Here is a 115,343-nt window from a genome sequence, read left to right as displayed (position 1 = left end):
GTTGATAAAAAAGGAATTTTGACTAACATTTACAAAAATCACCATTTATCACCACAAGAAGTGAAATTTAGTCGAATTTTTAACATTTTCTCGATGGCTAAAAATCTTAACTACACAAGTGATGAACTTGTGCAAGCGATTAATGAAAGTGAAAATGATCCTGATGTAATTTCGACAAACAAATTAATCGGACAAATGTTTGACGAATATAATGAATTTTTGCAACAAAAAAATTGTTTTGACTTTGATGACTTAATTATTAAAGTGCACGAATTATTCAAAACTAATGCTGAAGTTAAAGATAAGTGAGCAAGCAAGTTTGAATTCATTTTAGTAGATGAATTTCAAGATACCTCGAAAATGCAGTATGAAATTATTAAAGACTTATGTTCAAAAGGTGCGCAACTAACAATTGTTGGCGATCCTGACCAAACTATTTACTCATGACGGGGCGCAGATGTTGATTTGATTCTCAACTTTGACCAAAACTTCCCCAATGTACATACTATTGTCTTGAACACCAACTATCGCTCAACACAAACCATTTTAAACGCAGCCAACAATCTCATTAAACATAACAAAAAACGTTTTTCCAAAGATCTTGTTACTGACAATGTCGGTGGCGAAGACATTGAGTTTTACCATGCCTTCAACCCAGAAGCCGAGGCTCGGTGAGTAGTGCAAAAAATTAACGAACTCAAAAAGAAAAAGATTCAACTGAAAAATATTGCTATTTTTTACCGTTCAAATTATTATTCACGTCCATTTGAAGAAGAATTAATGCGCGAGAATATTAACTACAAAGTTTTTAACGGTCAAAAATTCTTCCAACGCAAAGAAATTAAAGATGTTTTGAGTTATTTACGTGTCATTTATGACTTTAGTGACGTTTCTTTGTTACGAATTATTAACACGCCAGCACGAAAAATTGGTGATGCAACTCTGGCAAAACTAGAAACTTTTGCTGCTGATAAAGGAAAATCACTTTTAGATGCTCTGATTACTTACAACAAAGAATTGCCAGTTAGCACAACAGTACGAAATGAAATTATTAAGTTTTTAAACGCAATTCTTAGACATAACAAAGCACTCAAAAAATATTCAATTTATGAAACACTTAATTCGTTGCTAAAAGAAGTTGGTTATATTGAATATATTAAAAACGATCCAGGCCTAAAAAATAGTGGTGAAGACAACATCAAAGAGTTACTCAATTCAATTCGTGCTTGAGAAAAAAACAATGCTCCAACCAAAGGGATTAAAGAGTATTTAGAAGAAATTTCACTCTTTTCAGCTGGTGACGAAGTTGACACTGGCACCAATTACGTAACATTAATGACGGTTCATTCAGCTAAAGGTTTAGAATTTGACAATGTCTTTTTAGTGGGGATGAGTGACCAAGTATTTCCTCATCGTAGATCATTGCAAAATAAAAATCCAGAAGCACTTGAAGAAGAAAGACGTCTTGCTTATGTGGCTATTACGCGCGCTCGTAAGCGTTTGTTTGTAAGTGATAGTCGTGGATATACTGAAAATAATGAAGCTAAAAATCCATCATTTTTCATTACCGAAATGGGACTTGATGTTGAAGCTTTGATTACTAAAAATCAAGATGTTAACATTGATTTTTCAGAAATTTCCGAAGACAAAATTAAAGAAATTAACAAACACATTATTCCAGGTGACATAATCGCACATATTGTGTTTGGCGAAGGCACTGTTTTAGAAGTTGATCCTGACAAAATTAAAGTCGAATTTAAAGACAAAAAACACGGCATTAGGAGCCTTAGTAAAAATCATTCTGCGATGCGATTATTGAAATCACAATTTCTAGCTGATTTAAACACAACCAGCAGTGACACTAAGGATGAAATTAAATAAAGGAAATGAATGAACTTTATCTTATCAATTTCTTTCTTTATTATTGTTCTAGTGGTGTCTGTTGCAATTCTTATCACGTACGCGGTTAAACATTTTTATTTTGATGCTAAAAAGTTTAATCATGCATTTCAAACCACTGGTTTAATAATTTTTAAAATTGACGAAAAACGTCAAACCATAGCACGTGTAAGCGATAATACACTTAGTAAATTTAGTCCTTTTGACTATGGTTCAAAATTACTATTTAAACAATATTCATACAAGGACTTTAATGAATTTTTAGAAGCTTTTGAGTATGAAACTGCAAATAAAATTAGGACGTATCTAAGAACCAAAGATAAGCATAACGAAACTTTAACCATAGAAGCTAAATTCAAACCTGAATTTAGTTTTTCAAATTTACGACAAAAAGATCTCAAGTTACTTAACATTAAACAAATTACTGGCACATACAAAATAAACCTCGCAAGTATCGCCCAAGATAACGGATATTTTTATTGTTCTTTTAGCTGAAAAATTAATTTTCCTCTAAATCAAAAAATTAAATTGTATAAACTTAGCAACATAGAAAATAATATTGATTTAATTGATAAAAAGTTCTATTTTATAGGCGCATTCGCAGTAAAAAATCGCTTTAATTTTGGTGAAGATATTGAACAAATTTTGCAAAATATTGTAAAAATTTTAGGTCTTAGTCGCCAGTTAGGTTTTTTCTGATTTAAAAACGGAGTGTTGTATTTTCTTGTGCTTAAGAATACTGCTTTTGGGGTCAATTTATTGACAAAAAAAGTGAAAAAAAATCTCGACAATTTAGTTTTAGAAAACAATTTATATTCATACTGAAATAATTTTGGTTTTTTTGCTATCAATGGTAAAAAAGACATAAATCCAAAAGAAATAATGACCAAGGCTAACTTTTTGCTTTTTGACCAAACAAACAAGAATAAAGTGTGATTGTTAGAACAACAAAGTACTCAATTTGAAAATTTTAAAAGTACGCTTAGTGATTACGAACAAAAAAACGAATATGAAAACTTTCAAAAAGAAACAATTGATGTCATTGACATAACGCAAAACAATCAGAAAATTTATGAATTAGCTCAAATAAGAGTGCCAGGTTTCGAAAAAAAACAATCTGACTTTTTAAACGCTTGAACCATCAATAATGTTCGTTATGGTTTAAAACAAAATCGTTTTTTAATAGAGAATCACACAAATAATTTTCATCAACTTGTTTTGTTATCTGAATACGATTTTTGCCAAAATTACAACAATTATTACAAAAATCGCAACTTAACTCTCATTTTAAAACAATTAAACACGACTTTTAATGCCCATTTAATTTTGAATGAACTCGAACAAACTAAAAACACTACCAAAGTTGGAATTTATATCGACCATTTCAGCGATGAAACTATGCGTTTAATTAATTCTAATAAAATTCAAACGCTTATTATCTGCAAAGACTTTTTAAATAAACTCAGTTCTGATTCGAAATTAAATTTGTGTTTAATGAATTTAGTTGAAGCTGCCAAAAATAATCAAATAGAAATAATTTATGAAAACCCGCCACAAAATTTAAGTAAAACCATAGTTCAAAAACTTGAAATTGCTTATGTTTATCAAACATAGGAACATACTTTTAGTAAATATTTAGCGAATGTGTCTATAATATAATACTATACGTAAAAGTTTATTTCTGCTTTAGGGAGTAATATGAAAAAAATCGGATTTATCGTTGACTCATTTGCATGTATTGATCAAAAAGAAGCCGACGCTTTAGGCGTTGGGTTTTTACCTTTTCAACTTGATATAGATGGTACAGTTATTGATGATGATGGAATAACTTTATCAAGAGAAGAAGTGCTAACTAAAATTGGTGAAGTAAAAAACGTTAAAACATCGTTGCCTAAATTAAATAAAACGCACGAACTTTTTACGCAAATTTGTTCGCAATATGAAGAAGTAATTTATATGCCGATAAATTCCCATTTATCAGGAGCATCTAATGCAGCAAATAATTTCTTAGCTGAATTTCCAAATTTAAAAATTTATCACAACCATCTAGTAGGACCACAGTACTTCGAAGTAATCAATTTTATTCAAGAAGAATTGACTAAAGGTAAAGAAGTTGACGAAATTTTAGAAGTTGTTGACAAAATTCAAGCAGAAACTGTTACATTTATTTTGCCACAAAAACTTGAATACGCAATTAAAGGTGGTAGAGTAGGTGGTCTCAAACGTTTAGTGCTTAAAACAATAATGAAGATGAAGTTATTTCCTTATATTAAATTCAGTGAAACAGGTAACTCTACTCCTGGTATTGCGCGCAGTATCAAAAGTGCTATTAAACAAATTGTTGAGAAAATCCTAAAATTTAGTTCGGTAAAAACATTAGAAGAATTACATGAACGTTATAATATTTTTTGTATTTATGGCAATGATTATGCTTTTAATAAAGAGATTGAACAATATGCTCAAGAATTTGGTTTAATTCCAAACATTCACAAACTAAGCTCAGCTGTGATCGCAATTCATACTGGTCCAGAAGCAATTTCGTTTTCTATCTCACCTAAAACAAAATATTTTGCGAGTTAATTATGAAAAAAGCATTATTTTCACTTAGTTCTTTTACTCTAATATTACCTCTTACTACTTTGGCTTGCAATACTTCAACTTCGCAAGTAAGTGTTTCAGAACAACAAGAAATCGACAAAATTCTTGATGAAGCAACTTTTTCAGTAAAGGATAAAAACTTAACTAACCGTCAATTTACACTAGCTAACCTACAAGTCAATAATCTTGACACAACCAAATATGAAATTAAACTTGGCCAAATTCAATTCGTAAATTACGGTCAAATCAAAACAAAAATTTGAATTGTATCTAAGGTTAAACCAGTTTTAATTTCGAAACACATTAATTTAATTTTGCAAGAGATGAAACTTGCTAAAGAAGAATTGGATGACATTCAAAGTAAATTAAAAATTTATCTTAAGAATAATTCTTATACAGCAGAAGATTTTCAAAATGCTGGTGGTGATGCTTTTGAAGACGCTAGTTCAGTAGCAACGCTCAAGCAATATGTTAAACTTTCTTTTTCAAACAACAGAGTTATGAACGGTAAATATCAAACAACTTTAACGTTAACAGACTTAAAATTTAATCAAAACAAGCAGGATTATGTGCTTGATAATGTATTACCACGTGAAAATAAATAATAGTATTAATCACTACAAACAACCTCCACGCAGGTTGTTTATTTTTGCAAATTAAACTTAAATGTTCTTTCTTAGTATATTGAGAATAAAACTGCTGCTAGCAAAACTATGATTAAGAATTTCCAGGAACAAAGTAGATTTCACTAGTTGAATCTAACTATGAAATAGGTCTAGATCAAGAATTCAATCTAGATTAAACTTAGGTGCTAAATGCATAATTTTTAGCATTTTTACAACAAGAAATTTCTTTACAAAATAATTCAAACAATACACAAGGAGAGAAAAGTGAAACTCAAAAAATTCTCATTCTTATTGTCTGCTACTGCTGCAACAGTTGCAGTACCATTAGTTGCTGTTTCATGTGGTAAAACCGCAACAACACAAGTTACAGCACAAAGTCAATTAGACTTAATTAAGAAAGTAGCTTTCACTGGTGACAATCAAGCAACAACAGACCCCGCAACTGTTACCGTTGAACAACTTAAACTTCAAAAAGAAGATGGTAGCAAGTATGAAGCTCCAGCAGGCTCAAACATCGAAGCTCATATTAAACTTAAAGAAAACAATACTGGTGTAAATGCTGAAACTGGTAAACTTACAGTTATTGTTTCTGTAAGAAAAGGTACTTCAGAAACTCCAGTTACCAAAGAACTTGAAGTTACTGGAGAATTTAAGAAAACATCAAACCCATCTCCAGAAGCTGAAGTTACAGCACAAAGTCAATTAGGCTTAATTAAGAAAGTAGCTTTCACTGGTGAGAATCAAGCAACAACAGATCCTACAACTGTTACCGTTGCACAACTTCAACTTCAAAAAGAAGATGGTAGCAAGTATGAAGCTCCAGCAGGCTCAAACATCGAAGCTCATATTAAACTTAAAGAAAACAATACTGGTGTAAATGCTGAAACTGGTAAACTTACAGTTATTGTTTCTGTAAGAAAAGGCACTTCAGAAACTCCAGTTACCAAAGAACTTGAAGTTACTGGAGAATTTAAGAAAACATCAAACCCATCTCCAGAAGCTGAAGTTACAGCACAAAGTCAATTAGACTTAATTAAGAAAGTAGCTTTCACTGGTGAGAATCAAGCAACAACAGATCCTACAACTGTTACCGTTGCACAACTTCAACTTCAAAAAGAAGATGGTAGCAAGTATGAAGCTCCAGCAGGCTCAAACATCGAAGCTCATATTAAACTTAAAGAAAACAATACTGGTGTAAATGCTCAAGCTGGTACACTCACAGTTATTGTTTCTGTAAGAAAAGGTACTTCAGAAGCTCCAGTTACCAAAGAAATTCAAGTTACTGGTAACTTCTTAACTGCAGCAGCTAAAAAAGAAGCAGAAGTACAAGCTGAAGCAAACAAAATTACAGCTGTTGAATACTTAGACACTGCCGAAAGTGCAAAAGACAAAGTACTTCCATCAGCAGTTAATGTTACAAAAACAAATTTCAAAGCAAAAGAAAATGACAAAGACTATGTTGTTCCAGAAGCTGTTGGGGAAAAAGTTTGATCATGAGACGTTGCTAAAGTTTCTGATAATGATGCAGAAGGAAAGCTTACTGTTAAAGTAACAATTACATTTGATGGCGTGACAAAAGAATCGCAAGACATTGTGGTAGAAGGTTTCTTAACTAGCGACCAAAAAGCTGTAAATGATGCTAAAGCAGCAATTAAAAGTGCTGATTACGCCGACAAAGCTTCAGTTTTACCATCAGAAGTAACAGATTTAAAGAAATTTAGTGTTACTCAAACTCCAGATCCAGATGCAGGAATCACTGTTACTTATGGAATTGTTGCTAACTCGAAAAATAATGATGCTGGTACTTTAAAAGTTAAAGCTACCTTAACCAAGGGTGGCAAAACTGCAGTTACTGGTGAATTGGAAGTTAGTGGTTTCTTAACTACAGATCAAGACAACAAAAACAAAGCAGATGCAAAAGCAAACGAATTAGTTAATCAAACTCCAAAAGGTCCAGAAAGTCGAACCTGAGAATCAGTTGATGCGTTTGTAACAGCCTTTAACAATAGTGACGCTTCAGGTCAAGAATTAAGAAATGGCTTTAAATTTGATGGTCTTGCTGATGGATACAGAGCAGTATTTAAAGATGGTGCAGTTAAAAAAGAAAGTGACCAAACAAAAGCAACTCTTAAATTTACAGTTAACTTCAGTGGTCAAACTTCTGAAGAAAAAACAGTTGACTTTACAGTTCCTATTACTCCTACATCATCATCATAAGATTAATTACAACACTATTTTTTAAACGAGCAATTTTGCTCGTTTTTTTCTGCTTTTTGAGAAGTAGCAACAGTAAGAATTTCCAGGAACAAAGTAGATTTCACTAGTCGAATCTAACTATGAAATAGGTCTAGATCAAGAATTCAATCTAGATTAAACTTAGGTGCTAAATGCATAATTTTTAGCATTTTTACAACAAGAAATTTTTTTACAAAATAATTCAATCAATACACAAGGAGAGAAAAGTGAAACTCAAAAAATTCTCATTCTTATTGTCTGCTACTGCCGCAACAGTTGCAGTACCATTAGTTGCTGTTTCATGTGGTAAAACCGCAACAACAGAAGTTACAGCACAAAGCGAGCTCGACAAAATTACAGCAGTAGTTTTCACTGGAACAGATCAAGCTAACACTTCAGTAAACAATGTAACGAAAGAACAACTTAAACTTAAAACTGGCGAAGCAGATTACAAAGCTCCAACTGGTAGCGATGTAAAAGTTGCTTTTGAAATTACAACAAGATTAGCGGTTGATGGCTCTTTAAAAGTTAAGGTTTCAGTACAAAAAGGCGCAGAAAAACCTCTAACAAAAGAATTACCTTTAACAGGTTTTAAAGCTGAACCTGCAGTTCAAAACGTTACACAAGCAGAAGTTGACGCTGAAGCAGCTAAAATTACAGCTGTTGAATACAACGGTGCTGAAGCAAGTGCTAAAGAAAAAGTGCTTCCATCACAAGTTGCTGATGCTAAGTTAGTTGTTAAAGCAGGAGAACAAAACTATGTACTTCTTGTTGGCGGCAACTGAGCAACAGAATTTGTGAAAACACCAGATGATGCAGCAGGTACTTTAAAAGTTAAAGTAAAAGTTACTAGCGGTACACTTTTTGCTGAATCAAAAGAAGTTACTTTAAATGACTTCTTAACTAGCGCAAATAAAAAAGCAGCAGAAGTACAAGCTGAAGCAAACAAAATTACAGCTGTTGAATACTTAGGCACTGGCGAAAGTGCAAAAGACAAAGTACTTCCATCAGCAGTTACTGTTACAAAAACAAATTTCAAAGCAAAAGAAAATGACAAAGACTATGTTGTTCCAGCAGCTGTTGGGGAAAAAGTTTGATCATGAGACGTTGTTAAAGTTTCTGCTAATGATGCAGAAGGAAAACTTACTGTTAAAGTAAAAGTTACTTTCGATGGCGTGTCAAAAGATTCAAAAAACTTTGTATTAGAAGGTTTCTTAACTGCAGCAGCTAAAAAAGAAGCAGAAGTACAAGCTGAAGCAAACAAAATTACAGCTGTTGAATACTTAGGCACTGATGCAAACGCAAAAGACAAAGTGCTTCCATCAGCAGTTACTTTTATAAATACAAATTTTAAAGCGAAAGTAAATAACAATAACTACGATCTCCCAACAGCTGTTGAAGGAAAAGCTTGATCATTAGATTTTGTTAAAGTTCTTGCTAATGACGCAGAAGGAAAACTTACTGTTAAAGTAAAAGTTACTTTTGATGGCGTGTCAAAAGAACCAACAAATACTTTTGAATTGGAAGGTTTCTTAACTACAGATCAAGACAACAAAAACAAAGCAGATGCTGAAGCAACTAGATTAGCAGCAACACAAGTTTCAATTACAGGTGAAGAAACATGAGCAGATGTTAATGCATTTGTTGCTGCATACAATAATGGAGAAGCAGCAGGACAAACATTAAGAGGTAAATTCTCATTTGCAAACAAAACACCAGACTATTCTGTTGTATTTAGAACAGGAGCAACCCCTAGTTCAACAGAAGCTGCGACTAAAGCAACTCTTAAATTTACTGTTAGTTACAAAGGTCAAGCTTCTGAAGAAACAGCAGTTGACTTTACAGTTCCTATCACTCCAGCACCATCACAAGGTTAATTACAACACTATTTTTAAACGAGCAATTTTGCTCGTTTTTTTCTATTTTTTGAGGAGTAGCAACAGTAAGAATTTCCAGGAACAAAGTAGATTTCACTAATCGAATCTAACTATGAAATAGGTCTAGATCAAGAATTCAATCTAGACTAAACTTAGGTGCTAAATGCATAATTTTTAGCATTTTTACAATAAGAAATTTCTTTACAAAATAATTCAATCAATACACAAGGAGAGAAAAGTGAAACTCAAAAAATTCTCATTCTTATTGTCTGCTACTGCTGCAACAGTTGCAGTACCATTAGTTGCTGTTTCATGTGGTAAAATCGCAACAACAGAAGTTACAGCAAAAGGCGAGATCGACAAAATTACAGCAGTAGTTTTCACTGGAACAGATCAAGCTAACACTTCAGTAAACAATGTAACGAAAGAACAACTTAAACTTAAAGCTGGCGAAGCAGATTACAAAGCTCCAACTGGTAGCGATGTAAAAGTTGTTTTTGAAATTACAACAAGATTAGCAGTTGATGGTTCTTTAAAAGTTAAAGTTTCAGTACAAAAAGGTGCAGAAACACCTCTAACAAAAGAATTACCTTTAACAGGTTTTAAAGCTGAACCTGCTATTCAAAACGTTACACAAGCAGAAGTTGACGCTGAAGCAGCTAAAATTACAGCTGTTGAATACAACGGTACCGAAGCAAGTGTTAAAGATAAAGTGCTTCCATCACAAGTTGATGATGCCAAGTTAGTTGTTAAAGCGGGTGAACAAGGCTATGTACTTCCTGTTGGTGGTAGCTGAGCAACAGAATTTGTGAAAACACCAGATGATGTAGCAGGTACTTTAAAAGTTAAAGTAAAAGTTACTAGCGGTACACTTTTTGCTGAATCAAAAGAAGTTACTTTAGATGGCTTCTTAACTAGCGCAAATAAAAAAGCAGCAGAAGTACAAGCTGAAGCAAACAAAATTACAAATGTTGAATACTTAGGCACTCGTGAAAAAGCGAAAGACAAAGTACTTCCATCAGCAGTTACTGTTACAAAAACAAATTTCAAAGCAAAAGAAAATGACAAAGACTATGTTGTTCCAGCAGCTATTGGGGAAAAAGTTTGATCATGAGACGTTGTTAAAGTTTCTGCTAATGATGCAGAAGGAAAACTCACTGTTAAAGTAACAATTACTTTTGATGGTGAGTCAAAAGATTCGAAAGACTTTGTGTTAGAAGGTTTCTTAACTGCAGCAGCTAAAAAAGACGCAGAAATACAAGCTGAAGCAAACAAAATTACAGCTGTTGAATACTTAGGAACTGATGCAAACGCAAAAGACAAAGTGCTTCCATCAGCAGTTACTTTTATAAATACAAATTTTAAAGCGAAAGTAAATAACAATAACTACGATCTCCCAACAGCTGTTGAAGGAAAAGCTTGATCATTAGATTTTGTTAAAGTTCTTGCTAATGACGCAGAAGGAAAACTTACTGTTAAAGTAAAAGTTACTTTTGATGGCGTGTCAAAAGAATCAACAAATACTTTTGAATTGGAAGGTTTCTTAACTACAGATCAAGACAACAAAAACAAAGCAGATGCTGAAGCAACTAGATTAGCAGCAACACAAGTTTCAATTACAGGTGAAGAAACATGAGCAGATGTTAATGCATTTGTTGCTGCATACAATAATGGAGAAGCAGCAGGACAAACATTAAGAGGTAAATTCTCATTTGCAAACAAAACACCAGACTATTCTGTTGTATTTAGAACAGGAGCAACCCCTAGTTCAACAGAAGCTGCGACTAAAGCAACTCTTAAATTTACTGTTAGTTACAAAGGTCAAGCTTCTGAAGAAACAGCAGTTGACTTTACAGTTCCTATCACTCCAGCACCATCACAAGGTTAATTACAACACTATTTTTAAACGAGCAATTTTGCTCGTTTTTTTCTATTTTTTGAGGAGTAGCAACAGTAAGAATTTCCAGGAACAAAGTAGATTTCACTAGTCGAATCTAACTATGAAATAGGTCTAGATCAAGAATTCAATCTAGATTAAACTTAGGTGCTAAATGCATAATTTTTAGCATTTTTACAACAAGAAATTTCTTAACAAAATAATTCAATCAATACACAAGGAGAGAAAAGTGAAACTCAAAAAATTCTCATTCTTATTGTCTGCTACTGCTGCAACAGTTGCAGTACCATTAGTTGCTGTTTCATGTGGTAAAACCGCAACAACAGAAGTTACAGCACAAGGCGAGCTCGACAAAATTACAGCAGTAGCTTTCACTGGAACAGACCAAGCTAACACTTCAGTTAACGACGTAACAAACGAGCAACTTAAACTTAAAGCTGGCGAAGCAGATTACAAGGCTCCAACTGGTAGCGATGTAAAAGTTGCTTTTGAAATTACAACAAGACTAGCAGTTGATGGTTCTTTAAAAGTTAAAGTTTCAGTACAAAAAGGCGCAGAAACACCTCTAACAAAAGAATTATCTTTAACAGGTTTTAAAGCTGAACCTGCTGCTCAAAACGTTACTCAAGAACAAGTTAACACTGAAGCAGCTAAGATTACAGCTGTTGAATACAACGGTACCGAAACAAGTGCTAAAGATAAAGTGCTTCCATCACAAGTTGATGATGCCAAGTTAGTTGCTAAAGCAGGAGAACAAAACTATGTACTTCCTGTTGGTGGTAGCTGAGCAACAGAATTTGTGAAAACACCAGATGATGTAGCAGGTACTTTAAAAGTTAAAGTAAAAGTTACTAGCGGTACACTTTTTGCTGAATCAAAAGAAGTTACTTTAGATGGCTTCTTAACTAGCGCAAATAAAAAAGCAGCAGAAGTACAAGCTGAAGCAAACAAAATTACAGCTGTTGAATACTTAGGTGCTGGTGAAAAAGCAAAAGACAAAGTGCTTCCATCAGCAGTTACTGTTACAAAAACAAATTTCAAAGCAAAAGAAAATGACAAAGACTATGTTGTTCCAGCAGCTGTTGGGGAAAAAGTTTGATCATGAGACGTTGTTAAAGTTTCTGCTGAAGATGCAAAAGGAAAACTTACTGTTAAAGTAAAAGTTACTTTCGATGATGTGTCAAGAGAATCAAAAGATATTGTGTTAGAAGGCTTTTTAACTAGCGACCAAAAAGCTGTAAACGATGCTAAAACAGCAATTACAAGTGCTGATTACGCCGACAAAGCTTCAGTTTTACCCTCAACTGCAGATGTAACTAAATTTAGTGTTACTCAAGCTCCAGCAGCTGGAATTGCTGTTTCTTATGAAATTGTTGCTAACTCACAAAATGACGCTTCTGGTACTTTAAAAGTTAAAGCTACCTTAACCAAAGGTGATAAAACTGCAGTTACTGGTGAATTAGAAGTTAGTGGTTTCTTAACTACAGCTCAAGATGCAGCTGCTAAGAAAGCTAAGGCAGATGCTGAAGCAACTAGATTAGCTGCAACTAATGTTACATATTCAGGAAGTCTAACTTGAGCATCAGTTGATGAGTTTGTAGCAGCCTTTAACAATAGTGAAGCTTCAGGTCAAACATTAAGAGAAGCCTTCACATTTGCTGATGTTGCTGAAGGATACAGAGCAGTATTTAAAGATGGCGCTGTCAAAAAACAGACGATGAGTCTAAAGCAACTCTTAAATTTACAGTTAGCTTCAGTGGTCAAACTTCTGAAGAAAAAACTGTTGACTTTATGGTTCCTATCACTCAACCATCACAAGATTAATTACAACACTATTTTTTAAACGAGCAATTTTGCTCGTTTTTTTCTGCTTTTTGAGGAGTAGCAACAGTAAGAATTTCCAGGAACAAAGTAGATTTCACTAGTTGAATCTAACTATGAAATAGGTCTAGATCAAGAATTCAATCTAGATTAAACTTAGGTGCTAAATGCATAATTTTTAGCATTTTTACAACAAGAAATTTCTTTACAAAATAATTCAAACAATACACAAGGAGAGAAAAGTGAAACTCAAAAAATTCTCATTCTTATTGTCTGCTACTGCTGCAACAGTTGCAGTACCATTAGTTGCTGTTTCATGTGGTAAAACCGCAACAACAGAAGTTACAGCAAAAAGTCAATTAGACTTAATTAAGAAAGTAGCTTTCACTGGTGAGAATCAAGCAACAACAGATCCTACAACTGTTACCGTTGCACAACTTCAACTTCAAAAAGAAGATGGTAGCAAGTATGAAGCTCCAGCAGGCTCAAACATCGAAGCTCATATTAAACTTAAAGAAAACAATACTGGTGTAAATGCTGAAACTGGTAAACTTACAGTTATTGTTTCTGTAAGAAAAGGCACTTCAGAAACTCCAGTTACCAAAGAACTTGAAGTTACTGGAGAATTTAAGAAAACATCAAACCCATCTCCAGAAGCTGAAGTTACAGCACAAAGTCAATTAGACTTAATTAAGAAAGTAGCTTTCACTGGTGAGAATCAAGCAACAACAGATCCTACAACTGTTACCGTTGCACAACTTCAACTTCAAAAAGAAGATGGTAGCAAGTATGAAGCTCCAGCAGGCTCAAACATCGAAGCTCATATTAAACTTAAAGCAAACAATACTGGTGTAAATGCTGAAACTGGTAAACTTACAGTTATTGTTTCTGTAAGAAAAGGTACTTCAGAAACTCCAGTTACCAAAGAACTTGAAGTTACTGGAGAATTTAAGAAAAGCGAAAGCAGATAAAAAAGCAAACTAATTAGCTAGTCAAACTCCAAAAGATCCGCAAGTTCGAACCTGAGAAACAGTTAATGCGTTTGTAACAGATTTTAACAGTAGTAGTGACGCTGCATTAGCAGAAGGCTTTACATTTGCTGATGTTACTGAGGGATACAGAGTAGTATTTAAAGATGGTGCTGTTAAAAAAACTGACGATGATTCTAACGCAACTCTTAAATTTACAATTAGCTTCAGTGGTCAAGCTTCTGATGAAAAACAGTTGATTTTATGGTTCCTATCACTCAACCATCACAAGATTAATTACACACTATTTTTAAAACGAGCAATTTTGCTCGTTTTTATTTTAAATTTCTAAACAAAATTTTGTTAGAACCATTTGTTATTGCAAAATTTTCGAAATAAACAATATGATTAACACAACTTAAAACTTTCTATATAAATAAATTCAAAAATACAAATTTATTGTTATTAAAAAACATTAAAATTTACTCGTCATTATTAATCTATATGTCAGCAAATAAAAAAACGAGGTAAAACACTCGTTTTTTATTTTGTTTAATCTTACTAGCTTTAGTTTGATAAAAATTGATAACTATACTTCTTACAATTTTACTTTGTAAAAGTTACTGAGTCTATAAATAAATTAGTAACAAAGTTTTCTTATTTAACTTAACACTAGTTAGAAACACACCAGTAAATAATTCGCGTTGTTAAACTATATTTTAACTTAGAGAACACATATAGTTTAACATTGCATTAATCTCAGTCATCACCAAATTCTTCTTCTGTACAATACACCTCATTTGGGCGTGAATTAACTATGGTCTAAGCTGGAGTGACTTCTATGCTTTCTTCAGATGGTTCGCTAGTTTTAAAACCATTCACCGTGAAAGGTTGAGAAGTAACGGAATTATTATTCTTAGATAGAACAACCTTCACTTGTAGTGAACCGTTTTCATCATCTTTTGAACCATCAACAATTTCATACGTTGGAGTCACATCTGTTGTTAGTGTAGGTTGAATTGTGAAATTATTCACATCCGCGTTTGATGGCAACACATTTTCTTTGTCGCGATAATCAACACTAGTGATTTTAGCAAGTTCATCGTTAAGAAGTTTTTTGTCACTAGTTAAGAAACCGCTAACATCGAATTCACCAGTAACTGCACTTTCATTATTTTTGGTTAATGTAACTTGAACTTTTAGAGTACCTTCCGCATCATTTTGCGAGCTAGGAACGATTCGGTAAGAAACATCGATTTCATGATCTGTTGGAGCTTGAGTAACAGTAAAAGTTAAATTTGAATCTGTTACTTCTGATGGTAAAACTGACTCTTTGCCTGTGTAATCAACACTTGTAATTGCTGTTTTAGCATCGTTTACAGCTTTTTTGTCAGTAGTAAGAAAACCAGTAATTAGTAAAACATCAGAAACAGCGGTTTTGCCATTTTTAGTTAAGGTCACTTTAACTTGTAAAGTGCCTTCACCATCTTTTCGTGAACTATCAACAATTTCATAACTTGGTGTCACACCATCAGCAAGCTGCACTGCTGAAAGTGTAAAGTTATTTTCATCAGCATCATTTGGCAAGGTATTAGACTTTTCAGGATAATCAATGCTTGCGCTTGAAATTTTAGCAAGTTCTTCGTTAACAAGTTTTTGATCACTAGTTAAGAAACCGCTAACTTCAAATTCCTCAGTAACTGCTTGTTTCTCGTTCTTTGTTAAAATCACTTTTACTTTTAAAGTACCAAGTGCATCTTGTTGTGAATTAGAAACAATTTCATAACTTGGTGTCACACCATCAGCAAGTTGCACTGAAAGTCTAAAGTTATTTTCAACAGCATCAGTTGGCAAAGCATTAGACTTTTCAGGATAATCAATGTTTGCGCTTGAAATTTTAGCAAGTTCTTCATTAACAAGTTTTTGATCGTTAGTTAAGAAACCGCTAACTTCAAATTCCTTAGTAACTGCTTGTTTCTCGTTCTTTGTTAAAATCACTTTTACTTTTAAAGTACCAGCATCATTATTTTGTGAATTCTCAACAATTTCATAAGAAACAGTGATTCCTGCAGCTGGATTTTGAGTTGGATCTTGAGTAACGTTAAATTTAGTAGAATCTGCAGCTAATGGTAAAACTGAAGCTTTGTCTGTGTAATCAACAATTGTAATTGCTGCTTTAGCATCATTTACCGCTTTTTGGTCAGTAGTAAGAAACTCAGTAATCGTAAGTGGCTCGCTGGTTGCGCTTTTTCCGTCTTTAGTCAGAGTGACTTTAACTTTTAGTTGGCCTGCTTGATTTTCAGCTGTACCGTTTATGATTTCAAAACTTGGTGTAATGTCATTAGCAACTGTGTTATCTGCGAGGCTAAAACCACTATTTTGTGCATCCTCAGGTAAAACGTTAGTTTTGTTTTGATAAATAATTTGTGCCGAAGTGAGGTGTTGAATTGCTTTGTTTACTGCGTCTTGCGCTGCAGTTAAAAAGCCAGTGATAAGAATTGGAGCTGAAGTGGCTTGCACACCATCTTTACTCAAAGTAATAGCAACTTTTAGTTGACCTGTTTGATCATTTACTGAGTCAGGAACAACTGCATAAGTAGCTTGCGCGCCCAGTGGAACTTGATAACTAAGCTGTACTCTAGTTTTGAGAGTTTCGGCGTCCAATTTTTGAAAATCACTTGGCAAAATATTTTCTTTGTCACTAACTTGTGCGCTGGTAATATTTGCCACTTGGTCGTTAAGGAAGTTTTGTGTGGTCTGGAAACCTTCAACATCAAAAGTTTTTTCAGCAATTTTTTAGTTTTTGTGTTTTCGAGAATTACTTTCACTTTGATCGTGCCGGCAACATCATTATCACTTCCAGGAATAATTACATAACTAACGGTTACATCTGAACTTGTTGGTGTGTAAGCATTTGTTCCTGCTTGTGCCTGAAATTTGTTGCGGTCAACTGCAGAAGGTAAAACGTTAGTCTTGTTAGGATAATGCACACTCGTAATTTTAGTGTCTACTTCTTCATTAAGGAGTGTATTAAAGCCTTCAACTTCAATTGTTTTTTCTCTCGAAATTTTACCTAATGTTAGAGTTACTTTTACTTTAAGTGTTCCTAAGTCATTATTTGGTTCTAAAGCAGTAAAGGCAATTTTTCAAGTACTAGTTGGTGTTTTGTAGGCACTCTTGTCTGCAGTAAGTGCAACAAAGTTTTTGTTATTTGCATTTGAGGGTAGAAGTGCTTTAGTTCTGGTGCCATTTACTTCATAATCGATATATTGAATTAAATCGAGTTGTGCTTGCACATCGGTTTCTTTTGCCAGTGGCACAGTAAAGAGTACTGAATTTTCACTTGAAACTTGTTCTTGATATTTAACCACAAATTTAAGTGACACAGTACCATTGTCTTTGCCAGGAGTAGCTTGACCAATAAATTCCACTTGGTAATTTTTTGGTAACTTTTCAAAAGTAAAGGCTTGCTTAAGTTTTTCATCACTGTTGTATTGAGTGATAAAATCAGCAACATTTAGTCATGTTGATTCAGATTGAAGTATAGGCGTAAGTGCAATTAATTCATTTGCTTCTGTGTTAGCTTTAATTTTGTTGCGGTCACTTAATTTTTGCAAATTGCCAACAACCATTTCTTCTGTGGCAAAATTGTTTTCCGATTTTAAAGTTACTTTAAGTTTTAATTCACCTTCTGGATCATTAGCAGGACCACTTACTTCATACTGTGGTTCGCCTAAACTAGGGAACACTTCAGTTAAAGCCTTTTGGGTAGCACTTTTAGTTAATTCTAATTTGAGTTTAGCTAAAGCTTGATTTCGCTGTGCAACATCGTTGCTTGCAATTAAAGCACGTAATTCAGTTGGTAATGTATCAGGAGTTGCAGTGGCATAAGTTAATTTGACACTTGCTCCTTCTTCATTAGGAAAATTGGTTCTTGTTAGAAGTTTGCCACTAAGTAATTCTTTAAGTTGCGAGTTAGTAAGAGGAGCAACTTTTTTAAACCCAGTAATAAGTAAAGGTTGGCGAGTAGTAGCTTTCTGGTCACCTTTTTGCACAGTTACGCTAACGCGTAAGGTACCATTAATATTTGAACCCTCTAAGAGTAAATTTAAACTAAGACCACTTTCTGGTTTAAGTTTAAATTCGGTATCCCCGGCCATTAATTTTATTTGCCCAGCCACAACGTTGGTAGCCAAAATTCTGGCTTTATCTGCTTCGTTACCGTCAAATACAGCACCTGTAATTTTATTTAGTTCTACTTGTACTGCTTCGCTATCGCTAACTTGCGCACAAGCAGCTGAGAGCAAAGGAACAGCAGCAACTATTGAAGCAGCTGATAATAAGAATGAAAATTTTTTTAATTTCATATTACCTCTCTTTTAGTGTTTGAAATCCAACAAATTCTGTTTGATGTCACAGATAACAAATTTGTGTTTATGCGTAATTTTTCCAATATTAGTTTGTGTCTAGTGAATTGATACGTTGTGGTTGTTGCTGACAATATTGAAGTCACAAATTTAATATTTTTCGCAAAAAATTTCCTATCTAATTAAATTTTAGTCTTCGTAGTAAAAAAACAAATTCAAAACTAAAATAGTTTGTGAAAATAGTTTTTTTGAATTAAAAAACGAGCAAAACTGCTCGTTTTAAAAATAGTATTGTAATTAATTTTATGATGCAGTGATAGGAACTGTAAAGTCAACAGTTTTTTCTTCAGAAGCTTGACCTTTGTAACTAACAGTAAATTTAAGAGTTGCTTTAGTCGTAGGTTCTGTTGAACTAGGGGTTGCTCCTGTTCTAAATACAACAGAATAGTCTGGTGTTTTGTTTGCAAATGAGAATTTACCTCTTAATGTTTGTCCTGCTGCTTCTCCATTATTGTATGCAGCAACAAATGCATTAACATCTGCTCATGTTTCTTCACCTGTAATTGAAACTTGTGTTGCTGCTAATCTAGTTGCTTCAGCATCTGCTTTGTTTTTGTTATCTTGATCTGTAGTTAAGAAACCACTAACTTCTAATTCATCAGTAACTGCAGTTTTACCACCTTTGGTTAAGGTAGCTTTAACTTTTAAAGTACCAGCATCATTATTTTGTGAGCTAGCGACAATTTCATAAGAAACATCAATTCCATCTGCTGGAGCTTGAGTAACACTAAATTTAGTTACATCTGCAGCTGATGGTAAAACTAAAGCTTTGCCTGTGTAATCAGCACTTGTAATTGCTGTTTTAGCATCGTTTACAGCTTTTTGGTCGCTGGTTAAGAAACCACTAACTTCTAATTCATCAGTAACTGCAGTTTTACCACCTTTGGTTAAGGTAGCTTTAACTTTTAAAGTACCAGCATCATTATTTTGTGAGCTAGCGACAATTTCATAAGAAACATCAATTCCATCTGCTGGAGCTTGAGTAACACTAAATTTAGTTACATCTGCAGCTGATGGTAAAACTAAAGCTTTGCCTGTGTAATCAGCACTTGTAATTGCTGTTTTAGCATCGTTTACAGCTTTTTGGTCGCTGGTTAAGAAACCACTAACTTCTAATTCATCAGTAACTGCAGTTTTACCACCTTTGGTTAAGGTAGCTTTAACTTTTAAAGTACCAGCATCATTATTTTGTGAGCTAGCGACAATTTCATAAGAAACATCAATTCCATCTGCTGGAGCTTGAGTAACACTAAATTTAGTTACATCTGCAGCTGATGGTAAAACTGAAGCTTTGCCTGTGTAATCAGCACTTGTAATTGCTGTTTTAGCATCGTTTACAGCTTTTTGTTCGCTGGTTAAAAAGCCATTTAAAGGAACTTCTTGTGATTCAGCAGAAAATGTACCGCTAGTAACTTTTACTTTAACTTTTAAAGTACCTGTTACATCATCTGGTGTTTTCACAAATTTTATTGCTCAGTTACCACCAATAGGATGTGCATAAATTTCTTTTCCTGCTTTAACAACTAACTTAGCATCATCAACTTGTGATGGAAACACATTTTCTTTAGCGCTTGCTTCGGTACCGTTGTATTCAACAGCTGTAATCTTAGCTGCTTCAGTGTCAACTTGTTCTTGAGTAACGTTTTGAACAGCAGGTTCAGCTTTAAAACCTGTTAAATCTAATTCTTTTGTTAGAGGTGTTTCTGCGCCTTTTTGTACTGAAACTTTAACTTTTAAAGAACCATCAACTGCTAATCTTGTTGTAATTTCAAAGGCAACTTTCACATCGCTACCAGTTGGAGCCTTGTAATCTGCTTCGCCAGCTTTAAGTTTAAGTTGCTCGTTTGTTACGTCGTTAACTGAAGTGTTAGCTTGGTCTGTTCCAGTGAAAGCCACTGCTGTAATTTTGTCGAGCTCACTTTTTGCTGTAACTTCTGTTGTTGCGGTTTTACCACATGAAACAGCAACTAATGGTACTGCAACTGTTGCGGCAGTAGCAGACAATAAGAATGAGAATTTTTTGAGTTTCACTTTTCTCTCCTTGTGTATTGATTGAATCATTTTGTAAAGAAATTTCTTATTGTAAAAATGCTAAAAATTATGCATTTAGCACCTAAGTTTAATCTAGATTGAATTCTTGATCTAGACCTATTTCATAGTTAGATTTGACTAGTGAAATCTACTTTGTTCCTGGAAATTCTTACTGTTGCTACTTCTCAAAAAGCAGAAAAAAACGAGCAAAATTGCTCGTTTAAAAAATAGTGTTGTAATTAATCTTATGATGGAGTGATAGGAACTGTAAAGTCAACTGCTGTTTCTTCAGAAGCTTGACCTTTGTAACTAACAGTAAATTTAAGAGTTGCTTTAGTCGCAGCTTCTGTTGAACTAGGGGTTGCTCCTGTTCTAAATACAACAGAATAGTCTGGTGTTTTGTTTGCAAATGAGAATTTACCTCTTAATGTTTGTCCTGCTGCTTCTCCATTATTGTATGCAGCAACAAATGCATTAACATCTGCTCATGTTTCTTCACCTGTAATTGAAACTTGTGTTGCTGCTAATCTAGTTGCTTCAGCATCTGTTTTGTTTTTGTTGTCTTGATCTGTAGTTAAGAAACCTTCCAATTCAAAAGTATTTGTTGATTCTTTTGACACGCCATCAAAAGTAACTTTTACTTTAACAGTAAGTTTTCCTTCTGCGTCATTAGCAAGAACTTTAACAAAATCTAATGATCAAGCTTTTCCTTCAACAGCTGTTGGGAGATCGTAGTTATTGTTATTTACTTTCGCTTTAAAATTTGTATTTATAAAAGTAACTGCTGATGGAAGCACTTTGTCTTTTGCGTTTGCATCAGTTCCTAAGTATTCAACAGCTGTAATTTTGTTTGCTTCAGCTTGTATTTCTGCGTCTTTTTTAGCTGCTGCAGTTAAGAAACCTTCTAACACAAAGTCTTTCGAATCTTTTGACTCACCATCAAAAGTAATTGTTACTTTAACAGTGAGTTTTCCTTCTGCATCATTAGCAGAAACTTTAACAACGTCTCATGATCAAACTTTTTCCCCAATAGCTGCTGGAACAACATAGTCTTTGTCATTTTCTTTTGCTTTGAAATTTGTTTTTGTAACAGTAACTGCTGATGGAAGTACTTTGTCTTTCGCTTTTTCACGAGTGCCTAAGTATTCAACATTTGTAATTTTGTTTGCTTCAGCTTGTACTTCTGCTGCTTTTTTATTTGCGCTAGTTAAGAAGCCATCTAAAGTAACTTCTTTTGATTCAGCAAAAAGTGTACCGCTAGTAACTTTTACTTTAACTTTTAAAGTACCTGCTACATCATCTGGTGTTTTCACAAATTCTGTTGCTCAGCTACCACCAACAGGAAGTACATAGCCTTGTTCACCCGCTTTAACAACTAACTTGGCATCATCAACTTGTGATGGAAGCACTTTATCTTTAACACTTGCTTCGGTACCGTTGTATTCAACAGCTGTAATTTTAGCTGCTTCAGCGTCAACTTCTGCTTGTGTAACGTTTTGAACAGCAGGCTCAGCTTTAAAACCTGTTAAAGGTAATTCTTTTGTTAGAGGTGTTTCTGCACCTTTTTGTACTGAAACTTTAACTTTTAAAGAACCATCAACTGCTAATCTTGTTGTAATTTCAAAAACAACTTTTACATCGCTACCAGTTGGAGCTTTGTAATCTGCTTCGCCAGCTTTAAGTTTAAGTTGTTCTTTCGTTACATTGTTTACTGAAGTGTTAGCTTGATCTGTTCCAGTGAAAACTACTGCTGTAATTTTGTCGAGCTCGCCTTGTGCTGTAACTTCTGTTGTTGCGGTTTTACCACATGAAACAGCAACTAATGGTACTGCAACTGTTGCAGCAGTAGCAGACAATAAGAATGAGAATTTTTTGAGTTTCACTTTTCTCTCCTTGTGTATTGATTGAATTATTTTGTAAAGAAATTTCTTATTGTAAAAATGCTAAAAATTATGCATTTAGCACCTAAGTTTAGTCTAGATTGAATTCTTGATCTAGACCTATTTCATAGTTAGATTCGACTAATGAAATCTACTTTGTTCCTGGAAATTCTTACTGTTGCTACTCCTCAAAAAGCAGAAAAAAACGAGCAAAATTGCTCGTTTAAAAAATAGTGTTGTAATTAATCTTGTGATGGTTGAGTGATAGGAACCATAAAGTCAACAGTTTTTTCTTCAGAAGTTTGACCACTGAAGCTAACTGTAAATTTAAGAGTTGCTTTAGACTCATCGTCTGTTTTTTTGACAGCGCCATCTTTAAATACTGCTCTGTATCCTTCAGCAACATCAGCAAATGTGAAGGCTTCTCTTAATGTTTGACCTGAAGCTTCACTATTGTTAAAGGCTGCTACAAACTCATCAACTGATGCTCAAGTTAGACTTCCTGAATATGTACTGAATATGTAACATTAGTTGCAGCTAATCTAGTTGCTTCAGCATCTGCCTTAGCTTTCTTAGCAGCTGCATCTTGAGCTGTAGTTAAGAAACCACTAACTTCTAATTCACCAGTAACTGCAGTTTTATCACCTTTGGTTAAGGTAGCTTTAACTTTTAAAGTACCAGAAGCGTCATTTTGTGAGTTAGCAACAATTTCATAAGAAACAGCAATTCCAGCTGCTGGAGCTTGAGTAACACTAAATTTAGTTACATCTGCAGCTGATGGTAAAACTGAAGCTTTGCCTGTGTAATCAGCAGCTGTAATTGCTGTTTTAGCATCGTTTACAGCTTTTTGGTCGCTAGTTAAGAAACCTTCTACCACAATGTCTTGTGATTCTTTTGACACACCATCGAAAGTAACTTTTACTTTAACAGTAAGTTTTCCTTTTGCATCATCAGCAGAAACTTTAACAAAACTTAATGATCAAGCTTTTCCTTCAACTGCTGTTGGAAGAGTATAGTCATTGTCATTTGCTTTAGCTTTGAAGTTTGTATTTTCAAAAGCAACTGCTGATGGAAGCACTTTGTCTTTTGCTTTTTCACCAGTACCTAAGTATTCAACAGCTGTAATTTTGTTTGCTTCAGCTTGTACTTCTGCTTCTTTTTTATTTGCGCTAGTTAAGAAGCCATCTAAAGTAACTTCTTTTGATTCAGCAAAAAGTGTACCGCTAGTAACTTTTACTTTAACTTTTAAAGTACCTGCTACATCATCTGGTGTTTTCACAAATTCTGTTGCTCAGCTATCACCAACAGGAAGTACATAGTTTTGTTCTCCTGCTTTAGCAACTAACTTGGCATCATCAACTTGTGATGGAAGCACATTTTCTTTAGCGCTTGCTTTGGTACCGTTGTATTCAACAGCTGTAATCTTAGCTGCTTCAGTGTTAACTTGTTCTTGAGTAACGTTTTGAACAGCAGGTTCAGCTTTAAAACCTGTTAAATCTAATTCTTTTGTTAGAGGTGTTTCTGCGCCTTTTTGTACTGAAACTTTAACTTTTAAAGAACCATCAACTGCTAATCTTGTTGTAATTTCAAAGTCAACTTTCACATCGCTACCAGTTGGAGCCTTGTAATCTGCTTCGCCAGCTTTAAGTTTAAGTTGCATCTTTGTTACGTCGTTAACTGAAGTGTTAGCTTGGTCTGTTCCAGTGAAAGCTACTGCTGTAATTTTGTCGCGCTCGCCTTGTGCTGTAACTTCTGTTGTTGCGGTTTTACCGCATGAAAAAGCAACTAATGGTACTGCAACTGTTGCGGCAGTAGCAGACAATAAGAATGAGAATTTTTTGAGTTTCACTTTTCTCTCCTTGTGTATTGTTTGAATTATTTTGTAAAGAAATTTCTTGTTGTAAAAATGCTAAAAATTATCCATTTAGCATCTAAGTTTAATCTAGATTGAATTCTTGATCTAGACCTATTTCATAGTTAGATTTGACTAGTGAAATCTACTTTGTTCCTGGAAATTCTTACTGTTGCTACTCCTCAAAAAATAGAAAAAAACGAGTAAAATTGCTCGTTTAAAAAATAGTGTTGTAATTAATCTTATGATGATGATGATGTAGGAGTAATAGGAACTGTAAAGTCAACTGTTTTTTCTTCAGAAGTTTGACCACTGAAGTTAACTGTAAATTTAAGAGTTGCTTTTGTTTGTTCGCTATCTTTTTTAACAGCATCAGCTTTAAATACTGCTCTGTATCCTTCAGCAACATCAGCAAATGTGAAGGCTTCTCTTAATGTTTGACCTGAAGCTTCACTATTTTTAAAGGCTGCTACAAACTCATCAACTGATGCTCAAGTTAGACTTCCTGAATATGTAACATTAGTTGCAGCTAATCTAGTTGCTTCAGCATCTGCCTTAGCTTTCTTAGCAGCTGCATCTTGAACTGTAGTTAAGAAACCACTAACTTCTAATTCACCAGTAACTGCAGTTTTATCACCTTTGGTTAAGGTAGCTTTAACTTTTAAAGTACCAGAAGCGTCATTTTGTGAGTTAGCAACAATTTCATAAGAAACAGCAATTCCAGCTGCTGGAGCTTGAGTAACACTAAATTTAGTTACATCTGCAGTTGAGGGTAAAACTGAAGCTTTGTCGGCGTAATCAGCACTTGTAATTGCTGTTTTAGCATCGTTTACAGCTTTTTGGTCGCTAGTTAAAAAGCCTTCTAACACAATATCTTTTGATTCTCTTGACACATCATCGAAAGTAACTTTTACTTTAACAGTAAGTTTTCCTTTTGCATCATCAGCAGTAACTTTAACAAATTCTAATGATCAAGCTTTTCCTTCAACTGCTGTTGGGAGTTCATAGTCATTGTTATTTACTTTTGCTTTGAAGTTTGTGTTTGCAAAAGTAACTGCTGATGGAAGTACTTTTTCTTTTGCGCTTTCGCCAGTGCCTAAGTATTCAACAGCTGTAATTTTGTTTGCTTCAGCTTGTACTTCTGCTGCTTTTTTATTTGCGCTAGTTAAGAAGCCATCTAAAGTAACTTCTTTTGATTCAGCAAAAAGTGTACCGCTAGTAACTTTTACTTTAACTTTTAAAGTACCTGCTGCATCGTCAGCTGTTTTCACAAATTCTTTTGCTCAGTTACCACCAACAGGAAGTACATAGCTTTGTTCTCCTGCTTTAGCAACTAAATTAGCAGCATCAACTTGTGATGGAAGCACATTTTCTTTAGCGCTTGCTTCGGTACCGTTGTATTCAACAGCTGTAATCTTAGCTGCTTCAGCGTCAACTTCTGCTTGTGTAACGTTTTGAACAGCAGGCTCAGCTTTAAAACCTGTTAAATCTAATTCTTTTGTTTGAGGTGTTTCTGCGCCTTTTTGTACTGAAACTTTAACTTTTAAAGAACCATCAACTGCTAATCTTGTTGTAATATCAAAGGCAACTTTCACATCGCTACCAGTTGGAGCCTTGTAATCTGCTTCGCCAGCTTTAAGTTTAAGTTGCTCGTTTGTTACGTCGTTAACTGAAGTGTTAGCTTGGTTTGTTCCAGTGAAAGCTACTGCTGTAATTTTGTCGAGTTCGCCTTGTGCTGTAACTTCTGTTGTTGCGGTTTTACCGCAGGAAACAGCAACTAATGGTACTGCAACTGTTGCGGCAGTAGTAGACAATAAGAATGAGAATTTTTTGAGTTTCACTTTTCTCTCCTTGTGTATTGATTGAATTATTTTTAAAGAAATTTCTTGTTGAAAAAATGCTAAAAATTATGCATTTAGCACCTAAGTTTAATCTAGATTGAATTCTTGATCTAGGCCTATTTCATAGTTAGATTTGACTAGTGAAATCTACTTTGTTCCTGGAAATTCTTACTGTTGCTACTTCTCAAAAAGCAGAAAAAAACGAGCAAAATTGCTCGTTTAAAAAATAGTGTTGTAATTAATCTTATGATGGAGTGATAGGAACTGTAAAGTCAACTGCTTTTTCTTCAGAAGTTTGACCACTGAGGTTAATTGTAAATTTAAGGGTGGCTTTAGTATCGTCGCTTGTTTTTTTGACAGCGCCATCTTTAAATACTGCTCTGTATCCATCAGCAAGACCATCAAATTTAAAGCCATTTCTTAATTCTTGACCTGAAGCGTCACTATTGTTAAAGGCTGTTACAAACGCATCAACTGATTCTCAGGTTCGACTTTCTGAACCTTTTGGAGTTTGACTAGTTAATTCAGTTGCTTTTGCATCTGCTTTGTTTTTGTTGTCTTGATCTGTGGTTAAGAAACCATTAACTGGTAATTCACCAGTAACTGCAGTTTTACCGCCTTTGGTTAAGGTAGCTTTAACTTTTAAAGTACCTGTCGCATTATCTTGTGAGCTAGCAACAATTTCATAAGTAACAGTGATTCCTGCATCTGGAGCTGGAGCTTGAGTAACACTAAATTTATTTAAATCTGTTGCTTCTGATGGTAAAACTGAAGCTTTGTCTGTGTAGTCAGCACTTGTAATTGCTGCTTTAGCATCATTTACAGCTTTTTGGTCGCTGGTTAAGAAACCACTAACTTCTAATTCATCAGTAACTGCAGTTTTACCACCTTTGGTTAAGGTAGCTTTAACTTTTAAAGTACCAGCATCATTATTTTGTGAGTTAGCAACAATTCCATAAGTAACAGTGATTCCTGCATCTGGAGCTGGAGCTTGAGTAACACTAAATTTATTTAAATCTGTTGCTTCTGATGGTAAAACTGAAGCTTTGTCTGTGTAGTCAGCACTTGTAATTGCTGCTTTAGCATCATTTACAGCTTTTTGGTCGCTGGTTAAGAAACCACTAACTTCTAATTCATCAGTAACTGCAGTTTTACCACCTTTGGTTAAGGTAGCTTTAACTTTTAAAGTACCAGCATCATTATTTTGTGAGTTAGCAACAATTCCATAAGTAACAGTGATTCCTGCATCTGGAGCTGGAGCTTGAGTAACACTAAATTTATTTAAATCTGTTGCTTCTGATGGTAAAACTGAAGCTTTGTCGTCGTAATCAGCACTTGTAATTGCTGCTTTAGCGTCGTTTACAGCTTTTTGGTCGCTAGTTAAGAAGCCATCTAAAGCAACTTCTTTTGATTCAGCAAAAAGTGTACCGCTAGTAACTTTTACTTTAACTTTTAAAGTACCAGCATCATTATTTTGTGAGTTAGCAACAATTCCATAAGTAACAGTGATTCCTGCATCTGGAGCTGGAGCTTGAGTAACACTAAATTTATTTAAATCTGTTGCTTCTGATGGTAAAACTGAAGCTTTGTCTGTGTAGTCAGCACTTGTAATTGCTGCTTTAGCATCATTTACAGCTTTTTGGTCGCTGGTTAAGAAACCACTAACTTCTAATTCATCAGTAACTGCAGTTTTACCACCTTTGGTTAAGGTAGCTTTAACTTTTAAAGTACCAGCATCATTATTTTGTGAGTTAGCAACAATTCCATAAGTAACAGTGATTCCTGCATCTGGAGCTGGAGCTTGAGTAACACTAAATTTATTTAAATCTGTTGCTTCTGATGGTAAAACTGAAGCTTTGTCTGTGTAGTCAGCACTTGTAATTGCTGCTTTAGCATCATTTACAGCTTTTTGGTCGCTGGTTAAGAAACCACTAACTTCTAATTCATCAGTAACTGCAGTTTTACCACCTTTGGTTAAGGTAGCTTTAACTTTTAAAGTACCAGCATCATTATTTTGTGAGTTAGCAACAATTCCATAAGTAACAGTGATTCCTGCATCTGGAGCTGGAGCTTGAGTAACACTAAATTTATTTAAATCTGTTGCTTCTGATGGTAAAACTGAAGCTTTGTCTGTGTAGTCAGCACTTGTAATTGCTGCTTTAGCATCATTTACAGCTTTTTGGTCGCTGGTTAAGAAACCACTAACTTCTAATTCATCAGTAACTGCAGTTTTACCACCTTTGGTTAAGGTAGCTTTAACTTTTAAAGTACCAGCATCATTATTTTGTGAGTTAGCAACAATTCCATAAGTAACAGTGATTCCTGCATCTGGAGCTGGAGCTTGAGTAACACTAAATTTATTTAAATCTGTTGCTTCTGATGGTAAAACTGAAGCTTTGTCGTCGTAATCAGCACTTGTAATTGCTGCTTTAGCGTCGTTTACAGCTTTTTGGTCGCTAGTTAAGAAGCCATCTAAAGCAACTTCTTTTGATTCAGCAAAAAGTGTACCGCTAGTAACTTTTACTTTAACTTTTAAAGTACCAGCATCATTATTTTGTGAGTTAGCAACAATTCCATAAGTAACAGTGATTCCTGCATCTGGAGCTGGAGCTTGAGTAACACTAAATTTATTTAAATCTGTTGCTTCTGATGGTAAAACTGAAGCTTTGTCTGTGTAGTCAGCACTTGTAATTGCTGCTTTAGCATCATTTACAGCTTTTTGGTCGCTGGTTAAGAAACCACTAACTTCTAATTCATCAGTAACTGCAGTTTTACCACCTTTGGTTAAGGTAGCTTTAACTTTTAAAGTACCAGCATCATTATTTTGTGAGTTAGCAACAATTCCATAAGTAACAGTGATTCCTGCATCTGGAGCTGGAGCTTGAGTAACACTAAATTTATTTAAATCTGTTGCTTCTGATGGTAAAACTGAAGCTTTGTCGTCGTAATCAGCACTTGTAATTGCTGCTTTAGCGTCGTTTACAGCTTTTTGGTCGCTAGTTAAGAAGCCATCTAAAGCAACTTCTTTTGATTCAGCAAAAAGTGTACCGCTAGTAACTTTTACTTTAACTTTTAAAGTACCTGCTGCATCATCATCAGCTGTTTTCACAAATTCTGTTGCTCAGCTACCACCAATAGGATGTGCATAAACTTCTTTTCCTGCTTTAGCAACTAACTTAGCAACATCAACTTGTGATGGAAGCACATTTTCTTTAGCGCTTGCTTCTGTACCGTTGTATTCAACAGCTGTAATCTTGGCTGCTTCAGCGTCAACTTCTGCTTGTGTAACGTTTTGAACAGCAGGTTCAGCTTTAAAACCTGTTAAATCTAATTCTTTTGTTAGAGGTGTTTCTGCGCCTTTTTGTACTGAAACTTTAACTTTTAAAGAACCATCAACTGCTAGTCTTGTTGTAATTTCAAAGGCAACTTTTACATCGCTACCAGTTGGAGCCTTGTAATCTGCTTCGCCAGCTTTAAGTTTAAGTTGCTCGTTTGTTACGTCGCTAACTGAAGTGTTAGCTTGGTCTGTTCCAGTGAAAGCTACTGCTGTAATTTTGTCGAGCTCGCCTTGTGCTGTAACTTCTGTTGTTGCGGTTTTACCACATGAAACAGCAACTAATGGTACTGCAACTGTTGCGGCAGTAGCAGACAATAAGAATGAGAATTTTTTGAGTTTCACTTTTCTCTCCTTGTGTATTGATTGAATTATTTTGTAAAGAAATTTCTTGTTGAAAAAATGCTAAAAATTATGCATTTAGCACCTAAGTTTAATCTAGATTGAATTCTTGATCTAGACCTATTTCATAGTTAGATTCGATTAGTGAAATCTACTTTGTTCCTGGAAATTCTTATTTCCAGTGTTTCCAAAATTTAAAAAAAATAATATTTAAATAATTATTTAAACTTTACCAGTTTTAACCGTTAGATTAAAACTTTCTAATTTTTACTTTTTAACTTTTTTGATAAAAATATTTTAACATTCGCTAACATACCCGAAAAAGAATGCTGTAATACCTTTTATATAACGGTAAAGGCTATTATCAATTCCGTGGTAAATTTAAATATATTAATATTTTATTTACCGCATTCATTATACAAAATGTGGCAAAATAAAAAATTTTTTCTGAAGTTAAACTAAATTCAAATTTTTCATATATATTCGTTTTTTGATAGGATTCGTCAACGGAAATAAAAACTTAATGTAAAAACTAGGGATTTATGAAAATTGCAAAATTATTTATCATTTATAATTATTTTTACCACTTTAAAGCATTTTGCAATATCAAGTGCTTTTAAAAAAAAGTTTAAACATTGTTATTTTTATATCTTCTAAAACCAATGAAATTTATTCTTTTGAAAAATTCCATCAATTAAGAAATTATGTGATAAACCAAATTTATTTATGGTTAATTTAACAATTGAAACACATTGATAAAAATGTTCACAAGAGATTACTTAACAATAATACTTCGTATTAAATGAAAATGACTTATGTATTTTTTTGATTAATAAGTGGCAAACTTTAAGTTTATTTCATTTTGCAAAAACAAATGATTTTCCAGTTGTAATTGAGGATTTAAGCAGTTTTATTAATTTTCATATCTTTGCAATTCCATTTTCAAAAAACAATATTAGTGACTTAATTTTTATTTTTTACGAAGTCTAAAAAAATATTTGGTCGTTACTTTGTGATGTAAATTTTTACAAGCATCTGTATTAAAACTTGTGGTACAGCTGCTATTGGTTCGTGAGAAGTTAACAGCTTTAAAGAAAAAAAGATCACAAGTAACTTAAATTAAATTTAGCGAAAAAACCTATTTTATAGACTTAAACTAAAATAATAATTTTTTTAAATTCAAATTAAGTCAGAAAAAGGTCCTTTCAACTTTTATTATATGCTTTCATTTTCAGCAAAAAAACGCGCTAAATATATGCTTTTGTCACATTCTTTTTTGTATTTTGTTAAGACAAAAATTCACGAAAAAAACTTGCTTTAGGCAAGTTTATATCACTTGGTGGAGATGACGGGAATCGAACCCGCGTCCATAAATTAAGTCATTAACTACACTTTTTACAGTTTAGTTTATTTTGAAAAAGATAAATTAATTAGAAATAAACAAAAACTTCAATTTATCAATACTTTAACATTAGTATTAGACGAGATCTAAACCAACTTAAAGAAGCGTTCTCTTTCTTTAAGCCACTTGCTGCTATTTACTAAGCAAAAGCAAGATTTGCTGAATATGCATTTGCATAAGCAAATGCTGGAAGTTTAACTTCCGCTTTTTCTTCGTTTGCGATTCTAAAAGCCTAGAAAGCATTATAGTCTGCCACACTACTGATGTAATTAATTCCTAAAGTATGTCGAGACCATTTCATCCCCGTTTTTGTTTGCAATTATATGTCAAAGCTAAAGTCATTGCAAAAAATAGAGACAAAATTAAAAAAAATTTTGCTAAAAGTTTTTGCTTTTAATTATTTTTTTTACATTGTTAACTTAGAAAACTCTTGGTTTTGAAACTAGAAATTATGACGACAACTACTAGTTTTATTAATATTGTTAGCCGCTAGAATAGTTTCAAATTTATGTACCCACATAATTTAGTTAAAACGTATTTATTATTTTAATTCGTAATTCTTCATTAAAGTTTTAAGCTAGTGTTAACTTTTGATTTAGTTTTGAATAAGTTTTTCAAAATTCAAAAAGCATTTTTAACTAACATAACATAAAATGAAACTTTATTTTAGCGAAATAGTCAAAATAGTGCTATAATGCACACACTAGCAAACAGTAGCTACGGAATATTTTTCCGTTTTTTTCGTTTTCTAGTAAAATTTATAAACTTTGTTACGTTTTTTATTTAAAGTAATTAAACATTAAACAAAGTGAATAAAGAAAGGCACACAATGATTACAATTAAAAGCCCAGCTGAAATTGAAAAAATTACTAAAAGTTGTGCCATTCTGGCAGAAGTCAAACAAGTAGTTTATGACTTTATAAGACCAGGCGTTTCATTAAAAGAAATAGATTCAATCGCTTTTAATGAAATTGTAAAGAGAAATGCAACCCCTGCCTTTAAAGGTTTATATGGTTTCCCAGCCACAGCTTGCATTTCAGTAAACGCAGAATTGATTCACGGTATCCCTACAAATTATGTGCTTAAAAATGGTGACTTAGTTAGTGTTGATTTAGGTTGCATTTACCAGGGATACAACAGTGATAGTGCTTTCACAAAAAGCGTGGGAACTATCACTCCAGCTAACCAAAAATTAATTGATGTTGCCCAACAAGCCTTTGAAGCAGGTTTAAATGCGATCAAGCCTGGTGCGAGGGTTGGTGACATTAGTTTTGCAATTGGTCAAGTAATTAAACAAAACCACCTTTACACACCGTCTAATTTTTGTGGACACGGCATTGGTTTAGCCTTGCACGAAGATCCAGAAGTTCCAAACGATGGTGTTCCTGGCACAGGTGCTTTGCTTCGTGATGGCATGGTAATTTGCATTGAACCAATGATTTTGCAAAAAGATGCCAGAACTTACATAAAACCAGATGGTTGAACAGTTGTAGCTAAGTCAGGCTTAAATTCAAGTCACTACGAACACACTGTACTCATCAAAGACGGTAAAGGTGTAGTTTTAACGAAAGGAATTTAATTTAGTGGCCAAAGATGCTATTAAACTAAAAGCTGTTGTTACACAAGCTCACTCAATGGATGAATATGAAGTTGAACTTGAAAACGGCACTAAAATCAAAGCTCACATCTCGGGTAAAATGAGAGTTAACAAAATCAGGATTTTACCAGGAGATACAGTGGATGTAGAAATGAGTCCCTATAATTTAAATTTAGGACGCATTACCTACAGACATAAATAAGGAGAATTTATGAAAGTTAGAGCAAGTGTTAAAAAAATGTGTAAAGATTGTAGAATTATCAAGCGTAAAGGCATTATTAGAGTAATTTGCCAATTGCCAAAACACAAACAAAGACAAGGATAGAAAATGGCTAGAGTTCTAAATATTGAAATCCCAAACAATAAACGTATTGTTATTTCACTTACCTATATCAAAGGTATTGGAAAGCCAACTGCACAAGAAATTTGTGCTAAAGCGAAAGTAGATGAAAGTATTCGTGCTAAAGATTTAACTGAAGAACAACTTAGTGCAATTCGTGAAGCTGCTAAAGATTACTTAACCGAAGGTGATTTGAACCGTGAGGTAACATTAAACATCAAGCGTTTAATGGAAATTAAATGCTACCGTGGCATTAGACACCGTAAAGGTTTACCAGTAAGAGGCCAATGTACACAAAAGAACGCACGTACACGTAAGGGTCCTCGGAAAACAGTGGCTGGTAAAAAAGGTAAATAGGAGTAAATTATGGCTAGAAAAACTAAAAAGAAAAATATCACTAATGGTATTGCTCACATTCACTCAACCAACCAAAATACTATTGTAACCTTTACAGACGAAGCTGGTAATGTTATTTCATGAAGTTCATCAGGTGCAATTGGCTACAAAGGTTCTAAGAAAAAAACTCCTTATGCTGCCTCACTAGCTGCGCAAGCTGCTGCTGAAGCTGCCAAGGAACACGGTTTAAAAACAGTTAAAGTTAGACTTAAAGGTTTAGGTGCAGGAAAAGATTCAGCGCGTAAACAAATTGAAGTTGCAGGTATTACAGTTACTGAAATTAAAGATGTTACTCCAGTTCCACACAATGGAACCAGACCTCCAAAACGTGTTCTTAAGCGTGAAAAACAAAGATAATCAATTGAAATTTGCGAATTAGGAGCTAATTATGGAAAAAATGAACAAATTGACTTATGAACAAATTAAAGATTCACAAAGTCAAAACAAAAACGTTGCCACTTTTAGTTTAAAACCTTTAGAAAGAGGTTTTGCTAATACGCTTGGTGTGCCCTTGCGGAGAGTGTTATTATCTTCAATTACTGCTCTTGCAGTGTTTGCAGTTAAAATTGAAGGTGTTAACCATGAATTCCAAACCATCCCTGGCGTGGAAGAAGATGTGGTACGTTTGATCTTAAACTTACGCAAAATTAAATTCCAATACGACCCAAGTTTAGTTAATGACGATGAAATTATCAAAGTGACTTTAACTTCACCAAATACTGGCGAAATTACTTCACGTAACCTTGAGGTAAACAACTTAAACATTGAAATCATCAACAAAAGTGAGAAAATTGCCACTGTGACCAAGGCGAATGCACTCACACTCGAAATGTTCTTACGTCCAGGCCGTGGTTTTGTACCTGCTGACGACAACAAAAAAATTATTGCCCAGTCAAACTTTTTGGCTCGTGCAAACTCAAGTATTAAGTCAGGTGCTTTCATTCCAACTGACTCAAACTTTTCACCAATTCAAAAAGTAAACTATGAAGTGTTACAACTTAACACTTCAAGTCCCAAAATTGAAGAAGAATTGCGTTTTACCATCGAAAGTAATGGCGCCATTGATCCTAAATTTGCCATTCAACAAGCTTGTGAAATCTTGATTGGTCACTTTCAGGTAATTGGTTCTGTTGATGATCTCAAAGTAGAAATTTTCCTTGAAGAAAAAGAAGTTAAAGCCAAAGAAGAAGAAAACGACATTGATATTTCTCAACTACAGTTATCAGTTCGTTCATTGAATGCACTAAGAAGAATTGGCAAAACCAAACTTTCTGAAATTGCAGATATGACACAAGAACAACTCGAACAAACTAAAAACTTAGGGCGTAAATCAATTGATGAAATTATTAACATACTTAAAGAAAACGGTCGTGATCTAAGAAAAGGAGAAGAATAATGGCAAACCCAACACAAATTTACAGTCGTAATACTAAGTGAAGAAGAGGTGTAATGCGCACTCTTACTTCAGAACTTATCAAGCATGGTCGCATTACTACTACTTTAACTCGTGCTAAAGAACTACGTAGACATGTAGAAAGAATGATTACCAAAGCCAAAAACCCTACTTTAGCAAATCGCCGTTTAGCAGCTGCTTACCTTAGACCAACTTTAGTTAGCGAAAAAGAAAATGTGTTACAACACTTATTTAAAACAGTAGCTCCTCGCTACAAAGAACGTAAGGGTGGTTACACACGTATCTACAAATTAGCTTCGCGTCGTGGCGACAATACTCGTATGGCAATTATTGAATTAGTTTAGTATTTACACATTGCTTTGAAGCTTAAATTCACACAATCTTCATTCATAAAATAATCATTAAAAGAACATTCGAGCGAATGTTCTTTTAAAAATTCATTTTTAAGCCTTAACTATTTTTGTTACTTGCGCAAATAACTCCTCAATTGTCGAACTGTTTGCAATTATGTGTGTTGCTATATCCTTTATTTTGTCAACTTTGTGCAGAAATTTTAAGTTCTCTTTCTCTTCAAAAAGATTTAGAAAATCATCATAACTAATTTGTTTTATTTTGCTTAGTTTAGAATATTCTCTTGCAATTCTTTTTTGCTTTTCTGCTTCTATATAGAAACAATAAGTCTGTGGATGGATTGCTTTAATTCCCTTAAAAAGTTCTCCTCGATGTAAAGATTCTAATGAAATGTTTTTACCTTCAGCTATTTCTAACAATTTTTCCAAAAATAAATTGTAAATGTTGGGTTTGTTGTAGATCTCATTTAATAAGTCATCTAATTCATATTTGCTATATTGTGAAAAATCAATTTTATAAAAATCCTTGAGTAGCAATTTTTCTACATGGATAATTTTAATCCTTTTAAAATTTAATTTTTCTTCTAAAAACATTCCTACTGAGCTTTTACCACATTCGCTTAGACCAGAAAGAAAGACAATTTTTAAATCACTAGTGTGCATAAAGAAACCTTCAAAAAATCTATTTTTTTATTTATATTATAATTTGCATATGAATTGATGTTAACTCTTTTGTTTTTGATTTTGTAACTTTATTTGCGTTTTTTGTTTTCGAGCAGAAATAAAAAATAAAAAATAACGAAGCAATTAATCTGCAGAAGCTTTTAAATTTAACATAAAAACTTGTTCTTCAAAGTTTATATTGCCTCGTAAGTTAAATTCTTACTTTTGTGACAATAAACTAAAACCTTTAAAGTTTTAGTCTCTTACTGCCGCAATTTAATTTTGTTTACAGCCAATTTACAAAAATATTAGTCAAAAAGAAAATACGAAATAAACCTAAAAGTAGAAAGGAAGATAAATATATATCATGAAAAAAAGCGTGCTGAAAATAAATAAGCGAGAAAAAACCTATACATTTATCTATGCATCATTGATTGCTGTTTCTGCGGTAATTCTTTATATTCCATCGCTATTTTTGCAAAAATAGACATTACCAACAATGCTGTTTATTTGTTAATTATCTTTTTTCTAGGTTATTTTTTCGCTAAACTTGTCACAAGTTTTTTATCAATGTGAATTGGAGAATTAATAAAAGCAAAGATAGAAAGATCTTTTAAATCAAAAATATTTCAAGATATTTTGAATCTAAAAATAGACAGATTACGTAATATTGATTTTAGTTTTGTTTCGATTAACACCTCAAAACTTATTAAAGTTTATTCCAATTCATTTGTGAATATTATTGAAAGCGTTGTTTTCTGCATTTCCTCATTTTTATATGCATTTATATATATGGGTTTAGAAAGTTACATACTGTGTGTTTTTTCAATCTCGATAACTTGCTTATGAGTTATGTTTGCTTATTTGATTAAGCCAATTTTTATAAAAAATCAAAGAAAACTATTCAAATTTGAGTCAGATTTTCAAAATGAAACTTTCAAATTTTTAAAAGCATCTGAAACTATCAAACAAATTGCTAAAACAAGTTTTTTGAAAGCAAAAATTGATAATGAAAACAAGAAACTTTATTCTCAATTTAAGAAAGTAGGCCTTTGAAAATCATTTAATTCTTCGCTTACGACGATCTTTTTCGCAATTAGTCAGATCGGTTTAATTGTGTTGGCAACTTATTTAATGCAACGTAACTTGCTTAAAAATACGAACTCACTTTCATCAATCATTTATATTTCCGGCTTATTATCTGTACCTATGGTTCGCATTGAAAAACTATTTTTCTATCGCGTTGATTTCCTAACTGCTAAATTAAAAATTTCAAAGATTTTTGCTAATTCAAATGATATTGCTAGAACTGATAGAATTAATTTAGCTTCACTAAATTCATTAACATTTATTGATTTTAAATATGACTTAAAAAATGTGCACATTAGTATTCCTAAATTTGAAATTTCAAAAGGTGATCGTGTCAAAATATCTGGGAAATCTGGCAGTGGTAAAACAACTTTATTAAGACTATTGATGAATGAAGATCAAAGTTATCAAGGCAAAGTTTTGGTTAATGATGAATTAACATTGCATGATGCAGCGCCTAAAATTACATACATTAGTCAAAACGAATCCCTTTTACCAGTTTCATTGTTACAAAATATTACTTTGAGTAATGAAAATACCGAAAACGAGAAAGAGAAAGTTCGTCAAATCATAAGTGAAGTTGGTTTAGCTCATAAAACCAACGATTTAAATCAAAGCATTGAAACCTTTTCATTAGGTGAGCAAAAACGCGTGGAGATTGCTCGTGCATTGTACTTTGATGCGCAACTTTATATTTTCGACGAAGCTTTCACTGGCATTGATTTTGCTACCAAAAATGCAATAATTGAAATAATCAAGGAAAAAATCAAGGACAAAATTTTCATTTTCGTGACACACGATAACAACCTTAACTTACACAACAAGGAAATTTGTGTGAGCGAGTAAGTGAGTGCTTCTACCTTATTAAGATATAGAAAAAGAGTGCCTGCTAAAAGTTGCTTAGGCACTCTTTTTGTTTCAAAAGAATTATTTCTTGTGTTCTAAGTGTAGTTTAAGTGCAGCGGCACGAGCACATTCTCAGATGATTTCTGAGAAGGTTGGGTGTGGGTGAATTGTGTGAGTTAAGTCAAAAACAGTTAAACCTTTTTCAATTGCTAAGGTAATTTCTGCGATGTAGTCAGTTGAGTTAGCACCGATAATGTGACCACCAAGAATTTTACCGTCTTTTTTGTCAACAACTAACTTTGCAAAACCAGTAGTTGCTTTAGCAGCAATCGCTTTACCAAGGAAACCGAATGAGTATTTTGCACTAAAGGCGTCAATACCTTTTTCCTTAGCTTGTTCTTCAGTTAAACCAGTGAATGAAATTTCTGGGTGAGTGTAGATGCAGCCTGGAATTGGTTTGTTTTTGTACACAGTGTCAAAACCTAAAATGCTTTCTACAGCAGTAATAGCGTGTTGGTAAGCCACGTGTGCTAACATTGCTTGACCAGTTAAGTCACCAATTGCGTACACACCTTCTACATTAGTTCTCATGTGTTGGTCAACAACCACTTCACCACGAGCACCAACTTCAATACCAACTTCTTTCAAACCTTGTGAGTTTGGAATTCTACCTACAGCAATTAAGTACACATCAGCTTTGATCGTGTGGTCAACGCCGTCAACTGAGTAAACTAGTTCGTTGTTAGCGTTAAGTTCTTTAGTTTGAGCATTGTAAATAATGTTTACACCGCTTGAAGTAAGAACTTTAGTCATTTCTTTGATTGCATCTTTGTCGATACCCATCAAAATTGAGTCGGTGTTTTGTAAGATGGTAACTTGGGCACCAGCTGTTTTGAATACTTGTGCAAATTCAACTCCAATAACACCACCACCAACAATGGCAATTGACTTAGGCAATTTTGAGTCATAGTTAATTGCTTGTTTTGAAGTAAGAGCAATGTTTGCTTCGTAAGCTTTTTCAAAACCAGGTAACATTGTAAGTTTACGTGCGTGGCTTCCCATTGCTAAAATCATATTTTTAGCTTTGTAAACTTTACCATTTACTTCAATTACGTGTGGGCTTAAAAATTTAGCTTCACCAAATTCAGTAGCAACTTTTGAACCTTTCATAAGCATTTGCACACCTTTGGTAAGTTGGTCTACAACTTTGTATTTTCTTTCGTGCATTTTAGCTCAGGTTTGTTCAAAGTCAATTTTAAGATCGCCTAAGTTGCCAATTACACCATATTCACCTGCGTGTGCGATGGTTTCAAGTACTTCAGCGCTTTTAAGTAAAGTTTTGGTTGGAATGCAACCAACATTAAGACACACTCCACCTCAAAATTCTTTTTCTACAATTAAGGTTTTAAGACCTTGTTTACCAGCTTCTTCGGCTGCTAAGTAGCCGCCAGGACCACTACCTACGACAATCACATCAAACTCAGCATCGATTTTAACGTTACATGCTTTACATTCTTTGCATTCTGACATAACATTCTCCTTATTTTCTACTTCTACTAATGATTAATTACACTTAGTGCAGTTACTGCAGTTTCTTTCGGCAGCTGGTTTTGCTGCACAAGCGTTAGTGTTTTTGCATTCTGTGCAGTTTTGGCAAGTTTTTACTTCAACTTTTGCTTTTTCACAAGCACAACTTTTACTTTTACAATTTGACATTTTTTTCTCCTTTAAACCAGGTGTTATTTTCCTTACTGAGAAATTGTGAATTTTGGCAAAAAGTGTAATTTTGACTATTTTTTTGTATCAAAAGTGTATTTTTTGCAAAATAAGTTTTTAAGGTAAATCACTATTAATCAATAATTAACTAAATTATAATTCAATATAAACTAAACATAAGATTTTTCAAAAAATGTAACTTTTTCTGTAAAAAAATAACTGTTTTAAACACATTTTGTTGAACAAATTTCTGTGCAAATTAATAAAAAAGTAGCGTTTTCACGCTACTCTAAGTCAGTAAAACTGAAATGGTACGCCCAAGAGGATTCGAACCTCTGACCCAATGGTTAAAAGCCATTTGCTCTACCTACTGAGCTATGGGCGCATTTGGTGTAACTAGTTGTTACATTTGGTACCCAGAACTGGACTTGAACCAGCACGAACTAACGTTCGAGGGATTTTAAGTCCCTTGCGTCTACCATTCCGCCACCTGGGCAACTGACATAACTCAAAATTTATTTAATTTTTTGTGCCATATAATATTACTATATTTTTTTATTTTTATAAGTAATTTTTTAATTTTTTTTACGTTTATTTTCTTACAAGGGAATTCCACAAAAATAATGCTATTTTATGTAGAAAATAAACACAAAAAGAATACCTAAGTTCGCAAAAATCGAAAAAGCAACGTGCAGAACGTTGCTAATAAATAGAAAAAACAGTAAAACGTGTGTGATAAAAATTAGATTAGCGATAACTGGTTCAAAAAGAATCTAAAAGGATTTGTGAATTATTGATTTTTGCTTTGTGCTTTGCGTTTAATAATAACTAAACGAGGCAGCTTTGCTTCTTCACCGCGTAAACGTTCTGAAAGTTGTTGAACAATTTCGAGTTGATTTTTAAGGCCAAGAAAAGGCAATTTCGTAATTATTAAATCATCAGTTTGAAGCTGCGAACGAAGATCAAAGTAATTAATTCGGTAAATTGTATCTAAGTCCACACCGGCAATAGTTTCAATTTTAGTGAGTTCGCCGTTTTCACTTAAACCTAAGTCGGTTTGAACTTGTACAATATGCTTTTGTGCGGTTTCTGACGCATTTATTGCATTGACACAAGCGAGAAAAAAGACATCATTTTCTTCTTCAGCAATTAAAACAATTGACTTTTTATCTGTTTGGGCGCCAAAAACTTTAGCACAAAAGTCAGCTTTAACTTCGAGCGGTTTTAAAATAGGTAAAGCGAAGTTATACTGTGTTTGTAAGTTGGTAACAGTTTGAGTATTAGTATTCACGAATCTCCTTAGTAGTTTAAAAGTAATATTTTTTTGAACCAAAATAATGATAGAACTTTCTAACTTTAAGTTGTAATTGATAGTTTTTCCTTTTTATGGGCTTTGTTACTAAGAAAGTGGCAAAAGTAAAAATTTTAGCTTCAAACTTAAGCCTAAGTTGAGTTTTTTAGTTAGCACTAAATTTCAAGTTGTTAGCAACTAATTTTTTAGGTCTGTTTGCGGCATAAAAAAACGGACTTTCACAAGCCGTTTTTTAATTCTTAGTTAGAGTATAAGTTTATTTGTTACCCATTTGTGCTGCTACTTCAGAAGCAAAGTCACTTACAACTTTTTCAATTCCTTCACCAACTGAGTAACGTACAGCTTCAACTAGGGTTGATTGGTGGTTAGCAAGGTATTTTTCGATTGAAACTGAATCATCAATCATAAATGGTTGTTTCACCAAAACTACTTCAGAAAGTTTTTTATCAAGTGAACCTTGTAAAATTCTTTCTTGAATAGCCGCAGGTTTATTTTCGAAACCTGCAGGTTTTACAAACTCAGCTTTGAAAGTTTCGATTCTTGCTTGTGGAACATCATTTACAAAAATAAATTCAGGTTTCATTGCTGAAAGGTGCATTGCAACGTTTCTTGCGCTTTCAGCGTGGTTACCCTTCACTTTTACAATTGCACCAACTTGACCGTTGATGTGAACGTATGAACCTAAGATTTCGCCAGCATGCGCTTCAACTATGTTAAATCTTCTAAATGAGATTTTTTCACCGATAGTTGCTGTTAAGTTATCTACGAATTCGTGTAAAGGTTCCTTGTTAACTAACACATTGCTTACGTCAGCGTCGTTTTTAACTTTGGCGTCAAAAAGTGCTTTTGCAATTAAATCAAGTGCTGCTTTGAATTTTTCGTTTTTTACCACGAAATCAGTTTCACAATTAAGTTCAACAATTAAAGCACGGTTGTGGTCACCAAAAATTGAAACTAAACCTTCAGCTGACACACGGCCTGACTTTTTGGCGGCTTTAATTTTGCCATTGCTTTTTAATCAAGTAATTGCTTTTTCAGCGTCTCAGTCAGAAGCTTCAAGAGCTTTTTTAACATCAACCATTCCACCGTTAGTTCTTTCACGAACTTCTTTAATTAAGGCTAATTTGTCCACTGCCATTCTTAATCCCTCTTTTCTTCTTTATCTTTTGCTACAACTTCGCGATTGACTGCAGCATCAGTGTTGTTGTTTCTGTTGTTAAAACCTTCTCTGTTGTAAGGTCTACGAGGTTGGAATTGTGATCTTTCTTTTCTTTCTGATTCGTATTTTGGCAACACAATTTGGTCGTCATCTTGGTATGCATATTTAGCTTTACCGCCTCTTGCAGTTGCGATTGCATCAGCTAAAATAGTAATAATTACATTAATACTTTTTGCTGAGTCATCGTTAGCTGGAATACCAAAGTCAACTGAATCAGGGTCAGTGTTTGAGTCAAGTAAACCGATTACTTTTACTCCTTTTTTACGTGCTTCCTTAACTGCAATTTCATCGTCCATTGGGTCAGCAACAATCATAAAGTTAGTTGTACCTTGCATTTTTCTAATCCCTTCAAGATTAGCTTGTAACTTTTTAAGTTTCTTTTCAAGGTCTAAAACTTCTTTTTTGGTACGGTTTGGGAAACCTTCAGCTGCCATTTTTTCAAGGTCTTCCATTGCTTTCACACGTTTTGAAATTGTTGCAAAGTTAGTAAATGTTCCACCAAGTCATCTTTCAGTTACATAAAAACTGTTTGTTCTAAGGGCACTTTCTTTAATAGTTTCCTTAGCTTGTTTTTTCGTACCAACAAAAATGAATGTGGTTCTTGGGTTTGACGCCATTTTGTTTAAAAGTTTGTAAATGAATTCCAAACGTTTTACAGTTGAAGCTGAGTCAATGATGTGAATACCTCTTTTTGTTTGTGGCAATAAAAAGTCCTTCATTTTAGGGTTTCAAAGACTCGACTTGTGACCAAAATAGGTTCCTGCTTCCAAAAGTTTTTCTTTTGAAATAATTGGTTTTTTGTTTTCTTCTGCTGCAGGCGCTGCTGCTTTAACTTCAGTTGTTGTTTTAGCTACTTTAGCTTCTTCAACTAAGTTTTTTTCTACTTCTTGATTCATATAAGATTTTTTTCCTTTAGTTTGTTAGTCTTCCCATTGTTTCGAACACCTAGCACCATAATTATTGTGGCACACCCAAGTGAATTCGCAATGGTGTTTAAAATAAAAAAATGAATTTAAAAATTCTTTTGAATTTTATCACTAAAAAATAATTAGTATTAATATATGTTTAGTTTTAACGAATTTTTTGCAGTTTGTTTTGTTTCAAGAACTTTAGTGGTTCCAATCACATTGAATTTGTGACTTAAGATATAATTTGATTACTTTGACGCTTGAATCGTGTTGTTTTTGACAACATATTTTTCTTTTTAATTAAATTATTAAACAGGAGAACCTTCAGATTGAAAAAATATTCAAAATTTATCTTATTGCCACTTTTGGCACTTTCACCTGTGACTTTGACTGTCGCATGCAGTAAAAGCGAAACAGAAACAAAAACAACCTCATCAACAACAGAATCAACAACACCCGAATCTACAGTTCAAAATTGAAGTTTTACCACTAAAGAACAAGCTCGTCAAGCGTTGCAAACTTACTATCAACAAATGAAAGAAAATTTTACTTACAAAGTAAAAAACGGTTCAACTGCAGCGTTTGAAACTTACCAAAATAGTGCACAAACAAGTGCTTTGGTTAACCTTGAAGCAGCGCTACGTTTAATTTTTGCTGACAAGGAACTTTTTGACCAAGACCGTCCTGACGCTGACTTGGCAACTAATTTTAATTTGTTTAGCGAATTTCAAAAAATACAAACTAATAAGTTACAAACTTTAGAACTCGACCCTCAAGTGCGTCAATACTTTGTTGGAAATAATCAACAACAAGGTACTTTCTTTGAAATTCTTAATGTTTTAGATGCTTTTGCTAGAGATCTTAAAGCTCAAATTCACACAGACAGCATTGACATACATAATTTTTTAAACTCAGACACACTGAATGCAAGCCGCGTGCTACAAGCTTTACAAACTGAGCAAACAATTACGCAAGCTAAGTGACAAGATAATATCAAGTTTGACTTTCAAACTGTGGCTAGCAAAATTGCGAATTTAACGCCAAGTGATTGAAACAGAACTGAAGCAAATTATCAACTTATTACTTATTCAAACCAAAATGACCAAGCAGCGCAAAACAATCACCACCATTCGCACGCCTTAGGAAATATGGTTTATGAATTTTATTTAATTCTTAATGCCATTAAAAATACAAAAACAACATTTTTAACTCACAAAAATGCTTTATTACAACAAATTAGTGATGCAGACACCAAAGCAGAATTAGAAAAAGTATTCACTAAATATGAACAACTCGCTGACTTTAGTGACTTACAACTTTTTAAAAGTTATGGTCTAGCTGCCAAAACAGCTGTTGAAACACTCAAAACAGCTTTAAGAGCAGTTGCGACTGTGATTCACTTAGACCAAGCGAGTGTTACTGCTGCCTTAGTTGATCCAGCTTTAGCTGATGGAACGAGCGCTATGACACAGCCTACGCAGCCGCAAGAATCTGCTGCCTCAACACCAAGTTCACCAGAATCAAGTGACCAACCTACGCACACTACAACACCAGAAGAAACTCCACCAGTGGTAACTCCAAAAACGCAAATGCAAATTGCTGTAAGTGCAAGTGCTGAAGGTTTAGGTTATTTCCCAACTACGATGCAAAAACTTTTCCAAAAAGCTACCACTAAAGCAGAAATTCTTGCGTTACTGCAAAAATTTATTTACGACCAACTTGATTCTGAAGTGCTTACCGCACAGACGCTAACATATAATGATGCTAAATCAGCTTTTGTTGATTTTGATGATGCGGTGCACTCGCGACAAGCAAAAGTTGTCCTCGAAACACCAACAAAAGAATTTGCATTTACTATTAACAACGCCGGGCTCAATAATACTTACAATCAATCCCAACATGAATTTAAATCAGCAACTTACAATTACTTTTGAGACGGAGACTTAGTCATTGAAGGCATTGCGAGTTCCCCAGCTGCCACTAATCCAAATGAACCAGGTCTTGAGACTAAAATTAGTGCTGAAGTAACAGCACAAAAAAACTTTCAAAGGCCAAATGGGCGTGTTACAAAAATACTTTAAAGTTACTTACCGCATAAATCCCGAATATGACTATAGCATAGATGCAGGCACACACGCACATCCAAATGAATTGCATTATGTTTTTAGTCGTTTACAAAAAGGAGCAAGCGAAAGTAAAAGACAATATGTCTCGAATGTAATTAAAAACATTGGTCGGCCAAGCGATTATGTAGATGATCATAGCGAAGGATGAAATAATACCAACCAACAGGCAACTTACCAAATTGGCTCACTTACTTTTACCCAGGCACTTACTCCCCTTGGAAAATCAACTACTGCGGAAGACTTTATTGCTGGCGCCAAAGCAATTTGAAGTTCAATTGAACCTGCTTATGCTAAATATAATAACCAAGCACTACTTGACTATATGCGCAAATATTTCCGCATTGATGGTAAGTTCGAACCAAGTTTGTACGACATTTACTTTGACTTTGACACCACGCACGCTCATGGTTTAAGCAATGTCCACTTTTACTACAAATTAATCGACAAAACAACTGGTCAAACCACTGCCAAAGCTTTTGGGATTAACTATTGAGCTTCAGAATTTCGTGTAGGCGAATATATTTTTCCTAAAACAGCCGCTACAAGTACACACGACGACACAAGTTTGGCAAGTGAACCACAAAAACTGCTCCGTGACCAAGCTTTGTATACTTCAAGATGAGATTTTATTAACTTGTTAGCTAATGCACAAGACAACAAAACTGACTTTATTAATCATCTTAAAGATTTCTTCAAGCTAGGCTCAGTTGAAAATGCTACCAGTGAATTAGTTGGTATTGACAAAGAACAAACCTTACGAGCCAACCCCTTCCAACTTGACTGAAGCACACTCACAATTAACAAAAACGAATCAAGTGCAGACAACCAAGCTGGTACACTTACGCTTGTATTTGATCTTAAAAATCTTTATACCGGAACAGTAGAAAAAGTTACGCATACGATTTATGGTTTTGTCACAGAAAACATGCTCACCCGAAATCTAGTAAAAAATAATTTCTTTACTAGTGTTTTTGACGGTGAACTTACACTCACGCCGTTAGTTGACTTAGTTTCTAACCAAAGCAAAGGGTTAGCACAAAATATTTTGACAAATTTAAGACGTTTGGAAAATTTTGCTGACCAAGTCGCTTATCTCCAAGCTGACCTTGGTTTAGGTGATTTAAACTTTAAGCCTGCCGCGGATGCAACCTATACGTTCGCACTTGATGCAAGTAAAATTGTGTCAGATGAACATAATCCTAATTTAGAAGTGTTGGAATTAGTTGTGACGCGTACACAAAACCAACAAACCCAGCAAGCTACGATCAAAATTCGTGGTTTAAATGGCGCTAAGAGTGTAAGTCCGACTGGTAAAATGTCGTATTTGGCAAACCAATTGCAAGTGGATACTTATGTGCAACCTACTTCTTATTTAAATTACGAAGAAAACACCCCTACCGACATTAGTCGTGCTCGTACTAAGTTATTACCAACAGCAGTGTTAACAAATTTGGTTTCTGAATCTGTAGATGAAACAATCGACAATTTTTATGACAGAGACATTGCTTCCTTTGAAAATAAATTTGCTTACCAGCAAGCCGACTTTAGTAACAGACACAAGTTGGTATTAATGTTGATTGAAGAAGATAAACAAACCAAAGCACGTACGCTTCGTAAAGTAGAAATTGATAACTTTGGTTTGTATCGTCAGTTGGGAACTATGCTCCTTACAACTAATGCTGCTCAAGACAACAAAGAGAATGCTGCTTACCTTGGCATCACAACAACTGATGATGACCACAATTTAAGTTTTAAACTTAAAACGCTACCAACAGAAAATAAAGCTAAAATGCATGAAATTTTGCACATTCTTGAACTTGATAATGTTTTAGGTTTTAAAATTTTTACCACCAATAATTCTGGTGAAAAACAATTGCAAACAACTTTGTTTGCAGCAGACGATACTTTGTTAGAAAACGCACGTTTAGTGGATGCTAAAGCCATCAAAGTACGAACTAAAGATTTGTTAAGTTTAACTTTTGCTCTGAAAACAGGCACTGATAATAGTGAAAAACTTTTACCGATTTTGATTTCACTTAAGGATTAAAAAAAACACGGTTACTCAAAACATCCAGCCGGATGTTTTTATTATATTTCCCCCTTTTTACTGTAATCTATTTAAATAACTAAATTGGTTCTCAACTAATAAGAACTAAAATTACTTACCAAAAATGGACACTTAGTATTTTGCTGATGAATTATGATAAAGAGAATAAAATTAACATAAGAAAATGATGCAAAAACATAAAAAGTGCATCTGTATGTAGATAAAGAGGAAAACACAATGAGCAAATTAAAAAAATTAGCATTAGTTTTTGCTTCAAGCTTACTAGCCACATCAATTCCTATGAGCGTTTTGTCGTGTACAAGTGAAACTCACACACAAACAACTCCAATTTCTGATGGCACTAGTTCCACAGGTGCAGCAGCTACAACTGCTGACACTGAACAAGAAAATTTTGGTACAAAAATAGATAACATTATTGATGGTACTAATGTTTTTCTTGATACGAATTTTGATAAAACAGGCACAAATTTAACTGAATTTATAAACAATAACAAAGATTTAACCGATAAGTTTATTTTAAAAACCGACTCGAATACAAATACTGAATCAACAGAAACCAAACCAACAAAACCCGTACAAACTTTTACACAGCAATACCCTGACTTAATAATTAAATATGAAATTTTAAGTGCTGATGTAAATGCAGGAATTTTAGAAGTTAATGTGATTTTTAGTTCGCGCAAAAAAAACTCTTTAGTCAAGGTCAAAAAATTTATTATTAAAGGTTTTAATGTGTATAAAAACACTGACTCAACTAATCAAAATCAAGACCATACTTCGTCAACAACTAAGGAAACCCAAAACGAAGATGCACAAACAAATAAAGATATAACAGAGGCTGGTTTTGCAAAATATTATGCATTAAACAAAGAAAATATTCAATTTGTTTATGAAGATGAAAACGCAGGCTTTGCTTCACAATATTGAGGCGCAAATCAGAAATTAGATTTAACGAAAATAAAAATTTATGAAGTTACAACTGATCCAAAGACCAAAGCGGAAACAAAAGTTAATTTACGAGAAAAATTTTCTACTTTGAACTTTATTTTTAGTCAAAAACCTAGCCCTAAAAATTTAATTGTAAACGACGAATATGGTTTTATAAACGGCTTAGTTCTTACTGTTACAAAGAAAAATAATACTGGTCAAAGTCAAAAATCAGTTTATATTAACGATTTTAATCTTTCTGGTTTCAATTCCTTAACTTCACTTAAAAATGCAATCACAACTGAAAATTTGAAATACATTTTTGAGAATTTAGCAGATTCAAATTTAATTTTTAAGACTAATTCACAGCACTTTTCGGAATATGCAGCACTTAATTTTTCTGCCTTGAAACAAAAAATTGAATCAAGCTCGCAAGCAAATATTTTCGATTTTAAAGTGATTATTTTTGACGACAGACAATCTTTAGTAAAAAAATTTAATTTTTTAGAATTAGTAGACAAGAATGTTAATTTAACGTACACATTGACTGGTGACAAAGAGAATATTTTAAAAGTTAGAGTAACTGCTACCGCCGTTCAAGATTCCACAATAACATATTCAAAAATTTTCGATCTTCAACCTTTGAGTAAGTTTCCTAGTTCACAAAACTTTCTCAATAATTTAATAAACAATTTCGATGAAATTGGTTTTTCTGCTGATGCAACAGCAAAATTAAATCAATTACCTTCACAATTAACGGATGAAGATTTAGCTGATTTGTCAATTTGATCCAACGTTTTTGACTTTCAAAAACGTATGCACAAAATTTCTTTAACTAGTTTTAAAGAACCATCATTCAAGGTTGAACTTAAAATATTGCCAGAAAGCGCCAATGTTCAGCAAGGCACAATTGATGTGAACTTAACTCTTGTTTCGGTACTTAATTCGAGTGTAAAAGCAAGTAAAAATTTTAAAATCTATGGCTTTTATCGCCAGTTAAGTGAAAGCGACTTGTCAAAAATCATAGAAAATTTTGACAATAATTTAACTATCACTTCAGTTGACGATGCATTAGCACAAAAGTTTGATAATGTTTCTAAAGTTTTTAAGTCTTTGCCATCTGAAATTGATTTACAACAACTTAATTTTAGCGTTGCTAACTTTGATAATTCACCATTGCCTAATGATGTAGAAATTGAATATTTAAATAGTCAAGCGGTTAAAGAAGATGCTGCTGGTCAAATTCTTGTTCCTGTAAAATTTAGTTCAAAAGTTAATCCACAAGTCACAAAAACAAAAACTTTCGCGCTTAAAGCTTTCGTAAATAACATTGAAAGTCAAACTGAATTGCAACAAAAAATTGATTCCTTAGGAAAATTAATTATTCAACAAAATTCAATCAACCAACAAAAACCACCTAAATTAAGTGAACTAGCCAATGATTTAAATTTTCTAGAAAATGCACAAGTTTATGCTAATGCAAAAAATGTACGAGAATTAATTCCTGGTATTTCAACAGTTGAATTCAAATTACTCGAGGAAACTGAACAACGTTATGATAACCTTAGAGGTGAAGCATATTTTAACGTTATCTTTAAAACAACAAATAAAAATAAAATTGAAATTACTTACACTAAAAAAGCAAAATTCATTTCACCATATAAAGATGTCACAGAAGATCAATTAAGAGAATATTTTAATATTCCAAATTTAAGAGTAGCTTATGTAGGGATCCTAGGTGAAAACAAAACTGCTTTTACCTCAGAAACTGTTAAAAATTCAGATTTTGTTTTAATTTTTCAAGAAAACGAAAAAGATTTTGCACCACAATTTTTGAAAGAAAAATATCCAAATCTTCGAATTTCTTATGAGATAGTTCCTGAATCGGATGACGCAGACACAGTTAATCAAAATATAATTAATGTGAAAGTAATTTTAAGTAACTATAACGATGACACAGTAAAAGTTTCGAAAATTTTTCCACTCAACTTAAAATTACCTGACACTCAAACATTAGAAAGTGTGTTTAACAAAAATACTGTTTCGTTAGTTTTTGCACACCCTTCTTATCTTTTAAAACAAATAAAACCATCTGAACTTAAGAAAAAGCAAGTTTTCTGAAATGGACTTATTCTGGTGGATGCTGAAGACCTAGATATTAGCCAAACTGAAAATTGAACACATTTTTTAGCTCGCAGCAGAGATGTTTTTTTTGCAAAACTTTTTAATTCTCGTTGACCTTTTATACAGAGAAAAATAAGTTTTGAAAATGAAAATGATGAAACCGGCACCATTGATGTTATTTTTACTATTACAAGTTTTGCGGGCAAAGATCCAGACAGAGAACTTGGTTCCATTACTAAAAAAATTACTTTAACCGGTTTGAAACAAACTATTGAAACTGATAACGCTTTGAAAAATTATGTTGAAAATAACGAATTTATACTTACTGCTGATATTCCTTTTTTCCAAGAACAATTAGCTTCTAATTTTGATTCTGATCTATTAAATTTTTCATCTTTGAATCTTGAGCGCAAAATTTCTTTAGTAAATTTTGATCAAAACTTTAATCTTGTGAGAAATTACTTTTCTTTAGAAGAAGATTTTTTAGGTGCAGAAGATGACAAAAAATTCTTAATTAAATATGAGCCAAGTGAAACAAATTGTTACAATGATGAAACAGGAACTTTAAACCTCAAAGTTACATTCTTAAACGCAGAAACGAAGCAGGAAATTGTTTCTAAAATAATTCCTTGACACGGATTTTGAAGAAAAGAAACTCCCGAATCTCTAGCAGCGTATTTTGATGTTGTTGATAACAAAACATTAAAACTTTATTACAGAGGCAAAAAACAAAACTTTGCAGATTTAAATCAAATCGATTTTTCTTTATTAACTCTTTCTGTTGCACAAGTAAGTAGTTCGGATTCTACTATGGCTTTGAATTTAGCGCCTGCTGATGTTTTGATGAAATTTGTTGAAATTAACATTGTTCCATTCTTAGAAGAAGGCGAGAACAACCAAAAAATTCTTAAAGCCAAAGTGACGTTAACTTCAAAAATAAACCCACAAGTAAGTTACACAAAAAATTTAATTGTGAATTTTTGAGAACGATAAACTAAAGATGAGCATTCGTGCTCATTTTTTGAAATACTTTAAATTTAACACTACTATATAGGTCTATTTAAAAACTGTTGTTTTACAATTTTGCACTTATTACTTGAAATTATTGCCAAGATAGGAGTTGTATGCATAGATTTTTTGTTTCAAAGAAAAACGGAGATTATTTTGATTTAGATGACGCTGTGTTGAAACACATAAAAGTTACTCGTTTAGAACAAGAACACTTTCTTTGTAATTTTGAAAAAGTTTTTTATGAATGTGAGTTAGTAGGTAAACAAGCGAAAATTTTACAAAAACTTACCATTGACCATGAGTTTAAGAACGAAGTAATTTTGATTGCACCCGTGATCAAAATGTCACGTTATGAATGATTATTAGAAAAAGCTGTGGAATTAGGTGTCACACAAATTGTGCCACTTGACTCTCGTTATACTAACGGAACATTACTTAAGTTTGACATTCCTAAAAAGACAAACCGTCACCAAGAAATTATTAAAAACGCCGCTGAACAATCATTTCGCAATGTAATTCCGACCTATAGTGCACCCATTAAATTCAAAGACATTTTCACCACTTATGCATCGAAAAAAATTTATTTAGCATATGAGGGTCAAACTACTGCATATGAAGTAAATTCACTTCTAACAAATTCAGTTTTAATAGTAGGCCCTGAAGGAGGGTTTGCTACAGATGAAATTAAGTTTGCACAAACTTTTGCGAATGTCGAAATTATTTCTCTTGGTCGCAGAATTTTAAGAGCCGAAACTGCGTGTTTATATATGCTAAGTCAAATCAAGGAGCACTAGAAATTGTTAGAGGTACCAATGGAGAAAAAAGTTTTTATAACTCAAGATTTAAGAGAAGTTGATGTTGTTGCTAAATATCTTTTGGCCAATCTTACAGCTTCAAAAATAATCTTACTTAATGGCGAACTTGGCACAGGGAAAACAGCTTTAGTAAAATATTTAGCAAAAAATTTAAATATTAACGAGGTCATTAATTCGCCTACTTTTAATTACATGAAAGTTTATCCGGGTTTAGTTCATATTGATGCATATAACTTCACAAAAAATGCTGATGCATTAGATGAGTTTTATGATTATTTTGAAGATAATATCGTCGCAATTGAGTGAGCAAATTTAATTAAAATCGAAGCTTTGAATTATTTAAGTGTTGATGTGTCTTTAAGCAAGCAAGGACAACACATTTATCAAATCAGCCGTAAAATTTAAGAAAATTTAGATTTTATTGTTTAATTTAAACTCGTTTTTTGACCAATAACACTATGTTATAGTCTTTTTAGTCAATTCGCAAATTGTGAGCATATACATATTCATATGTATAATATAAATATATTAGTATAAATAACACAATACGAGTGTTTAGTAGTGGTTTTCGGCACAATTAATAACATGAAAACTACAGTTAAACAGAAAACGAGGTGCTTATGAATCTAAAAAAAGTTATTCCTATTGGCATAATCGGAATTCTTTCTCTAAGCGGAACAATTGCGGGACTTTCACAAGTTAAGAAGAGTGCAGTTACTATAAAAGTTGGTTCAGAAAACTCAACAACTAGTGATACACCAGAAATAAACTTATTTCCTAAGGCAGCTGAGTTAGGTGATAACTCTAAAAAAGAAGAAACTCACACTCAGCAAGCGGATCCAACTAATTCTAATTCACCTGTGGAAACTAACCAATCAACTGCTAAAGCGCGTATGCAAACGCCTAATGTAATTACGCCAACGCAAAAAATTAAGTACCTGGCAATAGGTGATTCAATTAGCGCTGGTTTTAATGGTTTGTTGTCAGAAATGAATTCTGGTGGTGCTTTAGACTTAAACACAGGAAAAATTACTGGTTTGTCTTTTCCTGCTTATCTGGCACAATTTTTTCAGACCGCTGATCCAAATCGATTTGAAGCATACACAAATTTAGCTAAAAGTAGTTCAACTTTATTAGACTGAAATTTACTTTTAAACGAACCGTCTGAACTAAAAAAATTAAGTCAGGAAGAACGTGCACGTTTGGTTTTGATTTTTGAAACTGAAGATTTAGAATCTTTACACACTTTGTTAGTTGAAAAAATTAAAACAAGCAACCTCTTAACAGTGACGCTTGGTGCTAATGATGCTATCAAGCATATTTTTCAACATCTAACCACACTTGTAGTTGAACCGTTATTAAGCACAGCCTTGGCAGGTGAATTGTCATTAGGGCAATTATTTAACAAAGTTACTTCTTTGTTCCAAACAGTTGTAGATAGTGTTATCGAACAACAAAAAAAGCTTATTACTTCGCTCTTAAGTCTTAATCCGAATTTAAACATTAACTTTATTTCTTACCCATTACCTATGGCTAAAATTGGAAAAATGCTTGATGAATATTTAAATTTGCACATCAAAATGTCATTTTCAGTTAGTCAAGTATTAATTTCAATGCTTAATGATGCTATTGCGAAAACAGCAAAAAGCGGTAATGTCAATTACATTGATGTTTATGATGAGCCATTTTGAATTACTAATGCTGAAACACTAACTCCTTTGCTTTTTGATATACATCCGGGAGCATTTGGTTACAAAAAAATGGCAATGGACGTTTTTGTCAAACTAACTGCTAAAGAACTGGATGTTGCTAATTTCAATGCGCACAACTGAAATTTTGGTGCCGAGCATTTTAGTGACAACAGTTTTAACGCGCAACAAATTGTTTTCGAACAAGATGATCAAGTTTTATACGATAAAGTTTTTGGTTTGGACAAAAACAAGTTTTTATTTACAGAAGACGACTTATATCTAGCGAGAAAATCTGAATTTAATTGGGATAACTATTATTTAAAAATTTTTAACGATAATTATTTTGCACGACTTGTGCTTAATGATTCACTTTTTGCATTATTAACATCATCAACGTTTGCGAAAATTGATCCTGATGGTTTACTTAAAAAATTCCTTAGCAAAAATGATTCTCAAAACTTTAAACAATTAGTCAATTGATTAGCTGATACAAACTTTTTTAGTCAAATTGGTAAAGAAGCCCAAGTCAAATTTGAGACTACAGATTGAAATAAAGATGGTAACGTTGATAGCTCAGACCAAAAACTTGAACATTTAATCACCGCTTTTCAAGAGGCTGTGTTAAAAGAGCATCGACTTGTAAAATTAATAAAAAGTTTTTTACAAATTCCTTTTTTCCAAAGTGAAAGTGAACGTGCTGAACTTGCAAAAGTTTTGAAGGCTATCTTTAGCAATTTAGCAACATTTTCATTACCAACAACTAATATTGCTGAATTATTAAACAAATTTTATGATGAAAATAAATTTGGCACATACATCAGCAAACCTGACTTTGAAACTTTAATTCGCAAATTACTTGCGAGTCAAAATTTACAAACTGAACTTGTGAATGTGTTGATCACAACTTTTGCGAATGGCACAACTTTTGAGAGCGCAGAAACATATCAAGACTTATTCCTTGCGTTCTTCACTAACGATGCAATTAAGACAACAATCAGTACAGCAGTAGCAAATGTCACTGATGAATTTCTCACTGATAATGAAGTTAAACAAATTTTCACCAGAATTCTTTTAAATGTTGTAAAAAATTTAAATTTAAGTGCAAATGTTGATGACCAAAAAGCAAAAATTTTGCTTTACAACCTTATTGGTTTATTACAGGATGTTAACCAAAATTTACATTTAGTTGAAACAGTAACAAAAATCATAGTTGACCAATTAGCACGTACCTCTTTTGCTTCCTTCGATCTAAATGAATTTTTTACAGAGCTAAAACAGAAATTAACCACTCATTTTAGCGATAGCAATTTAGAAAATCTTATTGTCCTAACAAGCAATTCGTTTTTAACAAACGCAAATTTTCAACAATATCGAGCAGATTTACGCAAAATTCTGATTAACTTTTTAACTCAAGATGCTTCACCTATAAAAACATTATTCACAGATGATTTAGCAAAAATTTTAACTACACAAGCACAAAAAGTTGACTCAAAATTGCTTTCTAGTGCACTTAGTGAGATTTATAAAACCCCTGAATTTGCACAATTTGTGGATCTTTTTCTTGATCAAATTTTTCTTAACCAAACCACTACACCTTTGCATCTCGAAGATCTTATTAAAAAAGTTTTTACAAACCTTGCCGCTAACGAACCATTATTTGTTGCGTTAAATAACTTAATACAAAAACTATTTGCAAATGAAACAATTTCAATTTGGATTTTTGACCACTTAACACAAATCAATGCAAACTTAGAAAAAAATGTCACTTCTTCTTTGTTGAAAACAGTTGTTTCAAATGTACTTTCTAATCAGCAATTTAGAACAATTTTGGACAATTTTGTTCAAAATGCTTTTGTTTACGACCCAAATTTATCACTTACGCAAAGATTCAAAACTCAACATTTATTACAAACTTGATTTAACACTCACGCAGACAACAATCAAATTTTAATTAGTAATGCCAAAGAACTTATTGCTCAACTTGTAACAAACCCAGACATAAAAAACGAATTAATTAAAATTATTGTTAATTACTCGAGTTTTTTAAAAACTAATATTAGTCAGGAAAGATACACCACGTTAGTAAGTGAACTTTACGACATTCTTTTTCAATATCAATCGCAATTTAATTTAGTTGAAAAGTTTGTTTCTTTATTTATCGAAGAAGTTAAAAATTTACCTACTAATCAAGCTTTTGACTTTCATTTCTTTCTCACAAAATTCATTAACAACGAATTTAAAAATGGGGATCTAGAAAGCAAAATTTTCACTGCTTCTACTTTACTTTTAGGTAATGAGAATTTAAGAAACTTTGCACCAGAAATCAAGCAAATTTTAACTAATGTGTTTGCTCATTCAGATTCACCGTTTCAAAAAGTTGTGATTAATTTTATAACAAAACAATTCAGTGTAGTTGCTGGACAAAATGAAACTAAAATCGCAAAATTTGTCCAACAAATATTAACATCTACTGAATTTCAAATTTTTACTAATGAAATAATCGATTCAATATTAAATGTTTCCACCGCACAAATCAAAAATTCGCGCGGCATAATCGAAATTATTGCGAATTTATTAAGTAGTTTTACACACAATGATGAATGATTGGCAAGCGTAAATAATTTATTACAGCAAATTTTATCGAACGAAAGTTTTCAAGAACTATTAACCAATCTTTTACAACAAACTAATCCAGTTTTAGCGAAACTATTTGATATAAATACAATTAAAGCCATCTTAGACTATTTATTCGGAAATCCAAACTTGGCTTTTGTTTTAAACAACTTTGTCGAATATACTTTCAAAACAGAAGTAAACACAACATTTGATGAATTTGCAAAAGGTCTTACTTTTCAAAAACTTTTGCAAAAATGATTTCAAGATGAAGCTAATAACGCTCAACTAAGCGATAAGTTAGTTCTCACTTTTGAAAACTTATTTGTTAATGAAACTGTTAAAACTAAAATAATTGATTTACTAGTTCAAAATTCAACTTTTTTACAAGAAAACATTGAATCTGATACCTATAAACAATTTCTTTCTACAGTATATGAAATTTTGTTTGCATATCAACATGAACAAAGTTTATTTAGAAAATTTGTTGAATCATTTTTGACTCAAATGCGTGTATGGGATTCTACTAAAGTATTCGATTTCACTGCGTTTATAACCAATTTTATAAATAATGAATTCACAAAAAATGAATTAGAAAACAAAATTTTTACTTTAACAGTTAAATATCTTTCGAATGAATCATTTAGAAATTTTGCGCCGACAATCAAAATTATTTTTCAAAATGTTTTTACCAGTCAAAATTCACCAATTAAAGCGCAACTTAGTAATTATCTAACTGCAAAATTATCAGTATTAACTGAAGGTAAAATTGTTGAAGAAACGTTTACTGCTGAGTTAACTAAATTAGTAAAAAGCACCGAATTTGCAACGTTTATTTCTGAATTAGTAGATGTTATTTTCCAAACTACAGCATCAGAAGTTCGAAGTACTAATGATTTATTTGAACTTATTAGACTAATTTTCGCAAACCTCAAAACAAACACAAGACTTTTTGAAACAATCAATACCTTTATCAACAAAATTTTAGATGCTGAGTTTATTCAAACATTCATTAAACACAACGTTGGTAAAATTGACCAAAAACTTGCAAGAAATCTTAACGCAAGTTTCTTTAAATTAATTAGTAACAGATTATTTACTTCACAAAACTTCAAATTGTTATTGCATAATTTTATTCAATATGCCTTTGTACAAGACTTAAACGTAAATCTTGTAGAAAAATTTAGCGCAGAAAAATTATTGCGCAATTGATTGAGTTCACCGCAACATAATGAAGAGATTAAGTCGCAAATAAAATTGTTAATTTTAGATGTTTTACAACACCAAACCATAAAAGGTAAAACATTAGAAATAGTCAAAAACTACATACCTGCAAAATGATTTACTAATCTTGACAAAGAAAAACTTGATGTTGTTTTAGCAAACTTTTATGATGTTCTAGTTGATTTTCAGGGTCAAGTTGATATTTCTGGCCAACTACTAGATGCTTTGATAGCTCATTTACAAACAGCTACGACCAATTCGTTTAATTTTGAAACATTTCTTCACAATTGAGCTCACACTACTTTTGATAAGACTCACTTAGCAAAGTATGCTGGTAAACTATTTGAATCGATTTTGAGTTCAAATCTTTTGGTAAATACAAATCAAAACACTACATATGTTGAAACTTTAGTTGATTTTATTTTAAATATTGCTCAATTTCAATACAGTGATGCGCTAGTTAATTACTTAACTAATTTACTCACAAATTTAGTCAACAAAAATGACGACGAAGCCTTTAAAAAAGCACTATTTACACAGTTAACTAAACTTGAAATTTTCCAAAACAGTCAACTAAAAACAGCGATTATTTCATTGTTTGTTGAACTTGGAAAATATGGTCAAAGAGAATTTAGTCGTGATAGTCATAAATATACTAATCTAGCACAAATTGCTTATTCAGTGGGCCAGGTTGCACTAAAAACGCCAGACTTATGAGCAAAAATTATTGAATTATTCGATTTAATTTTTGCAAAAGAAAATGTTGAATTATTTTTAGATGATCAAACAAAACCAACTTTTGAAAAAATTCAAGAGTATATTTCGTACACAGATATTTTAACGAGATTAAAAGAACTCTTCAAATCAGAACCTGCAAGACAACTTCTAGAGTATCTATTTAGAAAAGGTATTTTTACTCAAACCGGTACAGTAACTAGTGAGAGCGGCATTTTTGCACAAGTAGATTTCGCGAACTTTGACTTTGCTGCATTTTTGGCAAACCAAGGAAACTTCAACGAAATTAGCAGTAACTTAAAACAAGTTATTTATGTTTTGTTTAAAAATCCAGTGTTCAAAACTGTAATAAAAGACAATATTTTGACCACTATTTATACAAACTTTGGTGAAAATGCCAAAAATTCTGATAATCGTTACTTGAGTGAATCACTGCGTCCACAAATTGGTGAATTACTTTTCTTAGTTATTGATAATTTACAAGTTTTTGATGAACGTATCAACTTCATTCCGGCCTTTATAAATGTGTTTTTAAATGCCCTCAAAAATAAACAAGTCTTAGATTTAAACAAAATTTTGAATGAATTTGTTTGAGAATTTTTTGCGCCTGCCAAACTACCGAAATTCTTTGTTCGGTTAATGGGCACATACAATCAATTTACAAACTTAACAGAAACAATCAACAAATTCAAAAATATCATTTTAGGATTTTTAGCAAGTTGAAACCAACGTCCAACTAATTCAGTGACAGATTTATTATGAGAACTTTTACCAGCAGAAAGTTTTAAGGCTGTTGTTGCGCCGTCATTTACAAAAGCTAATTTGCATTCCTTGTTAGATCGATTATTTGCTAACACAAATTCAAGTATTTTAGCTAACTTTATTCATAGTGTAATTTACACTTTGGCCGAATATGATCGACTCAATGCCAACAATGATAATATTACTTGAACGACAATTACGGACTTTTTCGGACAAAATTTAGATAATCCGCAGTCAGTGCAATCAATTCAACTTACTAAGTTTGTCGATCTTGTTAATGAAGTAGCTGCTTCTGATGAGGTTAAACTTTTAATTCAAGGATTGATAAATTACAACATAGGCAAATATGGTATTGATGTTGGTGATGAACGCCATACTCAATTTATCAATAATTTGCACCAAGGTTTACCTGAAATTTTAAACAAATTACATATTGTTGAATCCTTCTATAAAATAGCAACAAAACATCTTTCGAGTGCGATTAATGGCGAAGATATCGGCGAACGTTTGTTTAACGATCTCAAAACAGACTTAAACTTATTTACTTTTAAAACATTAGCAATCCTGCTCAATTCGCAAGCAATCATTAAAAGTCGCGCAACTTTAACTGCAGATTTAAATCAGATTGTAGATTTAGTGACTAGTGATAAACACTACACAAACATTTTATTAGGAGACTTTGGTCTTGTTGAAATGATCAAAAATTTTGGCGTGAGCGAAGAACAAGCAAAAGAACTTTGGTACGAAGTTTTAGTTCAACCTTTACTAAGTAGTGGCACAGACAATTTTGCACCCCGCAGATTACTTAAACATTTACTTAACATCGCTATTAATCATGGCGAAATTATCAAAGATGTTGAATTTGATCGGATTGCCTTAGCAACAATTTTCAAATACGATCCTAATGGTACTAAACCTTTGATTTTGGATTTATTAATCCATTTAATGTCTGACAAGCATAAATTCAGAAATTTAATTAGTAAGATATTGCTAGAAAAAATGAGCAATGATGATCCAGCAAAACCACAACGATTGGACGCTGAAGGCAAAATGTTGCCAAGAATTACAAAAAGTTTTAATTTCTATGCTTTTAAAAACGCGACAGACGGTTCAGTCAACGACCCTAGTGCGCAAGCGATCATTGATCATTTTGTGATGACATTCTTTTATGCTTTACGAAGCCAACATAGCGATAATGCAAATAATTCTTTTTTAACAAAAATTATTAATAATGTTTACACAGAAGTTATTAAAGAACTTAAAACTTTTGATAATTTAGGTAATCAAATTAAAGACGCTGTTGTTAATGGCTTAGTGAGTGAGTTATTGGAAAATCAAAACTCAAGAACAATCACAATTTCAAAATTAATTTCTTCATCAGAGTATTTTGGCAACTTTACTAAGTATCTCAACCCGCGCAAATTTGCAAATATGGTCAATTTACTTTTCGATGCGTCACCAGAAGCAGAAGATGCAGGTATTTTTGCTATTATATATAATAAAACAGATGCTCAAAATGAGGAAGCTAACAGCCAAAACATTCAGAGAGAGAGAGTAGATGATGGTTATGTGCCACCAGAACCAATTAAATTTTCAGCCGATTTTTTTGGAATCCTAAATTTAGTTTTTTCAGGAGGCTTGAAACCATTTGTAGCACGTGTGCTTAGTCCGCTGTTTAAAAATTATATTAACGAAGTTGCTACAGTTCCTAAATATCAAACCATAGCCGAGGCAAAAAATAACTCTCCTGCTTGACGAGCAATTAATCGTGTACAAGCTGCAATTTTGCAAATGGCACACCTTGGTGCACCAACAAACTTTTGAACTTCATCATTTCCCCCAAGCGGCTTTGAATATCATTTTTATGGCGGAATGTATGAAGGTTTACGCACTGCTTGGTTGGAAGCGCCAAAAGCACAAACAGATACTATTAGATCAAAATATGGCTCTAATTTAAAAATTATTGGTTTTAGAAACCCAGCCGACCCTGTACCAAATGGTTTGTATGGAGCGACTCAAGTTCTACGAAATAGTTTCTGGCGTGGTGGTTGAAAATCTGGTCGTGATTCTTTATTAGCATCAAACTTTTACCCTCCAGACAGCTTGCTTTCATATATTTATTGATGAAACGAAACCGATTTGTGAACAAAATATACTAACTCTCCACGCAAAAATCGACAATCTTTTATCAAGTATTTGCGTGAAGGCAAGTTTCCTATGGAAGGACAACAACGTTCAGGTTTGCCAAAAGTACAAGTCGATCAATAAAACAACACCCTTTGAGGGTGTTTTCTTTTGCTTTTAAATTTATATAACAAGCCTGCGATAGTGTTTTGCTAGTTGAGAAAAGAAAATATAAATAATTATTCAAATGTATAATTGTTTTTATGAATAAATACCTAATTGCTTTAATTGTCCTAGGTGTTTCCATTGCTATTTTTGCTCCGATTTTTATTTTTTTGTTTTATCGTCGGTTTCAGTTTAACAAAATCTACAAAAAGTTTTTAAATTGGGAAATCAAACTAGAAACAGAAACTAACTGAAGAACAACTACAATTCGTCGTTTTATGGTCTTAGGTAAAAACCAACCTAAGTTAAATTTGCGTTGTGATATGCTAAAAAAAGAGCACGAATTATGCGAAGAATTGAAATATAAAATTAAAGATTATTTAGATCAACTTTATATCCTTTATAAAAAATATGATTTAAAAAAGATTAAGTTACTAGATCAAAAATATAAAAACGTTTTTGATAATTATTTAAAACGATCAAAAGAATTTCATCGCATCGATGATGATGTGAATTACAACTGAGAAATTATCGAACAAGAAGCCAATTTTTCTTATCAAATTTTAAATTCGATTCAAAATTATTTAGAAGACAACAAAGAGTATTTACCCCATTCGTTCGCAGAAATGTATGCAAAAGTTAAAGAATTTCGTTTTGAAGTTACCCGTTTGGAAGAAGAAAAAACGACAAAAAATATTGCGCAAGTAACAATTGAAATGAGTGAAAACAAACGCAAAATTTTAAATTTTTGTAAAAAAGTAGCCAAATTAAAACAATTTGAATATTTGCTTTACACACATATTGCGAATGAAATTTTCGAATTAAAAAACGAATTTTCAACTGCTGATCCTGAATTTTTGGAAGTATTAAAAAGTTATAAACAACTTTGTGATAACTGAATTAAATTACATTATCAAATTGTTATGAATTATCTTGAAGAACTTTTAGGTTTAATCAAGAAATTAAAATTTAAAAAAATTCGTAATTTAACTTCCCAAACAACAGTCGCGCAAATTACACATCAAGTTGGAGTGTATGTTGCACAGTTAGAAACACAGCTCCAAAATTCAAAACATAATTTTGGCGAAAAAAACTTTAATAAAATTTTGCAAAATTTCACAAACTTTAAAGTATTCATAACAACAATGTCACAAAAAACGAATTACAGTTTGCAAGACGAAACAAATTTATTAACTTTTCTTTATGAACTGAAAAATTTTGTGTACAAAATTAACTATTTTAAAAACTATGAAAAAATTAAAATTTGTAGTTATTCAAATTTAATGAATTATGTACAAATAAGTTACGGAGTCTATTTATACGCTTGCAGTAATTTTAAATATTTGGAACAATCCGCACAAAATAAATTAATCTTTCAACAAACTCAACAAGCCCAACGTGATTTTGATGATCTATTTGAAAAATTAGTTAATCCAGAAACAAAAAATGTGGAGATGATTTATAATTCTCAAGTGTGAAAAGAAAAAGAAAAAACGTTAATAAATTTTTTCAAGTTGACTTTTAAGCCTTATTTTTACCATTCGATGGCGAAATATTTAATTAAAAATTCATATTTAATCCGAGCTCAAAATGAAAAATTTCAACAACTCGTTGTTGAAGCGAATGCACATCTCCAAAGTTCAAATCATCAAGAAGCTTATCGTTTACTTGCTCTCTATTTAAAAAAGGAAAGAAAAAATGTACAACAAAATTCTCATTAGATACGGCGAACTTACACTTAAGCATAACAATCGTCAAAGTTTTATTGATCAATTAGCTTGAAATGTGACTCAAATTGTTGGAACTAAGCCAGAAAAAGGTTTTGATCGTATGTTTTTACCTTATTCAGAACATAACTTAACACAATTAAGTTATGTTTTTGGTATTTCATCATATTCACCAGTAATTGAATGCGAAAATGATTTTGAAACAATTAAGCAAGCAAGTAAAAAACTAATTACTTCTGAAGTCAAAACCTTTAAAATTGCTGCTCGAAGAAATAACAAAGCTTATTTTCTCACTTCGCAACAACTTAATAATTTGTTAGGTGAATTTTTATTAGAAGAATTTAAACACTTGCAGGTTGATGTTAAAGCCCCTGATTTGGTAATTAATGTTGAAATTCGTAAAAACAACGCTTATCTTTTTGGCAAAGAAATTCGTGGCCTAGGTGGCTTGCCTGTAGGTATATCGGGCACGACCTTACACTTGATGAGTGGTGGTATTGATTCTCCGGTGGCAGCTTTTGAACTAATGAAAAGAGGTTTAAAGGTGAAATTTTTAAGTTTTATTTCACCACCGCAAACAGATGAGAAAACAGTAAACAAAATCGAAAGATTAGTGCAAGTTCTAACTAAATACCAAGGAACAAGCGAAATTTTGTTTGCCGATTATAGTAAACTTCTAAATTACATTTATTTAACGTCAAATGAAAGTTATCGTATCAACTTAATGCGTCGTAGTTTTTATCGAATTGCATCCCAAATTGCTGTTAAAAATCAAATTTTTGTTTTGTCAAATGGTGAAAACCTTGGTCAGGTTGCTTCGCAAACACTTGAAAGTATGGCCACAATCAATTCACAAACAAATTTGTTGGTGCTAAGGCCGCTAATCACACACGATAAAATCGAAACTATAAACAAAGCAAAACAAATTGACACATACGAAATTTCGATTGAAAAAAGTAATGAAACTTGTGAATTGTTTGCGCCGAAAAAACCTGTAACTAAGCCTAAAATGACACAAGCGCAAGAATTAGAAGCCGAGTTAGCAGCATTGCCAGAACTTGAAGCACAGGTGGTGGCAGAGGGTATTCAAATTAGCAAAATTTGCTAAAAATTCAATAAAATATATATTACTTTTATTCTGATGTTTAAAAAAGGAGAACTAATGAGTCAAATTATTACGGTTCAAGCAAGTGAAATTTTGGATTCAAGAGGAAATCCAACAGTTCGTGTGAAAGTGCTGTCAGCAGACGGCGCTGTAGGTATTGCCAGTGTTCCATCAGGAGCTTCAACTGGCTCAAAAGAAGCACTGGAATTGCGTGATAAAAACACACCATTTGCTAATCAATGATTTGGTGGTAAAGGCGTGCAACAAGCTGTTAATAACGTAAACGAAGACATTGCCGCGTTGTTTGATGACGAACTATTATTTGCACAAGAGCAAAGAAAAATTGATAATTTAATGATTGAAGCTGATGGTACAGCTACAAAGAAAAATTTTGGTGCTAATGCAATTTTGGGAGTTTCTTTAGCCGTTTCACGAGTTGCCGCTGAAGAAGCTAACTTACCACTTTATCAATATTTAGGTGGTCTTGACGCTAGAGTGTTACCAGTGCCAATGCTAAATGTTTTAAATGGTGGCGCTCACGCTTCAAACACAGTGGATTTTCAAGAATTTATGATTATGCCATTGGGCTTTGATACTTTTAGTGAAGCACTAAAAGCAGCAAACAAAGTATTTCACACCTTAGCAAAAATTTTGAAGCAACACGGGCATGGAACTTTAGTAGGTGACGAAGGTGGTTTTGCGCCAAATGCCAAAAGCCACGAAGAAGTTCTTGATTACCTTGTGGAAGCAATCAAAGCAGCTGGTTTTGTTCCTGCTACAAGCGGTAAGGGTGCAATTGCCATTGCACTTGATGCTGCTTCATCAGAGTTTTATGATGCCGCAAAGCAAAAGTATGTTTTCAAAAAATTACAACATGCTATCGACCAAAAAACTCCAGGTTTTGAACACCTTACTAAGGTTAAACTTGAGTTTACAACTGATGAATTGTTAACTTACTACGGTGCTTTAATAGAAAAATATCTAATTATTTCAATTGAAGACGGTTTTGCTGAAGATGATTGAGAAGGTTTTGCTAAATTTACCGCACAATATGGTCACAAAGTTCAAATTGTTGGTGACGATTTAACAGTGACAAATAGTCAATATTTACAAAAAGCTATCGATACTAAAGCAATTAACTCAATTTTGATTAAATTAAATCAAATTGGTACACTTTCTGAAACTATTGATGCAATTAAACTAGCGCAAAGAAACGGACTTACTGCGGTAATTAGCCACCGTTCAGGTGAAACTGAAGATACTTACATTGCTGATTTAGCCGTTGCATTCAACACAGGTCAAATTAAAACTGGTTCACTCTCAAGATCAGATCGTGTAGCCAAATACAATCGCCTTTTAGAAATCGAACAAACACTTGGCGAAGATGCTGTTTATTGAGGTGCAAAAACCTTCTACAACCTTAAAAAATAACTTTCTACTCTTGTAATTAAAAAGTAACTTAAGTAATTTAAGTTGCTTTTTTATAATTTCTTTACTATGAAAAAGACATTCGAAAAATACTTACATCCTGCAATCGAACCTTATGTTCAAGGCGAGATGGAAACTTATGATGGTGAGTTTATTTATTATGAACTCTGTGGCAATCCACAAGGAATTCCTGTCCTCTTTTTACACGGCGGACCTGGCGGCGGACTAAGACCACATTACCGCAGATATTTTAACCAACAAGCCTATAACATAGTTTTATTCGACCAAAGAGGCTGCGGTAAATCATTAAAAAACTCAGAGTTGACGCGGAACACCACGCAAAACTTATTAAAAGATATTGAACAATTAAGAACTAAATTAGGCATTGAAAAATGAATAGTTTTCGGTGGTTCTTGAGGTTCAACTTTAGCTTTAATCTATGCGATTCACTATCCTGAACGAGTGAGTGCTTTAGTTTTGCGGGGAATTTTCTTAGCGCGCAAAAGTGATATTGACTGGTTTTACCAAGAAGGCGTTGACTCAATGAAGCCAGTTGAATTTGCTAATTATGTTTCAATTTTAAGTTCAGAGCAACGCAAAAATATTAAAGAAAGTTACTACGAATTAATGCAACACGGCACCCCAGAACAACAAAAGCAAGCATTCATTCACTGGGCGCAGTTTGAACAATTACTTTGTAGTGCTAAACAACAAAAACTTGGTGCATTAACCAAACAAGCTTACAAAGAAATTCGTGAAATTGCTTTGATTGAAAATTGATATTTTCACAACAATATTTTTTTACCAGATAACTTTATTTTAAATAATGTTGCAAAAATCAAACACATACCAACTTTCTTAGTGCACGGCGAACTTGATTTTGTGTGTCGTCCACTTGCGGCATTTGAATTACACCAACAACTGCCAAATTCACAACTTTTTCTCTTACCTAAAACAGGTCATGCGCTTAGTGAAACTCTGATGACCAAAAAATTAATTGAAATTATGGAAAACTTAAAAACGCAATTTTAAGCAGTTTTTTCATCGAAATTTCTATTTTTTGTAAATTTTCTCCTTTTATCTTTAGAGTTTCTAAAGTAAAATTTTCCTATGCCAAATTTCAAACAAAGAATTGTTGAATCATTTACACTTAAACGTTTATTTTATTTGCTCGGAGTTACTGTAGTCGCAATTGGATTAGGCGTCTTAACTTACTTGCTTAATTCCAACAAAGTGCTCGTTAATAAATCAAAATATTCCCATTCCAGAGTCATAAGCGATACTTTAACAGTCTTAGGGTCAATACTAATTTTAGGTGCACTCCTTGGTATTATTTTTAACTCTAAATTTTTTGCTAATGCTTTTTTTAAATTCAAAAATCGAAAAGAAGACGCACGCATTCGTGGTTTACTTGATGAAGCTCGATTAAAAAAACAAACCGAAGTGCGTAAGTTAAAAGTAAAAACGCTAGAGAGACAACTTAATGATCAAACGCAAGCACGTTTGACACAAACTCGTTTAAGTAACTTTCCTTATTATTTAACAATTTTAGTAGGTTTAATTTTTGTTTGCATTGGTATTCCGTTTGCTTTAACTTAAGAAAAGAAAGTATTAAAGTATGTGAAAAGATTTTATTATGTTAATGAGAACACAAGGAATGTGAGGCGCTGTCTTTGCAACTTTTGTGTTCGTGGTGCTTGGTTACTGAGCGTCTAGGCGGAAAATATTTACGCCTGAAATAAATAAAAAGTTAGCGCAATTCACTATGATGTTCTTGCTGCCAATGCTTACTTTTACTTCCTTTATGGTCAATACTAAAGCTGAAAGTTTGATTGAAATTGGTGTAGTCTTGGGCTTGAGTGCCGTCTTTTACTTGGCGTGTGCAGGTTTAAGTTCTTTGATTGTAAATTATTATCCGAGGTTAATTCCTAGGTTTATTACACGCAAAGCGGAAGCGCTGTATGCACAACTCGCAGCAGCCAACAAGGAAGAAGACTTTAGTAAATATCGCGCTGCCTATGTTCGTTCGTACCAAGCGAAATTGTCAACTGCGATGATGATGCTTTCGTACGGTAGTGTCCAACTTTTTGCTACTCCTTTAGTAATTGGAATGCAAGGCAGTATTTTTGCCGAAGATGGTTTTGCCCTTGCGCTCCTTCAAATTTGAAACATTCCATTTTTAATTGGTGTGACTTCCTACATGCGAATTCAGTACACTGGAGAAAAGTTCACGCGTAAAAGCGTGAAATCACTCTTTAAACAAATTTTTTCACCAATTTTCATTGGTGCCTTGTTGTCATTGTTTGTGTGATCATTGCAATGAATTCCTGGACTTGATACTTGGTTTGTTAGTTCAGAAGGTGGCTTGCCTTATTCTAAAGTGATTACAGAAGTCGAAGCTGCCACTAACCCTAAAGCCTTTCAGTTCTGAGGTGGTTTTCTCAGCGAAGTGTCAGCACTTGGAACAACTTTAACTACCGGTGTGAAAATTGTCTCACCAATCTCGTGACTCTTAATCGGTGGTTCACTAGCTCATACTAGTTTACGCGAAACTATTCGTGATAAGTCGGTGTGATTTGCTTCGTTCCATAAACTAGTAACGGTTCCATTTGTAATGTTTCTACTTGTGATTCTCTTACTTTTACCGACAATTGATAGTCACGGAACTAAACTCATTACTACTTCTACCGGTGTGTTAATTGTCTTAATTAGCGCCACGCCACCGGCTACTGGGTGTGTAACCTATGCAGTAGCTTTTAACCACCCGCACGCTAAGTTTACTTCACAGGTTTCATCCTTAAGTACGCTCTTAGCAGTAATTACAATGCCACTGTGAATTATTATTTCCAAATTAACTTTTGACGCTGTGGTATAGACTTAAATCAAAAAAGAGAGACATTAAGGTCTCTCTTTTTTTCGTTAGTAAGAGTTAATTAGTAAGCATTTTTGTCAGCTTGTGTGTTTTCAAAAATGTGTACAGATTTGGAAGTACCAAAGCGAGTGGCGCCAGCTTGGTACATTTGTTCTAAGTCAGCAAGTGAACTAATGCCACCAGCGGCTTTAATAGCAATTTGCCCTTTGGTTGCGGCAGCCATAATTTGAATATCTTTTAGTTGTGCACCGCGTGAACTAAAACCAGTTGATGTTTTCACAAAATCAGCGCCGCTTTTGACTACTAATTCAGTTGCAAGCGCAATTTCTTGGTCGGTAAGTAAAGCAGTTTCGATAATAACTTTTAAGATCTTGCTGCCACAAGTTTTTTTGACAGTCATAATGTTGTTTACCACTGTATCATAGTGCTGTTCTTTAAATGCACCAATATTCATAACCATATCGATTTCGCTTGCTCCTAAGGCAATGGCTTCACTAGCTTCGTAAGCCTTGACTTGTGGCAAGGAAGCTCCTAAAGGGAAACCAACAACGCAAGTGATGCCAACAGACGAACCTTTGAGTTTTGCTGCCACATATTCAACTCAATAACTATTAACGCACACGGTTTTAAATTTATATTTAAGTGCTTCGGCAACTAATTTATCAATTTCTTTACTAGTTGCTTCAGGTTTAAGGTAAGTATGATCGATTAATTGAAAGTATTTTGTCATTTTATCCTTCTAAAGTTTGGTCAAAATAATTGAGTTTTCTACTGGTTTATCCACAATACTAAAAGCTTGTGCTAGTTCAGCTACTAAATTAGGGTCAATTGGTTTTGATGAGTAAAGTGTAAAGAGTAAGTCGCCAACTTTGACTTGATCATTAGTTTTTTGGTGTAACGTAATTCCAGCTTCAAAGTCAAGTTTGTCTTGCTTGGTGGCACGACCAGCACCTAGTTTCATTGCTACCCGGCCAAAAACTAAGGCATCAAAAATGTGTAAAAAGCCTGTGCTAGTAGCTTTGACTTGTAATTCGTGAGCTGGGCGTCAGAAGTTTTGGGCTTCAAGCGCGCTAAAGTCTCCACCTTGTAATTCGACAAATTCTTTGAACTTTGCTCTTGCACTACCATCAGCGATGACTTGATCAATCATTTTGATGGCTTGTTCGTGATTAGCGGCAACTTTGGCTTGTTCTAAAATTGTTGCACATGATGAGTAAACTAACTCACGGTAGTCGGGAGCTGAATTTCCTTCAAGCATTTGTAAAGCTTCCAACACTTCGTTTTTATTACCAATTTGGCGACCAATGGGACTGTTCATATTGGTGATTTCGGCACGAACATCAACATTTAACTCTTTCCCGATGTTGATCATCGTTTGTGCTAGTTCAGTTGCTTCGGCTAGTGTTTTCATAAAGGCACCCTTACCGCATTTAACATCTAATAAAATTGCATCGGCACCGGTAGCAAGTTTTTTTGACATAATACTTGAAGCAATCAAATGCACCGACTGCACTGTACCAGTCACATCACGCAAGGCATAAAGCATTTTATCAGCAGGTACAAGGTCTTTTGATTGTCCCATAATTGCAATGTTGTGAGTTTTAACTTGTTCAATGAATGCTTGTTCACTCATTTCCACACTAAAACCAGGAATCGATTCAAGTTTATCAATTGTGCCACCAGTGTGTCCGAGTCCGCGGCCTGACATTTTAGCCACAGGAACACCAAGTGCGGCTAAAATTGGAGCAACAGATAAAGTGGTTTTGTCACCAACACCACCAGTAGAGTGTTTATCAACTTTAATACCTGGAATTGATGCTAACGATAAAACTCGACCTGAGTGCATCATAACTTTGGTAAAGTAAGCTAATTCTTCACTTTGCATTCCGTTAAAAACCACTGCCATCAAAAAGGCTGACATTTGGTAGTCTGGAATGGCGCCTTTAACATAATTATTGATAAGAAAATCAATTTCTTCGTGTGTTAAAGTTTGATTAAAGCGTTTTTTTTCAATAATGTCTAGTGCCCGCATACTAGTCCTCAAGTGCTAAACCAAGAGCAATTTTCATCATATTTGTAAAGGCTGTTTGCCGTTGTGCTGGCGAAGTTTCTTCGTGAGTTACAATGTTATCGCTAATTGTTAATAAACACGCAGCTTTTTTGCCAAGTGCTTCAGCGTTTGTAAATAGTGCGTATGATTCCATTTCCACAGCAATTGCCTTTGATTCTTCAATTCTTTGTGCAAGTGGAATTTTAGAATAGAACACATCTGATGAGTGAATTCTGCCTTTAAGCACAGGAATGTTTAATTTGTGAGCTACATTTTCAATTTGTTTGTTAAGTTCAACACTTGGCATTGCCACTTGATTCGAGTCACCCAAAACAGCTTGGCGATAGTATGATTGGTCAGAGTAGGCTTCGGTAACTAACATTGTTTCATAAAGTTTAATTTCAGGTAAGTATGCACCAGTGGTACCGATTCTTACAATTTTTTCAACGTCGTAAAATTTAAATAGTTCGTAACTATAAATTCCCATTGATGGGCAACCCATTCCCGAGCCAGCAATTGTTACTGGTTTACCTTTGTATGTTCCGGTGAACATAAACATATTTCTTACTTCGTTCACTAATTTAAAACCAGGGTCTAAAAAGGTTTCTGCAATAAATTTTGCTCTAAGAGGGTCGCCGGGCATAATTACCAACTTGGCGATTTCCCCTTTCTTTGCATGAATGTGAGGGGTCATAAAGTAATTCTCCTTTAAAATTGTGAAAAATTTTAATATCTAGTCCAAACTACGAAAAATGTAGTTGAAATTTAGCTAATAAATTATAATTCTTTATTTTTTAAATTGTTATTTATCGCCTGTGGCATAACTTCTACGCTGAAATTTTTGTTTGCTTACTACTTTATAGATAAATACAAAAAATTGTTAATCTGAAAAAATTAATTCCTTTTCTTCTTTAGTTAATGTAATTTTAGTAAGAAAAAATGAAAAAAAGTCTGCAAAACTTAAGTAAAGAAAACTGACAATTTTTATGAAAAATTTTTTTCGGAGTTTATTTTTCACCTAATTTTTTATCAGAAAAGTATAATGATCAATCTTTCTTTTTGTGTTAAAACAAAATTACTTAACTTCAGAAGAAAATATAAGAAAGAATGGAGCAGAAAAATGAAACAAGTTAACTTAAGTCCTAAAATTAAGAGCATTTTAAACAAAATCGAATCATATTTAGAACTTTTTAATACGCAACACGATGCTAATGTTAAATTTGTTATTAAAGGCAGTGTGGCAAATAATTATTTTTCTGAAAATTCTAGACCACCTGTCGACGTGGATGTTTTCTTTTTGAATAATTATGACGAAAATAACATTGAATTCTTAAAGTTTTTGGCTGAAAAAGAAATTAGAATGGAACATTCAGATGTCAATTTGAATGTCTTTTTGATAAACGGTGTAAAGTTCGAAATTATTATGCTAGAACATTTTACTAGTGACGAATTTTTTCACAAAACCACAAAATATAAGTGGCTTTTGTTTTTGAAACCAAACTTTTCACTAATACAAAAATTGTTTTCAATTTCATATATCGATTCAAATTTTTTTATGCATAATAAAAACGCAAAAATAAAAAGTTTTTGTTTTGATGTAAACGAATTTTTAAAGAAAAACGATATTTTAACTGTTTTTCTAATGAAGTTGAAAGAAAATTCATTAAACAGTCATTATTAAATAACTTTTTTATAACGAATTTTTACGAATATAACAGTAATCTCATTTTAAGTTACTCGCCATCTCAACAACTAAAAGATGAATCTGAAATTGTATCTACCAAAGTTACACAATGATTTGAAAAATTAAAAAAAGAATTTTATGCATCATTAAATCTTTTAGAACAAATTAGTAATAAAAAACCTCAGCTTTTTGACTTTTGTAGAAAATTTATGCAAATCCCTACTGACAAAAAAAGAGAAGACTTTTTTATTTGAACAAACAAGGTTTCTAACATAAATAGTTATTTATTTCAATTTTTTGATAAGGAAGTTACTAGTTTGTCGTCAAAATTCACTCTAAACACTCGAAATCAAGAAAGTTTTTTAATTAATCACCAAACTAATCAACGTATAGACTTAGAAATGTTAAAAGATAACAATTGAATTAATGAAGGCTTGATTCTTTTTGGTGAAAAAAGTGTTCTTTTTGATAAATTGATTAACATTTTTCAAAAATATGGAATTCTTTACAAATTAGTTAACAACAATGTTGATTGTGCCGAACAAAATTTATCAAATAAAAATTCCATCACAATTGCTATACCAGTGAGCAAAAATGATGATTTCAATTCAAAATTAATGTTTAAGAATCTTTTTTATATGATGTTTATAATCGGAGCATTAGAAAATGAACTTTAAAATAAATGCAACTAAATATGTTTCGTCGCTGACAATTTCATTTATAGGTTCAGAATCTTTTAAATTTGCATCAAGTATATATATTTATAGAATAACAGGTGATATTTGATTAGTATCATTGCTGTATTTATTAATTCAATTGCCATCAATGTTTGTTTATTTCGTAAGTCCTTGGTTGGTAAAAAAATTTAAGAATGATCGTTTAGCCTTATTTTTGCGTGATATGACAAGCTTAGTTTCTTTAGTCTTACCAATTGTCCTATTTTTTACAGTTGATAAATATAGTTTTTCGATGTCTTTAATAGGAATTAGCACATTTTTGGGTTTAGTACATTCTTTTAGATTTATTTATTTAAAGAATATTATCTTTTTCATTTCAAAAAATAACGAAGAGATGAAAAAGTACAATACTTTTTCTTCACTCGCAACATCTTTAGGTGTAACTATTTCTTTGTTTTTTAGTTATTTCTTGTACAACAAACTTGAATTCTTTTGGTTAATAGTATTCAATATGTTGACATATATAATTTCAGGTTTTTTGTATTTTTCACTTAAAACTAGCAAAGAATCAGCTATTTTTCACAAAAGTGAATTTAATAAAAAAACAAATTTAAAGAAACATAAAATTTTGTCTTGAATTTATATTCTTGCTGGGTCAGCTATTATTGGTTTTTTCACTTTTCCAAAAACACAAGGACTAACACAAATTTTTGACTTTATGAAAAATGATTACAATGTTGAAACATGAGGTTTTTACATTAGCTTAATCTTTTCTGTTTTCGGCATTTTAGGAACAATCATTACTTTGATGTTACTTAAAACCAAGCGGTTAAAAACTAAAAAAACATTAGTAGAATATTCGTTATGTGCGATTATTTTGCTTAGTTTAATTTTAGTAATTGTCTTTTTCGCGAACTCGAAAAATGAAGTTATGTTTTTTACCTTTGTAAGTATTGTGAGTTTGCATCAATTACTTTTTTCAATCTTCTTATCTTATTTTTACAGTAACTCGTATGAAATGTTCGATCAAAAAAGTTTTCACAAACAAAATGGTTATTCAATTGTTTTTAGAGTAGTGTTATCATCGATTTTATTTGTATTATTTACGCTCTCATCTAAACAACTCGACTATCGTTACACCTTTGTGTTTTATGCGGCATTACTACTCCTTTTTACAAGTTTAATAATAATTTCAACGTTTTTACGCAGACGCTACAAAAAAGTAGAAACAGAACAGAAGAAAGAAATTATCTAAACTAGAACACTCAGAAAAAAACCGTTTATATTTTTGGTTTTTAAATCTCATTGGATTTTGTTACTTATTTTTATTTATATATAGATAAAGTTTGTTATACAAAATATCTTTCAATACCTAAAAATGATGTTAACTAGAAATTATAGTTTCTAGTTTTTTTCTTAAACTTTATATAAAAATCTTTATCTTAAACGTATATATCTATAAAATAGCTTAATTCGCAAAACTTACTGTTTGTGTTATTTCGAAAAAATAATAAAAAAAAACTTTTTTCTGTTAAGTTCTCACTTGAATTATTGATTTTTGAAATAATTAGATTTCTTTTGCTTCTAAAATTTTGCTAATTTTCTTTTGCTTTATCATTGTTTGCCAGAGCAATGATACTTAAGAGAAGCAAAATAATATATAATTAACGCATATTTATTATATATTCATATATGAATATAAATCTAAAGTGAATTCTATAAAGGACTTAATATGAAAAGACTTAACTGTACCTTTGAGTGAAAAAGTGATCCGGTGTTTCCTTGACTGCTTAAGCACCCAAAAATTGATCATGGTTTAGCAAAATTTCATACCAGAGAAGATGCTTTGAAATGATTTATGAACCTAAAAATTGATACTGCTGTTTGGTTTCATGATATCAACAAAGCATTCGCTATTTTTGGTGGTAAGTTAATTATTGATGAAGTTGATGGTAAATGAAAAAATGAAATCACAACTAAACGTTTTGATGGCCAATATACACCAAGAGAAATTCAATATGAACTTGGCATTAATCCACAAACCAAAGAGGTTGATCCTGTTGAATTAGAAAATTATGTACAAAATATCGAATTCATTTTACTTGATGATCCAAGTAAATATTTCGACCTTGCAAACGAAGTTGAATTTTCAAAATACAACAAAAAACCTAAAAGACCATCACAAGTTATTACTACTTACCAAATCAAAGAAGACATTGTTATTCACATTATTGGACCAGACCAAGAACCAAGTGATTTTACCGCATCTCAATTACACTCACAACTAACCAACAAAGAAGTAATCAAAGAAGACTTAGTTGAAACTCAAACTGAAAAGCCAACTGAAGTTGTACAAGTTTCGCCACATACTGATGACCAAGAAACAAAACAAATCCTTGAAGAGGTTGTTCCTACATCAGCTGTACCAGTTGAATCTGATAGTCCTATTCCAATTGAACAAACTTTAGATGAATTTGTAAATGAAGTTTTACATTCTCCTTCAGATGAAAATGCTGAAGAACTTTTTGATGCAAAAATTAAAGAAGATCTTATTCAAAATTCACTTGACTTTACTGAAATTAATCAAGTTTATTTAGATACGAAAGCTCCTTTAGTTAACCAACTTAATAACAAAAACGTGATCAAAGAAGAACTAGCCGATGGTGATGTCAAAGCAGAATCAAAACCTGATAAACAAGCTATTCCTCAAGCTGAAACAGCAACTACTACACCAACTTTCTTGCTAGTTAAAGAAGACTTAGTTGCTGTTAATCAACCAAACTATAATCAACCTACTAATCCAGTTAACTTTAACTTAATCAAAGAAGAGTGACCTTTCGGCAAACCTGAAGCACCACTTAAGGAAGACCAAGCGCACGCAGCACAACCACTAGAAGTTGTTGAAGAAACGCCAGCAGAATTTGTACCGGTTAAAGAAGATTTAGTTACTCACTTTACTCCTCACTATCCAGCAGATGGCGAGCCTGTGGACTTTAACTTAATCAAAGAAGAATTACCTGGCGGTAAAGCTTACTTACCTGCGCCAAAAGAAGAAAAAGTTGAACTAGTTGCCCAACCTGTCGTTGAAACAACTAAACTATTTGTACCGGTTAAAGAAGATTTGGTAACCAGTTTTGTACCTGTTTACTCACTTTCACCTTCACCAGTTAACTTCAACTTAATCAAAGAAGAGTGACCTTTTGGCAAACCTGAAGCACCACTTAAGGAAGACCAAGCGCATGCAGCACAATCATTAGAAGTTGTTGAAGAAACTCCAGCAGAATTTGTACCTGTTAAAGAAGATTTAGTTACTCACTTTACGCCACAATATCCAGCTGATGGTGAACCTTTAGACTTTAACTTAATCAAAGAAGAATGACCAGACGGCAAAGCTTACTTACCTGCGCCAAAAGAAGAAAAAGTTGAACCAACAGCGCAACCTGTTGTTGAAACAACTAAACCTTTTGTACCGGTTAAAGAAGATTTTATAACCAGTTTTGTACCTGTTTACCCACTTTCACCTTCACCAGTTAACTTCAATTTAATCAAAGAAGAGTGACCTTTTGGCAAGCCTGAAGCACCGCTTAAGGAAGACCAAGCGCACGCAGCACAATCATTAGAAGTTGTTGAAGAGACTCCAGCAGAATTTGTACCGGTTAAAGAAGATTTAGTTACTCACTTTACGCCACAATATCCAGCTGATGGTGAGCCTTTAGACTTTAACTTAATCAAAGAAGAATGACCTGGCGGTAAAGCTTACTTACCTGCGCCAAAAGAAGAAAAAGTTGAACCAGTTGCTCAACCTGTCGTTGAAACAGCTAAACCATTTGTACCGGTTAAAGAAGATTTTGTAACCAGTTTTGTACCTGTTTACCCACTTTCACCTTCACCAGTTAACTTCAATTTAATCAAAGAAGAGTGACCTTTTGGTAAACCTGAAGCACCGCTTAAGGAAGACCGAGCGCATGCAGCACAATCATTAGAAGTTGTTGAAGAAACTCCAGCAGAATTTGTACCGGTTAAAGAAGATTTAGTTACTCACTTTACGCCACAATATCCAGCTGATGGTGAACCTGTTGATTTCAATTTAATTAAAGAAGAATGACCAGACGGCAAAGCTTACTTACCTGCGCCAAAAGAAGAAAAAGTTGAACCAACAGCGCAACCTGTTGTTGAAACAACTAAACCTTTTGTACCGGTTAAAGAAGATTTTATAACCAGTTTTGTACCTGTTTACCCACTTTCACCTTCACCAGTTAACTTCAACTTAATCAAAGAAGAGTGACCTTTTGGTAAACCTGAAGTACCGCTTAAGGAAGACCAAGCACATGCAGCACAATCATTAGAAGTTGTTGAAGAAACTCCAGCAGAATTTGTACCTGTTAAAGAAGATTTAGTTACTCACTTTACGCCACAATATCCAGCTGATGGTGAACCTGTTGATTTCAATTTAATTAAAGAAGAATGACCAGACGGCAAAGCTTACTTACCTGCGCCAAAAGAAGAAAAAGTTGAACCAGTTGCTCAACCTGTTGTTGAAACAACTAAGCCATTTGTACCGGTTAAAGAAGATTTTGTAACCAGTTTTGTACCTGTTTACCCACTTTCACCTTCACCAGTTAACTTCAACTTAATCAAAGAAGAGTGACCTTTTGGTAAACCTGAAGCACCGCTTAAGCAAGACCAAGCGCATGCAGCACAACCATTAGAAGTTGAAGAAGCTCCAGCAGAGTTTGTGCCTGTTAAAGAAGACTTAGTTACTAACTTCGTGCCTCACTATCCAGCTGATGGTGAGCCTTTAGACTTTAACTTAATCAAAGAAGAATGACCTGGCGGTAAAGCTTACTTACCTGTACAAAAAGAAGAAAAAGTTGAACCAGTTGCCCAACCTGTTGTTGAAACAACTAAGCCATTTGTACCGGTTAAAGAAGATTTGGTTCAAAGTTTTACACCAACTTATTCTGCACCAATTTTTGTCAACAGAAACTTAATTAAAGAAGAAATGCCAGATGGCGTTGCCAGAATAATTGCGAAAGAAGAACCAAAACCTCTTCAAGAAGATAAACCATTCGTTCCAGTTAAAGAAGATTTGGTGCAAGTTACATATGATTTTCAAGCAGCACCACAAGAATTTCAAGACAATCGTTGACCAATTCCAGAACTTCTTGAAGAAGGTTTACTCATCAAAGAGGAAATGCCACCTTTTGGCGACAATTTTGAGCAATCTTTACCTAAAGAACAATCTGAATCTGCGTCTGAAGTTGAACCAGTTGCTGAACCATTACCAACACCTGAAGAAACACAACCAACTAAATCATTTGTACCAGTTAAAGAAGATTTAGTTGAAGCAACAGAACCAAACTATAATCAACCTACAAACCCAGTTAACTTCAATTTAATTAAAGAAGAGTGACCTTTTGGCAAACCTGAAGCACCACTTAAGGAAGATCAAGCACACGCAGTGCAACCATTAGTTGTTGAAGAAGCTCCAGCAGAATTTGTACCTGTTAAAGAAGACTTAGTTACTCACTTTACACCACAATATCCAGCAGATGACGAACCTGTGGACTTTAACTTAATTAAAGAAGAATGACCTGGTGGTAAAGCTTACTCACCTGTACAAAAAGAAGAAAAAGTTGAGCCAGTTGTGCAACCTGTTGTCGAAACAGCTAAGCCATTTGTACCGGTTAAAGAAGATTTCGTAACCAGTTTTGTACCTGTTTACCCACTTTCACCTTCACCAGTTAATTTCAATTTAATCAAAGAAGAATGACCTTTCGGTAAACCTGAAGCACCCCTTAAGGAAGACCAAGCGCACGCAGCACAACCATTAGAAGTTGAAGAAGCTCCAGCAGAGTTTGTGCCTGTTAAAGAAGACTTAGTTACTAACTTCGTGCCTCACTATCCAGCTGACTTTAGTCCCGTGAACTTTGATTTAATCAAAGAAGAATGGCCAGATGGTCAAAAACCACTTGTGAACCTACCAGATAGTCCAAAACATCAACAATTTGTTCCTGTCAAAGAAGATTTTGTGAGTTCATTTGGTCCACATTATCCTGCTTCAAAATCACCAGTTGATTTCAATTTAATTAAAGAAGAATGACCTGATGGTAAAACTTACTTGCCTGTGTCAAAAGAAGAAAAAGTTCAACCAACTGTTCAACCTGCTGTTATTGAAACAATTAAACCATTTGTACCAGTTAAAGAAGACTTAGTTACTAACTTCATACCTCACTATCCTGCCGACTTTAGTCCTGTGAACTTTGATTTAATCAAAGAGGAATGACCAGATGGTCAAAAACCACTTGTGAACCTACCAGATAGTCCAAAACATCAACAATTTGTTCCTGTTAAAGAAGACTTTGTAAATTCATTTGGTCCACATTATCCAGCTTCAAAATCACCAGTGGACTTTGAATTAATTAAGGAAGAATGACCTGATGGAGTTGCTTATTTACCTGCGAAAGAAGAAATGCAACCAGAATCAGTTACCACACAAACTGATAATTCAACAGAAAAACTAACCGTTGAAGAAGAAAAGCCATTCGTACCAGTTAAAGAAGATTTAGTGGAAACTTATGTGCCTCATTACTCAGCTGACTTTAGTCCTGTTGACTTTGCTTTAATCAAAGAAGAATGACCAGATGGTGAAAAACCATTTATTAGTCCAGAACAAACTCCTGTACACAAACAATTTGTTCCTGTCAAAGAAGATTTTGTGAGTTCATTTGTACCACACTATCCGCCTTCAAAATCACCAGTTGACTTTGAATTAATTAAGGAAGAATGGCCAGGTGATGTGTACCTACCAGAAGCAAGTGAACCAGACGCAGTACCTGCTCCTGTTGACTCAACGCCTCTTGTTGAAGAAGAAAACTTAGAAACGCAACAAACTTTTGTTGATGGTCCACCAATCAAAGAAGAACTGCCAACTAGAAAAACAATTGCGGACTGAACAGCTCGTCCACAAGAATTTAGAGATGATTTGTTCCCAATTGCTCAAAGTTACGCAAACAAAGTCTTAATAAAAGAAGATGATGATGAAGTGCGCTTGTTTATGGCATCAGGTGGTTGGCTAGATTGAACTACACAAAAAGATCCAATTGATAATCTTGATGTTGCAAACTTAAGGGAACTTAAAGGTTACCTAGATAAAGAAAAAGCTTACGACCAACGCTATGTTACTAAGTACAAATACATTGGTGACTTTAGTGAAATTCACCAATATATGATTGTGGAACAATACTTAGATAAATTAAAAGCACTTAATGATTTAGTTTCTGGACAAACTATTAGTGATAGCGACTTTAGTAGAATTTACTCAAATGTTACTGCAGCCAACTGAGTGCTTGATAATATCAACGCAAAATTAGATGCCACAACCTTAGCACAAAGCAACACGCAACTAGTTGAACCTTTAACGAAAATTCAAGATACTTTATTACGCAAATTTGCCTATGGTAAAGGTTTATCTGACAAACCAATTAACTCCGCTTACTACTACAACACAGTGGAAAAAACTCGTCAACTTGTTGCGTATGAAACTTCATACTTAAATTATGGTGACTTCTATGTTGGGTTTGTCCCTTACGCTGAATATGATTATGAAATTCCACTTGTGCTTAAGTACAACGTCCAAAATCCATATGCTAATGATCAGTTGTTAGCAAACTTTAGAAGTTTGAACAATGCAGTTTATACTGGTTTAGAAAATTACTACAAACACACGCATGAAATTGATAAAAATGAGGTAAACATTATGAAACACGCTAACTTGACTCCTCAACTTGATCCAGACTTCACAACCAAGGAAGATCAAGTTGAATACACCATCATTGACCCTGATGATGTCAATGAAGCTAGAAGCCAATACGAAGAAAACAAGATCAAAGAAGACCAAATTATTTTCCCTGACTTAAGAGTGCCAGTTAACACCCAGCCAATTGCACCTGAAGTAATTGATCCTGAAACTCCTGGCCAACTCAACTACAAAGACGCTCACAAAGCTAAACGGCAAGAACTTAAAAATGCTGCCAAAGCCAAGAAAACTAAAGAGAAAAGTGCAAAAGTACCTGCTCCTTTTGCTGAATTGATTGCTGAAAACGTGATTCCAACTGTTTTACCAGCAAACGAAGTCAAAGAACCAGCTGCCAAAACCAAAAAAGCTGAACCAGTAGTTGACACTTCAACGATTCCAGTGGTAGCCCAAAAATTACCAGACTTTTGAACTTCACAACACGAAGACTTTAGCAAATTACATGTGACCAACGAAAAAGCAGATGTCACTGTGGCTAAGGGTGAAAAAGCTTCAACTGGTTTCAAAATTTTCCTTGCTTTTGCCGCTCTCTTTGTGGTGGCAGTGATCGTCTTGGCTGTCTTTGGAATCTTAGCCCTTACTGACGTGTTTAACATTTTTAGTTAGTAACTTACACTACTAGCTAATTTGCTTAACTAATTAAGCAAACTACTTAGTTTGTAATTACTCCAACTTCATCCGTGCTGACTACCAACTGCGCTAGTCAAAACTAACTAGAGCCTTGTGCTCTAGTTTTTGTTTTGATTTTGTTCCTTTTAGACTAAAATATGTAACTATACATACAACACATATACAAATTTACAAACACAGAAAGATTTTCGCTATGGCATCAACTTCTGACCACAACAAAAATAACAATGAAAATTTACTTGGTAAACATTACATCATCAACCAAGCACGCAAAGCCAATGGCCAAACTTATTTACTGGCAGCCATTTCACGAGGCTATCGCAAAGGTTCAAGTTGCACAGTTGGCCTTGGTTACCTTGAACGTTTAGTTGAAAGCACAAAACTTAGTCCCGAAGTAATTCTTGCTAAGCTCAAAAGCAAAGCGAAGGAAGTAGTTTATGGTACTGACCGCGCTAAAGTTAAAGCCGTTTTACTAGCTAGCATTACGCAAACAGCGACAAAAAAAATTGACTGAGACAAACAAATTCTCAAAACTAAAGTTTTAGCAAATGCCGACAAAAGTATTCCAAAACTCATCAACTTACTCAAGAGCACAGGTTTTGTGTTTCAGGGCTCAGAAATTTATGGCGGTTTAGCTAACACTTGAGACTATGGTCCACTGGGTACATTATTAAAAAATAACGTAGCACGTTTGTGAGAACGTGAATTTATTACTAAAGAAAAACAAAACTTTTTGATCGATTCTAAAATTCTTATGAACCCGCAAGTGTGAGTGACTTCTGGCCACGTAACTAACTTTAATGACCCTTTGATTGAAAATAAAGTTAACGGCAAACGTTACCGTGCGGATAAACTAATTGAAGCCATTGATCCTAGTCTTAACGCTGAAACTTTAAGTTTTGCCCAAATGCAAGCCTTTCTCACACAACACCTTCACGAATATGAAGGCGCTAAGTGCGACTGGAGTGAAGTTAAAAAGTTTAACTTGATGTTTGAAACCAGACAAGGAGTGCTTGAAGACAAAAAAAGCACCATTTATTTACGTCCTGAAACTACGCAAGGGATTATGGTGAACTTTAAAAACGTGCAACGGGCAATGCGTGCTAAACCACCCCTTGGGATTGGCCAAATTGGTAAAAGTTTTCGTAACGAAGTTACCCCCGGGAATTTCATCTTCCGGACCCGTGAGTTTGAACAAATGGAACTTGAAGTCTTTTGTACTCCTGCGCAAGCACCCCAACTCTACCAGGATTACATTCAAAAAACTTTTAACTTTGTGCGTTTACTTGGTTTGGCGCAAGCTAACTTGCGCATTCGTGAACATGCACCTGAAGAACTAGCCCACTATTCAGCTGGTACTAGTGACATTGAATACCACTTTCCATTTGGTTGGGGTGAATTACTTGGCGTAGCCAACCGGACTGACTTTGACCTCAAGAGTCACCAAGCTGCCACGGGTGAATCGCTCGAATACCAAGATCCTTTCACAAACGAAAAATTTCTTCCGTATGTAATTGAACCTTCAATGGGACTTGACCGTTTGCTCTTTGCACTCTTAATTGATGCCTATGACGAAGAGCAATTGGCCGATGGTGATTCGCGCGTTGTCCTTAGGTTTAAACCAGCCGTGGCACCATATAAAGTTGCCATTCTACCACTTGTAAAAAAATTAAACGAGAAAGCTACCGAAGTTTTTGAAGACTTACTAGCAACTAATCTTAGTGTAGCTTATGATGATAGTGGCTCAATTGGTAAACGTTATCGGCGTCAAGACGCACTAGGCACACCATACTGCGTGACCATCGATTTTGACACCCTTGTCGACCAGTGTGTTACCATTCGGAACCGTGACACAATGAAACAAGAACGCATCAAAATCAGTGAAATTACCTCTTATTTACAAAAAATATAGTAAAATTTGTTTCACAAACAACAGCAAAAATGACCAAAGACCTCATTCAACTAGTCAAAGATGCTAATGACATTGAAGAAGTAATTAGCTCATACCTCAATGTAATTAAAAAGGGACGTAACTATGTGGCGTTATGTCCTTTTCACAGTGACTCAAATCCCTCACTTTCCATTTCGAAAGAAAAACAACTCTTTAAGTGTTTTGTCTGCAACGTTGGTGGTAATGTGATTTCCTTTGTGGCTAAATACACTAAATGTTCTTGACAGCAAGCTTTAGTGACCCTGGCACAAAGAGCAGGAATTGACGTAAGTAACTATAATATAGGTGAGGAAACTAAACCAACTTACTCACGTAACGAAGAAACTAAACTTGAACAACTTGACCGTTTGAACAACTTTTTTAAATTCGAATTTTTAGCCAATAGCGGCACGCGTGAACTCAAAACTTTTTTTAATGAACGTAACCTCACACTCGAATTGCTCAAAGAATTTGACATCGGTTTTGCTCCTGAAACCGCTTTTGAAACCTTTGTGCAAAAAGAACTCCAAGGCGACCTTCGTGTTTTACAAGCAAGTGGAGTTTTGACTGAAGCAAACAAATTAATTTTTCGCAATCGTGTCACTTTTGCTATTCGTGATGTTCATGGCAATGTGGTTGGTTTTAGTGGTCGGACACTTTTACCACATGAAAAACCTAAATATGTTAATAGTTCTGAAAACTCTTTATTTCAGAAGGCAAAGCTAATTTATAACTACCATCGTGCAATTACAAGCGACTCAACCAAGCTCATCTTGACAGAAGGTTTTATGGATGTAATTGCCCTTTACCGTGCGAATTATAAAAACGGAATCGCCTTAATGGGTACGGCACTTACTACTGACCACCTGCATTTGCTCAAAAACAAAGAAATTTTACTTTTTCTCGATGGTGATGCAGCCGGTCAAAATGCTACTTACCAGTCAATTAAATTTCTCACAAAACACAACATTTATACTTTAGTTGCCAACAACCAAACTGACTTAGACCCTGATGAACTCTTAAACCAATTTGGTCCTAAACGATTGCAAGCTCTACTTGAAAAACCAATTTCCGCTATGGAATTTGCTTACCATTACCTCGTTAAGAAACACAATTTAACACTTAACGCGACTAAACAACCTAACTTTCGTGATTATCAAGAATTTGGATACGATTTTGCCGAGTTATTATGACACACCGACCACATTGAAAAGAAATTTTGAAATAATCGTGTTCAAGAAGAAATTGATAAGTCGTTTAATTTAGAAGATTTTTTCGCAGCTTTCACTCACCAACCTAGCAAAATTGAAGCAGACGAATTGAGCGATTTTTTTGAAAATCATTCAGAACCAAAAACCGTTGCTTCGCAGAGTGAAACACCAACCCAAACAGACCAACCTAGCGATCAAGCACAGCAACCCGTTCCGCAGTTTATCGAAGTAGAAAAATTCATTTATCTTCTTATCAAGCATCCAGAGTTACACAAAATTTACAAACGAGCACAAAATTATTTATGATCAATCGATGACACCGTCAATAAAGACTATTTTTTTCGAGAATTTAGTTATTCACATCCCACTTATGAACAAGATCCTACAAGTGAAGAAAATTTTGTGGAGAATTTAAGTTTAAATGAAGATGAAGAATTAACACCGGCCAAACGCAAAGAACAAGTGTTTCGTCGTTTGGGTGAAAAAATTCAAAAAGCCAATGAGTTTAAACTTAGTCCTAACTCTGTGCAAAAATTAGAACTTGAATACTTTTCTTCTGCTGAATTTCGCGAGTTTTTAACAAATTTTTATCAGTATGGTGCTAATGAAAGCGCGAGTGATTATCACCACAAGATAGTGTTGTTTTGTAACCAGATGCTTAGAGCTCTACGTGCTTATTTGATCCATGCTGATAAATTAATTCTTGCTGATTTGACTTTTAAGTCTAATAAAGCTCGTCAAATAACAAATAACACCGCTGAACAGGAACAAAAACAAAACCAAGAATATAAATCAGGGGTTTCATTGCACGAAAAGTTAAAAGATTACTATGATAAATTTTTAATATCAATTGACTCGCAACAACTAGCAACAATAATTCTTAAGGAGGACGAACATGGCCAAGACTATTAAAAAAGAAATCTTACCAGTAGTTGAATTGGTGGAAAAATACGCAGAAACTCAAGGAAAGAAACAACTAAGCCAGCAGGATCTCTATGACTATCTAAATAAAATTCAAGTTGAAGTGACTGATAGTGAGATGGATGATTTTTATGATGCCTTGATGCAAAAAGGTTTGCTTTCTGACGAAACCAACCAAGGCGATCTTGACGATGTGAGTGATTTTGATTTTAGCAGCGAAGGTGTTGATTTAGATCTTGACGAAGATGAAATTAGTTCCGACCCTGACGGTGAACACGACTCAGAACGTACCACGGCACCAACACATCGTGAAAGTGATTACGATGATTACGATGATGAGGACGAAGAGGAAGCACAACCAAATCGGAAAAAAGAGAAAAAAGCTCGCAACGATGACGAATACGATGACTTCGACCCTGAGATGGCGGGTTACTTGAGCGACTATGATCTTGGCTCTGACTATGACGATGACGAGTATGCTTATGATTACGATGACGAAGACTATTATTCAGACGAAAGTTCTTACGCTGATGACGAAGAAGAAGTGGATGAGGAAAAACCAAAAGGTAAACGTGGCAAGAAGAAACTCGAACAACTAGAACTTGAAAACTTTGATAATGACAACGATATTGTGTTAAATAGTAACGGGCAAAAGAAAAGTGTGAAAGAACTCCGGAACAAACTTACTGAAACCCAAGATATTGTCAAGTGATATATGCGTTGGATTGGTAAGTACGGAAAATTACTCACCAAAGAGGAAGAAGAAAAACTTGCTCAAGAAATGGATAATGGTGGTTTCCGGGGCAAACGCGCTCGTGATAAACTCATCAAACGGAACTTGCGGCTTGTAATTAATAATGCGAAAAAATACAAAAACAGAGGTTTAAGTTTTATTGACTTAATTTCTGAGGGAAATAGTGGTATTGTCAAAGCTGTGCAAAAATATGACGTGCGGACTGGTTACAAGTTTTCAACTTATGCCACCTGGTGAATCCGGCAAGCAATCACCCGTGCTGTTGCCGACCAAGCGCGTACCATCCGGGTACCAGTACATATGGTCGAAACCATCAATAAACTTTCAAAAGTTGAGCGGGACTTACAACAAGAACTTGGTCGTGAACCAACTGACGAAGAAATTGCTAAAAGATTTGACAACAATTACACCGCTGCCAAGGTGCGTTACATTCGTAAAATTAATGTCGATCCTATTTCACTTGATAAACAAATTGGCAAGGAAAACGATTCTTCGTTTAGTGATTTTGTCAAAGACGAAACTATCACCAGCCCAGTTGACTATGCCTCAAGCGAAGAATTGGTGCACAACTTAGACAAAATTTTGCGTGAAACACTCGATGATGAAGAGTACACCCTCATTTGTAAACGTTACGGTGTTGGCCACAATCCAGAGGATGATAACAAACCATTTCGTTTACACTCACTCGAAGAATTAGCAGCCGAACGTGGTGTTTCGAAGGAACGCATCAGACAAATTGAAAATAAAATTCTCAAGAAAGTGAAAAATAGTTCGAAAAACGCAAAGAACTTAAAAGATTATGCCCACTAAACAACCAAAAACACCAACTCAAACCCTTGCCAAAGCACGCAACTTAAAAATTAGCGAACTCATTCACGCTCTAAAGCAAGTTTACCCACCAGTACTCACTGATGAACTTGGCACACCAACTTATGCTGACAAAACCAAATTGCCATCAAGAACACTTTGTCGCGGGGTTGTGGTTGCGCTAGATGTTGATGACAAAGTAATTGACTTTATGCTTAAGCACGAGTGTAACTTACTTATTACTCACCATTTATTGCACTGACACACTAAGGCTGACGAAAAACTACTCGAACCACACAAACAAAGCTTAGACCAACTTTTGCGTTCACACCGCTTGTACACCTTTGGTTTGCACGAAGAATTTGACGAAGCGCCACAAAATGACACTTCGACTTTAATTGCACGCAAAGTTTTACACACACTTGGTGTACCTGGTGACTTGGTTAATTATTACCAGTTGTCACCTTACCCAGCAATTTTACGAACTGACCAAAAAATCCCACTTATTTCTGTAGTCAACGCACTTAAAGAAGTTTTTGGCGCTGGCGCCTTCCAAGCTAACCTCAGACCAGAAGTCCTTAACAACCCTGCTAACACAGGGAACTACTTTATGTTTATGGCTGGTTCAGGTTCAATGAAGTATATGCACGAATTTTTAAACTATAGTAAAGGTATTGTTCAACCTGACTTAGTGGTTACTAGCGACATTAAATGGTCGGAGTGACAAACTTATCGCCAAGCGGGACTTAATGTTGTGGCGGTGCCGCATAACGTTGAAGCTGTCTTTATTAACGAAATGGCTCAGCAAGTACGTAACATTATTAGTGAGCACACAACCAAAAAAATTCCAGTTTATACCTTCGAGTCTGCACCTGAATACTGAAATATTTAAAACTAACAACTTTAGAACGCAACAAGCGTTCTTTTTTATGCACAAATTAGCTTTTTACTTTGCAAGAAAAGACGTCCTTATCTTTATTTATATATAGGGAAACTATGCTCGAATTTGATTACGTCATCCTGCCTAATTTTTGCAAAGTAAATTCGCTTGTCTAAGTGGGAAAAAAGTAGGAATTTTTTGTTTTGCTTTTTACTTGTTTTGTTATAATAACTCTCACGATAATTGCACTCAATCACAAATCATAATTACTATCAAAAAGTTGCAAAAAAATTTTAAAAAAATGTTTTGCAAAAATTTATTTAGTGCTATTATTGATAAGCAAACTTTTTTAAGTAAGCATTTGTTCTTTGAAAACTAGATATAGATAAACATGACAGTCAATTTTTTTCAAGAGTTTGATCCTGGCTCAGGATGAACGCTGGCTGTGTGCCTAATACATGCATGTCGAGCGAAGTTCTTCGGAACTTAGCGGCGAATGGGTGAGTAACACGTACTCAACGTACCCTTTAGCTTGAGATAGCAGTTGGAAACAACTGATAATATCAAATACGCATCTTTGTCGCATGATGAAGATGTAAAAGAACCTTCACGGGTTCGCTAAAGGATCGGGGTGCGCAACATTAGCTAGTTGGTGAGGTAACGGCCCACCAAGGCGATGATGTTTAGCGGGGTTGAGAGACTGAACCGCCACACTGGGACTGAGATACGGCCCAGACTCCTACGGGAGGCAGCAGTAGGGAATATTCCACAATGGACGAAAGTCTGATGGAGCGACACAGCGTGCAGGATGAAGGCCCCATGGGTTGTAAACTGCTGTGGTAAGGGAAGAAAAAACCGAAGAGGAAATGCTTTGGTCTTGACGGTACCTTATTAGAAAGCAACGGCTAACTATGTGCCAGCAGCCGCGGTAATACATAGGTTGCAAGCGTTATCCGGAATTATTGGGCGTAAAGCGTCTGTAGGTTGTTTGTTAAGTCTGGCGTCAAAACTTGGGGCTCAACCCCAAATCGCGTTAGATACTGGCATACTAGAGTTATGTAGAGGTTAGCGGAATTCCTTGTGAAGCGGTGAAATGCGTAGAGATAAGGAAGAACACCAATATGGCGAAGGCAGCTAACTGGACATATACTGACACTGAGAGACGAAAGCGTGGGGAGCAAACAGGATTAGATACCCTGGTAGTCCACGCCCTAAACGATGATCATTAGCTGATGGAAAATTCATCGGCGCAGCTAACGCATTAAATGATCCGCCTGAGTAGTACGTTCGCAAGAATAAAACTTAAAGGAATTGACGGGGATCCGCACAAGCGGTGGAGCATGTGGTTTAATTTGAAGATACGCGTAGAACCTTACCCACTCTTGACATCTTCTGCAACGCTATAGAGATATAGTTGAGGTTAACAGAATGACAGATGGTGCATGGTTGTCGTCAGCTCGTGTCGTGAGATGTTCGGTTAAGTCCTGCAACGAGCGCAACCCTTATCCTTAGTTACTAACATTTAGTTGAGCACTCTAGGGAGACTGCCCGAGTAATTGGGAGGAAGGTGGGGACGACGTCAAATCATCATGCCTCTTACGAGTGGGGCAACACACGTGCTACAATGGTCGGTACAAAGAGACGCAAACTGGTGACAGGGAGCAAACCTCAAAAAACCGATCTCAGTTCGGATTGTAGTCTGCAACTCGACTACATGAAGTCGGAATCGCTAGTAATCGTAGATCAGCTACGCTACGGTGAATACGTTCTCGGGTCTTGTACACACCGCCCGTCAAACCATGGGAGCTGGTAATGCCCGAAGTCGGTTTATTAACAAACTGCCTAAGGCAGGACTGGTGACTGGGGTTAAGTCGTAACAAGGTATCCCTACGAGAACGTGGGGATGGATCGCCTCCTTTCTACGGAGTACACTTAGTTAATTGTTCTTAATCGTTAATTCTAACGGCAATTAACACTTTTAACCAAACTTACATTTGACCTTCATTATTTCATAAATTTATCAACGTTTAACAGTCATGGCTTACAGGTCATAAGCAAAATATATCTAGTTTTGAGAGAACATTTCTCTCAAAATGAAATTGTTCTTTGAAAACTGAATAGTAAGATATTTTAATTAATATTTACAACGACATCTAACAAATTAATGTCAATTTGTTTTGATTCATCGAGTAAAAAACCAACACAAAAATGATTTATTGAAATGTCTTAAAATACACATCAACAACCAAATAGGAACATACTTTTAAATAAGGAAGAGTTTGTGGTGGATGCCTTGGGTCTGGAAGTCGATGAAGGACGTGATTACCTGCGATAAGTCTCGTGGAACTGGAAATAAGTTATGAAGCGGGAATTTCCGAATGGGGAAACCTAACTAGGGTAATGCCTAGTTGCCATTGTCTGAATACATAGGACAATGAGTGAGACACCTTGCCAACTGAAACATCTTAGTAGCAAGAGGAAAAGAAAATAAATAATGATTTCTTTAGTAGCGGCGAGCGAACGAGAAAGAGCCCAAACCATTTAACATGGGGTTGTAGGACGATCTATATAGAGTTACAAAACTTAATGATAGCAGAAGCTTTTGGGAAGAAGCGACACAGAGGGTGATATCCCCGTATGCGAAATTGTTAAGTCTCTTGGTCGGATCCTGAGTAGGGCGGGGCACGTGGAACCCTGTCTGAATCCGCCGGGACCACCCGGTAAGGCTAAATACTAACCAGACACCGATAGTGAACTAGTACCGTGAGGGAAAGGTGAAAAGAACCCCGAGAGGGGAGTGAAATAGATTCTGAAACCACTTACTTACAATTAGTCAGAGGCCATTTAAGGCTGATGGCGTACATCTTGCAGTATGGACCGGCGAGTTACTTTAACATGCGAGGTTAAGCGGACATAAGCGGAGCCGTAGAGAAATCGAGTCTTAACAGGGCGCTATTAGTATGTTGAAGTACACCCGAAACCAGGTGATCTATTCATGAGCAGGTTGAAACTTGGCTAACCCCAAGTGGAGGACCGAACCGCAGTACGCTGAAAAGTGCCCGGATGACTTGTGAATAGCGGAGAAATTCCAATCGAACTTGGAGATAGCTGGTTCTCCTCGAAATAGCTTTAGGGCTAGCGTGTGATGTTAAGTTTTGGTGGTAGAGCACTGAATATGGAATGGCGGCGCCTAGCTGTACTGACTATAATCAAACTCCGAATACCATTATGTATTGTCATGCAGTCGGAACCGGGGTGCTAACGTCCCGGCTCGCGAGGGTAACAACCCAGATCGTCGGCTAAGGTCCCAAAATCGTGTTAAGTCAGAAAGGTTGTGAGGTTTCACAAACAACTAGGAAGTTGGCTTAGAAGCAGCCACCTTTTAAAGAGTGCGTAATAGCTCACTAGTCAAGAGACCTTGCGCCAATAATTTAACGGGAGTAAAACACGATACCGAAGCCACGGGTACATTTGTACGTTAGAGGAGCGTTCTTAGGGCAATGAAGCTAGACTGTGAAGACTAGTGGAGCGCTAAGAAGTGAGAATGCCGGTATGAGTAACGATTCGTAGTGAGAATCTACGACGCCTATTGGGGAAGGTTTCCTGGGCAAGGTTCGTCCACCCAGGGTGAGTCAGGACCTAAGGCGAGGCCGAAAGGCGTAGTCGATGGACAACAGGTTAATATTCCTGTACTTTCTATAATTGTGATGGAGTGACGAAGAAGGATAGTCCTACCCATTTACTGGATTATGGGACAAGCTATAACTGGGAACTGTTGGCAAATCCGCAGTTCAGAACCGGGAGTAGTGACGTACAACTCTTTTGAGTAATCGGATGACTTCAAGCTTCCAAGAAAAGCTTCTAAACTTATGTTATGGAAACCTGTACCGAGAACGGACACACGTCCCCCAGATGAGTATTCTAAGGCGAGCGAGAAAACTAGTGTTAAGGAACTCTGCAAAATGACCCCGTAAGTTCGCAAGAAGGGGCTCCTATGCAAATAGGACACAGTAAATTATGAGGGGCAACTGTTTATCAAAAACACAGCTCTCTGCTAAACCGTAAGGTGAAGTATAGGGGGTGAAGCCTGCCCAGTGCCCGAAGGTTAAGTGGATGCGTTAGCTTTAGCGAAGCGTTGAAATGAAGCCCGGGTGAACGGCGGCCGTAACTATAACGGTCCTAAGGTAGCGAAATTCCTTGTCGGCTAAATACTGACCTGCACGAAAGGCGCAATGATCTCTCAACTGTCTCAACACTAGACTCGGTGAAATTATGGTCCCAGTGAAAACGCTGGGTTCCCGCATCAAGACGAAAAGACCCCATGGAGCTTTACTATAACTTCGTATTGAAATTTGGTCTAACATGTGTAGGATAGGTGGGAGATGCTGATGCTAGGACGCTAGTTCTAGTGGAGTCGTCCTTGAAATACCACCCTTGTTATATTGAGTTTCTAACTTGCTATCACTACAGGTAGGAGGACAGTGCGTGGTGGGTAGTTTGACTGGGGCGGTCGCCTCCTAAAAGGTAACGGAGGCGTTCAAAGGTACACTCAATACGGTCAGAAACCGTATGTAGAGCGCAAAGGTAGAAGTGTGCTTGACTGTGAGACTTACAAGTCGAGCAGGTGCGAAAGCAGGACTTAGTGATCCGGCTATTCATCGTGGAATGGTAGTCGCTCAACGGATAAAAGTTACCCTGGGGATAACAGGCTTATCTTGCCCAAGAGATCACATCGACGGCAAGGTTTGGCACCTCGATGTCGGCTCATCGCATCCTGGAGCTGGAGTCGGTTCCAAGGGTTTGGCTGTTCGCCAATTAAAGCGGTACGCGAGCTGGGTTCAAAACGTCGTGAGACAGTTTGGTCCCTATCTGATGTGGGCGTTGGAATATTGATGAGAGCCGCTCTTAGTACGAGAGGACCGGAGTGGACGTACCGCTGGTGCTCCAGTTGTTTCGCCAGAAGCATGGCTGGGTAGCTAAGTACGGAAAGGATAACCGCTGAAAGCATCTAAGTGGGAAGCCTCCTCAGAGATAAGTATTCCCTTGAGATTCCTTATAGACTATGAGGTTGATAGGATGGAGGTGTAAGCGTAGTAATACGTTGAGCTGACCATTACTAATAAATCGATCGGTTTAAAAGTATTGTTGAAATGTATTAAGACATTTTAATGAATCATTTGTGTAACTTACTGTTCAGTTTTCAGAGAACATCAACGCGCACCAACAGGTGCTTTTTTTTATGTTGTAAGCGGATTTGAGGCGGCAATTAATTTTTAGTTTAGTTGTTGGTTGTGAACACTAATTTTAGTGTCAAATTAGGTGTCAAAAGTGTCTCATTTTGCTTAAAAAAGGTGCAATTCTTGCTTATAATTATGCATAGTTGCTTTGGCAAATTCTGCTACAACACAGGAGTGTTTGCACACAGCAGTTGGTTGTAATGTTGCTTTGAAATTTGCGTTAAAATTATGCTTAGTAACCGTTAGGAAAGGAGCAAAATGGCTTACCTTAAAAGTGAATTTGAAATTGTGAGTGAATTTACTAATGCACTTGGTTTACGTAACCAAACTGACGGCACACTCCATCTTTACCACAAGCGTGATGCCAAAGTGCACCAAGCCACTAAACCTGACGGTTATTATTACTACGATGGCATCACCTTCATTTTGGATGCTAAAGCTGAAAACGCCCCTTTTACTGGGCAATTGTTTGATTACATGCAACTTGAGCAAAATGAAAATTTCATTGGTTTTATGTATAATGGCGCGACACTGAAAGTTTATGTCAATGGTGTTTTGCAATTAGATGAAACCACCGTACACGATAAGTTCTATTACAAACAAAAATATTTCCCACAAAAAATTAATAACTTTAAAATTATCAACGAACAAGCACACAAGTTGGCTAACTTATTCCGTGATGCTAACATCGATAAACAACTCAATGTTCCCTTCATTGGTGCTGTCTTCTTGAATTTAATGTATGCTCGTGAATTTTTACTCGAAGGCAAAACAGCCGGCGAATTAATCATCAATACTGCAACTACGAAAAGTATTATTTTCTCGCTGAAAAAAGGACTGCAATACGTTATTACGGACATAGGATCAAAACAAAGAAAACGTGATTATTTGCTTCGTTGTTTAGACGAAAGTACTTTAAACAACGCAAAAACTGCTGATTTAGTCCACATAGTCAACGTGATTACAAGTATTTATAACTTTATTAATATTTCTGAGAGCGATTATGATGGTAACGACATTATGAACAATTTTTTGCGTGTGTTTCGGAAATGAAATAGTGCTAATTCAAATGAAAAAGGCGAAGTGTTCACTCCTGACCACATTGCACAGTTAATGTTCGAACTTATTGATGTTAGTCCTGAAAATGTCATTCTAGATCCAACTTGTGGATCTGGAACTTTTTTAACTAACGCAATGAATTTAATGTTAAGAAAAGTTGCTGCTGACAACACTTTAGACGTTGAACAAAAACATTTACTGGCGCAAGAAATCAAGAAAAATCATATTATTGGTATTGAAATCAATGATTTTAACGCCACTTTAGCCGGAATCAATATGCTTTTACACGGTGATGGCTGCACTAATATTTGAACTAATGACTGTTTTGCTGAAATTAAGAAATTAACCAATTTATATGATCGTGTGTTAATGAATCCGCCTTTTAGTATCAAAATTAAGGAATTAAGTTTTGTGAAATTGGCACTCGACCATATGCAAAATAATGGGTTTTTAGCGACCATTTTGCCTAAAAGTGTGCTCAAAGGCACAGAAAAACAAAATGTTGATTTACTCAAAGAAATATTCCAAACTAACGAATTAGTTAGTGTAATTTCACTGCCAAATGATTTATTTTTACCTAATGCTGGTGTAGCTACTGTGATTGCTGTGTTTTACAAAAACATTGAAAAACAAACCAATCCGAAGTATAAAAATACACTTTTTATCAATATGAGTGACGATGGGTTTGTCTATAGTGGTCAGTATCGTGAAATGACAGATCAGTGACACGCAATTAAAAACGAAGTCTTGAATGCTTACAAAAAACACAACTATAACGAACTAAGAGCTTTAACAAAAGTTATTAACTATCAAGATGAGTTACTATTCGAAAGTTTCAATTCGCATCGACCCTATGAAGTAGCACAAAGTACTTTTGTAAAAACAATTCGCGAAAATTTAAGTGCCAAAATGCTCTGCGGCTACACTAATGATCCACTAACTAATCATTATTTATTTAAAAATTATTCGAAAACAAAAATAGAAAATTTACCAGAAAGAGCTTTTCAACGCTTTAAAATTACTGATTTGCTATACAAAATCGAAAAAGGTCGAGAAAAGCACAGTATTGATCGCAAACTCGAAAATAAATACATTAGTGGTGTTCCACTTTTAATAGCTAAAAAAGACAACAATGGTGTTGGTGGTTTAGTTAGTGAATATACAAAAACTTATGCCAACAAATTCGCAATTATCACCGGTGGCGATGGTGGTGGTGGCAAAACTTACTACTGCGACTTTGATTTTGCGGCAACTAGTTTTGTTTTGATAGCTGATTTAAAACCAGAATTACAGCCATTATTTGATGACTTTGCGAAATTTTACTTAGCAACTCGAATTAGTGAAAGGCTTTACAAAAACATCAACCACGGTCGCACTATCAGTGAATTAAGCTCTGAAATTGATATTCTTTTGCCAGTTAAACCGACCGGTGAAATAGACACAAAATATATGTCTGACTACATAAAAAACCTGAAAATCTAATGTGTGACTGTGAGTTCTAATTTCAGCTAATTTTAAGAAAAAAGTACAAAACTGAACACTTTTAAAACAATTTTTACAGTTTTTATTTCACTTTTTCAAAACGATTTTACTCAAAAGAAATCGTTTTATTTTATAATAACGCACGAGTATTCAATGTAGTACTCCTTAGCTATTTCATAGCTCAAAAGTCCAGAAGGAGATAAATGTCAAAATATGAAATTATTTTGATCCTTGATCCTAAAGCTGAAGACAAAGTTGGTTTCAACTTAGTAAATGATGTCTTCGGACAAGCTCAAGTATCAAAAGCTGAAAAAATGCAAATCACAGATTTAGCATACCCAATTCATAGTTCACACAAGGCACAATTTTTAAACTTCCTTGTTAAATCACCAAGTCATTTAATCGCTGAATTTGTGCGTCGTGCAAACATAGTGAAAGAAATTTGAAAACATCTTGTAGTTAACCTTGATACTGAAAAAGGTTATGGCAAAGAAAGAAAAGTATTTAAGAAACACTTTGTGAAACGTGATGGACAACAAAGTGGTGACAGAGTTCCATTTGAGCGTAGAGAATATAAAAAACCAAGACAATTTACCAAACCAGAAAATGCAACTCCAAAAAGTGAATAAGCAAATTACAAATTAAAAAATTCTTCAATCAAATAGTTATTACGTTAGATAGTTTTATCAGCAACAATATTAAGAAAAGAAATCAAAATGAATTTAAATAGAGTTATTTTAGTAGGTCGTATTTCTAATGATGTTCGTTATTTCCAAACATCAACAGGCGTTCCTTATGCGCGTTTTACAATCGCGATTACTCGCAGAGGCAACACTCAAAACGAAAATACAGATTTTGTGCCAGTTATCGCATGAAGAACTCAAGCAGAATTTGTAAGTCGTTATTTAGGTAAGGGTGATTTGATTAGTATCGAAGGAACTATTCAATCTTCGCAATATACTGACAAAAACAATGTCTTGGTTCGTGCAGTTGATGTTGCAGTTGATACTATTAATCCGTTAGAAAGTCGCGAAATGCGGATGGCACGTAGATCACGTCAACAAGGTGGTAACTCACTAGGTGCGAGTTTTCGTGATCAAAACTCATATACGCCAAGATTTCGTAACAATAATTGAAATAATCAAACTGCTCAACAAGATGAAAACCCAGAAATGCCTGAAATGGTGAATTCATACCAAAATGTACCTGATTTTAGCTTTCGTCAACCAACTAGTTCACATAATAATGTTGAAATTAAGAACGATGATGACGTTGACGCAGTTGATGATTTATTTGAAACAGAAACACAATTAGCTAATTTCGCTAAAAAAACCGGTAACTTTAGCTTGCCAAAAATTGATGCAGATACTGACGACGAAACTAATAACAAAACTAGAAAAAATCGTTTCGATGATCTTTTTTCAGACGAAGAAGAATTTTAAGAATTCATTGATAAACTAACCTAGTTAGTTGTTAAAACTTAGGAGCAAAAATGATTAAAAGAAAAGATAAAAAATCTTCATTTGGTAAACGTCGTAGATGTGAAATCTGTGAACTTAAATACAATTACATTGATTTTAAAGATGTAGAATTTCTTAACAAATATGTTAGCGGTACAGGTCAAATTAAACCAAGACTTACAACAGGTGCTTGTGCAAAAGACCAAAGAAAAATCGCAATGGCTATTAAAAGAGCTCGTTACATCGCGTTAATGCCTTACACCAAAGATAGAGTACGTGTGCTTAAAAACGCTATTGCACCAGCTAATGCAGCCGCAAATTCACAACACAATAATCAACCAGCTGCTGCTAGTGCAGCACAAAATTCTGCTGACAACACTGCAAAATAACAGCTTAATTTTCAAACTACTCAGCTGAGTAGTTTTTTTATTTTGCTTAAAATCAAAGATGGTAAATAAAACCATAAATTGATGACTAAGTCTATGTTATAGGGTTAAATTTAAAATCTATTAAAAACTAACTTTGAAACTTTATCTTGAAACTTTTTTACTTTTGTTCTTTAGTTTCTAAGCGAAAAAGTCAAAATAAACAGCTAAAAATAATTGTTATTTTGTAAATATATCTATAACATAGGACTTTCTGCAAAAATTCAAGTTTTTTATTTTGTGCAAATATGCGTCTGTCAAAGTTATAATTTATACGTTTATATTAATATATAAATATTTAATATATTAGTACTAATTAATACACAAATGCACAAGATGGTATTGTTATGAAAATTGGACTTAAAAAATTACTTATCATTTCGATTTTAGGTTCTTCAGGAGTTGTTGGTACTACAACGTTGTTAACGCAAATTAAAACGAAAACAACTGAAGTTACTACGGTGAATGAACCTGTTGAACCTAAAGCTGAAACCACAACTACAAATGACCTTGATTCTACACTTGACAAGGATATTTTTTCTAGCGAACAACTTGATAGCAAACCAAGCGAAGATCTTGCATCAAAAGCAGACGCAGATAAAAGTGACCAACCACAAACTAGCAGTGTTCATTTACTTGGTACTGAGAAGCAAGTAAGATATATAGCGCTAGGTGATTCAATTTCAGCTGGTTTTACTGCTCTACTTCCACAAGATTACCAAGGTGAATTGCGTGATGGTAAAGTTAGCGGACTTTCATTTCCTGCTTTTTTAGCTAAATTTATTCAAACAGCTGCACCAGAAGCTTTAGCAAGTTTTGAAAACTTAAGTAGAAGTAGTTCGAGATTACTTGAGTGAAACACAATCTTAAAAAACGATTTTGGTTCACTGACTCCAAAACAACTTGCAGAATTACAAACACACTTTCAAACTACAGATCTAAATGCTTTGAGAGTAAACTTGCTAGCTAAATTGCAAAGTGCTAATTTAATTACAATTACGCTTGGTGCTAATGATGTTATAGATTATTTAATTTCAAAACTAAGTGATTTACCACTTAGTCAACTTTTTGGTCAAATTTTAAACAATTCACTTAACATTTCACAACTTGTTGGTATCGTTAGCCAATTTTTCCAAGATGCAATTAATTCCATCAAAGCTAATCAAATTGAGTTCATTAACAATTTAAAAACCATTAACCCAACTGCCAACATCAACTTTATTTCATACCCACTACCACTAGCGCAATTAAGTCAAATGATGAATTCGTTTCTTGCCAACAAGATCAATTTACCATTTGAAGTAAGCAGTGTATTAATTTCACTTTTAAATACTAACATAGCTGCTGTTGCCAAAGATAATGGCGTTAACTTTTTAAATGTTTACGATGAAACATATTGAAAAGAACACCTTGACCAACTCACACCAATGCTTTTTGATATTCACCCATCATTTTACGGTTACAAAAAAATGGCAATGGACATTTTTGTTAAACTAACCCGTAAAGAAGCTTCAACACAAGCTTTAAATGAGCACCAGTGAAACTTTAGTGCAAATTACCTTACTGACACAACTTTTTATGTGAGGCAGCTTGATTTTGAACAAGCTGACAATGAACTTTATGACCGTGTGTTTGGCACTGACAAAACTCAATTTTTATTTACCAACGATGACTTAATCAAAGCTCATCTTAACGAAGTTAGTCGTGATAATTACTACACGCGTGTTATCAACGAAGATCGTTTCCTTAACATTATTCTAGATGAATCAATTCTCCTTGGTTTACAAAACAATTTCTTTAGAGAACTTGACCCAGATGGTTTACTTTACGACTTTTTAACTAAGAATAACTTAGCGCACTTCCGTGAATTCAAAACTTGAGCACGTGAACAAAACTTTTTCACCACAATTTTACGTGATGCTGAAACTGCGTTTTTTGCTACTGACTGAAATCAAGATGGCACAGTTGATAAAGCTGACCAAAAATTCCAGAATCTTATTACCGCTTTTAAAAACGCAGTACTTGACGAAACAAGAAATGTGAGTTTAATAAAAAACTTATTACAAATTCCATTTTTAAGCAATGAATCAACACGCGCTGAATTTAAACACATCTTAGATGTGATGCTTACTAACTTTCTTGGTTCAGAAAAATGGTTACGTCAAAGCGTTAACCTTTTCACTGAGTTATTAAATACTTATAATTTAGGCAAATTTATCACAAAAAATGATTTTGCTACGGTAGCTACAAAACTATTAACACATCCAACTTTCAAAGACGCCATTGTCGAGTTTGTTGATTTGATTTTTGGTCAACCACAACTTTTTGCTGAGAATGTAACAACTTACCGTGATTTATTCGTGAGTTTCTTTAGTAACCAAAAAATTCAGGCTAAACTTACTAGCAGTCTTAGCACAATTATTACTGACTTCTTAAAAGACGATGAACTTAAACCTGTGTTTGCTCGTGTTGCTGCTAAATTGGTACTGCAAAACTTTAAATTTGATTTAGATGAAGTTAAGTTTACACAACTATTAAACTATGGCATTGCTGGTTTTAGCAAGGTTTCGAAAAATTTAAATCTTGTTGAAACTTTCTTTAGTTCTTTCTTCAAGAGTCTTGGGCAAACCAGAGAATTTAACTTTAACTTCACAAAAATTCTGGAAAATGCTTTTGTGCAAGTTCAAAGCATTTTTACGCCAACTAACATTAAACAAAGCATTCTCACATTTATCAAAGTACTTTTGAGCAACGAAAATGTTAGTTTGTACCAAAGTGAATTAAAAACTTTCTTCTTGCAACTTATTAATAGTGAAAAATTTTACCTCAATCAAAAGTTAGTAACTGCTATTGGCAATTTACTTAGTTCACAACTTAACTTATCTGCGCAGGTACAAACAGAAGTTAAGAACGTTTTAGCACAATTTACCAAAGCACCTGTTTTTGCTGATTTAGTCGAAAGCATTTTAGCGCAGGTGTTTGCGCAAGATGCTGCTGCTTACCTTAACGTTACTTCCTTTAGCCAACTAATTAAAGTTATTTTCACTAACATTGAAAAAAATCCTGCATTCTTTACAAAACTTAATGAGTTAGCACAATGAGTGCTTAAACAACCAACCATCCAAAACCTGCTTACCCAAGCTCTCAATGACAATCGAATTACTAAGTTTATTAGTTTTGAAACCGTCAAAACATTGTTAGCTGACTTGCTAAATTCACCAGAAACACACAATTTAGTAAGTAATTTTGTTCAAAATGCTCTTAATGACAACGATGAGGAGAACTTAAACTACGTTTCGTTATTGCGAAATTGATTTAAAAACGCCGACAATAACACTTTTATCAGTAGTTACCTTGCTTCGCTTGTGCAAATTTTTTTACACAAGCCAACAGTCAAAACCGCCGTTGTGAACATTGTGACTGACTTATTCCCACAATCACTAAGTCAAAATTTAGAAGCTGATCGACTTCACAAGTTTTTTGCTGCTTTTTATGACCAAGTGCTTATTTTTAATAATGAATTTGACTTTAGTACAACCTTTATTCAAGATTTAATTGCAGAATTAGCTCAAAATCCTGACGCAGCACAATTAAACATCATCACCTTATTAACTACAATTGCCCAAAAACTATTTAGTGACGAAAAACTTAGTCGTCAAATTTTTACAATTGCCCAACAACTTTTAAGCGCAGAAACTTTACGTGAATTCGCCCCAGAATACAAGCAATTTTTAGTTAATTTACTTACTAGTGCAACTTCACCAGTAGCAAAAATACTTGCTGGCAAATTAAGTGAAGTTGCTATTCGAACTTTTAATTTAGACGTAGAAAACACGGCGCCTTTACAAAATTCGCTTCGCAAATTGCTTACTACCAATGAATTTCTTGACCTTACCTTTGTGGTTGTTGACCAGATTTTTGCACTCACGCCTGAACAAATTAGTCAAACTAAAGACTTTAATGAATTAATTAAACTTATTTTGCAAGGTATGTCACATAACGATGCTCTGTTTGAGTCAGCTAATAAATTAGTCCAAATCGCCTTGAATGATGACACGATTGCCCAATTAGTACTTGCTACAATTAAAAAATCAGTACCACTATTAGCAACACAAATTGATCTTCCATTCATCAAAGAACTTAGTTCGCTTGTCTTTAGTTCGCAAGCATTTCGTGAAATTTTAGATGAACTTATTCAAAGTGCCTTTGCCTCAACTGCTGACGGTAACCAACAACTTACTTTCTTGGTAATTTTAAAAAATTGAGCAACCAACAACAATACCGAAGCTTTAAGTGCAAAAGTTAAAACTTTTGTTACTGAATTAATTAATTCAGACGTTGTTAAAAACAAAGTTGTTGACTTTATTACTAGTGAAATTAGCGATAACTTACTAGCGAACGTTGAACCTGCACGTGCAAAAGCATTGTTTAGTGCACTTTATAATCTTGCTTACCAATTACAAGACCAACCAGAGTGAAATTTAATTAACAAATTTATTGATCGTTTAGTTGTTGCAATTCAAAACAATGACGGTAGTTTTAATTTTGTTACTTATTTACAAAACTTTATTCAAAGTGAATTTAGTAATTTCAGTGCTGAAGGTAAATTAATAAGCATTCTTCAGAGTTTGTTAGGCAGCCAGGAATTAAAAAACTTCAAACCTGAAATTGCTCAAATTTTAATTAATGCCTTCCAGATGCCAAATGGTTTATTCAAAAACCTTCTACTTGACACTTTGGGCGCAAAAATTGCAACTGTACTTAAGATCAAAGATCTTGCAGCGTTGAAAAATGCTCTTTCTGTTCTTTACAACAGCAAGGAATTTGAGCGAGTTATTACTTTAGTTGTAGAACAAATTTTCAAATGAGACGCACGTTCGCTTGCACAAAAAAATAACTTAAGCGAACTAATCGCTCTAATTTTTAGTGATCTTGGCGACAATAGCGAATTGTTTAGTGCGATTGCTAACTTACTTGAAAAAGCAGTGACACAAGATATTTTCAAAACTTGAATTGAAACTAAACTTAGCTCACTAATACCAGAATTAGGCAACAAGTTAGATGCAACTTTCTTTGTGAATTTAGTTAGAGTTGCCTTTAAATCACCAGCTTTTCGAACTTTAGTTAGTGACTTTCTTAATGTTGGTTTAACTGCTAGTCGTGATGCGCGTTTAGCTGACAAATTTAATTTAATTAGCGTTCTTAAGAATTGAATCAAAGCACCACAGGTGCGCACACGTCTAGCACAAACACTGCAACAATTAACCACTGATTTATTAGAAAATCAAGACACTTGAATCACAATTCGAAACATAATTAAGTCTTATATTCCTGCTTATCTTACAGAAGATATTGCGCCAATTAGATTGAACTCTTTACTAAATGACCTTAAAACTGCATTTGTTGAGTTTCAACATAATTTGAATATCATTGGTGATTTGGTTAACCAAGTGCTTGAAGCTTTTGTCACACAAGATAATTTTTCAGTTGTCGACTTTCTCACAAATTATTTCAAAGCACAATTTAGATTCGCAGATACAAACAAACTTTTAGTTAGCGCGCTCCAAAAACTTTTATCTGATAGTAATATTCGCAAATATACTCCTGAATTCAAGACAATAATTTTGAATTTATTAACTCATCCTACTTCACCAGTTGTTGCCCAACTCCAACAAATTTTTAGTTCGTTAAACAACAATAACGTTTTAACAACGCAACAAACCAATGAGTTACTTAACGAAATTTTAAACTTGGACTCAGCACACGAATTAATTGTGGCTTTACTCAACCAAATGTTCTTGCCTGAAAACAACCAAAGTTATGACAGTTTAACAGAATTATTTAAAGCAACCTTAAGCGATTTAGAAACTAATGAAGCATTATTCACAAAGTTAAAAACTTTCGTCTCAGATGTAAGTGAGTTACCAAACTTTGTTTTATTGATGCAAGATAAATTAGGATTCTTGGCCGAAAGAGTAACTTCACAAAGTGTCTACTCTCTTGTTAAAGCGTTAACAAAACAACTTTTAGTAAGTAAAAACTTTAGAATTTTACTTAGTCACTTTGTCCAAAATGCCTTTGTTACAGACACAGCTGCAAAATTAGATCTTAGCAAGTACTTTGATTTTGCTGCTTTACTCAAAACTTGATTTACTACTCCGCAAGCCAAAGAATTTATTAGCAACAATGCTCAAGCCCTAATTCTTTCTTTCTTTAATGACAATTCAGAAAATCAAGAGTTGGTAACTGCTGTGACTAACTTAGCTACTGAATATCTAACTAGTTCAACAAACACAAGCCTAACTTTCTTGCGACAAACTAACATTCAGTCATTTTTAAAAGCGCTTTATTTAGAAATACCAAATTTAGTTGCTGACTTTGGTTTGATAACTAATTTCACTCCAGCATTTATTGAGGCCTTTTTAGCAATTCCTCAAAATCAAACATTTGATTTTAAAGCCTTTATTGTAGACTTTTTCGCGAAAAATCTAGTTTTTGTTGATGCCAACAAAAAACTAAATCAAACAACGCTTAAAACTCTGTTAATTAAAGTGTTGGGCAATAGTCGTTTGTATGTTGAAAGAGATGGTTTAGCAGCTTTATTGACACAAATTTTAAGTGACCAAAATTCTATTTTGACACAACAAGCAAGCAAATACTTGCAGCGTGTTTTAGCCCTTGATGACCAAAGCACAAAGACACTTACAACAAATTTGGTTCAATCACAAGCTTTCCGCGCATTTGTGCAAACTGCAGTTGATGTTTTATTTAGCAAAGACATTAGTCAAATCAGCAACGCAACAAATTTAGTTGAACTTTTTGGCCACATTTTTAGTGAAAACCAAACCGCTTGACGTCAATTGACTTCGTTTGCTGGTGAGTTAGCACACATTATTGTTAGTGAGCCAACAATCAAAGCGCACATCACTAATCTCATTACCAACTTAGCAACAAAAAACAACGTTGAAATTGACCAAAAACTATTTCTTCATATTATTGATGCTTTCTTCGCGAGTGAGTCGCTTCAAGAACTTTTACAAGCACTCATTACTGATGCGATGAATTACCAAAAAGATTCACCTACTGTTAACGTTTACACCTTTATCAAAGACTTTTTGGTAAAGAATCGTCGTAAAATCAGTTCCATACTTGATAAGTTAATTGTTGATGACTTGTTGCTTAACAAAAACGTTAAACAAAGCATTTTGACCACTGTAAATTCACTTGTTAAAGAATGAATGAAATTTGGTGTGTTTACAGTGAACTTTGACCAATTTTTAAAAGATGTTTACTCTTCAATTGTGACTACAATTGCAAACTTTGGTTTAAGTAACAAAGTTGCCAACTTATTTATTCACAATTTCACTGAACTAGGTTCATTTGCCAACTTTGACTTTACTAAGATTATTACCACTGTAACTAATGATTTTGTCGATTCAAACATTTATTATTTCTTAGCAGATTTAGTGGCAAACATCTTTAAAAACCAAAGCTTGCAAACTGCGAATTCAAAAGCTGTACTTTCACAAATTATGCTTAACTTATTTGCTAACTCATCTTCACCATTCCAACAAAAATTTGTTGGCCAACTGGCTGAATTAGCAACAACAAATTCGTTTGGTTACATTGACACAGCAGATATTTTCCGTTACTGAGATAACTTAACTCACACTGACGAATTCTCTAACTTATTAAATGCTCTCATTGAAGCTGGTTTCAATAGTGCTAATGAATTTGAAGAAACTTACAAACACTATAATTTAAGCGACATAATTATTCGTATTCTTGATAAAGCGGAAGTACACAACGCAACAACATCCTTCTTGAATCGAACAATTAATTACATTTTGGCTCAAAAACCAATTACTAATACTATTTCACAAAGTTTAAGCCAACTCTTACCACACTTTAGCGGCAATTTCTTCCAAAAAACTTTCCTTAATATTCTAATTTACGCACTAAATAGTCAACAAGGTAACGAATTGTTAACCAACTTCTTGCGTAATATTTTCATTCGCGAATCGAACACTAATTTCGTTAAAAACTTTAATTTTGCAAACCTAGCAAGTAGTTGACTTTTCCGAGAAAAAACTTCACTAGCACCACTAGTGAAACAGTTATTGCACTCAACTTTAGATAATTTAGTTAACACACTACCAAACGAAATTTCAATTTCTAGTTTGCCAAGTCAACTAATTAACTCACTCAACAAAACTCAAATTTATGCTAACTTCCAACTATTGTTGAGTCTGGCAAACGATTTTCTTAAACAAACACAACTTTTAGATAACTTTGTTGACGAATTTTTCGCTTGAAATGAAAGTCAAAATCTCAATAATAACCTTGAAATTCAACTAAGCTTTAGCGATTTTGTTGCTAACTTTGCAAGTCGTTATCTTAGTGGGGATGTGCTCAACCAACACATTTTCACCTTAACCAAGAGTCTGTTAGTTAATGACCAAGTTAACAAAGTTTTAGCAGGCGGCCGTGGGTACAAACTTGACCAAATGCTTACGAATGTGTTACTTTATTTAGTTAATTATCGTGACAAAGTAGGCACTAAACTTACTGACACCTTCACTAATTGATTTGGCGCCCAACAAGTACAAAAATTAGGGTTAGATAGCAATACCTTAAGCAAGTTTTATAGTGACTTAATGCAAAATCAAGCAACCTCTAAATTTATCTTAAGTTTTGTTAGTTTAGTCTTTAACAAAACTGCTAACAACAATGCTGAAATAAAAACCAAGATTTTAGCAGCACAAAATTGATGAGAATTGTTTGAATTGCTTACAGATGATTCACCTACTGCGCTCCGTACAGAAACTAATTTCTGAACTAGCCTTTTAAACTTTGTGCAAGCGCAACCAATTAATTCTGAACTAGTCCATAAAGTTATTGATCATATACTTGTAACCCAGGTTCCTGACCTAGCGCGTTTCTTTGATGCTGATTTAATCTTTAAGGTTATTAAAAATCTTGGTGTTGCCGACTTAACTAAACTTTCACACAACTTATTTGTCTTTCGCAATAAAGCCGTAGCTTACCACACAGCAAAAGACACCGAGATTTCAATCTCTACAATAATTTTGGACTGAATCGAGCACAACTTGGGTCTTAAGCAAGCGCCATATGCTACTGATTTACCTGCTTTAACTGCGAACTTAATAAACTTTACGAAAAAACTTTTTGCTGATACAACTATTCTTACCAATTTAGTACCAAAACTTTACCAATTAATTCCGCTTGCGCATAAACTTTCGCCTGAACAAGAAAATAGGATGCAAAATACATTTGTTTACATCTTACAAGCGGCACTTGGTACTTATCAAAAAGCTAGTGGTGAAGTTGAACAATTACCAGCAGTCTTTCTACTTGCTAACATTCGTGATTTAATTCAGGGTAACTTTGACTTTGATAAATTCGTGACCAGAACATACCAAGTTGAAGTTCAACTTGCGCATAGTTCTAATACTGAAACAGCAGTAACTTCACAAAGTTTTGCGCAAAAATTTGAAAATTGACTTAGCACAATTATTGCTGCCTTCTTTGACGCAAGTTCACCAAATGCAGCTGATGCGCAAACGAAAGCTACTTTTGTGCTCGCAATACTCACTAAGTTAGATTCAAAATTAGCCGAATTAGCTCTCAAACCAATTGCCACTTTCTTTGCTCCTGACAAAGAAAACATTAGTTATGACCTTATTTTGTGACGCGAATTACTTTTACAAGAATCAGCCCACAAACTTTTCAGTGCATTCTTCCAGACTAAACCATCAGTAGTGGCAACACCAACAAGTGTGTTCAATTTAGCATTGATGTTGAAAAACTTTGTGTTTGCTAAAACAGATACTCTGTTCGCGGCGTTCAAAAATGTTTTGGATGAATATGCGGCAAAATTAATTTTCACTCGTTGATACGATTCTCAAGTTGCACATTTACACTCTGCTTTCAATAGATATATTGATGCTAACACCGCGCTAACTATTGTTAAAGACTTCTTTAGCACTGACACTAAAGTTGCAAGAACAGTAATTGCGCACTTTAAATCTACCTTAACAAGAAACTTACAAATGTTTGTGCCTGTAACTTATGCTGAGCAAGAACCAGCTAACACCAAATTTACTTTTGACTTTAGACCACTCTTCTTAGCTCACAACCAACAAGGTCAAAACTCAAGCGCACTTTTCTAAGCAATTACCAAACAACTGCTTACTGTTGTTCTTACAAACAAGAATTTTATTGGGCAAGTACTTGACTTTGTGATGGTAGAGGTCTTAGAAACTAAAACTGACTTATTGTTCGAAAATGGTTCACGTCAAGCAAATGCAAATTATGCTCAGATAAAACAAGCCATAGCTGACTTAGCAACTCAATTAGTTAATGCGCCATTGCTTAACCGTGCTTTAGAACAGGGTTACGAAAAAGCACTAGTAAACTTAGAGCACACAAATAATGACATAGGCGCAATTTTTGCAACGGCCTTTAAGTCGGAATTTACAACATACCAACAAAACGCATTTATTTTCAACGACATTTTGAATGTATTGCAACCAACCCACATTGAAGGCTTGTTGGCTAATAATTCTAACTACTTGACGCAGTTAGCTACCTTCTTTATGCAACAATACATGACCAAGTTGCAAGGAAACATTGATCCTCCAACTTCACCATTTGTTTCACTAGTTCAAATGTTTAAGCAAGAAGTTTCGCCATCAAACATAAAATTAATTACTGACAACTTAGCAAGTTTTATCGGCAGCGAACACTTTCAACAAATGTTCCAACTTGTGTTTGTTGCCATTAAACAATTTGCTCAAGATCCAAACAGCACTCTTGCTCGTGTGCTTTGACACGCACCTTTAGACTCATTTGCCGCAACTCCTGGCGAAATTAAAAATAACACCTTGGCACGACTAATTAAACTAGTAATGGCAACTTTACAAGATATGATAGTTGCTAATTCAATCACTTACAATGGTCACCAATTAGACTTCTTAGATACCTTGTATGTAAACTTCGATGCTTTTCTTCGTTTACCAAGTATTAGCTCGTGGTTAGACCAACTGCTTAATAAAATTAGCATCGGCACTGTGACACGAATTCCTCTTAGCAGCATCTTTGATGCAAATTATCGTGGAGAATTACTTAATTTATTCTTCAACTCAACTAACGGTCGCGAAATTTTAAGAGTGTTACCACGTACTTTAGTTGATGCTTACCATTTTGATGTTATTGATAACAATCAGGAATTTAAGTTTTCACGCATTCTTAAAGCAATTGCACTTGAACTTTCTGGCCAGGGTAGTTCACAACACGCAGTTGCACTACAAGGCTATATTAAAGGATGATTCGACGAATTACTTAAATTACGTTCAACCCAACAAAAGATTGCCCAGGTTGTCATAGCATTTTTCCCAACTGCTTACCAAGCTAACATCGACCAAAGCGAACTGAAAAATGCGTTAGCCTGAATTGTGAATTGATTCACCAAAGACACTCGCTTCTACAACCTTGTTGAAGCCTTTGTGAGCAGTTTTGGCGAGTACGCCAACACGCTGGGCCCTGACGAAGAATTTGAATTTAGTGGTTTGGCAAACTACTTTATGACTAATAAATTCACTTTTGAAGGTGGCGAACTTACCTTTGTCGAAATTTTAGATGGTCTCTTCCGTGAGTACATTAGCAACCCGCCAAGAGTGAATGTCTTCAACATTTTGTTGCAAATTCTCAAAAATACTATTGACAATAGTTCGGGTCCAGATAAACAAAATAGTTTGAGCGACTTAATTGTCAACGCTTTAGTGGCGGCGCAATTGCAGCGTCAACAAGCTAATAATCAACCTGTAACAAGTGAACAAAGAGAACGCTTACGCCTAGAAATTAGTGCTAAACTAAAATACTTACTTGCTAACGAAACTATTTTTGCTTTCATTGAGCAACTATTCAAAAAGATTATTGCTAACTACAAAACACTGGCAATACAACGTCAAGAGCATCAACCTGTCCTCAAAACTTATGGTGATTTAGTCTTACTAATTAAAGATACGATCTTCCAAGACGATGAAATGTGAGCGAAATTTATCGAGGTTGGTAAAGTGCTTCTCCGTGAAGATAACTTTACAACCTTCTTGCCACTTGACTTTAAACCGCTTTTGGCAAACTTCTTAGGTACCAATGGTGTGCTTAGTTACACTGATTTATATAACTTTGCCACAGTCTTCTTGGCCACGCCACAGATTCGTGAATACCTTAATTATTTACTTGAATTATTTTTCTTTGCACATCCTAATGGTTACCAACCACTTAGTTTGGCTGCACGGAATGGCAATGCTATTAACTTTAATTTTGACCTTGCCACCGCACTTAGAAATCAAACTGACCGGCAAAACTTTATCGCCAAAACAAAAGAACTCATTTTTAGTGCAACGAAAAATCCATTACTTCGTGCTATGTTAAACAATAAGATTTACGATGCGTTGAACTACTCACTCATCACATCGCAAACTCTTAACTTAGATCAAAACACAATTGCTACATACCAGCAAACTATTAGAGACTTTAGTAACATTGTGCTTGATCACTTAGAATCATTTGACAACAGTGTGCCAATTTTCGATCATGCACTCGAACTTTACATTCAAACCGTGAGCTTGGAAGGTAAAACTAATGCTGATTTTGTGACAGCTTTTGTGCAAGAATTTATGTTTAACAAAAACAAAAATAATTTATTTGACGAATTTGTGCTTGGTTTAACACATTTCTGAGCAACCAACGCAGAAACCAGTGATAACTTTGGTCGGATTTTAACTAATTTGTTCAAACTCTTGCTCCACACAATGGCGCAACGTCAGGAGAATTCGTTAGGTACAATGCTTGTTAATGCGTTGCCGCCAATTCTTAAACAAGTCATCGCAGAAAACTTTTCAGGACAAGAAATTAATCAATTTATTAATGATTTAATTCGATACAGACCACACTTCATTGATTCGTTACTTCAAATTATCGTTGTTGACTTTGGTCAATACACCATCAATACTGACAGCGAGAGAAAAAAATGATGAACTTTACAAAAAGCTTTCATCACAATTTTTCAAGGTGGCATCAAACCGGAGAACACTAACAAAATTGACTGAACAACTACAATAGCTGCTGGCAACTATAAAAATAGTAAATTGTACAAGTTCTTCAGCAACGATTTCCCTCAACTCTTAGACTGACATACTGAGTTCTTTAAAAAATTATTTTATGCAGTGTTGGTTGGTTTTCCACATTACTACGGCATTCCTGTTACAGCACAACTTAAAAAATTAGCTGCAGAATCAAGTGACGATCTTTTCTTCTTTCCAACTTTAAATTCAGCAGCGCCGCATCAATTATTCTTAATTTTTAAAGATCAATTTTTCGAAATGCTTGCCAATGGAACAGTTAGCGCTTTTAACAAAACTCAAACTGAAACCAGAGCACAAGCAGCTGAACCTACCGCCTTTCCAGTCGGCGTTGATCAAATTTATAGGTGGTTCAAATTATTCCCACTTCGAGATAGAGGTTTACTTTCAAGAAGCTTCGCTAACTATGGCAAACTTGTGTTAAGTCAACTGCAAAAACGACCAGCGGATGTGCGACGTTTGATTACTGACTTTAAAATTGTCGAAGCTCTACTGCCAGGACTTTCGAAATTGGTTGCTGACAACCAAGCCAACATAAGTTTTAGCGCAGCAGAAATTGAGAACTTATTAGTAAGTATATTTACTGATAGTCAAATGAACGAAACATTGCAAACTTTCTGAGAAATTATAAATACAAAATCTTTAACAACTGGTGATTATGAATATGTTCCAAATGTGGCGGCAAACATTACATTTGAGAACTTAATTAACGTTATGATTAGTAATTTCTTTGGGCATCTTGGCAGCGAAAACACCATTAAAGTTTTTACAGCTATAATTAATAATCAAGCTATTCGCACTCTGGCTGCAAAAGTATTGGTTGCGAAACTGTCAACTAAAGGATTTAGCGATATTAACAAAATTTCATCAGCAGTAGATACAATTCAGGCATTTCTTTGACATTTCTATCAAGGTTTACTAGCTGACAAACGCGCCAGTGGCACTGCTTCAGTTTTAAGTAGTTTTGCTTCGAGTGCAATCGAAATTCTCAAAAAGCGTTTCCTTCGAGCTGACGTCTTAATTAGGAATCAAAGTGGTGTTGTAATAGAAAATCTAACAGCGGCCTTGATTGACATTTTACTAAGTAAGATTAGTAATGTTAAGGTGAAAAAAGATATCAAAAATTACGAAATAGATTTAAAAACGCTTGATAATGCGACATCATTCTTTGAACGAATTTTTGAAAAAATTCCTGGTCGAGTCTTTACACGCATGCTTAATTTGTTGTTTGAAGCAAGTCCAGCAAATCAAAATCAAGGCATTTTTAGCATTTTATTTACACCACCAACAGCAGAAACTAATAAGACTTTATCAAAATTCAATATTACGTTCGATCCTACTTCAATAAAGAGTGTAGTTTCGATTTTAGGTGGGGCAATAGGACGTATTATCTTCTCACTCTTTAAAAATATCTTTACAGAATATGTTTATGATATTCAGAGAAATAAAGAGCAGTGAGTTTGATACCGGAATATCCATAATAACTCTGAACCTTTCAAAGCGATTAAGCGTTTGGCAGCAATTTTTTACTGAAACGCAACAGCATCAGAAAGTTACACATCAGGTTTGTGGTTTAAAATTTTATTTAAAGTTCTCCACGATGGTTTTGAAACTGCTTTAGAAAAAGCTACAAGAGCTGTACCTGCATATGTAAGATATTCAGTAAAATATTTTGCCGAACGAACGAGTATTTACAAAAATCGTGAAATTGGTTACTACCAATTTGGTTACTGAAGTCTTGGTAGAGGTGCTGAACCTGATGTCGCAGACCACTGGTGATTTGGAGCGGCCAACGGTTATTACGGCATAGCTCCTAATGAAAATTCATCAAATAAAACTAATTACGGTAAAGACTTTATTTCTTCATATGTAATTTATGGTAAGTTTGATTCAACAAGAACGAACATCGATTATCATACTGGTAAGAAAATGTTAGATGCATTCTGAGTGTATTTGAAGGAAATGAAAATTTAAGTCAAATCAATGTGTTACTTTCTAACTTGAACATAAATATTTCACCTCGATAACTCGAGGTGTTTTTTATTCAAGACTAAACAATCTTTTGTTAGTGTTCTTCAGTGACATTAAATTTTTATTAAACTCATTAAAAAATAAAATTTTAAACTTTTTCATTTGAAAACAATAAAAAGCACACTGTTATGTGTGCTTTAAATTACCAAAGTTTAATAATAAAAATGTTTAGTTTTCGGCAAAAACAAATGTTTTGGCAAATTCCTCGTCTGCAAATCTCGGTTGAGATCAAGTTGCTACATCGCGATAGTATTCACTTGGTGTAACGACAAGAGAAAGATTTTGGGTGTCTCAATTAGGTTTTAAATCAGGGTAAAGAAAAATTCTTTCATATACGTTTCAATATTCATAATTTTTTCAAGGGTTAATTATATCTTCGAAACTTTCAGTACCTTCAGCATCAATTTTTCTAATTCTTAAAGTTCATTTATCGCGATGGTTGTAATAAGCATCCTCGAAACTAATTTGTTGTTTTTCTTCCGCAGTGAAATTAGCAGTTAAACTAACTCATGATTTGACGATTTTCTTAATTGCGTCGTCAGAAATTCTAAAACGGTCAATAGTGAAAGTAAATCTCTTAGTATTTGAACCGACACGCAATTCTATTACTACGTCTAGTGTTCCTGTTTCGTTATTAGCATTTTCGAAATTAACTATAGAAATCACAATTCCTGCCGCTTTTAAATTAGAATTAGTAAGTAGATTTTTATCATCTTCTGCTCTCGTTATATCTTCTTCACCTAAGAAAAATAAATATTTAACTCAATCTTCTGGACTATCAAGTCTTGAATTGTATTCACGCGCAAATTCTGTTGGTAACCAAGCGCGATGATCCTCTATTGGTCGATTTGGTTCACGCCAATCGTAACCAATGGCTACTCTACCAATATTAAAATTAATTGGATTTAAATAATAAATTCTAGTTGACAAATGTTCAAATTGTCCACGTTGAATAACTTCTCAATCACTTTGTGTTAAAGAAAGTGGCAATAAAACTTCACGATGTAACGTGCCAAGTTTGAGTTCAACTGTGGCTTCTAACCCTGTAGTTGAATTGCCACTGGTAGTGTAATTTTTAATCGTAATAACGCCACCGTTTCTTGCAAACTCAGGTGAATTCAATAATTCTTCGCCGTTAGTTTGTAACTCTGTAACTGTAACAAGATCCTCAGAACGATAACCCTGTTCTCCCTGATGATTATTTATTAAATCGATAAAATTATGTGGCGAAAAGAACGTATTATTTTGACTTAAAAGTTGTGGTAATGCCCCAGGTTTAAAGGAAGCATAACGCACTTTTTGGACAAACGTTTCCATTAGCACGGGTGCAGAAAGAAAACCATTGAAATTAAACTCGACTTTGTGTGATTTAGCACCGATTTTTAAACTAATTACCGCTGTTAAAGTACCTGCTTGGTCATTGATATTGGTTCAGCGATCAAAGTTAATATGAATACCAAGATCACGCAAATGTTGGCTTTCAAGTAATTGTTCGGTGCCATTTTCTGTTTGAGTAACAAGTAAAACATCTTGCGGACGATAGCCTTGTGTTGTTGTGCGGGTGTCAACAACTTCACAAAAGCTGAAGGTAAATAGTTTGTATAACCGCCATGCTCAACTATTTCATTTGCATGATCTAGTGTTAGTTTAGCATAATTGATTTTCGGTATTCACTCAGTAATTATGTCAGCGCCGAAGTCATCAGCTAGGGTAATTTGTTTAACAGCAGATGTCAAATTATTTACGCGGTCGTGTAATTTCACGTGGTAAATGACAATACTTCTAACACGATCATAGTCTGTGCGTTCAAGTACTAATTCATAGTTTGCAGGTAGGTTGAATGGTTGTGTGTTGAGTTGATACAACTGCACATCCGTATTGAAATTTACTTGTGTTGCGAGAATTGTGTTTTTTGGTCTTGTGCCCTTGTATGTAGCATTAGTACTTAAATTTGCAAATACTTGGTCAAAAATTACTTGTTGACTAAAAGTTGTCAAAGCAGCACTATTTGCTTGGTTAGCTTGGTCAAGTTGGGCGTGGTAGGCTGCGGTAGTTAAGAAAGTAGTCAGACTTTGCACTTTAGTTTGCACGCGGCCATTTTTGCTTACTTCCAAGACAAATTCAACTTGGCCAGTGGCATCATTGGCTACGAAATTACTAAGGTTAAAGGTAAAGCCACTAAGGCCATAATGACTCTGGTCAAAAGGTTGGTTAGTGTTAGCATCAACCAAATTAAAGACTTTAAAGATACCTTCACTCTGAGCACTATTAAGTGCTAAAGATGGCAATGTATTTTGGTAAGCAGGCGCTACAACTTGGAGCGCACCTAAAATTGTGTTAAATTCAAGGTCAGTTGTATTTTGAAAACCAGTGAGTTCTTTTTTAAGATCAAGAGTTAGATCAGTGTTTTTAGCTCGCAATGTTTGAATGTAAGTCACAGTTCCAGTTGTGTCGTCAGCAGTTAATCTTGGGGGTGTAACAAGCTCGTAAAATGCGGGGTTAGGAGTATATGGTCCTGTTGGTGTCATCAAACTAAAGTTTTGGGGTTGAGTAATAGCTTGACTTGGAAGTATGTTTGCAGGTGTACCGTTATAAGTTACAAATTTGTTGCTTTGGTCTTCTTCGAGTACAGCAAAATCATTAACTTTACCAAAGCCTGTGATAGTAATTATGTGAAGTTTGCTTGCAAAACCAGCTTGGTGTAAACGGAATGCGAACGCCAA

Annotated in this window: 60 protein-coding genes, 2 tRNA genes, 2 rRNA genes and 1 other RNA gene (1 of these 65 running past the window's edge); 45 read left to right on the top strand and 20 right to left on the bottom strand. The window is 34.2% G+C overall.

What is annotated here, in order from left to right; all coding sequences use genetic code 4:
* The 9 genes from EXC55_RS00325 to EXC55_RS00285 form a co-directional block, all read left to right on the top strand.
* Positions 1-1,881 carry the 3' portion of an ATP-dependent helicase gene (locus EXC55_RS00325; protein ID WP_129622713.1) on the top strand. 369 nt of this gene lie to the left of the window's left edge, so 1,881 of the gene's 2,250 nt are visible here — the last part of the coding sequence; its start codon lies off the left edge, out of view; it ends in the stop codon at positions 1,879-1,881.
* Between the two features lie 9 nt (positions 1,882-1,890).
* A complete protein-coding gene (locus EXC55_RS00320; RefSeq protein WP_129622712.1) occupies positions 1,891-3,513 on the top strand; it encodes an MHO_4530 family protein in 1,623 nt (540 codons plus the stop codon).
* A gap of 84 nt (positions 3,514-3,597) precedes the next feature.
* Positions 3,598-4,479: a DegV family protein gene (locus tag EXC55_RS00315; protein WP_129622711.1), complete on the top strand. Its 882-nt coding sequence runs from the start codon at positions 3,598-3,600 to the stop codon at positions 4,477-4,479.
* A gap of 2 nt (positions 4,480-4,481) precedes the next feature.
* Positions 4,482-5,102 (top strand): hypothetical protein, encoded by a 621-nt coding sequence (locus tag EXC55_RS00310; protein ID WP_129622710.1) that lies wholly within the window; start codon positions 4,482-4,484, stop codon positions 5,100-5,102.
* A gap of 285 nt (positions 5,103-5,387) precedes the next feature.
* Positions 5,388-7,340 (top strand): lipoprotein 17-related variable surface protein, encoded by a 1,953-nt coding sequence (locus tag EXC55_RS00305; protein ID WP_129622709.1) that lies wholly within the window; start codon positions 5,388-5,390, stop codon positions 7,338-7,340.
* 245 nt (positions 7,341-7,585) lie between these two features.
* The gene (locus EXC55_RS00300; RefSeq protein ID WP_129622708.1) at positions 7,586-9,235 is read left to right on the top strand and encodes a lipoprotein 17-related variable surface protein; all 1,650 of its coding nucleotides are present in this window, start codon (positions 7,586-7,588) and stop codon (positions 9,233-9,235) included.
* A gap of 238 nt (positions 9,236-9,473) precedes the next feature.
* Entirely contained in the window at positions 9,474-11,123 is a 1,650-nt protein-coding gene (locus tag EXC55_RS00295) for a lipoprotein 17-related variable surface protein (protein WP_129622707.1), read from the top strand.
* A gap of 238 nt (positions 11,124-11,361) precedes the next feature.
* Complete coding sequence (locus EXC55_RS00290) at positions 11,362-12,975, top strand: lipoprotein 17-related variable surface protein (protein WP_129622706.1); 1,614 nt, start codon at positions 11,362-11,364, stop codon at positions 12,973-12,975.
* 220 nt (positions 12,976-13,195) lie between these two features.
* Positions 13,196-13,924: a lipoprotein 17-related variable surface protein gene (locus EXC55_RS00285; RefSeq protein WP_129622705.1), complete on the top strand. Its 729-nt coding sequence runs from the start codon at positions 13,196-13,198 to the stop codon at positions 13,922-13,924.
* Between the two features lie 819 nt (positions 13,925-14,743).
* Here the strand turns inward: EXC55_RS00285 and EXC55_RS03340 are convergent.
* The 8 genes from EXC55_RS03340 to ssrA all read right to left on the bottom strand — a co-directional run bounded on the left by EXC55_RS03340 (position 14,744) and on the right by ssrA (position 31,335).
* The gene (locus EXC55_RS03340; protein ID WP_235666093.1) at positions 14,744-16,585 is read right to left on the bottom strand and encodes a lipoprotein 17-related variable surface protein; all 1,842 of its coding nucleotides are present in this window, start codon (positions 16,583-16,585) and stop codon (positions 14,744-14,746) included.
* Positions 16,492-18,288, bottom strand: a complete 1,797-nt coding sequence (locus tag EXC55_RS00275; RefSeq protein ID WP_129622703.1) for a lipoprotein 17-related variable surface protein — start codon at positions 18,286-18,288, stop codon at positions 16,492-16,494. Before EXC55_RS00275 ends, EXC55_RS03340 begins: the two co-directional genes overlap by 94 nt.
* A gap of 303 nt (positions 18,289-18,591) precedes the next feature.
* Positions 18,592-20,379, bottom strand: a complete 1,788-nt coding sequence (locus EXC55_RS00270) for a lipoprotein 17-related variable surface protein (protein ID WP_165001857.1) — start codon at positions 20,377-20,379, stop codon at positions 18,592-18,594.
* A gap of 245 nt (positions 20,380-20,624) precedes the next feature.
* The gene (locus EXC55_RS00265; RefSeq protein WP_129622701.1) at positions 20,625-22,262 is read right to left on the bottom strand and encodes a lipoprotein 17-related variable surface protein; all 1,638 of its coding nucleotides are present in this window, start codon (positions 22,260-22,262) and stop codon (positions 20,625-20,627) included.
* Positions 22,263-22,752: 490 nt separating this feature from the next.
* On the bottom strand, positions 22,753-24,108 hold the full coding sequence (locus EXC55_RS00260; RefSeq protein WP_129622700.1) for a lipoprotein 17-related variable surface protein: 1,356 nt from the start codon (positions 24,106-24,108) through the stop codon (positions 22,753-22,755).
* A 245-nt stretch (positions 24,109-24,353) separates the two neighbouring features.
* Entirely contained in the window at positions 24,354-25,952 is a 1,599-nt protein-coding gene (locus EXC55_RS00255) for a lipoprotein 17-related variable surface protein (protein WP_129622699.1), read from the bottom strand.
* A 244-nt stretch (positions 25,953-26,196) separates the two neighbouring features.
* Complete coding sequence (locus tag EXC55_RS00250; RefSeq protein ID WP_129622698.1) at positions 26,197-29,631, bottom strand: lipoprotein 17-related variable surface protein; 3,435 nt, start codon at positions 29,629-29,631, stop codon at positions 26,197-26,199.
* Positions 29,632-30,965: 1,334 nt separating this feature from the next.
* Positions 30,966-31,335: a transfer-messenger RNA gene (gene ssrA / locus EXC55_RS00245) on the bottom strand.
* Between the two features lie 524 nt (positions 31,336-31,859).
* On the opposite strand from ssrA, the gene map reads away from it, so the two are divergent.
* From map to rplQ, 7 genes are read left to right on the top strand one after another with little or no spacing between them, the layout of a single operon-like run.
* Positions 31,860-32,609 carry a type I methionyl aminopeptidase gene (map, locus tag EXC55_RS00240; RefSeq protein ID WP_129622697.1) on the top strand — a complete coding sequence of 250 codons (750 nt, stop codon included), beginning with the start codon at positions 31,860-31,862 and terminating at the stop codon, positions 32,607-32,609.
* Positions 32,610-32,613: 4 nt separating this feature from the next.
* Positions 32,614-32,829, top strand: a complete 216-nt coding sequence (gene infA, locus EXC55_RS00235; protein ID WP_129622696.1) for a translation initiation factor IF-1 — start codon at positions 32,614-32,616, stop codon at positions 32,827-32,829.
* Positions 32,830-32,838: 9 nt separating this feature from the next.
* Positions 32,839-32,952: a 50S ribosomal protein L36 gene (rpmJ, locus tag EXC55_RS00230; protein WP_129622695.1), complete on the top strand. Its 114-nt coding sequence runs from the start codon at positions 32,839-32,841 to the stop codon at positions 32,950-32,952.
* A 3-nt stretch (positions 32,953-32,955) separates the two neighbouring features.
* On the top strand, positions 32,956-33,324 hold the full coding sequence (gene rpsM, locus EXC55_RS00225; RefSeq protein ID WP_129622694.1) for a 30S ribosomal protein S13: 369 nt from the start codon (positions 32,956-32,958) through the stop codon (positions 33,322-33,324).
* Between the two features lie 9 nt (positions 33,325-33,333).
* Entirely contained in the window at positions 33,334-33,720 is a 387-nt protein-coding gene (gene rpsK / locus EXC55_RS00220; protein ID WP_129622693.1) for a 30S ribosomal protein S11, read from the top strand.
* Positions 33,721-33,751: 31 nt separating this feature from the next.
* Entirely contained in the window at positions 33,752-34,759 is a 1,008-nt protein-coding gene (locus EXC55_RS00215) for a DNA-directed RNA polymerase subunit alpha (protein ID WP_129622692.1), read from the top strand.
* Positions 34,759-35,121 carry a 50S ribosomal protein L17 gene (rplQ, locus tag EXC55_RS00210; protein ID WP_129622691.1) on the top strand — a complete coding sequence of 121 codons (363 nt, stop codon included), beginning with the start codon at positions 34,759-34,761 and terminating at the stop codon, positions 35,119-35,121. The genes EXC55_RS00215 and rplQ overlap by 1 nt, the downstream gene beginning before the upstream one ends.
* Positions 35,122-35,220: 99 nt before the next feature.
* Here the strand turns inward: rplQ and EXC55_RS00205 are convergent, their stop codons facing one another.
* Positions 35,221-35,790, bottom strand: a complete 570-nt coding sequence (locus EXC55_RS00205) for a nucleoside/nucleotide kinase family protein (RefSeq protein WP_129622690.1) — start codon at positions 35,788-35,790, stop codon at positions 35,221-35,223.
* A gap of 852 nt (positions 35,791-36,642) precedes the next feature.
* Between EXC55_RS00205 and EXC55_RS00200 the strand changes: the two genes are divergently transcribed.
* Positions 36,643-37,725, top strand: coding sequence for an ATP-binding cassette domain-containing protein (locus EXC55_RS00200; protein ID WP_165001856.1), 1,083 nt, complete (start codon positions 36,643-36,645; stop codon positions 37,723-37,725).
* Positions 37,726-37,806: 81 nt separating this feature from the next.
* Here EXC55_RS00200 and lpdA read toward each other — a convergent pair whose 3' ends face one another.
* From lpdA to rpsB, 6 genes are all read right to left on the bottom strand, one after another.
* Positions 37,807-39,255: a dihydrolipoyl dehydrogenase gene (gene lpdA, locus EXC55_RS00195; RefSeq protein ID WP_197722266.1), complete on the bottom strand. Its 1,449-nt coding sequence runs from the start codon at positions 39,253-39,255 to the stop codon at positions 37,807-37,809.
* A gap of 495 nt (positions 39,256-39,750) precedes the next feature.
* Positions 39,751-39,826, bottom strand: a tRNA-Lys gene (locus EXC55_RS00190).
* Between the two features lie 25 nt (positions 39,827-39,851).
* Positions 39,852-39,937 (bottom strand) — tRNA-Leu (locus EXC55_RS00185).
* 294 nt (positions 39,938-40,231) lie between these two features.
* On the bottom strand, positions 40,232-40,732 hold the full coding sequence (locus EXC55_RS00180) for a hypothetical protein (protein WP_129622688.1): 501 nt from the start codon (positions 40,730-40,732) through the stop codon (positions 40,232-40,234).
* Between the two features lie 277 nt (positions 40,733-41,009).
* Positions 41,010-41,891 (bottom strand): translation elongation factor Ts, encoded by an 882-nt coding sequence (gene tsf / locus EXC55_RS00175; RefSeq protein ID WP_197722265.1) that lies wholly within the window; start codon positions 41,889-41,891, stop codon positions 41,010-41,012.
* Between the two features lie 2 nt (positions 41,892-41,893).
* Positions 41,894-42,868, bottom strand: a complete 975-nt coding sequence (gene rpsB / locus EXC55_RS00170) for a 30S ribosomal protein S2 (RefSeq protein ID WP_129622687.1) — start codon at positions 42,866-42,868, stop codon at positions 41,894-41,896.
* 341 nt (positions 42,869-43,209) lie between these two features.
* On the opposite strand from rpsB, the gene EXC55_RS00165 reads away from it, so the two are divergent.
* From EXC55_RS00165 to EXC55_RS00110, 12 genes are all read left to right on the top strand, one after another.
* Positions 43,210-44,961, top strand: a complete 1,752-nt coding sequence (locus EXC55_RS00165; RefSeq protein WP_129622686.1) for an MAG5150 family histidine triad lipoprotein — start codon at positions 43,210-43,212, stop codon at positions 44,959-44,961.
* Positions 44,936-47,053: a hypothetical protein gene (locus tag EXC55_RS00160; protein ID WP_129622685.1), complete on the top strand. Its 2,118-nt coding sequence runs from the start codon at positions 44,936-44,938 to the stop codon at positions 47,051-47,053. Before EXC55_RS00165 ends, EXC55_RS00160 begins: the two co-directional genes overlap by 26 nt.
* Positions 47,054-47,290: 237 nt before the next feature.
* A complete protein-coding gene (locus tag EXC55_RS00155) occupies positions 47,291-51,118 on the top strand; it encodes a lipoprotein 17-related variable surface protein (RefSeq protein ID WP_129622684.1) in 3,828 nt (1,275 codons plus the stop codon).
* 131 nt (positions 51,119-51,249) lie between these two features.
* On the top strand, positions 51,250-51,930 hold the full coding sequence (locus EXC55_RS00150) for a 16S rRNA (uracil(1498)-N(3))-methyltransferase (protein ID WP_129622683.1): 681 nt from the start codon (positions 51,250-51,252) through the stop codon (positions 51,928-51,930).
* Between the two features lie 18 nt (positions 51,931-51,948).
* Positions 51,949-52,356: a tRNA (adenosine(37)-N6)-threonylcarbamoyltransferase complex ATPase subunit type 1 TsaE gene (gene tsaE / locus EXC55_RS00145; protein WP_129622682.1), complete on the top strand. Its 408-nt coding sequence runs from the start codon at positions 51,949-51,951 to the stop codon at positions 52,354-52,356.
* A 215-nt stretch (positions 52,357-52,571) separates the two neighbouring features.
* Positions 52,572-61,244 (top strand): SGNH/GDSL hydrolase family protein, encoded by an 8,673-nt coding sequence (locus EXC55_RS00140; protein ID WP_129622681.1) that lies wholly within the window; start codon positions 52,572-52,574, stop codon positions 61,242-61,244.
* 119 nt (positions 61,245-61,363) lie between these two features.
* Positions 61,364-62,986 (top strand): hypothetical protein, encoded by a 1,623-nt coding sequence (locus tag EXC55_RS00135; RefSeq protein ID WP_129622680.1) that lies wholly within the window; start codon positions 61,364-61,366, stop codon positions 62,984-62,986.
* The gene (thiI, locus tag EXC55_RS00130; protein ID WP_129622679.1) at positions 62,964-64,100 is read left to right on the top strand and encodes a tRNA uracil 4-sulfurtransferase ThiI; all 1,137 of its coding nucleotides are present in this window, start codon (positions 62,964-62,966) and stop codon (positions 64,098-64,100) included. The genes EXC55_RS00135 and thiI overlap by 23 nt, the downstream gene beginning before the upstream one ends.
* Positions 64,101-64,154: 54 nt before the next feature.
* Positions 64,155-65,528, top strand: a complete 1,374-nt coding sequence (eno, locus tag EXC55_RS00125; protein ID WP_129622678.1) for a phosphopyruvate hydratase — start codon at positions 64,155-64,157, stop codon at positions 65,526-65,528.
* Between the two features lie 66 nt (positions 65,529-65,594).
* Positions 65,595-66,557, top strand: a complete 963-nt coding sequence (gene pip, locus EXC55_RS00120) for a prolyl aminopeptidase (RefSeq protein ID WP_129622677.1) — start codon at positions 65,595-65,597, stop codon at positions 66,555-66,557.
* 78 nt (positions 66,558-66,635) lie between these two features.
* Complete coding sequence (locus EXC55_RS00115) at positions 66,636-67,124, top strand: hypothetical protein (RefSeq protein ID WP_129622676.1); 489 nt, start codon at positions 66,636-66,638, stop codon at positions 67,122-67,124.
* 37 nt (positions 67,125-67,161) lie between these two features.
* Positions 67,162-68,400 (top strand): AEC family transporter, encoded by a 1,239-nt coding sequence (locus EXC55_RS00110; RefSeq protein WP_129622675.1) that lies wholly within the window; start codon positions 67,162-67,164, stop codon positions 68,398-68,400.
* 58 nt (positions 68,401-68,458) lie between these two features.
* Here EXC55_RS00110 and deoC read toward each other — a convergent pair whose 3' ends face one another.
* The 3 genes from deoC to deoD are packed head-to-tail and all read right to left on the bottom strand — an operon-like array spanning position 68,459 to position 71,141.
* A complete protein-coding gene (gene deoC / locus EXC55_RS00105; RefSeq protein ID WP_129622674.1) occupies positions 68,459-69,127 on the bottom strand; it encodes a deoxyribose-phosphate aldolase in 669 nt (222 codons plus the stop codon).
* Positions 69,128-69,136: 9 nt separating this feature from the next.
* On the bottom strand, positions 69,137-70,429 hold the full coding sequence (locus EXC55_RS00100; protein ID WP_129622673.1) for a thymidine phosphorylase: 1,293 nt from the start codon (positions 70,427-70,429) through the stop codon (positions 69,137-69,139).
* A gap of 1 nt (position 70,430) precedes the next feature.
* A complete protein-coding gene (deoD, locus tag EXC55_RS00095; protein WP_129622672.1) occupies positions 70,431-71,141 on the bottom strand; it encodes a purine-nucleoside phosphorylase in 711 nt (236 codons plus the stop codon).
* Between the two features lie 426 nt (positions 71,142-71,567).
* Between deoD and EXC55_RS00090 the strand changes: the two genes are divergently transcribed.
* The 16 genes from EXC55_RS00090 to EXC55_RS00015 all read left to right on the top strand — a co-directional run bounded on the left by EXC55_RS00090 (position 71,568) and on the right by EXC55_RS00015 (position 112,563).
* Positions 71,568-72,128 carry a hypothetical protein gene (locus EXC55_RS00090; RefSeq protein ID WP_129622671.1) on the top strand — a complete coding sequence of 187 codons (561 nt, stop codon included), beginning with the start codon at positions 71,568-71,570 and terminating at the stop codon, positions 72,126-72,128.
* A complete protein-coding gene (locus EXC55_RS03310) occupies positions 72,035-72,808 on the top strand; it encodes a hypothetical protein (RefSeq protein WP_165001855.1) in 774 nt (257 codons plus the stop codon). Before EXC55_RS00090 ends, EXC55_RS03310 begins: the two co-directional genes overlap by 94 nt.
* The gene (locus EXC55_RS00080) at positions 72,798-74,063 is read left to right on the top strand and encodes an MFS transporter (protein ID WP_334294994.1); all 1,266 of its coding nucleotides are present in this window, start codon (positions 72,798-72,800) and stop codon (positions 74,061-74,063) included. The genes EXC55_RS03310 and EXC55_RS00080 overlap by 11 nt, the downstream gene beginning before the upstream one ends.
* A gap of 477 nt (positions 74,064-74,540) precedes the next feature.
* Positions 74,541-81,230, top strand: coding sequence for an MAG3090 family protein (locus EXC55_RS00075; RefSeq protein ID WP_129622668.1), 6,690 nt, complete (start codon positions 74,541-74,543; stop codon positions 81,228-81,230).
* Between the two features lie 565 nt (positions 81,231-81,795).
* On the top strand, positions 81,796-83,166 hold the full coding sequence (locus EXC55_RS00070; RefSeq protein WP_129623246.1) for a glycine--tRNA ligase: 1,371 nt from the start codon (positions 81,796-81,798) through the stop codon (positions 83,164-83,166).
* A gap of 29 nt (positions 83,167-83,195) precedes the next feature.
* Complete coding sequence (dnaG, locus tag EXC55_RS00065; protein ID WP_129622667.1) at positions 83,196-85,307, top strand: DNA primase; 2,112 nt, start codon at positions 83,196-83,198, stop codon at positions 85,305-85,307.
* Entirely contained in the window at positions 85,291-86,880 is a 1,590-nt protein-coding gene (locus tag EXC55_RS00060; RefSeq protein WP_129622666.1) for an RNA polymerase sigma factor, read from the top strand. Before dnaG ends, EXC55_RS00060 begins: the two co-directional genes overlap by 17 nt.
* Positions 86,870-87,769 carry a Nif3-like dinuclear metal center hexameric protein gene (locus EXC55_RS00055; protein WP_129622665.1) on the top strand — a complete coding sequence of 300 codons (900 nt, stop codon included), beginning with the start codon at positions 86,870-86,872 and terminating at the stop codon, positions 87,767-87,769. Before EXC55_RS00060 ends, EXC55_RS00055 begins: the two co-directional genes overlap by 11 nt.
* Positions 87,770-88,161: 392 nt before the next feature.
* A 16S ribosomal RNA gene (locus tag EXC55_RS00050) occupies positions 88,162-89,676 on the top strand.
* Positions 89,677-90,018: 342 nt separating this feature from the next.
* A 23S ribosomal RNA gene (locus EXC55_RS00045) occupies positions 90,019-92,898 on the top strand.
* Together the 16S and 23S rRNA genes form the textbook arrangement of a ribosomal RNA operon.
* Positions 92,899-93,252: 354 nt before the next feature.
* The gene (locus EXC55_RS00040) at positions 93,253-95,535 is read left to right on the top strand and encodes an HsdM family class I SAM-dependent methyltransferase (RefSeq protein WP_129622664.1); all 2,283 of its coding nucleotides are present in this window, start codon (positions 93,253-93,255) and stop codon (positions 95,533-95,535) included.
* 203 nt (positions 95,536-95,738) lie between these two features.
* Positions 95,739-96,164, top strand: coding sequence for a 30S ribosomal protein S6 (locus tag EXC55_RS00035; protein ID WP_129622663.1), 426 nt, complete (start codon positions 95,739-95,741; stop codon positions 96,162-96,164).
* Between the two features lie 87 nt (positions 96,165-96,251).
* Positions 96,252-96,977, top strand: a complete 726-nt coding sequence (locus EXC55_RS00030; RefSeq protein ID WP_129622662.1) for a single-stranded DNA-binding protein — start codon at positions 96,252-96,254, stop codon at positions 96,975-96,977.
* Positions 96,978-97,027: 50 nt separating this feature from the next.
* Positions 97,028-97,384 (top strand): 30S ribosomal protein S18, encoded by a 357-nt coding sequence (rpsR, locus tag EXC55_RS00025; RefSeq protein WP_129622661.1) that lies wholly within the window; start codon positions 97,028-97,030, stop codon positions 97,382-97,384.
* A gap of 383 nt (positions 97,385-97,767) precedes the next feature.
* Complete coding sequence (locus EXC55_RS00020; RefSeq protein ID WP_129622660.1) at positions 97,768-107,613, top strand: SGNH/GDSL hydrolase family protein; 9,846 nt, start codon at positions 97,768-97,770, stop codon at positions 107,611-107,613.
* A gap of 72 nt (positions 107,614-107,685) precedes the next feature.
* Positions 107,686-112,563 (top strand): hypothetical protein, encoded by a 4,878-nt coding sequence (locus EXC55_RS00015; protein WP_129622659.1) that lies wholly within the window; start codon positions 107,686-107,688, stop codon positions 112,561-112,563.
* A 225-nt stretch (positions 112,564-112,788) separates the two neighbouring features.
* Here the strand turns inward: EXC55_RS00015 and EXC55_RS00010 are convergent, their stop codons facing one another.
* Together EXC55_RS00010 and EXC55_RS00005 are read right to left on the bottom strand one after the other, a co-directional pair.
* Positions 112,789-114,090: a lipoprotein 17-related variable surface protein gene (locus EXC55_RS00010; protein WP_129622658.1), complete on the bottom strand. Its 1,302-nt coding sequence runs from the start codon at positions 114,088-114,090 to the stop codon at positions 112,789-112,791.
* On the bottom strand, positions 114,021-115,343 hold a 1,323-nt coding region (locus EXC55_RS00005), incomplete at its 5' end, for a lipoprotein 17-related variable surface protein (protein ID WP_129622657.1). The genes EXC55_RS00010 and EXC55_RS00005, both read right to left, overlap by 70 nt.

Origin of the sequence: Mycoplasmopsis columbinasalis, assembly GCF_900660705.1 — a bacterium.
Classification (GTDB): domain Bacteria; phylum Bacillota_I; class Bacilli_A; order Mycoplasmatales; family Metamycoplasmataceae; genus Mycoplasmopsis; species Mycoplasmopsis columbinasalis.
Note: the sequence above shows the minus strand (reverse complement) of the source record. Positions and strands in the feature narration are given on the sequence as shown.